This window comes from Brevibacillus gelatini (assembly GCF_003710935.1).
GTDB classification, from domain to species: Bacteria; Bacillota; Bacilli; order Brevibacillales; family Brevibacillaceae; genus Brevibacillus; species Brevibacillus gelatini.
Window position 1 is genome coordinate 1 of sequence record NZ_RHHS01000039.1, and the last position, 112,877, is coordinate 112,877.

Annotated in this window: 119 protein-coding genes and 1 riboswitch (1 of these 120 running past the window's edge); of the genes, 24 read left to right on the forward strand and 95 right to left on the reverse strand. The window is 54.4% G+C overall.

Annotated features, from left to right (window positions below; translation table 11 throughout):
• Positions 1-18 precede the first annotated feature (18 nt).
• The 35 genes from EDM57_RS16070 to EDM57_RS16240 all read right to left on the reverse strand — a co-directional run bounded on the left by EDM57_RS16070 (position 19) and on the right by EDM57_RS16240 (position 31,204).
• The gene (locus EDM57_RS16070; RefSeq protein ID WP_122905708.1) at positions 19-252 is read right to left on the reverse strand and encodes a hypothetical protein; all 234 of its coding nucleotides are present in this window, start codon (positions 250-252) and stop codon (positions 19-21) included.
• A gap of 64 nt (positions 253-316) precedes the next feature.
• Positions 317-1,864, reverse strand: coding sequence for a YifB family Mg chelatase-like AAA ATPase (locus EDM57_RS16075; RefSeq protein WP_122905709.1), 1,548 nt, complete (start codon positions 1,862-1,864; stop codon positions 317-319).
• 535 nt (positions 1,865-2,399) lie between these two features.
• Positions 2,400-2,591, reverse strand: coding sequence for a hypothetical protein (locus tag EDM57_RS16080; protein WP_122905710.1), 192 nt, complete (start codon positions 2,589-2,591; stop codon positions 2,400-2,402).
• 20 nt (positions 2,592-2,611) lie between these two features.
• Positions 2,612-2,959: a hypothetical protein gene (locus EDM57_RS16085; protein ID WP_246005828.1), complete on the reverse strand. Its 348-nt coding sequence runs from the start codon at positions 2,957-2,959 to the stop codon at positions 2,612-2,614.
• Positions 2,960-3,004: 45 nt separating this feature from the next.
• Positions 3,005-3,778, reverse strand: coding sequence for a nucleotidyltransferase domain-containing protein (locus tag EDM57_RS16090; RefSeq protein ID WP_122905711.1), 774 nt, complete (start codon positions 3,776-3,778; stop codon positions 3,005-3,007).
• 175 nt (positions 3,779-3,953) lie between these two features.
• Positions 3,954-5,306: an Ig-like domain-containing protein gene (locus tag EDM57_RS16095; protein WP_122905712.1), complete on the reverse strand. Its 1,353-nt coding sequence runs from the start codon at positions 5,304-5,306 to the stop codon at positions 3,954-3,956.
• Between the two features lie 332 nt (positions 5,307-5,638).
• Positions 5,639-6,013, reverse strand: a complete 375-nt coding sequence (locus tag EDM57_RS16100; RefSeq protein WP_122905713.1) for a YraN family protein — start codon at positions 6,011-6,013, stop codon at positions 5,639-5,641.
• Entirely contained in the window at positions 6,010-6,294 is a 285-nt protein-coding gene (locus EDM57_RS16105) for an EscU/YscU/HrcU family type III secretion system export apparatus switch protein (protein WP_122905714.1), read from the reverse strand. Before EDM57_RS16105 ends, EDM57_RS16100 begins: the two co-directional genes overlap by 4 nt.
• Positions 6,291-8,237 carry a hypothetical protein gene (locus EDM57_RS16110; RefSeq protein ID WP_122905715.1) on the reverse strand — a complete coding sequence of 649 codons (1,947 nt, stop codon included), beginning with the start codon at positions 8,235-8,237 and terminating at the stop codon, positions 6,291-6,293. Before EDM57_RS16110 ends, EDM57_RS16105 begins: the two co-directional genes overlap by 4 nt.
• A gap of 34 nt (positions 8,238-8,271) precedes the next feature.
• On the reverse strand, positions 8,272-9,048 hold the full coding sequence (locus EDM57_RS16115; protein WP_122905716.1) for a ribonuclease HII: 777 nt from the start codon (positions 9,046-9,048) through the stop codon (positions 8,272-8,274).
• 75 nt (positions 9,049-9,123) lie between these two features.
• Positions 9,124-10,017: a ribosome biogenesis GTPase YlqF gene (gene ylqF / locus EDM57_RS16120; protein ID WP_122905717.1), complete on the reverse strand. Its 894-nt coding sequence runs from the start codon at positions 10,015-10,017 to the stop codon at positions 9,124-9,126.
• 30 nt (positions 10,018-10,047) lie between these two features.
• Positions 10,048-10,611, reverse strand: a complete 564-nt coding sequence (lepB, locus tag EDM57_RS16125) for a signal peptidase I (RefSeq protein WP_122905718.1) — start codon at positions 10,609-10,611, stop codon at positions 10,048-10,050.
• 91 nt (positions 10,612-10,702) lie between these two features.
• The gene (gene rplS / locus EDM57_RS16130) at positions 10,703-11,050 is read right to left on the reverse strand and encodes a 50S ribosomal protein L19 (protein WP_023557202.1); all 348 of its coding nucleotides are present in this window, start codon (positions 11,048-11,050) and stop codon (positions 10,703-10,705) included.
• 160 nt (positions 11,051-11,210) lie between these two features.
• Positions 11,211-11,957 carry a tRNA (guanosine(37)-N1)-methyltransferase TrmD gene (trmD, locus tag EDM57_RS16135; RefSeq protein WP_122905719.1) on the reverse strand — a complete coding sequence of 249 codons (747 nt, stop codon included), beginning with the start codon at positions 11,955-11,957 and terminating at the stop codon, positions 11,211-11,213.
• 12 nt (positions 11,958-11,969) lie between these two features.
• A complete protein-coding gene (gene rimM, locus EDM57_RS16140) occupies positions 11,970-12,488 on the reverse strand; it encodes a ribosome maturation factor RimM (protein ID WP_122905720.1) in 519 nt (172 codons plus the stop codon).
• A 15-nt stretch (positions 12,489-12,503) separates the two neighbouring features.
• Positions 12,504-12,932 carry a YlqD family protein gene (locus tag EDM57_RS16145; protein WP_122905721.1) on the reverse strand — a complete coding sequence of 143 codons (429 nt, stop codon included), beginning with the start codon at positions 12,930-12,932 and terminating at the stop codon, positions 12,504-12,506.
• Positions 12,933-13,001: 69 nt separating this feature from the next.
• Positions 13,002-13,229: a KH domain-containing protein gene (locus EDM57_RS16150; RefSeq protein ID WP_122905722.1), complete on the reverse strand. Its 228-nt coding sequence runs from the start codon at positions 13,227-13,229 to the stop codon at positions 13,002-13,004.
• Positions 13,230-13,252: 23 nt separating this feature from the next.
• A complete protein-coding gene (gene rpsP, locus EDM57_RS16155; protein ID WP_005834322.1) occupies positions 13,253-13,525 on the reverse strand; it encodes a 30S ribosomal protein S16 in 273 nt (90 codons plus the stop codon).
• A 112-nt stretch (positions 13,526-13,637) separates the two neighbouring features.
• The gene (gene ffh / locus EDM57_RS16160) at positions 13,638-15,053 is read right to left on the reverse strand and encodes a signal recognition particle protein (RefSeq protein WP_122905723.1); all 1,416 of its coding nucleotides are present in this window, start codon (positions 15,051-15,053) and stop codon (positions 13,638-13,640) included.
• Positions 15,054-15,063: 10 nt separating this feature from the next.
• Positions 15,064-15,402, reverse strand: coding sequence for a putative DNA-binding protein (locus EDM57_RS16165; RefSeq protein ID WP_122905724.1), 339 nt, complete (start codon positions 15,400-15,402; stop codon positions 15,064-15,066).
• A 143-nt stretch (positions 15,403-15,545) separates the two neighbouring features.
• Positions 15,546-16,553: a signal recognition particle-docking protein FtsY gene (ftsY, locus tag EDM57_RS16170; RefSeq protein ID WP_122905725.1), complete on the reverse strand. Its 1,008-nt coding sequence runs from the start codon at positions 16,551-16,553 to the stop codon at positions 15,546-15,548.
• A gap of 106 nt (positions 16,554-16,659) precedes the next feature.
• A complete protein-coding gene (smc, locus tag EDM57_RS16175) occupies positions 16,660-20,232 on the reverse strand; it encodes a chromosome segregation protein SMC (protein ID WP_122905726.1) in 3,573 nt (1,190 codons plus the stop codon).
• A 246-nt stretch (positions 20,233-20,478) separates the two neighbouring features.
• Positions 20,479-21,165 carry a ribonuclease III gene (rnc, locus tag EDM57_RS16180; RefSeq protein WP_420796658.1) on the reverse strand — a complete coding sequence of 229 codons (687 nt, stop codon included), beginning with the start codon at positions 21,163-21,165 and terminating at the stop codon, positions 20,479-20,481.
• Between the two features lie 54 nt (positions 21,166-21,219).
• A complete protein-coding gene (gene fabF, locus EDM57_RS16185; protein WP_122905728.1) occupies positions 21,220-22,461 on the reverse strand; it encodes a beta-ketoacyl-ACP synthase II in 1,242 nt (413 codons plus the stop codon).
• A gap of 134 nt (positions 22,462-22,595) precedes the next feature.
• Positions 22,596-22,829: an acyl carrier protein gene (gene acpP, locus EDM57_RS16190; RefSeq protein WP_005834336.1), complete on the reverse strand. Its 234-nt coding sequence runs from the start codon at positions 22,827-22,829 to the stop codon at positions 22,596-22,598.
• A 53-nt stretch (positions 22,830-22,882) separates the two neighbouring features.
• On the reverse strand, positions 22,883-23,623 hold the full coding sequence (gene fabG / locus EDM57_RS16195; RefSeq protein ID WP_122905729.1) for a 3-oxoacyl-[acyl-carrier-protein] reductase: 741 nt from the start codon (positions 23,621-23,623) through the stop codon (positions 22,883-22,885).
• The gene (gene fabD, locus EDM57_RS16200) at positions 23,617-24,567 is read right to left on the reverse strand and encodes an ACP S-malonyltransferase (protein WP_122905730.1); all 951 of its coding nucleotides are present in this window, start codon (positions 24,565-24,567) and stop codon (positions 23,617-23,619) included. Before fabD ends, fabG begins: the two co-directional genes overlap by 7 nt.
• A complete protein-coding gene (locus EDM57_RS16205) occupies positions 24,567-25,586 on the reverse strand; it encodes a beta-ketoacyl-ACP synthase III (RefSeq protein WP_122905860.1) in 1,020 nt (339 codons plus the stop codon). Before EDM57_RS16205 ends, fabD begins: the two co-directional genes overlap by 1 nt.
• Before the next feature lie 5 nt (positions 25,587-25,591).
• A complete protein-coding gene (gene plsX / locus EDM57_RS16210) occupies positions 25,592-26,599 on the reverse strand; it encodes a phosphate acyltransferase PlsX (RefSeq protein WP_122905731.1) in 1,008 nt (335 codons plus the stop codon).
• A 20-nt stretch (positions 26,600-26,619) separates the two neighbouring features.
• Positions 26,620-27,204, reverse strand: a complete 585-nt coding sequence (gene fapR / locus EDM57_RS16215; RefSeq protein WP_122905732.1) for a transcription factor FapR — start codon at positions 27,202-27,204, stop codon at positions 26,620-26,622.
• A 289-nt stretch (positions 27,205-27,493) separates the two neighbouring features.
• Entirely contained in the window at positions 27,494-28,282 is a 789-nt protein-coding gene (locus tag EDM57_RS16220) for a DeoR/GlpR family DNA-binding transcription regulator (RefSeq protein WP_122905733.1), read from the reverse strand.
• 152 nt (positions 28,283-28,434) lie between these two features.
• Positions 28,435-28,605 carry a 50S ribosomal protein L32 gene (gene rpmF, locus EDM57_RS16225; RefSeq protein WP_122905734.1) on the reverse strand — a complete coding sequence of 57 codons (171 nt, stop codon included), beginning with the start codon at positions 28,603-28,605 and terminating at the stop codon, positions 28,435-28,437.
• A 137-nt stretch (positions 28,606-28,742) separates the two neighbouring features.
• The gene (locus EDM57_RS16230; protein WP_122905735.1) at positions 28,743-29,261 is read right to left on the reverse strand and encodes a YceD family protein; all 519 of its coding nucleotides are present in this window, start codon (positions 29,259-29,261) and stop codon (positions 28,743-28,745) included.
• A gap of 84 nt (positions 29,262-29,345) precedes the next feature.
• Positions 29,346-30,413, reverse strand: a complete 1,068-nt coding sequence (locus tag EDM57_RS16235) for a SepM family pheromone-processing serine protease (RefSeq protein ID WP_122905736.1) — start codon at positions 30,411-30,413, stop codon at positions 29,346-29,348.
• Entirely contained in the window at positions 30,410-31,204 is a 795-nt protein-coding gene (locus EDM57_RS16240) for a patatin-like phospholipase family protein (protein WP_122905737.1), read from the reverse strand. The genes EDM57_RS16235 and EDM57_RS16240 overlap by 4 nt, the downstream gene beginning before the upstream one ends.
• 135 nt (positions 31,205-31,339) lie before the next feature.
• Here EDM57_RS16240 and ylbJ point away from each other — a divergent pair, with 135 nt between their 5' ends.
• Positions 31,340-32,572 carry a sporulation integral membrane protein YlbJ gene (gene ylbJ / locus EDM57_RS16245; protein WP_122905738.1) on the forward strand — a complete coding sequence of 411 codons (1,233 nt, stop codon included), beginning with the start codon at positions 31,340-31,342 and terminating at the stop codon, positions 32,570-32,572.
• Between the two features lie 15 nt (positions 32,573-32,587).
• On the opposite strand, the gene coaD is transcribed toward ylbJ, so the two are convergent.
• Together coaD and rsmD are read right to left on the reverse strand one after the other, a co-directional pair.
• Positions 32,588-33,070, reverse strand: a complete 483-nt coding sequence (gene coaD, locus EDM57_RS16250) for a pantetheine-phosphate adenylyltransferase (protein ID WP_122905739.1) — start codon at positions 33,068-33,070, stop codon at positions 32,588-32,590.
• A 41-nt stretch (positions 33,071-33,111) separates the two neighbouring features.
• Entirely contained in the window at positions 33,112-33,684 is a 573-nt protein-coding gene (gene rsmD, locus EDM57_RS16255) for a 16S rRNA (guanine(966)-N(2))-methyltransferase RsmD (protein WP_122905740.1), read from the reverse strand.
• Positions 33,685-34,088: 404 nt separating this feature from the next.
• On the opposite strand from rsmD, the gene EDM57_RS23400 reads away from it, so the two are divergent.
• Together EDM57_RS23400 and ku are read left to right on the forward strand one after the other, a co-directional pair.
• Complete coding sequence (locus EDM57_RS23400; protein WP_170163461.1) at positions 34,089-34,232, forward strand: hypothetical protein; 144 nt, start codon at positions 34,089-34,091, stop codon at positions 34,230-34,232.
• 199 nt (positions 34,233-34,431) lie between these two features.
• Entirely contained in the window at positions 34,432-35,400 is a 969-nt protein-coding gene (gene ku, locus EDM57_RS16265) for a non-homologous end joining protein Ku (protein WP_122905742.1), read from the forward strand.
• 581 nt (positions 35,401-35,981) lie between these two features.
• Here ku and EDM57_RS16275 read toward each other — a convergent pair.
• Together EDM57_RS16275 and EDM57_RS16280 are read right to left on the reverse strand one after the other, a co-directional pair.
• The gene (locus EDM57_RS16275; RefSeq protein ID WP_122905743.1) at positions 35,982-36,275 is read right to left on the reverse strand and encodes a hypothetical protein; all 294 of its coding nucleotides are present in this window, start codon (positions 36,273-36,275) and stop codon (positions 35,982-35,984) included.
• Between the two features lie 118 nt (positions 36,276-36,393).
• Positions 36,394-37,272: a cation diffusion facilitator family transporter gene (locus EDM57_RS16280; RefSeq protein WP_122905744.1), complete on the reverse strand. Its 879-nt coding sequence runs from the start codon at positions 37,270-37,272 to the stop codon at positions 36,394-36,396.
• Positions 37,273-37,523: 251 nt separating this feature from the next.
• A riboswitch (TPP riboswitch) is annotated at positions 37,524-37,634 on the forward strand.
• 150 nt (positions 37,635-37,784) lie between these two features.
• Here EDM57_RS16280 and thiC point away from each other — a divergent pair.
• Together thiC and EDM57_RS23405 are read left to right on the forward strand one after the other, a co-directional pair.
• On the forward strand, positions 37,785-39,536 hold the full coding sequence (gene thiC / locus EDM57_RS16285; RefSeq protein ID WP_122905745.1) for a phosphomethylpyrimidine synthase ThiC: 1,752 nt from the start codon (positions 37,785-37,787) through the stop codon (positions 39,534-39,536).
• Positions 39,537-39,557: 21 nt separating this feature from the next.
• Positions 39,558-39,728: a hypothetical protein gene (locus EDM57_RS23405; protein ID WP_170163462.1), complete on the forward strand. Its 171-nt coding sequence runs from the start codon at positions 39,558-39,560 to the stop codon at positions 39,726-39,728.
• A gap of 68 nt (positions 39,729-39,796) precedes the next feature.
• Here EDM57_RS23405 and EDM57_RS16290 read toward each other — a convergent pair whose 3' ends face one another.
• Positions 39,797-40,126 carry a DUF1904 family protein gene (locus tag EDM57_RS16290; protein ID WP_122905746.1) on the reverse strand — a complete coding sequence of 110 codons (330 nt, stop codon included), beginning with the start codon at positions 40,124-40,126 and terminating at the stop codon, positions 39,797-39,799.
• Between the two features lie 432 nt (positions 40,127-40,558).
• Here EDM57_RS16290 and EDM57_RS16295 point away from each other — a divergent pair, with 432 nt between their 5' ends.
• Positions 40,559-41,503, forward strand: coding sequence for an ATP-dependent DNA ligase (locus tag EDM57_RS16295; protein WP_122905747.1), 945 nt, complete (start codon positions 40,559-40,561; stop codon positions 41,501-41,503).
• Positions 41,504-41,517: 14 nt separating this feature from the next.
• Here EDM57_RS16295 and EDM57_RS16300 read toward each other — a convergent pair whose 3' ends face one another.
• Genes EDM57_RS16300 through EDM57_RS16315 form a run of 4 tightly spaced genes read right to left on the reverse strand, consistent with a single transcriptional unit; the run spans position 41,518 to position 45,858 of the window.
• Entirely contained in the window at positions 41,518-42,873 is a 1,356-nt protein-coding gene (locus EDM57_RS16300) for a GerAB/ArcD/ProY family transporter (protein ID WP_122905748.1), read from the reverse strand.
• Between the two features lie 12 nt (positions 42,874-42,885).
• Positions 42,886-43,122: a hypothetical protein gene (locus EDM57_RS16305; protein WP_122905749.1), complete on the reverse strand. Its 237-nt coding sequence runs from the start codon at positions 43,120-43,122 to the stop codon at positions 42,886-42,888.
• Positions 43,115-44,281, reverse strand: coding sequence for a Ger(x)C family spore germination protein (locus EDM57_RS16310; protein ID WP_122905750.1), 1,167 nt, complete (start codon positions 44,279-44,281; stop codon positions 43,115-43,117). Before EDM57_RS16310 ends, EDM57_RS16305 begins: the two co-directional genes overlap by 8 nt.
• Positions 44,278-45,858, reverse strand: a complete 1,581-nt coding sequence (locus tag EDM57_RS16315) for a spore germination protein (RefSeq protein ID WP_122905861.1) — start codon at positions 45,856-45,858, stop codon at positions 44,278-44,280. Before EDM57_RS16315 ends, EDM57_RS16310 begins: the two co-directional genes overlap by 4 nt.
• Positions 45,859-46,018: 160 nt before the next feature.
• Between EDM57_RS16315 and ligD the strand changes: the two genes are divergently transcribed.
• From ligD to EDM57_RS16330, 3 genes are all read left to right on the forward strand, one after another.
• Positions 46,019-46,915 (forward strand): non-homologous end-joining DNA ligase, encoded by an 897-nt coding sequence (ligD, locus tag EDM57_RS16320; RefSeq protein WP_122905751.1) that lies wholly within the window; start codon positions 46,019-46,021, stop codon positions 46,913-46,915.
• A gap of 80 nt (positions 46,916-46,995) precedes the next feature.
• Positions 46,996-47,793, forward strand: coding sequence for a prolipoprotein diacylglyceryl transferase (gene lgt, locus EDM57_RS16325; RefSeq protein WP_122905752.1), 798 nt, complete (start codon positions 46,996-46,998; stop codon positions 47,791-47,793).
• Between the two features lie 117 nt (positions 47,794-47,910).
• Entirely contained in the window at positions 47,911-48,150 is a 240-nt protein-coding gene (locus EDM57_RS16330) for a hypothetical protein (RefSeq protein ID WP_122905753.1), read from the forward strand.
• Positions 48,151-48,204: 54 nt separating this feature from the next.
• Here the strand turns inward: EDM57_RS16330 and EDM57_RS16335 are convergent, their stop codons facing one another.
• The 3 genes from EDM57_RS16335 to EDM57_RS16345 form a co-directional block, all read right to left on the reverse strand.
• Positions 48,205-49,224: an inorganic phosphate transporter gene (locus EDM57_RS16335; protein ID WP_122905754.1), complete on the reverse strand. Its 1,020-nt coding sequence runs from the start codon at positions 49,222-49,224 to the stop codon at positions 48,205-48,207.
• Positions 49,217-49,834 (reverse strand): DUF47 domain-containing protein, encoded by a 618-nt coding sequence (locus tag EDM57_RS16340; RefSeq protein ID WP_122905755.1) that lies wholly within the window; start codon positions 49,832-49,834, stop codon positions 49,217-49,219. Before EDM57_RS16340 ends, EDM57_RS16335 begins: the two co-directional genes overlap by 8 nt.
• A 211-nt stretch (positions 49,835-50,045) precedes the next feature.
• Complete coding sequence (locus tag EDM57_RS16345; protein ID WP_122905756.1) at positions 50,046-50,690, reverse strand: GGDEF domain-containing protein; 645 nt, start codon at positions 50,688-50,690, stop codon at positions 50,046-50,048.
• A 295-nt stretch (positions 50,691-50,985) separates the two neighbouring features.
• Here EDM57_RS16345 and EDM57_RS16350 point away from each other — a divergent pair, with 295 nt between their 5' ends.
• From EDM57_RS16350 to EDM57_RS16365, 4 genes are all read left to right on the forward strand, one after another.
• Positions 50,986-52,221 carry an MDR family MFS transporter gene (locus EDM57_RS16350; RefSeq protein WP_122905757.1) on the forward strand — a complete coding sequence of 412 codons (1,236 nt, stop codon included), beginning with the start codon at positions 50,986-50,988 and terminating at the stop codon, positions 52,219-52,221.
• Between the two features lie 203 nt (positions 52,222-52,424).
• A complete protein-coding gene (locus EDM57_RS16355; protein WP_122905862.1) occupies positions 52,425-53,495 on the forward strand; it encodes a type III polyketide synthase in 1,071 nt (356 codons plus the stop codon).
• Positions 53,496-53,500: 5 nt separating this feature from the next.
• The gene (locus tag EDM57_RS16360; protein ID WP_122905758.1) at positions 53,501-54,013 is read left to right on the forward strand and encodes an isoprenylcysteine carboxyl methyltransferase family protein; all 513 of its coding nucleotides are present in this window, start codon (positions 53,501-53,503) and stop codon (positions 54,011-54,013) included.
• Positions 54,014-54,182: 169 nt separating this feature from the next.
• Positions 54,183-54,503 carry a hypothetical protein gene (locus EDM57_RS16365; protein ID WP_122905759.1) on the forward strand — a complete coding sequence of 107 codons (321 nt, stop codon included), beginning with the start codon at positions 54,183-54,185 and terminating at the stop codon, positions 54,501-54,503.
• A 15-nt stretch (positions 54,504-54,518) separates the two neighbouring features.
• Here the strand turns inward: EDM57_RS16365 and EDM57_RS16370 are convergent, their stop codons facing one another.
• The 4 genes from EDM57_RS16370 to EDM57_RS16385 form a co-directional block, all read right to left on the reverse strand.
• Positions 54,519-55,631 (reverse strand): aminopeptidase, encoded by a 1,113-nt coding sequence (locus EDM57_RS16370; RefSeq protein ID WP_122905760.1) that lies wholly within the window; start codon positions 55,629-55,631, stop codon positions 54,519-54,521.
• Between the two features lie 153 nt (positions 55,632-55,784).
• Entirely contained in the window at positions 55,785-55,946 is a 162-nt protein-coding gene (locus EDM57_RS16375) for a DUF4025 domain-containing protein (protein ID WP_122905761.1), read from the reverse strand.
• A 150-nt stretch (positions 55,947-56,096) separates the two neighbouring features.
• A complete protein-coding gene (locus EDM57_RS16380; protein ID WP_122905762.1) occupies positions 56,097-56,792 on the reverse strand; it encodes a hypothetical protein in 696 nt (231 codons plus the stop codon).
• 75 nt (positions 56,793-56,867) lie between these two features.
• Positions 56,868-57,287, reverse strand: a complete 420-nt coding sequence (locus EDM57_RS16385) for a MarR family winged helix-turn-helix transcriptional regulator (RefSeq protein WP_246005829.1) — start codon at positions 57,285-57,287, stop codon at positions 56,868-56,870.
• A gap of 385 nt (positions 57,288-57,672) precedes the next feature.
• Between EDM57_RS16385 and lepB (EDM57_RS16390) the strand changes: the two genes are divergently transcribed.
• The gene (gene lepB / locus EDM57_RS16390) at positions 57,673-58,233 is read left to right on the forward strand and encodes a signal peptidase I (protein WP_122905764.1); all 561 of its coding nucleotides are present in this window, start codon (positions 57,673-57,675) and stop codon (positions 58,231-58,233) included.
• A gap of 77 nt (positions 58,234-58,310) precedes the next feature.
• Here the strand turns inward: lepB (EDM57_RS16390) and EDM57_RS16395 are convergent, their stop codons facing one another.
• From EDM57_RS16395 to EDM57_RS16415, 5 genes are all read right to left on the reverse strand, one after another.
• Entirely contained in the window at positions 58,311-59,144 is an 834-nt protein-coding gene (locus EDM57_RS16395) for a M15 family metallopeptidase (RefSeq protein WP_122905765.1), read from the reverse strand.
• 112 nt (positions 59,145-59,256) lie between these two features.
• Positions 59,257-61,284 carry a gamma-glutamyltransferase gene (gene ggt / locus EDM57_RS16400; RefSeq protein WP_122905766.1) on the reverse strand — a complete coding sequence of 676 codons (2,028 nt, stop codon included), beginning with the start codon at positions 61,282-61,284 and terminating at the stop codon, positions 59,257-59,259.
• Positions 61,285-61,445: 161 nt separating this feature from the next.
• Positions 61,446-62,516 carry a phosphodiester glycosidase family protein gene (locus tag EDM57_RS16405; protein WP_122905767.1) on the reverse strand — a complete coding sequence of 357 codons (1,071 nt, stop codon included), beginning with the start codon at positions 62,514-62,516 and terminating at the stop codon, positions 61,446-61,448.
• Positions 62,506-63,012: a coiled-coil domain-containing protein gene (locus EDM57_RS16410; protein WP_122905768.1), complete on the reverse strand. Its 507-nt coding sequence runs from the start codon at positions 63,010-63,012 to the stop codon at positions 62,506-62,508. Before EDM57_RS16410 ends, EDM57_RS16405 begins: the two co-directional genes overlap by 11 nt.
• A 145-nt stretch (positions 63,013-63,157) precedes the next feature.
• Positions 63,158-63,976, reverse strand: coding sequence for an RDD family protein (locus tag EDM57_RS16415; RefSeq protein ID WP_122905769.1), 819 nt, complete (start codon positions 63,974-63,976; stop codon positions 63,158-63,160).
• A gap of 61 nt (positions 63,977-64,037) precedes the next feature.
• Between EDM57_RS16415 and EDM57_RS16420 the strand changes: the two genes are divergently transcribed.
• Positions 64,038-65,018 carry a stage II sporulation protein M gene (locus EDM57_RS16420; protein ID WP_122905770.1) on the forward strand — a complete coding sequence of 327 codons (981 nt, stop codon included), beginning with the start codon at positions 64,038-64,040 and terminating at the stop codon, positions 65,016-65,018.
• Here EDM57_RS16420 and EDM57_RS16425 read toward each other — a convergent pair.
• The 5 genes from EDM57_RS16425 to EDM57_RS16445 are packed head-to-tail and all read right to left on the reverse strand — an operon-like array spanning position 64,985 to position 69,998.
• Positions 64,985-66,355: a DUF58 domain-containing protein gene (locus EDM57_RS16425; protein ID WP_122905771.1), complete on the reverse strand. Its 1,371-nt coding sequence runs from the start codon at positions 66,353-66,355 to the stop codon at positions 64,985-64,987. The two genes, EDM57_RS16420 and EDM57_RS16425, sit on opposite strands and share 34 nt — an antisense overlap.
• Positions 66,306-67,226, reverse strand: coding sequence for an AAA family ATPase (locus EDM57_RS16430; protein ID WP_122905772.1), 921 nt, complete (start codon positions 67,224-67,226; stop codon positions 66,306-66,308). Before EDM57_RS16430 ends, EDM57_RS16425 begins: the two co-directional genes overlap by 50 nt.
• Positions 67,227-67,236: 10 nt before the next feature.
• Positions 67,237-68,364 (reverse strand): DUF4350 domain-containing protein, encoded by a 1,128-nt coding sequence (locus tag EDM57_RS16435; RefSeq protein ID WP_122905773.1) that lies wholly within the window; start codon positions 68,362-68,364, stop codon positions 67,237-67,239.
• Positions 68,357-68,983 (reverse strand): DUF4129 domain-containing protein, encoded by a 627-nt coding sequence (locus EDM57_RS16440; RefSeq protein WP_122905774.1) that lies wholly within the window; start codon positions 68,981-68,983, stop codon positions 68,357-68,359. The genes EDM57_RS16435 and EDM57_RS16440 overlap by 8 nt, the downstream gene beginning before the upstream one ends.
• Entirely contained in the window at positions 68,976-69,998 is a 1,023-nt protein-coding gene (locus EDM57_RS16445; RefSeq protein ID WP_122905775.1) for an ABC transporter ATP-binding protein, read from the reverse strand. The genes EDM57_RS16440 and EDM57_RS16445 overlap by 8 nt, the downstream gene beginning before the upstream one ends.
• A gap of 186 nt (positions 69,999-70,184) precedes the next feature.
• Between EDM57_RS16445 and EDM57_RS16450 the strand changes: the two genes are divergently transcribed.
• Complete coding sequence (locus EDM57_RS16450; RefSeq protein WP_122905776.1) at positions 70,185-70,793, forward strand: OTU domain-containing protein; 609 nt, start codon at positions 70,185-70,187, stop codon at positions 70,791-70,793.
• A gap of 231 nt (positions 70,794-71,024) precedes the next feature.
• On the opposite strand, the gene EDM57_RS16455 is transcribed toward EDM57_RS16450, so the two are convergent.
• The 3 genes from EDM57_RS16455 to EDM57_RS23575 all read right to left on the reverse strand — a co-directional run bounded on the left by EDM57_RS16455 (position 71,025) and on the right by EDM57_RS23575 (position 74,487).
• The gene (locus EDM57_RS16455; RefSeq protein WP_122905777.1) at positions 71,025-72,167 is read right to left on the reverse strand and encodes a glycosyltransferase family 4 protein; all 1,143 of its coding nucleotides are present in this window, start codon (positions 72,165-72,167) and stop codon (positions 71,025-71,027) included.
• Positions 72,168-72,192: 25 nt separating this feature from the next.
• Positions 72,193-74,070, reverse strand: a complete 1,878-nt coding sequence (locus tag EDM57_RS16460) for a CotS family spore coat protein (protein WP_122905778.1) — start codon at positions 74,068-74,070, stop codon at positions 72,193-72,195.
• Positions 74,071-74,322: 252 nt separating this feature from the next.
• Positions 74,323-74,487, reverse strand: coding sequence for a hypothetical protein (locus EDM57_RS23575; protein ID WP_211338259.1), 165 nt, complete (start codon positions 74,485-74,487; stop codon positions 74,323-74,325).
• 254 nt (positions 74,488-74,741) lie between these two features.
• Here EDM57_RS23575 and pdaA point away from each other — a divergent pair, with 254 nt between their 5' ends.
• Complete coding sequence (gene pdaA, locus EDM57_RS16470; protein WP_122905779.1) at positions 74,742-75,584, forward strand: delta-lactam-biosynthetic de-N-acetylase; 843 nt, start codon at positions 74,742-74,744, stop codon at positions 75,582-75,584.
• A 75-nt stretch (positions 75,585-75,659) separates the two neighbouring features.
• On the opposite strand, the gene aspA is transcribed toward pdaA, so the two are convergent.
• A complete protein-coding gene (gene aspA / locus EDM57_RS16475; protein ID WP_425455810.1) occupies positions 75,660-77,084 on the reverse strand; it encodes an aspartate ammonia-lyase in 1,425 nt (474 codons plus the stop codon).
• A gap of 161 nt (positions 77,085-77,245) precedes the next feature.
• Between aspA and EDM57_RS16480 the strand changes: the two genes are divergently transcribed.
• Complete coding sequence (locus EDM57_RS16480) at positions 77,246-77,740, forward strand: Gmad2 immunoglobulin-like domain-containing protein (RefSeq protein ID WP_122905781.1); 495 nt, start codon at positions 77,246-77,248, stop codon at positions 77,738-77,740.
• Between the two features lie 452 nt (positions 77,741-78,192).
• Positions 78,193-78,939, forward strand: coding sequence for a YwaF family protein (locus EDM57_RS16485; RefSeq protein ID WP_122905782.1), 747 nt, complete (start codon positions 78,193-78,195; stop codon positions 78,937-78,939).
• A 9-nt stretch (positions 78,940-78,948) separates the two neighbouring features.
• On the opposite strand, the gene EDM57_RS16490 is transcribed toward EDM57_RS16485, so the two are convergent.
• Complete coding sequence (locus EDM57_RS16490; RefSeq protein ID WP_122905783.1) at positions 78,949-79,824, reverse strand: LysR family transcriptional regulator; 876 nt, start codon at positions 79,822-79,824, stop codon at positions 78,949-78,951.
• A 147-nt stretch (positions 79,825-79,971) separates the two neighbouring features.
• Between EDM57_RS16490 and EDM57_RS16495 the strand changes: the two genes are divergently transcribed.
• Positions 79,972-80,859: a DMT family transporter gene (locus EDM57_RS16495; protein WP_122905784.1), complete on the forward strand. Its 888-nt coding sequence runs from the start codon at positions 79,972-79,974 to the stop codon at positions 80,857-80,859.
• A gap of 81 nt (positions 80,860-80,940) precedes the next feature.
• Here the strand turns inward: EDM57_RS16495 and EDM57_RS16500 are convergent, their stop codons facing one another.
• On the reverse strand, positions 80,941-82,539 hold the full coding sequence (locus tag EDM57_RS16500) for an amidohydrolase (protein ID WP_122905785.1): 1,599 nt from the start codon (positions 82,537-82,539) through the stop codon (positions 80,941-80,943).
• Between the two features lie 205 nt (positions 82,540-82,744).
• On the opposite strand from EDM57_RS16500, the gene EDM57_RS16505 reads away from it, so the two are divergent.
• A complete protein-coding gene (locus EDM57_RS16505; protein WP_122905786.1) occupies positions 82,745-84,052 on the forward strand; it encodes an MFS transporter in 1,308 nt (435 codons plus the stop codon).
• Positions 84,053-84,282: 230 nt separating this feature from the next.
• Here EDM57_RS16505 and EDM57_RS16510 read toward each other — a convergent pair whose 3' ends face one another.
• From EDM57_RS16510 to EDM57_RS16570, 13 genes are all read right to left on the reverse strand, one after another.
• Entirely contained in the window at positions 84,283-84,570 is a 288-nt protein-coding gene (locus EDM57_RS16510; protein ID WP_122905787.1) for a hypothetical protein, read from the reverse strand.
• 138 nt (positions 84,571-84,708) lie between these two features.
• Complete coding sequence (locus EDM57_RS23935) at positions 84,709-84,843, reverse strand: hypothetical protein (protein WP_281274246.1); 135 nt, start codon at positions 84,841-84,843, stop codon at positions 84,709-84,711.
• 62 nt (positions 84,844-84,905) lie between these two features.
• Positions 84,906-85,256, reverse strand: a complete 351-nt coding sequence (locus tag EDM57_RS16515; RefSeq protein WP_122905788.1) for a YolD-like family protein — start codon at positions 85,254-85,256, stop codon at positions 84,906-84,908.
• Positions 85,253-85,633 carry a YhjD family protein gene (locus EDM57_RS16520; protein ID WP_122905789.1) on the reverse strand — a complete coding sequence of 127 codons (381 nt, stop codon included), beginning with the start codon at positions 85,631-85,633 and terminating at the stop codon, positions 85,253-85,255. Before EDM57_RS16520 ends, EDM57_RS16515 begins: the two co-directional genes overlap by 4 nt.
• Entirely contained in the window at positions 85,630-86,874 is a 1,245-nt protein-coding gene (locus EDM57_RS16525) for a DNA polymerase IV (RefSeq protein WP_122905790.1), read from the reverse strand. Before EDM57_RS16525 ends, EDM57_RS16520 begins: the two co-directional genes overlap by 4 nt.
• Positions 86,875-87,053: 179 nt before the next feature.
• Positions 87,054-87,923, reverse strand: coding sequence for an AraC family transcriptional regulator (locus EDM57_RS16530; RefSeq protein WP_122905791.1), 870 nt, complete (start codon positions 87,921-87,923; stop codon positions 87,054-87,056).
• A gap of 166 nt (positions 87,924-88,089) precedes the next feature.
• Positions 88,090-89,649 carry a hypothetical protein gene (locus EDM57_RS16535; protein WP_122905792.1) on the reverse strand — a complete coding sequence of 520 codons (1,560 nt, stop codon included), beginning with the start codon at positions 89,647-89,649 and terminating at the stop codon, positions 88,090-88,092.
• A 158-nt stretch (positions 89,650-89,807) separates the two neighbouring features.
• A complete protein-coding gene (gene recG, locus EDM57_RS16540; RefSeq protein WP_122905793.1) occupies positions 89,808-91,862 on the reverse strand; it encodes an ATP-dependent DNA helicase RecG in 2,055 nt (684 codons plus the stop codon).
• The gene (sdaAA, locus tag EDM57_RS16545; protein ID WP_122905794.1) at positions 91,863-92,747 is read right to left on the reverse strand and encodes an L-serine ammonia-lyase, iron-sulfur-dependent, subunit alpha; all 885 of its coding nucleotides are present in this window, start codon (positions 92,745-92,747) and stop codon (positions 91,863-91,865) included. It lies immediately after the preceding gene.
• A 56-nt stretch (positions 92,748-92,803) separates the two neighbouring features.
• Positions 92,804-93,466: an L-serine ammonia-lyase, iron-sulfur-dependent subunit beta gene (sdaAB, locus tag EDM57_RS16550; RefSeq protein WP_122905795.1), complete on the reverse strand. Its 663-nt coding sequence runs from the start codon at positions 93,464-93,466 to the stop codon at positions 92,804-92,806.
• Between the two features lie 441 nt (positions 93,467-93,907).
• The gene (locus EDM57_RS16560) at positions 93,908-94,762 is read right to left on the reverse strand and encodes a DegV family protein (protein ID WP_122905797.1); all 855 of its coding nucleotides are present in this window, start codon (positions 94,760-94,762) and stop codon (positions 93,908-93,910) included.
• A gap of 21 nt (positions 94,763-94,783) precedes the next feature.
• A complete protein-coding gene (locus EDM57_RS16565) occupies positions 94,784-96,490 on the reverse strand; it encodes a DAK2 domain-containing protein (protein ID WP_122905798.1) in 1,707 nt (568 codons plus the stop codon).
• A gap of 13 nt (positions 96,491-96,503) precedes the next feature.
• On the reverse strand, positions 96,504-96,869 hold the full coding sequence (locus tag EDM57_RS16570) for an Asp23/Gls24 family envelope stress response protein (protein ID WP_122905799.1): 366 nt from the start codon (positions 96,867-96,869) through the stop codon (positions 96,504-96,506).
• Positions 96,870-97,117: 248 nt separating this feature from the next.
• Between EDM57_RS16570 and rpmB the strand changes: the two genes are divergently transcribed.
• On the forward strand, positions 97,118-97,306 hold the full coding sequence (rpmB, locus tag EDM57_RS16575; RefSeq protein WP_005831020.1) for a 50S ribosomal protein L28: 189 nt from the start codon (positions 97,118-97,120) through the stop codon (positions 97,304-97,306).
• 97 nt (positions 97,307-97,403) lie between these two features.
• Here the strand turns inward: rpmB and spoVM are convergent, their stop codons facing one another.
• The 6 genes from spoVM to EDM57_RS16600 all read right to left on the reverse strand — a co-directional run bounded on the left by spoVM (position 97,404) and on the right by EDM57_RS16600 (position 100,870).
• Positions 97,404-97,502, reverse strand: coding sequence for a stage V sporulation protein SpoVM (gene spoVM / locus EDM57_RS16580; protein WP_246005830.1), 99 nt, complete (start codon positions 97,500-97,502; stop codon positions 97,404-97,406).
• Between the two features lie 5 nt (positions 97,503-97,507).
• Complete coding sequence (locus EDM57_RS23410) at positions 97,508-97,645, reverse strand: hypothetical protein (RefSeq protein WP_170163460.1); 138 nt, start codon at positions 97,643-97,645, stop codon at positions 97,508-97,510.
• A 247-nt stretch (positions 97,646-97,892) separates the two neighbouring features.
• Positions 97,893-98,453 (reverse strand): energy-coupled thiamine transporter ThiT, encoded by a 561-nt coding sequence (thiT, locus tag EDM57_RS16585; protein WP_122905800.1) that lies wholly within the window; start codon positions 98,451-98,453, stop codon positions 97,893-97,895.
• A 143-nt stretch (positions 98,454-98,596) separates the two neighbouring features.
• Positions 98,597-99,319 carry an amino acid ABC transporter ATP-binding protein gene (locus EDM57_RS16590; protein ID WP_122905801.1) on the reverse strand — a complete coding sequence of 241 codons (723 nt, stop codon included), beginning with the start codon at positions 99,317-99,319 and terminating at the stop codon, positions 98,597-98,599.
• A complete protein-coding gene (locus EDM57_RS16595) occupies positions 99,312-99,971 on the reverse strand; it encodes an amino acid ABC transporter permease (RefSeq protein WP_122905802.1) in 660 nt (219 codons plus the stop codon). Before EDM57_RS16595 ends, EDM57_RS16590 begins: the two co-directional genes overlap by 8 nt.
• Positions 99,972-100,027: 56 nt before the next feature.
• Positions 100,028-100,870 (reverse strand): transporter substrate-binding domain-containing protein, encoded by an 843-nt coding sequence (locus EDM57_RS16600; protein ID WP_122905803.1) that lies wholly within the window; start codon positions 100,868-100,870, stop codon positions 100,028-100,030.
• Between the two features lie 328 nt (positions 100,871-101,198).
• Between EDM57_RS16600 and EDM57_RS16605 the strand changes: the two genes are divergently transcribed.
• The gene (locus EDM57_RS16605) at positions 101,199-102,329 is read left to right on the forward strand and encodes a M20 family metallopeptidase (protein WP_170163463.1); all 1,131 of its coding nucleotides are present in this window, start codon (positions 101,199-101,201) and stop codon (positions 102,327-102,329) included.
• 100 nt (positions 102,330-102,429) lie between these two features.
• The gene (locus EDM57_RS16610; RefSeq protein WP_122905804.1) at positions 102,430-102,855 is read left to right on the forward strand and encodes an RDD family protein; all 426 of its coding nucleotides are present in this window, start codon (positions 102,430-102,432) and stop codon (positions 102,853-102,855) included.
• Positions 102,856-102,934: 79 nt separating this feature from the next.
• Here EDM57_RS16610 and rpe read toward each other — a convergent pair whose 3' ends face one another.
• The 9 genes from rpe to priA all read right to left on the reverse strand — a co-directional run.
• The gene (rpe, locus tag EDM57_RS16615; RefSeq protein ID WP_122905805.1) at positions 102,935-103,582 is read right to left on the reverse strand and encodes a ribulose-phosphate 3-epimerase; all 648 of its coding nucleotides are present in this window, start codon (positions 103,580-103,582) and stop codon (positions 102,935-102,937) included.
• The gene (gene rsgA / locus EDM57_RS16620) at positions 103,576-104,466 is read right to left on the reverse strand and encodes a ribosome small subunit-dependent GTPase A (protein WP_122905806.1); all 891 of its coding nucleotides are present in this window, start codon (positions 104,464-104,466) and stop codon (positions 103,576-103,578) included. Before rsgA ends, rpe begins: the two co-directional genes overlap by 7 nt.
• 18 nt (positions 104,467-104,484) lie before the next feature.
• Positions 104,485-106,464, reverse strand: coding sequence for a Stk1 family PASTA domain-containing Ser/Thr kinase (pknB, locus tag EDM57_RS16625; protein WP_122905807.1), 1,980 nt, complete (start codon positions 106,462-106,464; stop codon positions 104,485-104,487).
• A gap of 5 nt (positions 106,465-106,469) precedes the next feature.
• Positions 106,470-107,225 (reverse strand): Stp1/IreP family PP2C-type Ser/Thr phosphatase, encoded by a 756-nt coding sequence (locus EDM57_RS16630; protein WP_122905808.1) that lies wholly within the window; start codon positions 107,223-107,225, stop codon positions 106,470-106,472.
• A 4-nt stretch (positions 107,226-107,229) separates the two neighbouring features.
• Positions 107,230-108,300, reverse strand: a complete 1,071-nt coding sequence (gene rlmN / locus EDM57_RS16635) for a dual-specificity RNA methyltransferase RlmN (protein ID WP_122905809.1) — start codon at positions 108,298-108,300, stop codon at positions 107,230-107,232.
• Between the two features lie 199 nt (positions 108,301-108,499).
• On the reverse strand, positions 108,500-109,846 hold the full coding sequence (rsmB, locus tag EDM57_RS16640; RefSeq protein ID WP_122905810.1) for a 16S rRNA (cytosine(967)-C(5))-methyltransferase RsmB: 1,347 nt from the start codon (positions 109,844-109,846) through the stop codon (positions 108,500-108,502).
• A 3-nt stretch (positions 109,847-109,849) separates the two neighbouring features.
• Entirely contained in the window at positions 109,850-110,800 is a 951-nt protein-coding gene (gene fmt / locus EDM57_RS16645) for a methionyl-tRNA formyltransferase (protein WP_122905811.1), read from the reverse strand.
• Between the two features lie 5 nt (positions 110,801-110,805).
• Positions 110,806-111,282 carry a peptide deformylase gene (gene def, locus EDM57_RS16650; RefSeq protein WP_122905812.1) on the reverse strand — a complete coding sequence of 159 codons (477 nt, stop codon included), beginning with the start codon at positions 111,280-111,282 and terminating at the stop codon, positions 110,806-110,808.
• Between the two features lie 16 nt (positions 111,283-111,298).
• Positions 111,299-112,877 carry the 3' portion of a primosomal protein N' gene (priA, locus tag EDM57_RS16655; RefSeq protein WP_122905813.1) on the reverse strand. The gene runs 857 nt beyond the window's last position, so the window shows 1,579 of its 2,436 coding nt (coding positions 858-2,436); the start codon falls outside the window, past its right edge — the gene reads right to left on this strand; it ends in the stop codon at positions 111,299-111,301.

Sequence of the window (112,877 nt, forward strand, 5' to 3'; positions counted from 1 at the left end):
GTTTGAGACAGCCCCTTCTCAGAGTGCGTACCGCAGACAAACTCCTTCTTCTGCAACGGCAGCGAGATCGTAGAATTTCTTCCTTCTCCGGTTTCTTCTCTTTCCGTTTTCTTTCCTCTTCGCTATATGATTGTTCGTTGCGCGGGTCTTTGGCATATGGTCAAAAGATCTGGCCAGAGTATTCACCAAACTTTTCTTCTTATGGATGATGTTATGGATGGTGGATTTCCCTAAGCGAACCGCCTGATTCATGCTGCCACCTGTTCAAGTTCCGGTATTTCATTAAAATATAGAAGTAACTGTAACCCTCACGCAATCAAAACGACAGCCCTCTATCCAATGCCCTGTATCGAATCGCCTCCGCGACGTGAGCAGCTTCTATCCGCGCTGCTCCCTCCAAATCCGCAATCGTTCGCGCCACCTTGACGATTCTGTCGTACGCCCTCGCGCTAAGCCCCAGCGTCTCAAACGCTAGTTGCAATATTTCTTGCCCTTCTTTGTCCAGCTTGGCATACCTTTGCAGCTCTTCCGCATTCATCATGCTGTTGAACGGGCTGCCTGGCCGATGCCGATACCTGTCACATTGAATAGCCCGCGCCTGTTCAACCCTCGCCCGGATGTCGCGCGATGATTCTTCCTTGACACGGTTGTGCAGCAGTTGCACAGGCACGCGCGGGACTTCGATATGCAGGTCAATCCGGTCCAACAGCGGCCCCGACAGCTTGGAACGGTATTTGTTTATTTGCTGCGGTGTGCAGGAGCACGTCTGCTTCTCCCGGGTGCCGAAAAATCCACACGGACACGGATTGCACGACCCGATCAGCAAAAATCTTGCCGGAAAGGTAAACACCTGCTTGGCCCGGCCAATCGTCACAATCCCAGCCTCCAGTGGCTGGCGCAGCACCTCAAGAACGTGGCGGGAAAACTCCGGCATCTCGTCCAAAAACAAAATTCCGCCATGTGAGAGGCTGCATTCGCCCGGTCGGGGAATTTGTGCCCCTCCCCCGATCAGAGCTGTAGCTGTAATCGTATGATGTGGAGCGCGAAACGGCCTTTCTTGAATGAGTCCGCCATCGCGCTTCAATTGACCTGCAATGCTGTATATTTTCGTGACCTCGTACGATTCGTCCATCGTCATTTGAGGCATGATGCCTGGCAGACAGGTGGACAGCAGCGTCTTGCCACAGCCGGGCGGTCCGACCAAAATGACGTTGTGAAAGCCGGCTGCCGCGATCTCCAGCCCGCGTTTGACGAAGCGCTGACCGTACACATGCGCAAAATCCGGTGCCTGCGGGGCCACAGGGGCCTGGCTGGCTCGCGTTGAAGCAGATGCTGCAGCTTGCGGATTTTTGGGCTGCAGTCCTTCTTTCCAATACTGCACCGCTTCCGTCAAATTGGCGGCAGGCAAGACGATAATCTCGACCAGATGCGCTTCGGCGGCGTTTGCCTCTGGTAAAATGACATGGGTAAAGCCCGCCTTCGTCGCTTCCAGCAGGATGGGGAGAACGCCCGTCACAGGACGCAGAGAGCCATCGAGGGCAAGCTCTCCAAGAATCAAAATGCGCTCTTCGCGGGGCAGTATTTGCTTGGACGCAAGCAAAATGCCAAACGCGATGGCAAGATCAAAGCCAGAGCCTTCCTTGCGCTGGTCCGCTGGCGCCAGATTGACCGTAATTCGCTGCATCGGGTAATCGTAGCCAGCATTGCGCAAAGCTGCACGAACGCGGTCTCTCGCTTCCTTCACGGCAGAGCCGCCCAGCCCCACAAGATCGAACTGCGGCAGTCCATTGGCAATGTCCGTTTCTACGCTCACCATCATCCCGTCTATGCCGAGAACGGTCCCGGAATAGCTGCATGCGTACATATTCTCTCCCCCTTTGCTTTTAGCGTAGGAAAAGAAAGTGGGGGTGTGCAAGTTTATTGCGGGGGTGGGGATGTGAATGCGTAGCGCTAGGTTTATGGAGTTTTTAAGCCCTCTAATTAGACTTGACCCACTTTGCTATTTATCAATGTCACTCCTCGTGAAGTCATCATGTTTATTAGGTGGTGTTATAATTGTTACATGAGTGCTTGAAAAGCCTATTATTCTACGACCTGAACAATCTAGTTGAAGAAGCCAAACAGAAAGCATTGGGGCATGTAAGGTACTTGGCTGAGAAAAAACAAGAATTGACACTGACAGCGAGACGAGCAGTTCTTGAGCAGTCACTACGAGAAAAAGCAAGCATTTCTTTCCCCTCGGCTCCACCTTGCAGCATCCACCCAACACAAAAAGACCCGCTACCCCATGCGCGAGTCTTCTGCTCCTTGACTTGACAGCCCATTTGCCGCTGCAGCCACTCCCCCATCGCTCAATGCATCGTCCTTTCAAAACGAAGCACGGCCTGGAGCGATTTGTTTTAAGAAAGCTCCTTTTTCACATTGGCAATGAGCTTGTCCGCATTGTTTTCATCGTTGTCAAACATGACGAGATCGTGCAAGACGATGCCTTCTACAGTTTGAATGGCATCCGACAGCGAGTCGGCCAGCTTTTGCATGTCGATTTTGTCTGCTTTTTCTACGTCTAATACGAGTACCAGCTTTTTCTTCATGATGGGAATCCTCATTTCGCTCAAAAATAATCGTTAGGAAAAATCGTATATACCAACGGCATTATACCAAATAATTGCCGGGCAATCGACCGTGAGCTTGCTTTTCCATTCATCCGCGACCATCCAGTATCCTGGCACTTACGCGTAGCAGCCTTTTTCAAAGACGATGACAGATTCACAGGCAAACCCTCGTCTTCAAACGCATAGGGAGCGTAGACGCCAAAGCCGTAGCGAAACGAAGTAAAACCGTCCCCAGTCGTTTGCAAATCAGGATCATGCTCCCGCACGAACGCTTCTACTTCCTGATACGGCTGCCCCAGCAGATTTTTACCGAAAAAAAGAACTTCAACATCCGTATGAAACTCCATGGCTGCTCCCCCATCCCCGTGCTTTTTGCTCATGTGACACTCGCGTCATTTCGTCCAGGCCAGGCGCAAATAGCGGCGGTACAGCGCATCCAGCCTGGCTGTACAATCGGGGATGCTGTCTGTGTACTCGCTCGCACAGGCGCTCCATTTTTCCAGTTTCTCGTCAATGTACGCGTGAATCACTTCGATCCTTGGTTCCAGGTCAAGCTCGTCTCCCGCCATTTTCCGGCGCAGCAGCTCGTCAATTTCCCGCCGCAGGTCCGCATCTGTCACCAGCTCGTCTACCAAATGCTGAAACAGAAGCGGCGGATTTGTCCGGTATTTGTGAATCCATTCGCAAGCCAGGAGCGGGCGCAGGACGTAAAAGTATGTTTTGATGCGCACGCAGTCCCCCTGCAAATCCTTGCGGTAGTTTCCTTTCGCCATGCTCAAATAGTGGAGCATCGCTGTTTTTGGCGAAAACAGCTCGTTGCCCATTTGAAGCAGTTCCGCGCGAAATCCGAGTTCGTCCCGGTAAACGATACCGGAAGCCAGCCATTCGTGCAGAGCCGGGTTCGATTTGCGAAACAGCTTCAACGCCTTTCGAATATCCCAGCCGTTTATATCGAGCCTTTCATCTATGGGCAGTTCCACGACATCCCGTTTGTCATCAATGGACAGGTACCACTCCGGCTTCCGCACATAAACAAAACGCACATCGTAGTCGCTATCCTGCGAGGGAAAACCCCAGGCCCGGCTCCCGGACTCGACGGCAAACAGCACCTTCAGTTCGTGCTCATTTTCGATCTCCCGCAGTTTTTGTTTGATGAGTTCCTGCATCTTGCCATCTCTCCCAACATTTCTGAGCGCAAAACAAACGCAAACGTGTAATACTAATTTTTACCATCAACCCTGATTGTAGCAGTGTCTGCCTCAAGGATCTACTTCCGGCTGCCCAGCCTGAAAAAAACTCGCTGAACCCGTTAGTCTGGATTCAGCGAGCGCGTTTCCTGCGTTATTTCACAGTGACTTTGATCTTTACTTCTTCGCCTTTGTATTTGGCTGTAATCGTTGCGGTTCCTTTTGCCTTCGCTTTTACTTTTCCGCTCGTGGAAACGGTAGCGACCGAAGACTTGGACGTGCTCCAGCTCGCTTTTGAACCGGAGAGGGTCTTCCCATCATAGGTCAACGTGATTGTTTCCGATTCCCCTTTTTTCAGGCTCAGACTGGTGTCGTCTGCCTCCAACAGCTTGCTGCCTTTGTCGTCAACCGTAACTTCGATTTCGACTTTTTCACCTTTGTACGTAGCCGTAATCGTTGCGGTTCCTTTCTTTTTCGCTTTCACAACGCCATCGTCGTCAACAGTCGCGACAGATGATTTGGATGTTTTCCACTCTGCTTTGGAGCCTTTGAGCTTTCCGCCGTCATAGCGGAGCGTAATCGTTTCCTCTTGCCCTTTTTTCAGCTTCAATTTGGTGTCGCTTGCTTCCAGCAGAGCCGCGCTGCCGTTGTCAACGGTGACTTCAATCTCTGCTTTGTATCCTTTGTATGTCGCAGTGATGGTTGCCTTACCTTTGCCTTTTGCCGTAATAACCCCATCCGATACAGTCGCTACGGAAGACTTGGATGTTTTCCAGGTCGCTTTCGATCCGGCAAGTGTGCTTTTGTCGTAGGTCAGCTTGATCGTTTTCTTTTCGCCTTTTTTCAGCGAAATTTTGCTGTCGCTAGCCTGGAGTTTGCCGGATTGGCTGTCGACTACATCCACGTTAATCTTGACCGATTTTCCTTTGTACTCGGCCGTGATAACGGCGGTACCGCTTGCTTTCGCTGTAATTTCGCCTCTTTTTACGGTCGCTACAGATTCATTAGAAGATTTCCAGCTCGCATCGAGACTGGATAGTGTTTTGTTGCCATACTTTAGCGTTATCGTTTTCGTATCGCCTTTTTTGATGCTTACAGACGTACTGGATGCTTCCAGTTTCGGTTCTTCGATCACGGAAACGCGAATGCGGATCGAATCTCCATTGTATTTCCCGTTAATGACATACATGCCCTTCTTATGTCCGGTTATGACCCCATTGCGAATTGTTGCAATTGAGCTATTGACAGGTGTCCAGCTTACAAGCGAAGGATCCAGCGGGCGACCGTTGTATGTCACCTGCAAGGTCAACGGCTCCCCGATTGTTACCTCCACATGATACGAGGGTGCCTCAAGCCCGCTCGACGCGGCTTTTGCTACATAGCTGCTTGCGGCTTGGGCGGTTGGTACTTGTGCAGACGCAATGCCCGTTACGGCGAACTGAACGGCGCAGATGGCTGCGACAGCGAGTGAAACGTTTTTCATTACATTTCTTTTTGTCAGCTTCATGTTATCCTCCACATTGTTTGCTTCATCAAATAGGACGAGTAAAATGGAAAAACGTCACATGAAATCACAAGTTTTTTAGAAAAACATTTGTTTTTAAAAAAACTTTTGTCAGGTGTTAAAGAGACTACCGTTTCACTCATTGAACAAATCAGGCTTGTCCCGCCTAGCAACTTATGATGGCAAAAAGAAAAATGCCTCCCAGCCTATGCCTGGAAGGCCAATGATGATGCTTGGAGGAGTTTCATCGCGTCGAGTACAGTACATTGTACGCAGGTACAGTGACCGTTGCTGTAGACATATCCCCATTATCCAGGCAGCTTGGAGCCCGTTTTTTAAAAGGCCCCTACAAAATGCTCGATTGTCGGTTCTATATGCTCGCCACGGGTCGAGCCGGGCTGGAAAATGGCGACGACATCAAATCGAAAAGCAGGCACCTGCCGCGGCAGGGCCTGCAAATAAGCGACAGCCAGCTCGCGCAGCTTTTGCTTTTTCCTCCACGTAACAGATTCGGCGGCCGTACCGCAGGCAAGACTGCTCCGGGTCCGAACCTCTACAAAGACAAGAGTCTTGCCATCCTGGGCAATCAGGTCAATCTCGCCCTGTCTCGTGCGTACATTTTGCCCGATGATCTGATAGCCTTTTTGCAGCAAATAATGCTTCGCGAGCTGCTCGCCTCGTTGTCCGAGAAGCCTGCGACGGTTGCTCATCTTTTGGCTCCCCCTTTGTCGAGCCGGTACACAAAGGCGAGAACTTCCGCCACTACCTGATACAGCTCAGGTGGAATCTGCTGGTCAAGATCGAGCTTTCCCAGCACTTCCACGAGCGAAGGGTCTTCCTGAATGGGGATGTCGTGCTCTCTGGCTGTTTTCAGCATATTCTCGGCAACGAAACCTTTCCCCTTTGCGACCACTTTTGGCGCTTCCATGACCCCGGCCTGATATTTGAGCGCTACTGCCTGCTTCCGCTTGTTGTCAGGGGATTGGTTCATATGCGCACATCCACCCCTTTGTAATCGGCAAAAATCGCTCCTTTGGCCTGACACACTCCCGGCTTGCTGCTCTGCCTGTCCGGTATCGGCTGAATGCGCATGGCGGACAAATGATAGCCCACGTCGTGCAATTGCTTCGCAAACTGATCCTTCGTTTCCTGGACCAGTGCCTCCAGCCAGGGGGAATCATTGAAGATTTGCAGGTTGACGATCCGGTTCACAATCCCGACGTCGACCATCGTCGTCCCCATGCCCTTTAGCTCCAGATGGAAAAACAGGCGGCAGTTTTCCGGGTCCAGTTTGCCGCTTCCTTGCTTTTTCGCTTCGATCTGCACAAAAGCCGTCTCATCGCCTTCTGCCTGGCGAATTGGAATTTGCAGCACGATTTGCGACAAAGTGTGGTTGCCCGGCTGCACCATCATCAACTGCTGTCCGGTTACTTGCTGCAGCAATTGTTCGGCTGCCTCGCGCAGCGCGGTCGGCACGGATTGCGCAGGAGCCTGACTGATCTGCAAAAGCAACGATTTCACTGTTTCGAGCTGCTTGTGCGCTCCCGGATCGACTGGCTGCTGGCCAAGCGCCTGCCCCATCAATTCGCGTTCATGGTTGATGCCCAAGTGCCGAAACAGTTCGAAGAGCGGGTTAGTGGAGGGTGCGCCTGCTCCAGTCCCCGTCACAGGCGGCTGCATTGCGCCATTCGCCTGTTGTCCGCCAGAAGTGTCAATAGCCCTGGCTGTCGCGGGAAGCTCGATATTTGCCCCCTGATTTTGCCCGGGAAAAAGTCCGGAAGGCTGCTGGCTGTTTTTCGTCCCTTCCAAAGCTGCTCCCGCTGGAAAAGCGCCGCCAGTCTGCTCAGGAACATCTCCCGCCTGGCGCATGCCATTTGCCGAAGCTGCGCTGGAAGGCGTTTCACTCGCCCCTGCTTTTGGCAAAGCACCTGGCAGACTGGTCGCTTTTCCCGAACCGTCAGCCGGCTGGCTGGCTGGCACTTGCGCTCCCGCCAACGGCATTCCGATTGATCCGGGAGCTACAGAAGCGTTTGACGCCGCCCCTTGCACGTTTGCAGACAACGCCGGGGAAGGGAACTGGCTGGCATTGCCTGTCGCCGCTGGCGCTGTGCCTTGACTGGGTGCATTCCCTGGTACGGCTGGTGCTGTACCTTGACTGGCATTTCCCGGCGCGGCTGATTTGTTGGAGACAGCCGCATCCTTGGCGTTTTCCGCTGTCGGCAGCAGCAAAGGCAGGGCAGCCAGCTTGTCTTTCAGTTGACCGACCACTTGCCGCACATCCGCGCTCATCGCTCCCGCTGCGCCTGGCCCGGAAGCAGAAGGCTGTCCAGGCGGCTTGGCGGCATTTTCCTTCTGATTCAAAAACAGCGTCGCTTCCTGCAAAAACTGCTGAATCGCCTGACTTAAGGGCTTGCCGGACACAAACGCCTTCAGTCCCGCAACCGAATCCGGCGTCAACGGCAAATTGCGCTTCATCGCCAAGAGGAAAGCATCGACCGTCCGCTCATCCATCCCGATCCGCTCTGCCACCTGCGAAAAAGCCTGAACGATCTCCTTGGTGACAGGCAAATTGGCATTCACGAGCGCCTGTACGATTGCCTTGCTCTCTTTTGTCTCCGCAATGCCGAGCGAGCGCATCAGGCTTTCCAGCGATGCTTCCTTTCCATTCGCTTCCGCAGGCGTGTCCAGCACTTTCAAGGTTACGACTCCAGTAGAAGGCTGAACCTGCAGCCACGCCTTTTGACCCGCTTCAAGATTCGCCTCCATCTTGGCCAGAACCTGCATCCCGCCGATTTGGACCAGTGCCATTTGCTCCGGGTAATGCTTGACCACCGTGCCTTTGAATACTTGTCCGGGCGTCAGCTCTACCGGTTTGACATTAGCCGAAGATGTCTTTTGCACGAAAGACGACATGATTTGCGACGTGGAAAACATGGACTCCCCTCCTTCGAAAGTGCTGTGCAGTCAGTCAGGCTTGTTCTTTCACCCCGGTAAAGCTCATGCGGTGAAGCGGTGTCGGTCCGTATGCAGCAATGGCTGCGAGATGCTCGGCTGTCCCGTAGCCCGCATTTTTCTCGAAGCCGTACTGCGGGTATTGTTTGGCGTACTCCGCCATCATCCTGTCTCTCGTCACTTTTGCCACGATGGACGCTGCTGCGATGGATACGCTTTTCGCATCGCCGCCAATGATCGGGATTTGCTTGCAGGACACTCCTGCCAGTTGCACTGCGTCGATCAAAAGCACATCAGCAGGCACCCTGGCGTCTTCGATGGCTGCTTTCATCGCTTCCCTGGTCGCGTTCAAAATATTGACCGCATCAATTCGCGCAGCGTCGACGATGCCGATTCCAACTGCAACCGCATCCCGCATAATCACTTCGTAAAACGCCTCACGTGTCGCCACCGGAACCTTTTTCGAATCGTTCAAGCCTGGCAAATAAAAATCTTTTGGCAAGCAGACGGCACTCGCCACGACAGGTCCTGCCAATGGCCCGCGACCTACCTCGTCCACCCCAAATACGTGCTGGTGTCCGTCCGCATAGAGTGCGCGTTCGTATGTACTCATCTCGGTCCATTGTTGCTGAAGCTTGGCCTGCCGAGCCTTCGCCGCTTCCACCTGCTTCGCCAGCGCCTGCACGCCTGCCCGTTTGTCCGCTTGCAAACATTGTAGAAAATCACTAGGTACTTCGTCCAATTTTTCGATCGCCATCCGTATTTCTTTTATCGACATATCTGCCAGATTCATTGACTCATTTCTCCTTCTTATGAAAAAAACCGTCTATCAGCAATGGATAGACAGGTTTTTCGTGTGCGCCAATCGTTATTCCATAAGCGAGAGCGGCTTGCCGATCGGTTCGTCCATTTCCCAGTCAATCGGGCGTTCCAGGGAGATCGTCCCGAGCTTCCCGGAGCGCAGCTCCCGCAAAAAGATTTCCGCCGCCTTGTCGTAATCGATGTTGCCGCCCGAAATGAGGCAGCCGCGCTTTTTCCCGATCTCCTCCAGCATGGCGATGCGATCTTCCGGCAGCTCCTTCAGCTTGAAGCGTTCGATCAAGCGTTCCGGATAGTAGTGCATCATGTAGCTGATGACAAACAGCGCTACTTCTGTAAAGTCAAGCAGTTCGTCCTTGATCGCACCGCTTGCCGCCAAGCGCAAGCCAACCATCTGATCCTCAAACTTGGGCCAGAGGATCCCCGGAGTATCGAGCAGTTCAAGCGTGTCGCCCATCTTCACCCACTGCTGCGACTTCGTGACAGCCGGACGGTCGCCCGTTGCGGCAACAGAACGCTTGGACAGGCGGTTAATCAGCGACGATTTTCCGACGTTGGGGATTCCTAAAATCATGATGCGGATCGCACGCGCCTGCATTCCGCGTTCGCTGCGCTTGGCCAGCATGTCCGCCGCCAGCTCCTTGCACAGCTCCGGCAGCTTATTTACGCCTTTTCCGCTCAAGGCATCAATCGGCAGCGTGCGAATGCCCTCTTTGCGGAAATAGGCCATCCATTCTTCTGTTGCCTTCTCGTCCGCGAGATCGGCTTTGTTCAACAAAATTAATCTCGGCTTGTCACTGACAATCTCGTCAATCATCGGATTCCGGCTGGAAAGGGGCAGCCGCGCATCGAGAAGCTCGATCACCACATCAATCAATTTCAGCTTTTCCGTCACCTGGCGGCGCGCCTTGGCCATATGTCCGGGAAACCATTGGATCGTCATGTTGTCTCACCTACCTTGAAGCAATTGCAATTATCTCGTCATGCGAATACTTGAGATCGGCCAGAACGTAAATTCCGCTCTGCCAACCACGGTGCTGACAGCAACAGGACCGATTGCCCGGCTGTCATGGCTGTTCGGCCGATTGTCGCCCATCACGAAAATATGGCCTTCCGGCACCGTGACGGGTGTGAAGTCATTCGTAAAATACGGCTCTCCCTGCTGTTTTGCCTGTTCCTTATGTTGTGCAAGATATGGCTCTTCAACCATGTTGCCGTTGATGTAGAGCTGATCGTCTTTCACCTCGACGGTATCTCCCGCCACCGCGATGACGCGCTTGATAAAGTCGCGCGTCTTCTCTGCGCGAAACACGATGATGTCCCCCGGCTTCGGCTCTTGCAAATAGTAAATGGCCTTGTTCACGACCAGTTTTTCGCTGTTATGTAACGTCGTTTCCATGGACTCGCCCTCGACAATAAACGGGGCAAACAAAAAGGTTCGAATGAGAAAAGCGAGAATCAAGGCAATACCAAGCGCCTTCGTCCATTCCCACAGCTCATTTTTCTTCGTGCGACCGGAGGATACTTCTTCGCTCATCACTTTCGCCCTCCCAACATGGCTCGTCCAACCCTGTAAATGGAAAAAAGAGGCCTGGCAAGCAGACCAGTCCCCTTTTCAAGCGCTTCGCTTATCGACGAATTTCTTTAATACGAGCTGCTTTACCTACGCGATCGCGCAGATAGTACAGTTTCGCACGACGTACTTTACCATGACGCACGATTTCGATCTTGTCGATCTTAGGCGTGTGTACTGGGAACGTACGCTCAACACCTACGCCGTAAGAGATCTTACGAACAGTAAATGTTTCGCTGATACCTGTACCGCGACGGCGAATAACTACGCCTTCGAACAGCTGAATACGCTCACGCTGACCCTCGATAACCTTAACGTGTACACGAACGGTGTCACCAGGTCGGAACGCAGGAATATCCTGTTTCAATTGCTCTTTTTCCAATTCACGGATAACTTGGTTCATTTCAATTCCCTCCTTCCGATAGACGTTCTTACTCGTCTCACCAGTTTGGCTCGGCCATCCGGCAGGAGGCCGATTACGAATAGCGGACCGCCTTAGTCAGCGGGCAAAATTGCCACAAGAAGTATATTAACATAGTAGGCAGGAAACTACAAGACCTGCTCTACAATTTTTCTTCCATGTTTTGCTCTTGCTCAAGCTCTGCCAGTAGCTTTTTCATCTCGTCTGTCAGCTCAAGCTTCGCAAGCAAATCGGGACGGCGCGCCTTCGTTCTGCGCAATGATTCTTTCAGGCGCCAGCGCTCGATGTTGGCATGGTGGCCGGAGAGCAAAATATCCGGGACCTTCCAGCCGCGAAACTCCGCCGGCCGCGTATAGTGCGGATATTCGAGCAATCCGGTCGAAAACGAGTCCTCGACGGCCGACGACTGATTTCCCAGAGCACCCGGCTGCAGGCGAACAATGCTGTCGATCACGACCATCGCCGCCAGCTCGCCGCCAGTCAGCACGTAGTCGCCAATCGAGATTTCGTCCGTGACCAAATGCTCGCGGATGCGCTCGTCATAGCCTTCGTAATGGCCGCAGATGAATACGAGATGCTCCTCCTGGGCCAGCTCCTCCGCCAGCTTTTGGTTGTACGGCACACCTTGCGGGCACATGAGGATGACACGCGGCTTCTTGTCTCCTGTGATCGCTTCTACTGCCCGAAACAACGGCTCGGGCTTCAGCACCATCCCCCCGCCGCCGCCGTATGGCGTATCGTCCACCGTTCCATGCTTGCTCTCGGAAAAATCGCGAAAATTGGTGACGTGAAAGTCGACCAGCTGCTTCTCGCGGGCTTTTCCCAAAATGCTGCTGGACAAGACACCTGTAAACATTTCGGGAAACAGCGTAAAAATGTCAATCCGCATCGGAAGCACCTCCTACAGCAAGCCTTCCATCAGATGGCAAACCACACGTTTGTTGGCAATGTCCACTTCTTTGATGCAGTCGTCGATAAACGGCAGCAAAACCTCTCCGCGCCGCCCTTTTACGACCCACACGTCATTGGCTCCCGGCTGCATCACATCGACGATTTTTCCGAGCTCTTCCCCTTCGTCCGTGAACACGACGCAGCCGACCAACTGATGGATGTAAAACTCGTCCTCTTCCAGCTCCATCAGCGCTTCTTCCGGAATTTTCAGTTCGCCGCCCTTGTATTTTTCGATGTCGTTAATATGTCCATAGCCTTCGAAGCTCAAAATCTCAAAACCTTTATGGGCGCGACGAGTCGCGACTTTCAGCTTCAACGGCTCCGCAAGAGACGGGTGAAACAAGAAAAGCTCGCTTCCTTTGCGAAACCGTTGGTCGGGAAAATCCGTCGTTGAAACGACGCGCACTTCGCCCCTGAGCCCGTGCGTATTGACCAGCTTGCCCACCTTGTAAAACTTTTGGCTGCTCAAGCGTATCCACTCCTTCTATTCATCGGCTGCATGTCCTGCCGTTTGGCGAATCTCATGCACTCGTCCATCTTTTATCATGATTTCCGTTCCGGCCATGATTTCATCCCAAACATCGCCTACTCGGATCGTGACAGGACTTTGCACAGTCTGATAGTCCATTTCGCTGCCCTCGGGAAGACTCTCTGCCTGCTGCAAGGCAAAAGAGAGCTGCGCGATTTTTTCCTTGCGCCTCCGCTCTTCCTGGGCAATCTTTTCTTGCGCAAGCGCATATGTATCCGCAGACTTTTTCTTCGCCTTGGCCAAAATTTTTTTCGATTGGAACTGCCATTGCTCCCATTCTTCGCGCTGCTGGCGAAGCTGTCTGCTGTACTGGTCAATCAGCACAGCACGGGACGCTTCCGTCATGATGAGTTTGACCTGTACCGACCGAAAAATCGTGAGCATGTCCTGTCACTCCTTTCGTCGTATCCGTTCCTATCAACAAAAAAGACTGGGAAAGCTCCCAGCCTTTTTTCAAACAATCTCAACCGTGACACGCTTGTCCGTTTCCACGGATGCCGCCATCACGACAGTACGCAGGGCTTTGGCGATCCGTCCTTGCTTGCCGATGATCTTCCCCATATCATCAGGGTGCACCGACAATTCATAAACGAGAATGCGCTCTTTGTCCACTGCATTCACACGAACCTCATTCGGATGATCGACGAGAGCTTTTGCGATCGTTTCGACCAGCGCTTTCATCATCAGACCTCCAGATGACCGACTTACTTGCCGTATTTGGTTTCGTGTACTTTTGCGAGAACGCCTTCTTTGGAGAGAAGGTTACGAACGGTATCAGTCGGAGCTGCACCATTCAGGATCCATTGTACCGCTTTTTCGGTATCAATTTTCACCACTGCCGGTTGAGCAACCGGATTGTAGTAACCGATTTCTTCAATGAAACGGCCATCGCGAGGGGAACGGGAGTCAGCTACTACTACACGGTAGAAAGGAGCTTTCTTGGAACCCATGCGTTTCAGACGGATTTTAACTGCCATGTTGTGTCACCTCCTGTATGGATCAACGCAAGATGAACATCTGCGTTGGTGCTACTATATCTGAACCATCGCGCTGGCTGACAAGTCAGCGGCGCGAAGAGATCATGCAAGTTTACTTGAACGGTGGTTTGAAATTGAACGGGAAGTTCATGCCGCCTTGGCTGTTTCCTTTTCCTTTGCCCAGGAACGGCAGTCCGAAGCCGCCTTTTTTCTTCGACTTCTTGACCATCTTGTCCGCGACGCCAGAGAATTGCTTCATCATTTTTTTCATTTCCTCGAACTGCTTGATGAACCGATTCACTTCCTGAATGCTTGTGCCGCTACCGTTTGCAATGCGCTTGCGACGGCTGGCGTTCAACAAGTCAGGGTTGGCACGCTCTGCCTTGGTCATGGATTTGACGATTGCTTCCACGCGGGCAATCTGCTTCTCGTCCACGTTCATTTTGCCTTTCATCTTGTTCATTCCGGGCAGCATGCCGAGAATGTCTTCAAAAGGCCCCAAATTGCGCAATTGCTGCATGGAATCCAGGAACATGTCGAAGGTAAATTCCCCTTGACGCATCTGGCGCTCCATGTCGCGCGCCTTTTCTTCATCCACGGACGCCTGCGCCTTTTCGATCAGGCTGAGTACGTCACCCATTCCCAAAATGCGGGAAGCCATGCGGTCCGGATGGAACGGTTCGAGCGCATCCAGCTTTTCACCTGTCGCCGCAAACTTGATCGGCTTTCCGGTGACAGCTTTGACGGATAGTGCCGCACCGCCTCGGGTATCCCCGTCGAGCTTGGTGAGAACCACGCCAGTCAGTTCGAGCTGGCTGTTGAAGCTCTCCGCCACATTGACGGCGTCCTGACCTGTCATCGCGTCCACGACGAGCAAAATCTCATCGGGCTTGGCAACTTCGCGAATTTGCTTCAACTCGTCCATCAGCGCTTCATCAATATGCAGGCGACCTGCCGTATCGAGAATCACCACGTCGAGGTGATTGGCTTTCGCGTGTTCAATTGCCTGGCGAGCAATGTCAACAGGACTGACTTGATCTCCGAGAGAGAAGACGGGAACATTCAGTTGCTCCCCCAAAACTTGCAGCTGCTTGATCGCAGCCGGACGGTAAATGTCCCCTGCCACCAGAAGCGGCTTCTTGTTTTGCTTTTGCAAATACTTGGCCAGCTTACCAGTCGTGGTCGTTTTCCCCGCCCCTTGCAAACCCGCCATCATGATGACGGTCGGCGGACGGTGTGCCATCGTCAACTGAGCTACGCTGCCACCCATCAGGGCGACCAGCTCTTCGTTCACGATCTTGATAACCATTTGGCCTGGCGTCAGGCTTTTCATGACTTCCTGGCCGACTGCGCGCTCTTTGACGCGAGCGACGAAGTCTTTTACTACTTTGAAGTTAACATCTGCTTCCAGCAGGGCAAGGCGGACTTCCCGCATCGCTTCATTGACGACGGTTTCGTCGATCTTTCCTCTGCCGCGCAGTTTGTCAAATGCGTTTTGCAGCCGATTGGCCAAGCTTTCAAACGCCATGCGAGCCCTCCTAATCCATCTCTGACAGTTGGTGGAGCAAAGTGTTCAGCTCGTCTCTTGTCTCGCCTTCCGCAAGCTCATTCACAAGCTCGCTCATTCGCGCCAGCACTTCCATTCGCTTTTCGTGGCGCTGTGCCAGACGAAGCTTCTGGTCGTATTCGAACAGCTGCTTTTCCGCCCGCTTGATGTGGTCGTAAACAGCCTGTCGACTGACCTCGTGCATCTCGGCAATTTCCCCGAGCGACAAATCATCCAGATAGTAAAGCTCCAGATATTCTCGCTGCTTGCCCTTGAGAAGCGGTGCATAAAAGTCAAACAAGAGATTGACTTGATTGGTCTTTTCCAGCATGCAACCAATCCTTTGCTGTGAGGTACTCGATTCGCAACTGTAAAGGCTTTTTCTTTACAGCACGTAGATTATAGTACCTAATTCTACACCTAGTGTCAAGGTTTTTTATTGACATCTTTTTTTACGTTCCAGACATTATGATTTTACGCGTTTTCCTGCGCTTCGGCTTCATCTTTTTGGATCAGCCCGGCAAACAGCGCATGCACAAACTGCTCCGGATCGAACGGCTGCAAATCGTCCATTTTCTCGCCAAGGCCGACGTATTTGACCGGAATGTTCAGCTCGTTGCGGATCGCAATGACGATCCCGCCCTTCGCCGTACCGTCGAGCTTGGTAAGGACAAGGCCTGTCACTCCGGCGGACTGGCCGAATGTCTTCGCCTGGGACAAGGCGTTTTGCCCTGTCGTGGCGTCGAGGACGAGCAATACTTCATGCGGCGCGCCAGGCAGTTCGCGCTGCAGCACGCGGTGTACCTTCGCCAGCTCCTCCATCAGATTGACCTTGTTTTGCAGACGTCCGGCTGTATCGCACAAAAGCACGTCGACCTTGCGCGACTTGGCGGCCTGGACGGCGTCGTAAATGACAGCGGCTGGATCGGAGCCTTGCTGCTGCTTGATGACGTCAACGCCGACGCGCTCGCCCCATACCTCCAGCTGCTCGATCGCGGCTGCCCGGAACGTATCGCCTGCGGCCAGGAGCACGTTTTTGCCCTGCTGCTTGAACATGTGCGCCATTTTCCCGATAGTCGTCGTTTTGCCGACCCCGTTGACCCCGACAAACAAAATGACATTCAGGCGTCCGTCCTCGATGTTGAGCGCACTGTCTGCCGCCTCGTCGTTTTTCAGCAGGGCCACCAGCTTCTCCGACAAAATCGGTTGCAGGTCCAGAGCGTTTTCGATTTTTTGCTTGCGCACTTCTCCCCGCAAATCGTCGATCAACTCCATGACGGTGTTGACTCCGACGTCGGACGTAATCAAAATTTCTTCCAGCTCATCGAAGAAATCGTCGTCGATTTTTTTGTAGCGGCGGACGAGATCCTCTACTTTTTCCACCAGCAAATCTCGCGTTTTCGCCAGTCCATCCGTAAACTTCTGGGTTACTTCTTCGGATTTTTGGACAATCGCGTCACGAAGTCGCTTGAAAAAGCTCATGTTCATCTTCCTTTGCGGATAATCTTGTCAAAAAGCTCGCATGAAGTCGAGCTTCAGTTGTAATCTCATTTTTCTTGCTTGCGGGCACTGACGATGCCGCGGCGAATTACGAGGCGGATTCGACGAATTTGTCGCTGTCTTCCAGCTTGACCGAAACCAGCTTGGACACGCCGCCTTCCTGCATCGTAATCCCGTATAAAACGTCAGCGCTCTCCATCGTGCCTTTGCGGTGCGTCACGCAAATGAACTGCGTCTGGCTGCTGAACTGCTGCATGTATTCGGCGAAGCGGTTGACGTTTGCCTCGTCCAATGCCGCTTCCACCTCGTCGAGCACGCAGAATGGCACGGGCTTGACACGCAGAATGGCAAAGAGCAACGCCATCGCTGTCAGCGCACGCTCGCCCCCGGAGAGCAGGGCCAGGTTTTGCAGCTTTTTGCCTGGCGGCTGCGCCACGATGTCGATTCCCGTTTCGAGCAAATTGTCCGGGTTGGACAGAAGCAAATTGGCCCGTCCGCCCCCGAACAGCTGCACAAACACGTCGCGGAACTGCTCGGAGATCGCTTCAAACGTTTCCTTGAAGCGGCGCGACATCTCCGTATCCATCTCCTGAATCACCTGATAGAGCATGTCTTTTGCTTCATTCAGATCGGCTTCCTGCGCACTTAAAAACTGCTGGCGCTCATAAAGCCGCTCGTATTCCTCAATCGCTCCGAGGTTAACCGTACCCAGTGCGGCAATTTGCTTTTTGAGCTGGGCGACGATTTGCATTTCCGCTTGCAGTTCCCCGCGCGGCGGGTATTTCTGCTTCGCCAGATCGTAGCTCATTTCGTATTCTTCGGAGAGTTTGTTCAACAGATGGTCAAGCTCTACCTCACTGCGGTTGACCTTCACTTCCTCCTGATGAAGCTTTTCCTCCAGCGCCTTGACCTCGCGGCGAATTTCTTTTACCTGCACTTCTACCTGCTCCTGCTTGTGGAACAGCGTCGCCCGCTCGCTGCGGCGTTCGGCAATCAGCCCGGCCACGCGCTCCTTGTCCTGACGCAGCTCGGCGATCCGCTGATCGAGCTCAAGCCCGGACGATTCGTTCGTGCGCTCCAGTTCGTCGAGTGCGGCGAGGTTCGCGTTTTGCTCCTCCCATTCGCGCTGGAGCAAGTTTTTTTGTTCGAGCAGGCGCTCCGTCTGCTCCAGGCGGGACTGGTGTTCCTGTTTCACCTGGGCGTTCAGCACTTTTAAGCTGGTAATTTTCTGGTTCATTTCTTCCTTGGATTCCAACTGTTCCTGGCGCTTGGCCTCAGCTTCGGCGATCTGCTCGTTCAGCTTCTGCTCTTCCTGCTCCAGGACGGCCAAGTCCGCTTGAAGCTTCTCCTGCTTGCGCAGCGCTTCTTCCATCTCTTTTTGGTAGGCGGCAATATCTTGCTCTACCAGCTTGGCCCGTTCGGCAAGCGAGCGTCCCTCTGCTTCGGTTTGCTGCAGAAGGCCCTTGACTTCCTGCTCCTTCAGCCGCAGCGCTTCGCCTTGCGAGCGGAGCGCTTCCTGTTCTTCTTCCATGCGGCCAAGCTCTGCCGCCAGTTGTTCCATTCGAGTAGTATGTCCAGAAATTGCCTCTTCGATTTCGCGCATTTGCGCTTCGAGTTCTTCTGCCTGGCGATTGCGTCCGAGCAGGTTGGCGCTGTTTTTCTTCAAGGCGCCCCCTGTCATCGAACCGCCTGCGTTGACGATATCGCCTTCGAGCGTCACGACGCGGTAGCGATAGCCGAGCGTGCGGGCGACGCGGTTTGCCTGCTCCAGCTTTTCCGTAACGATGACGTTGCCGAGCATGCTTTCCACAATCGAACGGTACGTGTCCTCAAACGACACCAGCTCGCTGGCGATCCCGACCACACCGCTTTCTTTTGCCAGCAATTGGCGGTCACTGGCCTGCAAGGTGCGCGACCGGATGACATCCAGCGGCAAAAAGGTAGCGCGACCTGCATTGTGCTGCTTCAAGTAAGCAATCGCGGCGCGCCCAGCCGCCTCGTTATCGACGACGACGTTTTGCAGCGCTCCGCCCAGGGCGACCTCGACTGCTGTTTCGTACTGCTGCGGCACAACGACCAGCTCGGCGACCGCGCCGTGGATGCCTTTGAAGCCGCGCTCGCGTGCCTTGAGAATTTCTTTTACCCCTTGCTGGAACCCGGCAAATTCGGACTGCATCTCTTTGATGAGGTCGAGGCGGGACTTTGCCGCTTCTCTTTTTTGCTCGGACTGGCGCAGTTCCCGGCGCACCTGTTCCATGCGCGCTTGTCCATCGCGCAGGCCGTCCATTAACTGCTTGTAGCGGCTAACTGTATCCTGAATCGACTGATCGATCTGGGTCAGTTGCTCCTGCAGCTCCGCCATTCTCACCTGGCGCTGCATCTCTTCCAGATCGAGCTGCTCCTTGCCGGACAGTTGGCGGTCGAGGCGCGCCTGCGATGTCTGTACGAGTTGCTGCTGATGGCGGATTTCGTTGCGCAGGTTGGCCATTTCGTTCAGCTTTTCAAAGTAATCGCCTTTCAATCGTTCCACATCGTCTGTCAGCGACTGGACCATGGAGAAAAACTGCTCTTCTGCCTCCTGCAACGAGGCATGCGCTTCCGCCAGACGCCGATCCGCTTCCTTGGCGCGCTCCTGCTCTTCCGCAAGTTCCGCTTCCAGCGCGTGCTGCTTCTCCGTCAGCCTGTGCATCTGCTCCATCGTCTGCTGGCGATTGGCGCTCAAGTTGCGCATCCGCTCGCGCAATACTTCGCGCTGGCCTTCTACCTTTTCCGTCTCTTCACTCACCGTCAGCAGAACGTGCTGCAACTCCTCGATCGACTGATCGATTTGTGTGACCGAAAAGCGGGCCTGCTCCAAATCCGCTTCGTGCCTGGTCGCTTCCGTCGTCTGCGTAATCAAAAGCTCACGCAGCTCCTGCACACGCTGCGTCGCGGCCTCCCATTTGCTGTGCGCGGCCTCGATCTGCTGCACGTACAGCGCGACTTCATGCTCGACCAGCTTGCTGTGCAGCTCGTTGTACAGCTTCGCCGTCTCTGCCTGCTCTTGCAGCGGTCCAATCTGCTCGTTGATTTCGCTGACGATATCGTGGATGCGCACGAGGTTTTGCTCGGTATCATCGAGCTTTTTCTCCGCCTCGCGCTTGCGGGTCTTGTACTTGACGATTCCTGCCGCTTCTTCAAAAATGCCGCGGCGATCTTCTGACTTGGTGCTGAGAATTTCTTCGATTTTTCCCTGCCCAATAATGGAATACGCTTCTTTTCCCAGACCCGTATCCATGAACAGCTCCATAATGTCCTTCAAGCGGCAGGCTTTGTTGTTTATGTAATACTCACTCTCACCGGAGCGGTAGACTCTGCGTGTGATAGAAACCTCTGAATATTCCACATCGAGGGAACGATCCGTATTATCCAGGGTGAGCGTCACTTCGGCAAAGTTCACTGGCTTGCGCTTGTCACTGCCCGCGAAAATAATATCTTCCATCTTCGCCCCGCGCAGCGACTTGGCACTCTGTTCTCCGAGCACCCAGCGGATCGAGTCGGAAACGTTGCTCTTGCCGCTTCCGTTTGGACCGACTACCGCTGTCACTCCCGGTACGAACTCCAATTCCGTCCTGTCGGCAAAAGATTTGAATCCCGCCAGCTCCAGACGTTTCAAATACATACTTACGGTCCTCCTTACCAAACCATCCCAACTGCCCGGTATGCACGGCATGAATCGGATGGTACCCGAAAAGAGCCCCTGTGTCAGACAGGAGCTACTCCACTGAGAGTCTTCGTGGGCATATCGAGATAAGTGTATCACAGAAAGCTGCCTTCACGCAGTATTTTCCCAGCTTTTCCAAGCCGGAACAAAGAAAGCTACACCACCTGCGCCCGCAGATGATGCAGCTTTCTTTTTCGTAAGCTTCTATTTCTCCCCCAGCTTTACCAATGCCCGGGCTGCTGCCTGCTGTTCCGCTTCTTTTTTGGAGCGGCCAGAGCCAATGCCAAGCGAACGATTGTTCAAAAGCACTTCCGATACGAACTCTCGATTGTGAGCTGGTCCTTTTTCTTCTACAATGCGATACTGGATGTCTCCCAGATTGTCCTGTTGAACAAATTCCTGCAACTGGCTCTTGAAGTCTGTCACCTGGGCAAACTCTCCCTTGTCGATTTTGGGGTAGACGTATTTTTCCATGAAGGAAAACACGGCATCCAGGCCCTGATCCAGATAGAGGGCACCAACAAAAGCTTCAAAAACGTCCGCTAGCAAGGCAGGTCGCTGGCGTCCACCAGTCAACTCTTCCCCTTTTCCCAGCAAAACGAGATCGCCAAAATTCAACAGTTCAGCAAATTTGACGAGAGAAGGCTCACAGACAATCGCTGCCCGCAGCTTTGTCATTTCGCCTTCGCTCATCTTCGGAAAAGTTTTGTATAAAAACTGGGAAACAGTCAACTCAAGCACAGCATCTCCCAAAAACTCCAGCCGTTCGTTGTCTGATATCCGTTTGCCGCGTTGCTCGTTCACGTAGGAAGAATGGGTGAATGCCTGCCGCAGAATGCTCTCATCCCGAAAGCGAAAGCCTATCTTCTCTTGCAGCTGTGCAAAATTCATCACCCTCACCACCATTCCAGGAGACTGCCTACTTTTTTTCTCAGTAGGGCTCATTTATTCTTCGTATCGTTTCAGAACCACCGTTGCATTATGACCACCGAATCCAAACGTGTTGGAAACAGCCACACGGACGGTCGCCTTGCGCGCATGGTTAGGAACATAGTCGAGATCACATTCCGGATCAGGGTTTTCCAGGTTGATCGTCGGAGGAAGCACCTGGTCGCGCAGGGCAAATGCTGTCGCAATTGCTTCGACACCGCCTGTCGCTCCGAGCAAATGGCCTGTCATCGACTTGGTCGAGCTGACAGCCAGCTTGTAAGCGTGCTCGCCAAACACCTCTTTGATCGCCAGTGTCTCCGCAATATCGCCCTGATCGGTAGAGGTACCGTGTGCGTTGATGTAGTCTACCTCTGTCGGATCAATACCTGCGTCACGCAGCGCATTTTTCATGCAGCGCGCCGCCCCTTCGCCGCCTGGCGATGGAGCCGTGATGTGATGGGCATCCGCGCTCATGCCGTAGCCGATCACTTCTGCGATGATGTTTGCGCCGCGTTTTTTTGCGTGCTCCAGCTCTTCCAGAATCAGCACGCCTGCCCCTTCTCCCATGACGAAGCCATCGCGGTCTTTGTCAAACGGACGGCTCGCCTTTTGCGGCTCGTCGTTGCGAGTGGACATCGCTTTTGCGGAACAAAAGCCGGCAAACGCCATCGGACGAACCGTCGCTTCCGCTCCCCCTGCGATCATCACATCCGCGTGATCGAACTGGATCAGGCGCAGGGCATCCCCGATTGCGTTTGTTCCTGTCGCACATGCGGTAATCGCGCTGGAGGTCGGTCCTTTTGCTCCGAATTGAATGGAGACTGCACCGGAAGCCATGTTGGCAATCAGCATTGGAATGAAGAACGGACTTACACGGCGTGGACCTTTTTCCAGCAGCACCGAATGCTGCTCTTCCCATGTAGACAGCCCGCCAATTCCGGACCCGATGTATACACCCACTCGTTCCGCATTTTCTGGTGTAATTTCCAGCTTCGCATCCTCTACCGCCATTTTGGCAGCAGCCAATCCAAACTGAACGAATCGGTCTGTACGTCGTATTTCTCTTTTGTCCAAGTACAGCTCAGGGTTGAAGTCTTTTACTTCACCCGCGATCTGCGTCGGAAAATCTGAAGCGTCAAAAGCAGTCAAGCGGTCAATACCTGATTTTCCTTCCAGCAAGCTGTTCCAGAAGGTCTGCGCGTCATTTCCCACCGGGGAGACGACACCAACGCCAGTAATCACCACTCTTCGTTTCATTACGATCACCTCTATATAAAAGTCAGCAGTCAGCTTCTTGTCGCACACTTCATGCCCAACGTAACTTCCTGATATGTATTCGGCGGCAATTGAAGGAGAAGTCCCGTATGGTACGGGACTTCGAACTGATTGATCTACTTGTGAGATTCTATGTATTTTACAACCTCACCAACAGAAGTGATCTTTTCAGCATCTTCGTCAGAAATCTCTAGGTCAAACTCGTCTTCGAGTTCCATTACGAGTTCCACTACATCCAGGGAGTCAGCGCCCAGGTCTTCTTTGAAAGAAGCTTCCAAAGTAATCTTGGACTCATCTACACCCAGACGATCGACGATGATTTTCTTCACGCGCTCCAATGTATCTGCCATTTTGCTTCACCCCCTCTCCCGTATTATAGTAGATGAGCTTGCAAAAAACCAGTTTACATGTACATGCCGCCATCCACATGCAGCGTTTGGCCTGTCATGTAATTGGCTGCGTCGGAAGCAAGGAACAGAACGACGGAGGCAATATCCTCTGTCTGGCCCAGGCGTGCGAGCGGAATCTGGCTGATGAGGCCAGCTTTGACATCCTCCGGCAGCACGGCTGTCATCTCGGTGTCGATAAAGCCAGGCGCTACCGCGTTCACGGTGATGCCGCGGCTCGCCAGCTCGCGGGCGGCTGTCTTGGTCAGGCCGATAACGCCTGCTTTTGCCGCCACGTAGTTAGCTTGCCCCGCATTGCCGAGCACGCCGACCACGGACGTAATGTTGATGATTTTGCCCGAGCGTTGCTTCATCATCGGACGAGTCGCCGCTTTCAGGCAATTGAATACGCCTTTCAGGTTGGTGGCAATGACTTCATCCCACTCTTCTTCCTTCATGCGCATCAGCAGGTTGTCGCGGGTAATCCCGGCGTTGTTGACGAGAATGTCGATTGTGCCGAAGTGGTCGAGCGCGGCCTTGAACATGTCGCCCACTTCCTCAGCCGAAGAAACGTTGGCGCGAACCATGATCGCATCGCGGCCGAGTTCCTTGACCTTGGCGACTGTCTCGGCTGCTGCCGCTTCACTGCCTGCGTAGTTCACCACAACATTCGCCCCTGCCTCGGCCAGCTTGATGGCAATCGCACGGCCGATCCCGCGGGAAGCGCCTGTCACGAGTGCTGTTTTTCCTGTTAACATAATAACCCTCCGTTCAAAAGCTCAGTCAAGGACTCCATGTCCTGCACCGAAATGATCGTCGTCTCGGCTGGCGCGATTTTTTTAATCAATCCCGCAAGCACTTTGCCTGGTCCGATCTCCACGAACGTAGTCACGCCCGCTTCGACCATCCACTGTACCGAATCCTCCCACAAAACCGGAGCCGATACTTGCTGCACAAGCTGCTCGACGATCGTCGCCGCTTCGGTAACAGGGCGTGCCGTCACGTTTGCCACGACAGGTACGCCTGCGTCCTGGACTGTGACGCCTGCAAGCACCGCATGCAATTTGTCTGCGGCTGGCTGCATCAGGCTGGAGTGGAACGGTCCGCTCACATTCAGCGGAAGCACACGCTTCGCTCCTTGGGCCTTGGCTTTTTCGCCCGCCAGCTTGACGCCTTCCGCCGAACCGGAGATGACGATCTGGCCTGGGCAGTTCATGTTCGCCGGCTGAACCGGATGACCGGAAGCCGTCACTTCCTCACAGACCGCTTGCAGGGCAGCCCGCTCCATGTTCAGAACCGCGGCCATCGCGCCCTGACCTGCCGGAACCGCTTCTTCCATGAATTGACCGCGTGCGCGGACGACTTTTACTGCATCGGCAAAAGACAGCGCCCCTGCTGCCACCAGCGCCGAATATTCACCCAGACTGTGACCCGCCACGAAATCCGGCGCGTAATCCGGGAGCTTTTCTTTCAATGCGGCAAGCACGGCAACACTCGCGGTCAAAATCGCCGGCTGCGTGTTCGCCGTCAGCTTCAACTCTTCTTCCGGGCCTGCAAAGCACAGGCCAGACAGCGAAAAGCCGAGCGCTTCGTCTGCCGTTTCAAAAATGTGACGGGCTGCTGCCGATTGTTCCGCGAGCGTTTGCCCCATTCCTACAAATTGCGAGCCTTGGCCCGGAAAAACAAATGCTACTTTCCCCACTACTGTCCGCTCCCTTCCGCTGGCGTGGTCGACCATTTCAGAAGCGTAGCTCCCCAGGTCAGGCCGCCGCCGAAACCTACGAGAATGACGTTGTCGCCTTCCTTGACCCGTCCGGCCGCAATCGCTTCATCCAATGCTACCGGAATGGACGCAGAGGACATGTTTCCGTACCGGTCGAGGTTAATGACCACTTTGTCCTCAGAAAGGCCGAAGCGTTGGACAGCGGAGTCGATAATCCGCTTGTTGGCCTGATGCGGCACCAACAGGTCGATGTTTTCCCGATCGACTCCGGCTTTGGACAATACCGCTTCTGTCGCGGAGTTCATCACCCGCACAGCGAATTTGAACACCTCGCTGCCCGCCATCGAGAGGTAGTGCAGGTTTTTCTCGACCGTCTCGCTCGAAGCCGGGATGCGCGAGCCGCCAGCCGGCAGGCACAGAAGCTCGCCGCCTGCGCCGTCTGCGCCAAGCTCAAACGACTGGAAGCCAAAGCCTTCGCGGACTTCGCCGATCACCGCCGCACCTGCGCCGTCTCCGAACAGTACACATGTGTTGCGGTCTTTGTAGTTCGTAATTTTGGACAGCGTCTCCACCCCGACGACCAGCACGTATTTGTACAGGCCGTTGGCAATGAATTGAGCCGCGGTTGTAATGCCGTACAAAAAGCCTGTGCAGGCAGCCGATACGTCAAGCGCCGCAGCGCGTTTTGCGCCCAGCTTTTCCTGCAGGATGCAGGCAGTCGACGGGAACATCATATCAGGCGTAACGGTTGCCACGATAATCATGTCAAGCTGCTCTGCGCTGATGTTGGCTCGCTCCAGCGCTTTTTTCGCAGCTTCATAAGCAAGGTCGGAGGAAGCTTGCTCCGGTGAGCAAATGCGACGTTCCCGGATTCCGGTGCGGGAAACAATCCACTCATCTGTTGTTTCCACCATTTTTTCCAGATCGAAGTTGCTGAGCACTCTCTCAGGTGTATAGGAGCCTGTAGCCAAAATGCCTACTGAACGCTTTTTGTCCATCTGCCTCACTCGCTTTCTCCCGTTATATTTTTTTGCAGTGCCTGCGCAATCACTTCGTTCACATCTTGCCGCACGAAGCGGGCTGCGCTGGCAATCGCGTTTTTCATCGCTCGCTCGTCAGAGGAGCCGTGTGCCTTGATGACAGGGCTTTTCAGGCCCAACAGCGGCGCTCCCCCGTATTCCGCGTAGTCCATTTTGTTCTTGAAGCGAACGAGCCCCGGCTTCAAAATGGCCGCCCCTACTTTATTAATCAGCGTCGAAGTAAACTCCTGCTTCAACAGCGAAAAGATTGTGGAGGCTGCGCCCTCTACCGCTTTCAGCAGCACGTTGCCGACAAAGCCGTCACAGACGAGCACATCGCATGCCCCTTGCATGACGTCACGCGCTTCCACGTTGCCGACAAAATTCAGGTCTGCCTGGGACAAAAGCGGGAAGACGGCTTTGGTCAGCTCGTTTCCTTTTCCTTCTTCCGTCCCTACGTTGAGCAGTCCGACTTTCGGATTTTCAAAGCACAGCACTTTTTCTGCGTACAGGCTGCCCATCACCGCGTATTGCAGCAGGTGATGCGGCTTTGCGTCCATGTTGGCGCCGACGTCGAGCGTAAGCGTGACGCGGCCCAGTACATTCGGGATAAAGGCGGCCAGAGCGGGTCGTTCAATCCCCTCCATGCGGCCTGCATAGAGCAACCCTGCCGTCATCAGCGCACCTGTATTCCCTGCAGAGATCGCTGCATCCACGATTTTTTCGCGTGCCATCTCCACTGCTACGACAAGCGAAGAATGTTTCTTGCGACGTACAGCTCGAACCGGTTCATCATCTGGCAAAATCACTTCCGTAGTAGGAACGATCTCGATGTTTGCCGGCAAGTCTTGCGGCAAGTGGTTCCGAATGGCCTGTTCATCTCCCACCAATACAACGGTAATGGCCGGGTTTTCCTTGATGGCAGCAAGCGCCCCCAAAACTGTACTTCGCGGTGCGTTATCGCCGCCCATCGCATCAACTGCAATTCGCAACCGTGTCTCCTCCTTACCTCTCATCCATGCCGATTTTGTGTCCCTGACATTTCTACAACCCGAAACGTCGCAGTAAAGACCAGTTCCCCCTGAACCTTGGTCTCCACGCGCACTTTGCACTCGTCTCCATTCCGGCTGCGCACCACTGCTTTTGCCACCAGCTTTTCGCCGATGCGCACAGGCCGAACGAAGCGGATTCGGGCGGTTGCGGTCAACGCCACATCTGCATTAATCACTGCTACTGCCAACGAGTTGGCCTGGGCAAAAATATAATGCCCCCTGGCAATCTGCGTCTTCGAAAAAACATGCTCTTCTTTTATTTCCAGTACGGAAATGGCTTGGGAATCGAGCTGCAAGTCGATGATCTCGCCGATGACTTCGTCGATCCCCAGCGATTTTACGGGGTCGAGACTTTTTTCGGCAACCGATTTGATCCGCTCGCGCAGCTCGGGAATCCCAAGCTCCAAACGGTCTAAACGTATTGTTTGAATGCTGACTTGAAATAACTCAGCCAGATCCTCGTCCGTCGCAAATGGATTATCCGCCAGCGACTGCACCAAGCGCGTCTGGCGATCTTTTTTTGGCAAGCGGGCGATGCGAAACACCCCCCTAGCGATATTCTCATTCGGATATGTATGATTGCGAGCTGTTTTTAATACCAGGTACCAAAACAGTATAAGGGAGAACATCGGCAATTACAAGTAAAGTTCTTGAAAATGTGTCTCTCACCCGCGGTACACCTCTCTGCCCTCCTTGTGGAAAAGGATTTTCGGACAGCAGGACGTCTTTGCCCTTGCAAGCAAAAAAGAGAAGACTCTTCCCGCAAGAAGAACCTTCCCTGATAAATCCACCTGCTGTCACGCGGGGCTCCCCTTCACGCCAGCCAGGTGAAATCTATCCCTTTTTTGAAAAATCGTCGTCCGCTTCGCCTGCTACGATGACTTCCACTTCGCTTTTTTCCAGCGCCTCTGCCATTTCCGGCCCCGGCTCGCGGTCCGTCACGAGCATGTCGATCCGCTCCAGGCCGGCTACGCGGTACAGCATGCTTTTGCCGAACTTGGAGTGGTCGGCGAGAACGATTACCTGATCGGCCCGCCTAATCATTTCCCGGATGAGATAGCCTTCCTCCTCATTCGTCGAGACCAGGCCGCTCGTCGTCAATCCGCACGCGCCCACCAGCAGCTTGTCGACGTGGTAATCGGCAAGGCTGGCAACGGTGCGGCTGCCGTGCACACACTGGTTTTGCGGGTTCACGTCCCCGCCGAGCAGCTTCACGAGCACGCCTTCCTTGCGCGCCACACTGGCCGCTGTCGCGATCGAATTCGTGATGATGACATGGTCTTTCGTCTGCAGCGATTCTACCGCCAATTGCACAGTCGTCGACGCATCGAGCAGCAAATAATCGCCGTCTTTTATCAGCCGGGCTGCTGCCTGGGCAATCCGGTGCTTGCCCGACAGGTCGAGCTGCATCCGCTCCTGATGGGAATAGCTTTTTTTGCTCAAACGGGGCAAAATCGCTCCGCCGCGTGTTCGCAAAATCTCGCCCTGCTCCTCCAGCTTGACGATGTCGCGCCTCGCTGTGTCGCGGGAGACAGAAAACTTTTCCATCACTTCCTGCACACTGATGCGCTGATGCTGCTGCAAATACTGCAAGATCGCGGCCAGCCGTTCCTCTTGGTACATCGCGATGTCACTCCATCCTTGCCTTTCCCCTTCATTTTAAGGCATTTGCGCATTTTAAGCAATATATCCAAACGTTAATAAGTAATATTAAGCTAAATGAGCGCACAAAAAAAGCAAGGTGATTGCTCACCTCACTTTTTACGCAGCAAAGCTTACTTTGCCACTTTCACACCTTTGTAGTGACCGCAGCTTGGGCAAACACGATGCGCAAGTTTGTATTCGTTGCAATTATCGCATTTGATCATGCCTGGAATCTCTAATTTGAAGTGCGTACGACGCATTCTTTTACGGGTTTTGGAAGTTCTCCGTTGAGGTACTGCCATCTTCCTTACACCTCCTTCAACTGACAAATGCTAAGATGCTCTATTGGGTGGATAGTATAGGCAAAATGCTATGCCATCCTTCAAAAATGAGACGCTGCATCCGAAGATCGGCGCCTCACCTTGAAAACGATAGAATACTACTTGCTGTCCTTGAAAAAGTCAGCCAACCCGGCCAAACGCGGGTCGATCCGCTCATTCTTGCAGCTGCATGCCGTTTCATTGCGGTTCACGCCGCATGTCGGGCACAACCCTTTGCAGTCCTCCTCGCACAGCGGGAAGGTCGGCATCGCAAGCAAAAAGTCCTCTTGCAACAGAGCGGTCAGCTCGATTTCGTCACCTTCGAGCGGAATAATATCGCTGTCTTCATCCTCACCCAACACCGGATCATCGGCTGATGCAAAGGTTTCGGAGAAGTCGACTGCTGCATGATGGGTAAAAGGCTTCAGACACCGGGCGCAGACAAAATCGACGTCGGCTCTCATGCTGCCTTTTACATAGTAGAGATTGCCGAGCTGTACAGCCTCGCCCTCTGCATTCACAGGAGTGATCCCGCGAATTTCCTGATGGCGGTTTTTCAGTTCCGCTGCATCGAGCGTCAACTGAAACGGCAATGGCTCGCCTTTTCGGTGTTCCAACTCTGCCAATTTAATGTTCATAGCACTTCACCTCATGCACAACAAGGATGATTATAGCCCGTGCAAAAAGCTTTGTCAACCATTTTTCCTTGACAGCTTGTTTGCTCAGGAAGTTTTCGGCTTTCGTCCATCCAGATACGCAATCGCATCCGCCACATTTTTGACGGGAACGATCTGCATGGAGGTACCGATCCGTTTGGCGGCCGCCAGGGCTTCCTGATAATTGGAGGTTGCATCAGGCGTATCCTGAGGCGCAAAGAAAATCTCTGCCCCCGCCTTGTCGGCTGCGATGACCTTGTGACTGATCCCGCCGATTCGGCCTACAGTCCCATCCAATGAAATCGTGCCTGTACCGGCTATTTTGTAGCCTTTTGTCAAATCCTTCGTCGTATCGAGCTGATCCAGGATCTCCAGCGTCATCATCAGTCCGGCAGACGGGCCGCCGATGCCCTGCGACGCGATGGTTACTTTTTTCGGAATCACGATCTGCTGCTTGTTGTCAGGGCGCACCCCGATCCCGACAGATTTTGACTCCGGCAGTGGTACCAAGGTTATCACCGTTTTGGCTTCTTGTCCATCTCTCGTGTATGTAATCTCCACCTGATCGCCAGCCTTTTTGCCGGAGAGAACCTGCAGCAAGCCTTTGGCTTCGGCGGTGCGAACCCCGTCGACTGCGGTAATGACGTCTCCGATTTTCAGCACTTTTTTGGCGGGCAGGCCGTCCAGCGTCCCCATCACCCAGACGCCTTCCTTCTCGACCTTCACCTCGTAGCCCGCCAGGCGAAACGCGACGGCTTCGGCGATTTTTTGCGAATTGTCCATTACAGCCTGCTCGCGGCGGACGAAATCGTCGTTGTCCTCGCCTTCGCTGACTACCAGCTGCTTTGGCATCAGTTCCGCGTCAGCGGCCAGGCTGGCGTAGATGTACCAGGCCAGGTTGGCCTCGCCCATGCGCACTGTGGTGAGCATGAACGAGCCTGTCTCGTCCTTTTTGCCGCCCTCCACGTCAATCATCGGCGCAAGTTCAATCGCCGAACCTGGTCGGGTCACATAGTAATTGGTCGGGATAAAAAAAGAAAGTCCAACCACCGCAAAGATCAAGCCAAAAATCCAGCTAAAGCCTCGGTTTCCACTTGATCTGCTTCTTCGTCCATTCAGCTGTTCTTCGCTCATCGGCTTTCCTCCCAGTTCGCAATCAGTTGCTGGATGCGCTCTGCCTGTGCTGCACCCTCGCGTTCGCCCAGCTCGATAATTTCCTCTACGCCAGAGTAGGCGATACTGCTATAGTGTCCAACATCCGGGCGGATTACGATGTCAGCGGCGATGATCCGATGGCGCAGAATCTCTCTTTCCATGACATCAATCGTCTGCGCGATGACATCAAAGATGCTTCCCACTTTCATCGGCGTATCTACCTGCGCGACGTCGACGGCAATGACGATGTCTGCTCCCATGTCTTTTAGCACCGTAACGGGAACCCGGTCAATGACTCCCCCGTCAACGAGCAGCCGTCCGTCTACCTTTTCCGGAACAAATATACCCGGAATGGAAATGCTCGCTCTGACCGCCTGATCGATCGGCCCCTCGCGAAAAACGACCCGCTCGCCCGATTCGATGTCCGTCGCCACAATCGCAAGGGGTTTGTTCAGCTCCTCGATCCGCTTGCCATGCGTGAGCAGCTTAATCAGCTGCTTGATTTTTTCACCCGCGACAAAACCCATACCGGGTACAGTCAGGTCAAGCCAGTGCTTGCGCTTGAGGTTTTGCGCAAGCTTTCCCATCATGTGCGGCTCGATCCCGTTCGCATACACCGCCGCGATCAGACTGCCCATACTGCTTCCTGCGAGCATGTCGATCTCAACACCGTGCGCCTCCAACGCTTTCAGGACGCCAATGTGCGCAAATCCGCGGGCTCCGCCTGAGCCTAACGCCACTCCCACGACTGGCTTTCGCTTCGCCGTCATGCAAACACCTCCTGTAACAGCCTATGTGTCCACTCCCGGTTCTTTTCACACTTGAAAGATACAAGCTCACGCATAGATCATCCTGCTGACACGTAGACATGTACTATGATCTTTTCGTCGACACAGGAGGATTCCATGTCACGCCACTCACCGATTTTCACCCTGTTGCTTGCGCTCTCGACAGTCGCGCTCGTCCTGACATTGGTGATGTATTCGCAAATTTCGTTTGAAGCCGCCGTCCGCGGACTCAAAATCTGGTGGGAAGTCGTCTTTCCCTCGACCCTTCCGTTTATTGTCCTCTCGGAAATTTTGATGGGGCTGGGTGTGGTTCACTTTGTCGGCGTGCTCCTCGAACCGTTGATGCGCCCCTTGTTCAATGTGCCCGGCACAGGCGGTTTTGTGCTCGCCATGGGCTTTTCGTCGGGCTATCCGGTAGCCGCCAAGCTGACGACCCGCTTGCGCCAGCAGGGGAACTTGTCGCAAGCGGAGGGAGAGCGGCTCGTATCGTTTACGACGACAGGCGATCCGCTGTTTGTGATGGGGGCGGTCGCCATCGGCTTTTTTCACAGCGAACAAATGGGGATTGTCCTGGCCGTGACCCATTATTTGTCGGCAGTCATCATGGGACTGGTTTATCGCTTCCACGCACCGTTTGCCGCCGTGTCTAAGCCATTGGAAAAAACGAACCTGCCACTGCCGCTCCGAGCGTTGCAAGCGATGCACCGGGCGCGTATCCGCGACGGTCGGCCGTTCGGCAAGCTGATGGGCGATGCCGTACAGTCCGCGCTGAACACGCTGTTCATGATCGGTGGCTTTATCATTGTGTTTTCCGTCTTGATCCAGTTGTTTACCGCGATTCACCTGACGCAGATGATTAGCACGCTGCTCGCCATCTTTCTCGGCCCGCTCGGGTTTCCGCCTGCCTTTTCCAAAGCGATCATCGCCGGGCTGTTTGAGGTTACGCTGGGCGCACAAGCCGCCAGTGTCGTGCCTGACAGTGTTTCCATGGTCTGGAAGGCCGCGATTGCAAGCGCCGTCCTTTCCTGGGGGGGACTGAGCGTTCACGCACAGGTTGCGAGCATTCTCAGCGAAACCGATATTCGCGTCGCGCCCTATTTTATCGCCCGTGCCCTGCACGCTTTTTTGGCGGCAATCCTGACCTTTTTCTTCTGGAATCCGCTGGTCCATGTCAGCACCTGGTTTCTGGACAAAAGCGTCCCGGTCTTCGTTCCTACTCCATCCGGTATACCAGAAACGAGCTGGTGGGAAACGATCACGTTTTCCGGAGCACTTGCCGCAGGCGTAGCTGTCCTGCTCTTTGCCATCAGCCTGCTGGCCCGTTGTTTGCAAAGCGGCAAGACGAGATAAGCAGTGTCTTCGTGCTTACAACTGTTCCATTTTGCGCTTGAGCGCCGCTTCGACTTCCGGCGGCACGAGATCAGCCACACTCGCCTTGTATCGCGCCACTTCCTTCACGATGCTGGAGCTTAAATACGAATATTGGTTGCTGGTCATCATGAAAAAGGTCTCGATCTCTTGATCGAGCTTTTTGTTGATCGAAGCCACTTGCATTTCGTATTCAAAATCGGAGACGGCCCGCAGACCGCGAATGATGACCTTGGCTCCGCGCTTGTTCATGTAGTCGATCAACAGCCCGTCAAACGAGTCCACTTCCACATTATCCATGCCCGCTGTCACCTGGCGAAGCAGCTCGACGCGCTCGTCTACGCTGAACAGGGAATTTTTTTTGGAATTAATCAGAACCGCTACGATTACCTTGTCAAACACCTTGGCACCCCGGCTGATAATATCGAGATGTCCATAGGTGACAGGATCAAAGCTTCCAGAGCAAACGGCGATCGCCATCTTGCTTCCTCCTTCTCGTGTGCTGGTTGAGCAAAGCTCGCTTACCCTTCCTCTTTGGCTTGCGGATCGTAGTAATACAGGGTCACTGCCGTATCACCATAGGTCGCTTCCCGATCTTTGACACAGTCGCCAATGGCATCGGGAAAAGAGTCTTTGCTGTCGTGCTCGGCCACGATCCAGGCGCCGTCGGCGAGCAGGCCGAGCGATTGCAGCTGCCCGATTTCCTCCACGATCTTCTGCTTGGCGTAAGGAGGGTCGAGAAATACCAGGTCAAAAGGCTGACCGCGTTTGGCCAACTGCCGGATTGCCCTCTCCGCATCCATGCGGTAAAGCTCTGCGTACTCGTCCAGTCGGCAAGTGCTGACATTTTGCTTGACGACGGAAAATGCTTTTGCATCCCGTTCGACAAAAACCGCCTTGTCCGCGCCCCTGCTCAGCGCTTCGATGCCCAGGCTGCCTGTTCCGGCGTACAAATCCAAGGCCCAGCCTCCATCAAAATACGGGCCGATCATATTAAAAATTGATTCCTTTACCTTGTCGGTCGTCGGCCGCGTCCCGACTCCCGGGACGGCCGCCAGTTTTCTGCCTCTGTGTTCTCCCGCAATGACGCGCATAATGATTTCACCTGTTTATAAAGAAGTTATACGGTATAAAAGCTGATACCATACTATCACAACTGCCTACCCCCGTAAAATTGGCCAACTGGAAAATTTATGCCGCAGATGATGTATATCCTGCACAAAGATTGGAAAACATGATGATAGCGACGCAACGGTGTCGCTGACAACCGCGGAGAAGACTTACGTTTCCCCATAAGCTCTTCCTCCGGTTTCTCCTCTCCCATAATTGAAAGGCAGTTCACTTTGGCGCACGGCGTGTCTGATAGGAGCATTCCGTGCCGGCGCTCCCCACGCGGGAGGAGTTGAACTGCTACCCCATCGTCAATTGACGAAGGGGTATTTTTTTTGCCCGCATGGGGAACAAGATACTTGCACCGATCTTACGAGGGGGAATCGACATGGCAGAAAAACAACCGTCCGCACAAAAGCTGAAAGCATCCAAGGCCCAATCCATTGCCGACCGCACCGGAGTGGGTGTCGAACAAGCGCGGGAGATGCAGTCGCGCGCGGACCAGTCGGACATTGTCAAACACGGACAGTAATGAGAAAGCAGCTTGACGCTTGCCAAGCCAGTCGCCAGAACTTGCGGCTGGCTTTTTCCATGCCAGATTGAATGTCAATGTTTGCCCGCCTGCTTTTTCCTTGCGCCATCCTGCAGCCGGCTGCAAACAATAAACTAAACAGACTGGAGTCAAGTCATTATCGCCAAACGCCAAATTCGGTCCGTACTGGAGGAATCATATGCATACCGTCTGGAAAGGCTCAATCAGCTTCGGCCTGGTCAATATCCCCGTCCGCATGTTTACGGCCACGGAAGAGCGGGACATTCGCTTTCGCCAACTGCACAAGGAATGCAACACCCCGATCAAATATTCCAAAATGTGTCCGCATTGCCAGCGGGAAGTGGAAACAAGCGAAATCGTGCGCGGGTACGAGTACGAGAAGGGGCATTTTGTCATCATCGAGGACGAAGATTTGGAGGCGATCACGCCCGAGACGCGCCGCGCCATTGAAATTCTCGACTTCGTGGACTTGTCGGAGATCGACCCGGTTTATTTTGACAAAAGCTACTTCCTGTCTCCGCAGGAAACGGGGGAAAAGGCGTATGCGCTGCTTCGCGCCGCCATGGAGCAGACCGGAAAAATCGCCGTTGCCCAGGTGACAATGCGCAATCGGCAAAGTCTCGCCGTCATCCGGCTGCACGAGCATTGCATCATGCTGGAAACGATTTTCTACCCGGACGAGGTGCGCCCTGTCCATCAGGTGCCCGCTTTGCCGGATGCTTCTGTCCCGCTCGCAGAAAACGAGCTGAAAATGGCCACCGAGTTGATCGCGAATATGACTGTCCCGTTCGATCCTGCCAAATACACCGACCAATACCGCGTCGATCTGCAGGAAATGATCGAGAAAAAGCTGGAGGGTCAGGAGATTGCTACCGCTCCGACGATTGCGCGCACGAATGTGATCGATCTGATGCAAGCCCTGAAGGAAAGCCTGGCTTCTACTGCAGGCCAAACGAGCAGCCCCGTAAAGCTGGAGCCAGAGCCAACCCCGGCAACCACGCAGCCGAAAGCAGGGCGCAAACGGGCCGCTGCTGCAAAGAAAACGGACAAGGCAACGTCACCAGACAAAGAAGCGGCGGGGAAAGCGGGGCCTGGGCCGACTTCGACGACGAAAACGCTGCGTCGCAAAAAAGTTACTTCTGTGTAGTAGCGTTGGAATAGTTTGCCGTGCCGTGCGGGAGTCGAGTCATAGGCGGAGCTTTTGCTGGCTTTTCGTTGTCGGAGAAGGTTTGCTTGCGTTCACTGCTTCTATCCCGATACCTGGTGCAAACAGTCTATGTCACAAAAAACGGGTCAATCATGGTGAACACCGACCATAATTGACCCTTTCATCGTTAAAGTTAGTTTTTTGGGTTTTTATAACACCAGTCTGCATCATACGGTAACGATTTTAATTTTTGCATATCTTCCCAACTGTAGACCCAATCATAATCTGCGACCCAAAAGTAATCGTTGGGGTTTAGCTTGAGATATTCGTAAATAAAACGGAAAATTACTTCCTCTGCTCCATAAACTTCTTCAATCGTCCCGATAATACTAACGGGCCATCTACAATATTTCCATCTTGGTTCCGCATTTCGAATATAACCGACCAACATGGATAGCGATTACTATTATTGCTGATATTTACTAATGTAAATTTAAAAGTATTAGATGGGGTCTGGGAAACATACTCGAGCGCTATTTTTTTGACATCTTCTTCAGTGACTTTTTTCTGTAATCACACATTTATCGAATTCCTCCGAAATTATCAATATACCAGTTTGCATGCCCTCGCTCAGCTTCATTTAACATATCTCCAACCTTGCCTCCATTGGGTTTAATCTTTTTCGCATTCTCTGTCAAAATTCCTGTCGCTTTCCCAACTGATTTTTGCAGCTTCTGAAAACCTTTACTTCTCCCCATCGTTGCCACATTAAGGAAGATCCCTCCTGCTGCAAATACATCCTCCTTGGTTAACTTGCCATCCAGCAGGATCGCTACATCCTCTTTCAGCGGTTCCACATAACCTTCTTTATACAAACTGTTTGACACCCTTCGGCAGTTCCTTCGCCGCTTTGTGCATTTCTCCCGGCAACTCGCGCTTTAATTTTTATATGCACAAAAAAACCTGCCCCAGCTGCGGACAGGCTTTTGCTTATCATTTTACGATCTGCTGTTCCGGTTCAATATGAATGTGAACCGTATTGATTTTGTGCACACGTTTCATCTGTTCTTCGATATTTTCGGTGATGGTGTGGCTTTCCACTACGTTCAACTGCGGATCGACATGGATCACGACGTCAACGAGTACACTGCTGCCGTGATAACGTGCCTTAATATCACTGATCGCCTTCACCCCGGGAATGGAGACGATCGTCTCCCTCAACTTCTCCAGTTGTCCCTCATCAAAGCCATCGGTCAAACGATGCGTTGCCTCCCGGAAAATATCCCACGCTGTCTTCAAGATGATGACCCCGACCACAAAAGCTGCCAGCGGGTCGAGCCAATGGAGCTGGAACTGGGCACCCGCCACTCCCACAAACGTCCCGATGCTGACGAAGGCGTCCGAACGATTGTCGGCTGCGGCCGCGAGCAGCGCCTGGCTGTTCGTTTTCACGGCGAGCTGGCGATTGTAGCGATAGACTCCCAGCATGACAGCCGCTGTCGCCAGCGCCGTCCAGCCCGCGAGCATGTCCGGAGCCGTGTGGTTTGTATCAAACAGCGTCGGAACCGCTCCGGTAATGACCTCCAGTCCGACAAACAGCATGATGAACGACGCGACCAAGGCAGAGATCGTCTCTGCGCGAAAGTGACCGTACGGATGGTCGCGATCCGGCGGCTTGCGGGCAATGCGCAGCCCGATCAACACCGCAATCGATGCCACCACGTCCGTCGAATTGTTCAGCCCGTCCGCCATCAACGCCGCCGAGCCGGTCAGCGCAGCCACTCCTATTTTCAACGCCGAGCAGAAAATATAGGCGATAATACTGACCCACGCGCCCCGCTCTCCCTGCTTCAGATCCGAATATACATCCACACACATCACCTCAAAAAATCTCAATCGCCCAGTTCACGAAAAAGCCTTAGAACAGAACGTATGAAAGCAGTTTCTCGTTTTCGATTTTCATCGTAACAGACGCAATTCGTGTGGGTCTACAGAAACAGTTTTAGTCCGATTCACGACTATAGAAGGGGGGAAAATATGTTGCCCTGCGGCAATTTTTGTTGGAAACTTTTTCTTGCCAATAACGGGTCATGTCCGGTATCCTAAACTTGCAATCACAACAAAAAACAAGCACGGGAGCTTGGAAATCACCAGGCTGAGAGGATGGTACTGTGCCATCGACCGTTGAACCTGAACTGGGTAATGCCAGCGGAGGAATGTCCATATGACAGATGAGCGACGTGTATCTTTTTTTCGATACCCGTCTCTTCTCTGCTCTCGCGTCTGGCGTCGCATACTCTCATGCGGCGCTTTTTCGCGACGGGCCTCTTTCGCCTCCCTACAAGGTTCGCGCTTTCGTGCAACCACGCCAAGGAGGTTTTTTTATGTCATCCATTTCATCTTTTCCCGGAAGCCGCAAAGTATACGAAGTAGGCAGCCGCCCCGACATTCGCGTGCCGATGCGCGAAATTACGCTATCGCCTTCCAAGGGGCTGTACGGCGACACGCCCAACCCGCCGATTCGCGTGTACGACACGAGCGGCGAATACACCGCCGAAGGCTATGTTGCCGACATCAAAAAAGGACTCCCGCTCCTGCGTCAGCGCTGGATCGAGGAACGCAGCGATACGGAGTGCTATGCAGGCCGCGAACCGAAGCCTGTGGACGACGGACTTCGCAGCTTTGACAGCGCAGAGAAAATATCCGCTTTCCCGCGTGAAGGCTATCGGCCGCGACGGGCGAAGCCAGGCAAGACAGTCACCCAGCTTCACTACGCCCGCCGCAACATCATCACGCCGGAGATGGAGTTCATCGCCATCCGCGAAGGCGTCACGCCGGAGTTCGTTCGCGCCGAGGTGGCGGCAGGCCGCGCGATCATTCCCGCCAATATCAATCACCCGGAAGCGGAGCCGATGATTATCGGCCGGAATTTTCACGTCAAGGTCAACGCCAACATCGGCACATCCGCCGTCAGTTCCTCGATGGAAGAGGAAGTCGAAAAAATGATCTGGTCGGTGCGCTGGGGCGCGGACACGATCATGGACCTGTCGACCGGAAAGCACATTCACACGACGCGCGAGTGGATCATCCGCAACAGTCCTGTACCTGTCGGAACCGTCCCGATCTATCAGGCGCTGGAAAAGGTGAACGGAAAAGCGGAGGAACTGACCTGGGAAATCTACCGGGATACGCTGATTGAACAAGCGGAACAAGGCGTCGATTACTTCACCATTCACGCCGGCGTCCTGCTCCGCTACATTCCGCTGACCGCGAAGCGCGTGACCGGGATCGTCTCGCGCGGCGGCTCCATTCTGGCGGCGTGGTGCCTCGCCCATCACAAGGAAAACTTTTTGTACACGCATTTTGAAGAGATTTGCGAAATTCTCAAGGCGTACGACATCAGTATTTCCCTTGGCGACGGCTTGCGCCCCGGCTCGATTGCCGACGCGAATGACGAAGCCCAGTTTGCCGAGCTGGAAACACTCGGGGAACTGACCAAAATCGCCTGGAAGCACGATGTGCAGGTCATGATCGAAGGACCCGGCCACGTGCCGATGCACCTCATTCGCGAAAACATGGACAAACAGCTTGCGCTCTGCCACGAGGCGCCTTTTTACACACTCGGGCCGCTGACGACAGACATCGCCCCCGGCTACGACCACATCACGTCGGCGATTGGCGCCGCGATGATCGGCTGGTTTGGAACCGCGATGCTCTGCTACGTCACGCCCAAAGAGCATCTCGGTCTGCCGAACAAGGAAGACGTGCGCAACGGTCTCATTGCCTATAAAATTGCGGCCCACGCAGCGGATTTGGCCAAAGGCCACCCGCGAGCGAAACAGCGCGACGATGCCCTGTCCAAAGCCCGCTTCGAGTTTCGCTGGAACGATCAGTTCAACCTCTCGCTCGACCCCGAGCGCGCCCGCGAATACCACGACGAGACACTGCCTGCCGAAGCAGCGAAGTCCGCACACTTTTGCTCGATGTGCGGTCCGAAATTTTGCAGCATGAAAATCTCGCACGACATCCGCAACCAGGCACAGGAGCAGGAGGAGATCGATCCTGCGGCCATCGCAGCGGGTCTGCAAGAAAAAGCCCGCGAATTTCGCGACCAGGGAAGCCAACTGTACAAATAAGTCCCCGGAGGTGGCTGGCAAGTGAAGGAAGCTTTGCGCTTGCGAGCAGAGATCGCTCGCCTGGAGGGTGACCTTGAACGTCTGAAACGCCAATTGCACCTTTTGCAAAATGAATGTGAGCATGAGTTCATCGAGACCCCGCTCGCCCGCACCTGCACCAAATGTCTGCAAACGGAAAGTCTCTATTATTAGGTAAAAAAAGACCGCTCTCCTTGAACGGCAGTTCCGTTCAGGGAGAGCGGTCTGTTCTTTTGTTCGGATCAACCTGAGCTTTTGACTTGCAAAGGCAGCCCTTCCTTGTAATACAGCTCAGGCGACAGCAGGATAAAGAAAATATGGACATTCGTGAAACCTTGTTTTTGCAAAATCCGGTTCATCGTGCTGGCTATTTCATCGTGTTGCCTTTGCTCCCTGGGAAACATCATGATTTCCAAGGACAGCGGACTATTCGTCAACTGCTCGACCAGAAGCAGCTCCAGCTTGACCTTTTCCTCGCTCACTTCTGCGATGCGGGCAAACTCTTCTATGATAAGGGGGGATACCGATTGCAGCTTTTCTTTTTCAAAGCCTTTAAAGCGAAGAAATGGCAAGTCAATTCCTTCTTTCCGGAACGGACAGCTGCCGACAGCAGCAGCGCTGAAACAGTTCCCAAAATCATTACCTTAGCAATTATAAACTACAGTCTATTTCTGCATCAATGAAGAAAAAGAATAAAGCGCCAGAAGACAAAAAAAGGACTATATCCGAAAAACAACTCTCTCCTTGCGAGCTTGTGGTGGACGTACCACGACAGGAGGTTGCGAGTCAGCCAGATATAGTCCATCCATACTTTTTCCAACGCGTTTTCGATCGTGTATGGTGATTCGTGAACTGTCCCTTAGTATAACGCAAATACAATACTTAATCAATAAAAAAGTTTCGTAAAAATTCATGTAATACCCTCCGTCCCGACATGTGCATAGACGAAGGCAAATCGTGACACGGTACAAATGGCAAGTACAATACACATACAGGAGGCTACCATGAAGCTTACGCCGGTTATTCCATTCGAGCCGACGACGACGGATGAAATCGCCGAAGGCCCCGAGTGGATCGCACAGGTCAAATGGGACGGCATCAGGCTCTTGACGTACTACGACGGCCGCTCCGTCAAGCTGTATAACCGAAAGACTAACGAGCGCACACTGCATTACCCCGAGATTGCTGCGATCTCCGAGTATTGCCGAGCTCAATCTGTCATCCTCGATGGCGAGGTCATTGCGCTTGGCGCTGATGGCAAGCCTTCCTTTTATGAGGTCATGCGCAGGGACGGCATCAGACGGATGGAAAAAGTCGCTTTCGTACAGCGTCAGGTCCCCATCTTCTACATGATTTTTGACGTCCTGTACGCAAACGGCGAGTGGGTCACTGCCTGTTCCCTGGCAGAACGCCAGCGCCTTTTGCAAGAGCTCGTCTCCCCGACGCCTACGGTGCAGCTCGTCGACAATTTTGCCAGCGGCCGGGAGTTGTTTCAGCTGATCGAGCAGCAAGGGATGGAAGGCGTTATCGTAAAAAATTTGACCAGCACATATGCCATCAACGGAAAAGACGCGCGCTGGCAAAAGAAAAAAAACTACCGCGATTTGATCGCTGTGGTGGGCGGAGTCACGATGCGGGATCAGACCGTCAATTCCCTGCTTCTCGGGTTATACGACAACCAGGGAGCTCTCTGGTACATCGGCCATGCCGGAACCGGAAAGCTGACCCAAAGCGATTGGCGGAGCTTGACGGACAAAATTCAACCGTTGATCCAGGCCGACATGCCTTTTTGCAACAAACCGGAACGCATGGGCACAGCAATCTGGCTAAAGCCGCAGCTCACAGCCAAAATCCAATACACGGAGTGGGCAAGCGGACACTCGCTACGCCAGCCGAGCATCCAAGGCTTCGTCGACATCCCTGCCCGCCAATGTACGTTTGAAACGTGATGGGCGGACGGCTCCTACCGCGAATCCTCCTGCTGGGTAGACCGCTCCAGCCTGTGCTTGCCGTGGTTGAGCGCCTGCATTTCTCCGTAGCTCGCGAGCGCCCCGATCACCAGAAAAACAAAATAGATGATCGCCGTCGCGATTCCGGCCGCCGGAGACTTGTCCCCGATCTTATCCCCGATCAGGATCGTGAGAAAGCAGCCGGCGATACTGATGATTCCCCCCCACACCATCAGGCGGAAAAAGCGATGCAGCTTTGTGCCTTTCGGGATCAGTATCTCGCTTTCTTTCTGTTTTTTCCTGCGCGCGGCGATGAACAGAAAAAGGAGCAGCGGCACCTGAAAAATCAGGACGTACAGCGTGAAGCTGTAACTGAGAAACTGGTCGATATCCGACACTTTTGGAAAGGCGAGCAGGGAAGTCACCACCATGAAGCAGCCGGCGGGCGCGTTGTACGTGTTGTAGTGCATCTGCCCGCCAAACGACCCGACCCCTACGAGAAAAGCCAGATACGCGACGATGACTTTAATACTGAACACCGGAAACCACATGCTGAACAAGACCATTTCCACACGGTCGAGAAAGTCCGTCAGGTGAATTTGCTGCACGAGAATGTAAATGGGAAAGTTGAGCCGCCCCGCAATGATGTGGCCCATCACTCCGAGAAGAATCAAGACGATAATCGTAGTGGTTAAACATACAATCATGATCCCATGCTTCATGGCGGCAAACATCAGGCGCGATTCGCTGCTGGCATGCAGAAAAGCGCCAAACAGCAGGATGTTTCCATATACGCCGATCGGCAGCAGGTTGCTTACGAAAATCCGTTCCAGACTCGCGCTCAGAATCGGCTCCAGCCGCTCGATGCTGTACTCGTTCATCAGGAGAAAGTAAAGCAGGAAACACATGATGAAGTAGGCGGGAAAATATATTTCGTTGACCCTTGCCGCCACCTCCAGGCTCGTTTTGCCGTAGTACATCAACAGGAGAACGAACACAAACAGGATAATTTCCAACGGCGTGTGCGGCAGCAGGGAAATGCGCAAAAAATCGGCAGCCCCCTTAATATCGAGGGCGAGGATCATCCATACGTAAAACAGGATAATCATGTTGATGAATCCGCCAATCCATTTGCCGCAGATGATAAACATGATCTCAAACAAATTTTTTCCAGGGTAGGCGTGCACAAGTTCCGACAAGACATAGGCAACGAGTATGGCATAGCAAGCCGGAACAATTTGCGAGAACCACGCATCCATCTTGGCCACCTGGATAACGGCTCGAAAAAAGCTTATCATCATCCCCGTCATCAGCAAACTGAAGACCAGCCAGGCAATTTGCCGATGATTGATAACTTGCTTGTGTATCATGCACTCCCTCCTTTACAAGATCTGGTCAATCCACATTTTTACCAGCGGCCCCATGTTGTTCAGAAAAAAGTGGATGTGTATCATCAAGCCCTGCTGATATTGGACTGAGTACAATCCGATTGCCGAAAGGATATAAAGCGTATAGATGACGATTTGCTGTTTTCGCTCCATATGCTTGCGATGGAAGAAAAAATCGAGAAAGAAAAACAACAGCATCAGGATATACAAGGCTAAAAACAATCTATTCATTCTCGCTATCTACCTTTGTTATGTTTCTCGTCGTTTGCCCAATCTCTTCGATGACCACCTTGGAACGGATCGTGTAAGTAATTTTCGGAAGTTCTTCATACCAGCGCTCCCGATACGTTTCCCGCCACTCACGGGGAAAATATCTGGCCAAAACAATACCCAATCCAATGGTGTCCGTCCGATATTTTTGCATGATTTGCAGCGTCTTTTCGACACTGGTTTTGACCTCTTTTTTCAGCATTTCCTCGATCTTCTTGATGTTATTGACGTGCTCCAGATTGATTCCCGTCATATTCTCCATGACGATACCTGACGCGTACACCTTGATGTCGAAGTGAACGCGCCCATCTTTTAGAACTGGCGTAATGTCTGCCTTCCCTCTTAAAAATTCAACGGTCATCCGATTATCGCCGCCAAGCGAGAGTACGGCAGAGAACGGCGTGAAATATCGCTGAAACCAGCGAACCCCCTTGATCGAATCGGATTGTGCCACGTGTATGAGCTTGTCATCGTGAAACAAAGCGAGCCCCATTATTTGCACTTCCCGCGACTGCCCTTTGGGATGCGAGGGAACGGGAGCAATGACTGGCAAAAACGCGTCGACCCCAGGTGTGGTGAGCATCTGGGCAACATCCTTGAGCGATACGGGGAGCGCCTCCATTTTTAACAACTCGCGCATGGCCTCTCCGGAAAAGCGCTCGAACTGCGGCTGGACATTCAACAGCTCGATCCCTTTGCCTCTGGTCATGACGAGATAAACGGTCAAACGGTTTTCGGGAAACCGGGCTATGATGTCCAGTGCATCACTCATCCCCTCCCTGGCCAACTGTTCCCCGAGGACAATCACCCGATGGTGGGAATAGTACAGCTCACGGGACATGCGCGACTGGATAATATCGTTCGCCTCCCTGATCGTCTTGCCAACGGCCGAGTCTACATAGTACGCCTTGTCCCCGCTTGTTCCACCTCCTCCGCCAGAAGTGGAACCGAGACTGCTGACCAGCGGAACCTGTACAGACAAGCGATAGAGGCCACCCGGCTCTTTGTCAAGGGCCATAGCAATCACGATTGCCATGTCATTGACTTCACGCCGATCCCAGCAGCCAGTCACAAGCAGCATGCTCAACAGCAATACGACAATCGGAGTGAGCCGTTTCACGCATTTCCCTCCTCGTCTGAATTCCCGCGGCTCGTAGTTCCCGCCTGCCCTCCCCTTTGCTGCACCTGTTTGGCATAGGCTGGGTCCATCCTGTGGGCATTTGGGATCGCAAGCAATCTGGGCCGCTTTACCATAAAGGCCCATGGCACCCGCACCAGCACATCCTTCAAATCTCCAGCTGACATCGGAGCGACCGGAGACAGGTACGGGACCCCAAAGGAGCGAAGGTTGGCCATATGCCCGAGAATGAGCAGCACACCGACCAATATTCCGTAAATGCCCAGAATCGAGGCCGCGATCATCAGCGGGAAGCGAAGCATCCGAATCGAAATGGCTGCATTGAAGTGAGGAATCGTAAAAGAGGCGATCCCGGTGAGCGACACGACAATAACCATCGGCGCGGAGACAATCCCGGCTTGCACCGCCGCCTGTCCCACGACGAGCGCCCCCAAAATACTGACCGCTTGGCCAACCGTTTTGGGGAGGCGAATCCCCGCTTCCCGCAGCGCTTCAAAAGCAACTTCCATAATGAGCGCCTCGACGATCGCGGGAAAAGGAATCGACTCGCGAGCTGCTGCGACGCTCAAGAGCAACGTAGTCGGCAGCATTTGCTGGTGATACGTCGTAATCGCCACGTACAACGCAGGAGTGAGCAAGGCAATAATGAGGAACAGAAAGCGCAGCCAGCGAAGCAGCGTCGTCATCTGGAAGCGCTCGAAATAGTCCTCGCTCGCCTGCATCATCATCCAAAATGTAGCGGGCGCGATCAGGACCATCGGCGTTCCATCGATAAAGATCGCCACGCGCCCCCCGAGCAGCGAAGCGGCCACCGTGTCCGGACGCTCTGTGTACATGATCTGGGGAAAGGGAGAATAGATGTTGTCCTGAATCAACTCTTCAATATAGCCGCTTTCCAGAACCGCATCAATTTCGATTTTGCTGATTCGACTGGAAACCTCTTCCACAACTTGCGCATCCGAGATGCCTTGCAAATACGCGACCACGACGTTCGTATTTGTCTCGCGGCCAACCACCAGCGACCTCATTTTCAATCGCGGCGTGCGCATTTTGCGCCGCAGCATGGAGGTGTTCGTGCGGATATTTTCAATGAAGCCTTCCCGCGCCCCGCGCACGACGGCTTCTCCCTCAGGCTCGTTCACCGAGCGGATTTCCGCTCCGCGAATGCCCAGCGTAAGCGCCTCTTTGTTTCCGTCGACCAAAATGCCCGTATCGCCGGACAAAACCGCCTGCAAAAGCTTCTTGTAGTCGTCGACCCTGTCGATTTGCGAAACGGGGAGCAGCGCCTCTTCAATGACGCCGATATTATCATCCCCGCCTTCCATTATCATGAGAGATTTCAGCGCCTCATTCACCTGGGCTGTATCGATCAATCCGTCTACAAAAACGGCGATCGCACGGGCGCTGTGTTTTAGTCTGAACTCACGAATGACAAAGTCCGAGCAATCCGAAAAAAGATTTTTCAGCACTTCTACGTTGTCGTCCAGATCAGGAAAAAGCGGTATGCCTTCCAACTGAATCAAGCTGCTGTTCTCCATCGTCTCCAGCAACTCTTGCATCTTGCTTTTTTTCTTCTTGAACTCCACGTCACATCACCAGCCACTGGAAAGCTAACCGTATTATGGTTGTTTTTCCGAAAAGATATGCAGTGCCCTGCATAGCTGTTTTGCGATCTGGAGAAAGTAGGAGCACATCTACCGTCCAAAGGAAGGTGCCATCGTGGCCAATGCAACCAAAGAATACGAGCTGACGATTGCCGGACATACTCTTTGCATTACGAACCCGTACAAGCCGCTCTGGCCGGAAGCAAACGTGACCAAGCTTGATTATTTGCGCTATCTCATGACCGTGGCGCCGCATCTGCTGCAGTATGCCCAAAACCGGCTGTTAACCGTGATTCGCTATCCGCACGGCATCCATGGCAAGCATTTCTATCAGAAAAACATTCCGGAATACGCTCCGTCCTGGATTCAGACACACACGTGGGAAAACGTCCGCTATGTGCTGTGCAACGATGAAGCCACCCTCCTGTGGATGGCGAATCAGGCAGCGCTGGAATGGCACGTTTCCTTTCATATCGCCACCGATGAAACACCGACGGAGCTGGTGTTTGACCTCGACCCGTCCACAGATGATTTTGCTGTCGCAATCGAGGCCGCACTGCTTGTAAAAGAGCTGCTGGACGAGCTTAAGCTTCCCGCCTTTGTCAAAACGTCAGGCGCAAGCGGTCTGCAGGTGTACGTTCCGATCGAGCTGCGCTATACGTTTGCGCAGACGAGGCAAGTCGGGCATTTTATCGCAGCGTATCTGGTCAGCAAGCACCCTTCTTTTTTGACCATTGAACGCATGGTGAAAAATCGCGGGGACAAGCTGTACATCGACTATTTGCAGCATTGGCGCGGCAAGACGCTGCCTGCACCTTATTCAACGCGGGCGAAAAAACAGGCTACGGTTTCCACCCCCTTATTATGGGAGGAAGTGCCGTACTCTCATCCCAGTGCCTACACTGTGCACACTGTTCCGCAACGTTTGCAGGAGAAGGGCGATCTGTTCGCTGCCGTTTCCCGCCCGACAAAAAGAGCCTCGCTCGACCCCATCCTCGACTTTTTGCGCTGATCGTGAGCATCCCTATTGGAATCCTTCTGTTCAGGTATGCTATACTTGGCACAGACGTTTTGAGGCAAGGAGGCATTTTCATGATTGATCCGATCGCGCTTTCGTTCGGACCCCTAAAAATTCACTGGTACGGCATTATCATGGGGTTAGCCTTTTTTCTGGGGACTTACCTTGCAAGGTACAATTCCAAACGTTCCGGCATTGATCCCGACCACGTCCTGAACATGGTCTTGCTGATTATCCCGGCAGCGATTGTTTGTGCCCGCTTGTATTACGTCGTGTTTGAATGGGCGCAGTACAAGGACAATCCACTGGACATTTTTGCCGTCTGGAAAGGCGGCCTGGCAATTCACGGCGGGCTGATCGGGGGCGTCCTCGCGGGAACGTACTACATTCGCAAGCACAAGCTTCCCTACCTTCGCCTGGCTGATATTTTCATGCCCAGTGTCATCCTCGGGCAAGCCATTGGCCGCTGGGGAAATTTCATCAATCAGGAAGCGCACGGCGATGTAGCGTCTGCAGAGTTCATGGCGAAGTTTCCGGCCTTTATCCGCGATCAGATGTTTATCGGCGGACAGTATTATCATCCGACCTTCTTGTATGAATCGCTGTGGAACCTGCTCGTCTTCGGCATCTTGATGCTCATGCTCTATCGTTTTAAAAAATTCGACGGGCAAGTCTTTTTCAGCTACATGATTCTGTATTCCATCGGCCGCTTCTTCATCGAAGGCATGCGCACAGACAGCCTGCTGATCGCCGACACACTGCGGGTAGCCCAGCTCGTCAGTCTGAGCCTGATCGCCCTTGGGACCATTTTGATGCTGGTCTATGCCCGCAAAAGCAAGCAGTCTGGCCATTCTCACAATTCAATGGAATAGCAATCGGGAAAATCCTGTACAACCACTCTCGCCTTTCCTGGCAGAGTGGTTTTTGCTTGCTCCCCCGTCTGAATTGTCGCAATGTGGGAAATAACTGGAAGAAAGGAGGGATCGCCCATGGATGACGATATTTTGGAGGAGTATTTGGATCGTCTGGTTCGCATCCATTTTGCGCCAGACATGATCGGACCAGGCTTGCCCGCCTACGCGGAAGGCAAGCTGTATGACTACAGTCCCAATGGGATTCTGATTGAGGAAAAGGACGGTTCGCTCGACTACATTCCGTTTTCGGCTGTACGACTCGTGCAAATCAAGCCAAAAGCCAGCTTGTGGGAGCGCTTGACAGGCATTGGCTAAGCAAAAAGACACCTTGCTACGAAATCGGCTCGCAGAAGGTGTCTTTTATCGGTTTTACAGGAAAACGTCATATACGACATAACAGGCTGCAGCCAACAGTCCGGTTACCGGAAGCGTAATGATCCAGGTAACGACGATCCGTCCGGCCACTCCCCATTTGACTGCGTTCAGCTTTTGTGACGCGCCTACCCCCAAAATCGAAGAGGTGATGACATGCGTCGTACTGACAGGCAGTTTCAAGGTAGTAAAGATTGTGATAATCAAGGCAGAAGACAGGTCGGCTGAAAAACCGCTGATTGGCTTGATTTTCATAATCTTTCCACCCATTGTTTTGATGATGCGCCAGCCCCCGAAGGAAGTCCCCAGCGCCATGGCAAGTGCGGCGGACAGCTTCACCCACAGCGGGATGGTAAACTCTCCTGGCTCCTGAACCAAAAATCCGCCAGAGAGCAGGGCCAGTGTGATAACCCCCATGGTTTTCTGGGCGTCATTGGCTCCGTGGCTGAAAGACTGCCACGATGCGGACAACACTTGCATCATGCGGAAGTTGCGATTCGTTTTATGGTAATTCATGTTGGCGACAACCGCCGAAACAATTTTGATAACGATAAAGCCGACGACAAAGGCGACGATTGGCGAAATGATGAGCGCCTTGACGATCTCAACAAAGCCTTCCATGTTGATCGAACCGAAGCCGGCAGCCCCTACAGCGGCGCCTGCAACGCCCCCGATGATCGCGTGAGAGGAAGAGCTTGGGATTCCGAACCACCATGTAATCAGGTTCCACAAAATCGCGGCGGTCAAGGCGGCCAAAACGACAACGAGTCCGTTTTCCAGCTTGAACGGGTCCGTGATTTTGCCCCCGATCGTCTTCGCCACACCTGTATAGGTGAGCGCTCCCACAAGGTTAAAACACGACGCGAGTATCACCGCGGTACGCGGACTCAGCGCCCTGGTGGACACAGAGGTCGCGATGGCGTTGGCCGTGTCGTGAAAACCGTTGATGAAGTCGAAGCTGAGCGCCATGATGACGACAAGGACGAGAATAATCACCTCTGGCGAAAGATCAAGCATTCTTTAACACGATCCCTTCAACCAGGTTCGAAACGTCCTCGGCAAAATCAGCACAGTCTTCCAATTTGTCATAAATTTCCTTAAGTTTGATCGCTTCGATCGGATTGGCATCAGGTGAATTCAGCAGATCAGATACCATTTTGCGGTAATTCGAATCGGATTCATGCTCCAGATCCTTGATTTCCCGCGCAATTTTCGCTACGATCTGGTGATCGAGCTTGCGGAGCGTGCGAATCAGCTCAATCAGCTTCGCCGAACATTTGACCAGAATGTTTGCCTGTGCCAAAACTCGCGGATCCGGCTGACGAACTTGGTAGAGATACATGCGATCCGCAACACCGTCAATGTAATCGATCATCGAATCCATTGTGTGTGCGAGCAGGTGAATGTCCTCACGCTCAAGCGGAGTGATAAAGGTAGAGTTCAATTCGTTCATGATGCGGCGAACGATCTCATCCCCTTCTTTTTCAACAGCCTTGATTGCCTTCACTTTCGCTTCTACATCATGATAGTTTCCTATCATTTCATAGAAAAGATGAGTCCCTTTGTGCACCGTGGCAATCTGCTGTTCAAACAGATCAAAGAAGATATACTTGTTCGATTTCAACATACTTTCCTTCTTCACTCCTTTGGATAAATCACACCTAGACGATTATATCGAAAGTTATTGTTGACGTAAATTTAAATTCAAGGGCAAGTGTGTAGATTTTTCTTAAAAAAAATATTAAGTTTTTGTAAATCTCCTTTACACTCTGCCAAAAAACAAAACACCCGTCTGTTTGAGCGAGCGACAGGTGTTACCATCTCTTCTTCTCATTCGTTCAATGCGTAGCGACAATCATGCAATCTTTCTTTTTCTTGGCTTCGTACATCAGTGTGTCTGCCTTGTGTGTCAGTTCTTCTGCCGTAGCGGCATGCATCGGATAGGAAGCTACGCCGATGCTGACCGTCACGCCTGACAGCGCATGGCGGACCTGCTCTTGTATCCGCGTCCCGACCGCGAGCGCCTCATTCGTATCCGTATGCTTCAAAAGCACGACAAATTCTTCTCCGCCCCAACGCCCGACCGTATCCCGGCTCTGCACATTGGCTTGCAGAATGGAAGCGAATTGGCAAAGCAGCCGATCTCCTGCCATATGACCGTGGCTATCATTGAATTGCTTGAAATTATCCAGGTCGATGAACAATAGCGTGAGCGGATATTGCTGATTTTTGGCCTGGTTGATCTCGCGAATCAGCCTGTCCAGAAATCGGCGGTTGACCAAAACGCCCGTCAGCGAGTCGTAATAGGCCATTTGTCGCAGGCGATTCACGTATTGTCCCAACCTGTATCCAACTGCAATCTGAACCAAAGCCACAAGCACGACAACCATCATCGGCATCTGCTCGTTATGCAGTATGCATAATGCAAGCCAAGTCAATATCATCAGACAGGGCACGCCCATGAAAATCCAGCGCGAGTCCAAGTTGCTCTCCACCTCCGCTCCATCCAATGTAGCAGCAACGCAACCAAAACATTACATAAGACCCAAAAATTCCATGTGTAAGTAGGTCTAAATCCTTACTATCAGGAATATTTTACCTACCTTTCTGCCGAAGTTCAAGCACTATTCTGCTGAATGACCAGATGATCCGCCGTTGTCACGAGATTTACGAGCCCTTTGTTTGAATTTTCCCATTTATCCCAACCCTCTTTATTTTTATATAATGAATACGCTATACTAACAAAATATTATTGATCGATAGGGAGGAATTAGCCAAATGCTCTCGTTGCAACCATTGATCGCCCGCTACGACACGACGATCTGGATTCGTGTCATCGGAACGATCCTTACTACTTTTGCGGGCTTCATGATTCGGCCGTTCCTCGCCTTCTATCTGTATGACAGGATGGACGGGAATCTGATCCTGGCTGCCATGGTCACCAGCCTGCAACCGTTGACGAGCATCATTTCCGGCTATTTTGCCGGAAGCCTTTCCGACCGTTATGGCCGAAAGCCGCTCATGATCGCTGCTTTGGCGATTGAAGCGATCTCCATGGGCGGATATATCTGGGCGGAAAGCTTATTTACCTTTGCAGCGCTGACCATTTTGAACGGGATCGGAGCTTCCCTGTTTTGGCCAGCCGCCAGCGCGCAAATTACTGATGTCGTACCGGAGGACAAGCGCAGCGAAGTATTCGCGCTGCTGCACACCGCACTGAATCTCGGTGCTGCCGCTGGTCCGCTGATCGGCGTCGCCATCTATAAAATGAACCCGGCGATTGCCTTTGGTCTCTGCTCCTGTATGCTGTTCGTCTACGCTCTGCTTATTCTATGGAAGGTTCCGGAGACACTGCCGGATCACATCCGGGAACAGTCCCATCGAACGGCAAAAACGGACCAGGCTCCGAAAATGAAGCTGTCCGAGCATCGTACCCTCATCTGGATGACGCTTGCTGCGGTCCCTGTATCGCTTTTGTACTCCCAGGTTGAGATCATTTTGCCGCAGCATTTGCGCACCCAGTACACAGACTTTCTGAGCGTCTTCGCTACCTTGATGACGATCAACGGCGCTTTGGTCGTCTGCTGCCAGATTGCCATCGCCAAGTTTGCCGAGCGTTTTCCTGCTCACCGGGTCATTCTCACAGCCTATCTGTTTTTGGCCTGTGTCGGCTTTGGCTACGGGTGGGCGCCGAGTTTTCTCCTGCTCGTGCTCGCTGAAGCGCTGTTTACGATTGGCGAGATGCTGTACGGCCCGCAAATCCAAAAGGCGATCTCCATCATGGCACCGGAAGAATACCGCGGACGCTACTTTGCGATCTTCGGCGCGAACTGGGGCATCACAGGTACAATCGGCCCTTCAGTGGGCGCCGTAGCGTTCAAAGGAATCGGGGGCGCTCTCTGGTTTTCGCTCCTGGGCCTGCTGCTTCTCGTCGGCGGACTTTTTCAATTCCGTTTTGTCAAAAAAGCGACCCGGACTGCGGCGGCAGAAAGTGTCCAATCGGTGACAAGCTAATGCAATGAATAACCAGACAAAAATAGCCTGAATACGAAGCATGAGATGGTCCATCGCTTCGTATTCAGGCTTTTTCCGTCTGCAACATTTGCTATCCCCTTTTTCTGTCGGCACCATGCAGCTTGCTCGCCTTCACGATGAATTGGAATCAATTGGGAAGGGCACCATACTGGTACGCTATGGAAAACGGAGTGAAAAAGTGTATGCCCCGTATCGAATCCGTTGCGACTGCCGTTCCGCCGCATGAAGTTTCTACGGAACAATCCAGGCAGTTCGCCCGCCATTTTTTTCAGGATGCCTTTCCCGATATTGATCGGCTCCTGAACGTTTTTTCCCACAGCCACATCGAAAAACGGCATTTTTGCATGCCGCTCGACTGGTTTTTCACCGACTGTCCGTTTCCCGAAAAAAACAGGCTGTATATCCGGCACGCAGAAGCCTTGTCGCTTGCAGCCGCACGAAAATGCCTGGAAAAAGCCGGGCTGCGGCCAGCCGATATAGATTGTCTCGTATTCGTCTCCAGCACAGGCATCGCCACGCCGAGCATGGATGCACGCCTTCTCAACAGTCTCGGGCTTCGCTCCGATATTACGCGCATTCCGCTTTGGGGATTGGGCTGTGCCGGAGGAGCGATGGGCTTGTCCCGCTCTTTCGAATACGCCGGGGCCTATCCCGAGCGCAGGGTGCTGCTCATCAGCGTCGAGCTGTGCGGGCTGACCTTTAATCGCCAGGATTTGTCCAAAAGCAATCTGGTAGCGACGTGTCTGTTTGGAGACGGAGCTGCCGCAGTCGTCGTCAGCGGCGATCGCGTCCCCGCCGTGGCACAGGAGAAATCGCCCCAAATCCGGTTTTGCGCTGCCCGCACAACGACGTGGCCCGATACGCTCGATGTAATGGGCTGGGAGCTGACAGAGCCGGGGTTGAAGGTGATATTTTCCCGCGACATTCCTACGTTGATTCAGACGTACATGCGCGAAAATGTAGACAGCTTTTTGGCAACGCACCAGACGACTGTGGATCGCCTGCGCCACTTTATTTTTCATCCGGGCGGTGCAAAGGTATTGAACGCATACCGGACTTCGCTCGGCATAGATGCGCAGGCGACCCGCCACTCCGAAGAGGTGCTGCGCCATTTTGGCAACATGTCTTCGCCGACCGTGCTGTTTGTCCTGGAAAAAAGCATGGAGCAAGCCTGGCAGCCGGGTGAGCGCGGATTGGTGGCGGCGCTTGGACCCGGTTTCAGCTCGGAGCTGCTCCTTTTGGAAGCGAGGTAGGTGCGATGCTCTTTTTCGTCACGGTCATGGCCGTCGTTTGCCTGCAACGTCTCTGTGAACTGATGCTGGCAGCACGCAACGCCCGCTACATACGTGCCAGGGGAGGCGTGGAAATCGGAGCGAGCCATTACAAGTATATCGTGCTGTTGCACGTTTGCTTTTTGGTCAGCCTGATAGTGGAAGTGGTCGCTACAGACAGTGCATCGCCTCTGCCACCGTGGTGGGGGTACAGCTTCGGCCTGTTTTTGGCGGCCCAGCTGCTCCGCTACTGGTGTATCCGGAGTCTCGGCAAGCGGTGGAACACGCGCATTCTGATCGTTCCCGGCGAAGCGCCGCTCCGGCGCGGGCCGTACCGCTGGCTGCGCCATCCGAATTACGTCGTCGTGGCGATCGAGCTGTTCACCCTGCCGCTGACGTTTTCCGCCGTGAATACCGCTGTTGTTTTTACGATCCTGAATGCCTGGCTGCTGCTGCGCGTGCGCATTCCGCTGGAAGAAAAAAGCGTGTACGAAAGATAAGCGGAGACGATTCCAAAATGGGCGGCCGCATATAGCGGATGGTTGCCGAAGCAGGCAAAAAAGCCTGCGACCGAAGCCACAGACTTTTTTCTCTATTCAGGTTTACGATTGCTCGAATCGCGGGAAAGAAAATAAATACGTTACTAAAGTCCTGTGAGGTGGAGCCATCGTGAATCGTACAAATTTTGTAGAGCCTCTGGAAGCAAAACGCACCATCGTACGTGATTTTTTCAGCCTGATTGAAACCTTGCCCAACAAGGACGATGCAGCCAGCGTGCAAAAACTTCTCCGCTACTTGCAAAGCTTGCTTCGAATCAAACAGGTCATCCCGCCAGTGGTCGAGATCATGACCATCGTCAAAACGAACAAGCCGATTCTTTATCATTCCGCTCGTCGCTCCATCGTGGCCTCCAGCAATTTGCACATGCTTTTCCAGATTGAAATGGATGTGGAGCTGGCACACGAGAGACTGGCGCAGTACGATAAATAACCGGCTTGCCGGAGTTTACTTCAGGTTTTCGGGATTGAGGCAGTCGAGCTCAGGAATGACAAAGCGGCCGTCTTTGCGAATCAGGACGCCATCGAACCAGATTTCTCCCCCGCCCCACTCCGGACGTTGAATCGAAACCATGTCCCAGTGAATCGACGACTTGTTTCCGTTGTACGCCTCATCGTAGCATTGGCCGGGCGTGAAGTGGAAGCTGCCGTCGATTTTTTCGTCGAACAAAATGTCTTTCATCGGATTGCGGATGAACGGGTTGACCCCGATGGCAAACTCGCCGATGTAGCGGGCGCCCTCGTCCGTATCGAGAATTTCGTTCAGTCGCTTGCTATCGTTGGCGGTCGCCTCGACGATTTTGCCGTCTTTGAAGGTCAGGCGAACGTTTTCAAACGTAAAGCCGTGGTACGGTGTTGGCGCATTGTGTGTAATGGTGCCGTTGACGGAGTTTTTCACCGGAGCGGTGTACACTTCGCCATCCGGGATGTTGCGCAGACCCGCACATTTGACCGCCGGGATGTCCTTGATCGAGAAAGTCAGGTCTGTACCCGGCCCGACCAGACGGACTTCGTCGGTACGGTTCATCAGCTCGACCAGGCTGTCCATCGCCTTGTCCATTTTTCCGTAATCCAGATTGCACACCTGGAAGTAAAAGTCTTCAAACGCCGCCGTGGACATGTTCGCCAATTGTGCCATAGACGGGTTCGGATAGCGAAGCACCACCCATTTTGTTTTGGGCACGCGCACGTTCATGACTGGCAGCTCGTACAGGCGGGAGTACATGCCGAGCTTCTCTCCCGGAACATCTGCCATCTCGTTGATGTTGTCGGCTGCGCGGATGCCGATATAGCCCTGCATTTTTTCCATGAGGGCCACTTCATTTTCCGCCATGAGCTTCAATTGTTCTTCGTTGCAATTCATCGCGATGTCACGACTGATCGCCGGATCAATCTGCTGAACGTACGGGCTGCCTCCCGCCTTGTAAATTTCACGGACGAGGGCCGATACCAATTCAGGCGTCTTTCCTTTGGCGTTAATCAGGATGTTTTCCCCTGGCTGTACGCGGACAGAGTAGTTCACCAGGTTGTAGGCCAATTGCTCCAAACGAGAGTCTCTCATGCTTGACACACCCTTTTTTCATTTTTCTGATTACAACTGTATTCTTGCCGATAAAGCAATATAAGTCAATAAAATTTATTTTATTATAATGACAAAGCAGCAAGCCAGCTTTTGTCGCAGTTGAAAAAGCTGGCTTGCCCTGGCGCGCTTGCGTCAATCTCGTGCTGCTCGCTGCTCCCCTTCCTCAATCGTTCCCCGCTTGTACACATCGCTCACCTGTTCCTGTGTAGCTGCCAACCCGCCTGCTTCCTCGTCATCCACCTGATACAAGACGTTTTCCATCTGTCCTGTTTCGCTGATTTGCTGGACTGCCATCGTCTGTTCCTCCTTCCAATGATTTTCGGTATAGTGTGCGCCAGACGCCCCACATTTAGCCATGCATTCGTAGCAGCCTGGCTTCCTGGGGAATAGACAAAAAAAGACGCCCTGCCACACTTGCGGCAAAGCGTCTTTCAGCCGTTCTGATTATTTGTTTTTATTCGCAGAAACATCTGGAACCATCAAGGACCAGCCGGTTCTGTTGGCCACATCTTGGGAAGCATTGCGCCCGATGATGATGCTCTCATCTTCTTTTGGCAAAGCGGACCAACCGCTGTTTGGCGCTTGAACAACCTGGAAGTTGCTTGTGGAGACAAAGTTGTCTTCTGTCGGCATAGCCATCCAGCCGCCATTGGAAGTTTGCACGACCTGGAATCTGTTTGTCGAAACGAATTGATCTTCTGCCGGCATGCTCATCCAGCCACCGTTTGCTGTTTGCACAACCTGGAAGCGATTGGTGGATACGAATTGGTCTTCTGCTGGCAACAGGGACCAGCCGGACGCCGAAGATGCATCAGGAACCAGTCGGCCGCTCACGAAAATATACTCGTCTTCTCCAGGAAGCTTGATCCAGGCTCCAGGAACATTGCTTCCGGTTTGCGGCTGTTGAGCTGGTGCTGCTGTTGTGGTTTCAGCTGCCGGTGCAGTGGTTGGCGCTTCTGTCTCGGTTTCAGTTGCCGGTGCGGCAGTTGGTGCTTCAGTTGTCGTTTCCACTGCTGGCGCAGGAGTTGTCGTGGAAGCTTCCGTTGTATTGGAGGAAGCTTCCTGCGCACAGGCTGCCTGTGCAAACAGGGCCGCTCCGAGAATAAGAGAACCCATCATCAATGTGCTTCTTTTTTTCATATGTGTACACTCCTATTCGCGTAGTACACACATTGTCCTCTGAAATGTCCCCCACCTGCTCCCCTGAGAGCAACCCTACATGCATTGCTTCATTTTCCGCAAGAAGTACGTAAACTGCTCCAATTCTTCGTCGCTCAGGTTTTCAAGCAATTTGCCCACCAGTGCTCTTCGCTGGCACAGAAGTCCCTCCAGCATGGGAATTGCCTTTTGCGACAGCGTAACCCATACGACTCTCCGATCCAGATCATCACGAACCCGATCGATATAACCGGCTTTCACCAGCCGATTCAGCGCAATCGTAGTCGCACTGTTGGATTGCTTCAGAATGGTCGCCAGTTCGGAAACTGTGCTTCTTCCTTTTTGATGAAGCACTCGCAGCAAGATAAATTGCTTGGGACTAATCAGCCCCTCTTCTTCCAGCCAATGGCTGATAAAGAAGCGAGCCATTTCGACAAACGCTCGATCCAGTTCCTCAATTTTACTGGCGCGGGACATGTCGCTCACAACATCACCTATTTTCAGAAAGTAAATAACATTGGTACTTTTACTATAAAACTATATAGCCTAAGTACGTGAAGATCAATAGACCTGCCAAAATTATTTCTTTCCTCGAAAGGTATGTATGAGCCGGAACAAAGTGTTTACCACTTAATAATTTTACTGTAAAACTTATGTGCAACAACATCTTACCGCAAACAGGAAAAACTGACAATAGGCGAAGTTGGCAAAATCGTGACAGCAGCTTTTGGGTGTCCTCCATTATTTTCCTTGAATCTTATTCCGTATCCAATCGTATTGCATGTATAATAGAAAGGCAGTCCAAGCGCTGGCCCACGGCAATCCATTGCCGGCGAAACCATGTACATAGGAGATCAAGTCGATGGAACAAACCAAAAGTACAGCAAAATGGAAAAGCGAATTGCTCGACTGGTTAAAATCGTTTGCCTTGATTGGCGGTTTGACCGCCTTCATCTACGTGTTCATCATGGCTCCCTACGTCGTCCAGGGGCGCTCGATGGAGAGCACGCTGCATGACCGCGAGCGGGTCATCGTCAACAAAGCGATTTACTATTTCAAGAAACCGCAGCCAGGCGACATCGTGATTATTCACCCGGATGCGAGCGGCGACAACTGGATCAAGCGTGTCATCGCTGTCGCAGGCGACACCGTGGAAGCGAAAAACGACCAGGTGTACGTCAACGGTCAACCGCTCAGTGAAGAGTATCTGACCAACAACAAGCTGCAAGCTTCGGCGGCCGGCGTGACCTTGACCGAGGACTTCGGTCCGGTTACCATTCCGGAAGGCAGCGTTTTTGTGATGGGAGACAACCGCAACAACAGCATGGACAGCCGGGTCATTGGCCCTGTCAAGCTCGATCACGTAGTCGGTCGCGCGGAAGCAGTCTACTGGCCATTGTCCGCCATTCGTCTGCCGAACTAAACGGCTGTGAGCCTGTCTGGACAATCGCATACGAAAAGCCGCTCTGTACCGTTGAGCGGCTTTTTCTTATTACGCTTTTATTTTTGCGCGGTGGCAGTTGCGGACAAGTAATCCTCCAGAGTAATCCCTTGCGCCGTGATCTCTTGCGCCATTTCTTTTCCGACGTAGCGAATGTGCCACGGCTCATAGGCGTATCCGGTCGTGTCTTCCTTGCCTTTCAGATAGCGGATGATGAAGCCGTATTCTGCACAATGCTCCGCCAGCCATTTTCCTTCCGGCATGTCGCCAAACGATTCCTCCAGCCTCGTCTTCACATCGGCACCGGACACGTCCATCGCCAATCCGGTCTGATGCTCGCTTTTTCCCGGAACGGCGCTGTACTTGGCAGCATGCTCCGCCCCCTGGGTTTGCACATAGGTCTCATACAACGATTTTTGCGTCTTGTACGAACGATAGCCGGACACGGCGTACAGCTCGATGCCGTCCTGCCTGGCGGCTGCAAACAACTCTTCCAGCGCTCGTGCCGCCTCTTGGCGCAGCAACCGTTTTTCCACTTTTTCATCAAACGGGAACGGCACGTTCGGCTCCACCAGATCAGGTGGAATATAGTCAGCAGGCAGCGCCCGCTTCTTGTTCACGACAACGGCGAGATCGGTCGGGTTTGTCACCGTCGGAACCCCATTGACGTCTGTGATCGTCTCGGCCAGGGATGCCTGCTTCGCCCGAAGAGATCCCTGTGTTGGCTCCGCTGTATTTGCTTGCGTGCTTTCTCCCGTTGTTGCCGTATTTCCCGCCGGCTGAGTCGAGTTGGACGAAAGCAGGCTGTCGAGCGAAGGCGCTTCACAACCACTGAGCAGGGCTACGGATAGTGCGGCGACGATCGCAAGGCCATTGGTGCGATTGTTATTCATGATTGATCCTCCTGGTTCCATACAGACACATACGTTCTGCTTTACCTTACCATGGAGTGAGACGAAATAAAAGGACGGATTGTCACACTTTTGCCTGCACCGCTTCTCTTGCTTACTTTTTCAACTCGATAACCCGTTCGCTGTCATCCCAGGTGACGGTGTACCCGAGCTTTTCGGCCACTTTTTTCACAGGGAGATACGCTATTCCGCGCACAGTAATGGCATCTGCCCGGAAGTCGGCGCTGCTTTGGCCCAAACCGAGCAGCAGTTTCTTAGCCTGCACATAGGCGATGCCGTCCACGATCAGCTTTTGTTCCGGCAAAAACGGGTACGTCTGCCCGTTTACGGAAACGGCAAAAGGCTCTCCCGGCTCATACGGCACTTCCTCCGGCTCGGCAGCCGTGTAAGCGATTGCGTCGACGCCAAGCACTGTGCCTTCCCGGGTATTGTCCGCTCCGCCGTACATCCTGCCTGTCTCAAAATCGTAGACGATCGCCTGCACATTGCCGATCTCTGCGGGCTGCTCGGCAAAGACATGGCCTTTTGCCATCAACTGCAGGATGACGTCCTGGTCAATGCCCGCCTCCCAGGAGACGTTCGGATAGCTGCTGGAAAAAATGCGGGGAGCGCGGATGGCGTCCTCGATGTTCATCCCGTGGTCGATCACGTTGAGAATCGTTTGCGACACGGAAGCGATAATCGTCGAGCCGCCCGGCGAGCCAACCGCCAAAAACGGCTGCCCGTCTTTGAGCACGATCGTCGGCGTCATGCTCGACCGGGGGCGCTTGCCTGGCTCCACCTGATTGACGCCGCCCGGAACAGCATCAAAATCGGTCAGCTCGTTGTTGAGCATGAAGCCGTAGCCCGGCACCATCACACCGCTTCCGAATACGTCTTCAATCGTGGTCGTATAGGACACGAGGTTGCCCCATTTGTCCATGACGGCAAAGTGGGTCGTCTGTTTCACGGGCGAGCTGTCGAGCATTTTGAGCGCGACCGCCGGCTTTTGTCCTGTGTCGTACTTCCACGGGTCGCCAGCAGTGATATTGGCATTGGCCCGGTTGTCGTCGATCAGCTTGCGCCTTTCTTTTATGTAATCGTCGTGGAGCAGTCCTTGCTTGGGCACCGGATAGACGTCCTCATCCGCCATGTACGCCGCCCGGTCGGCATAGGCGAGGTGGTTGGCCTCGATCAGATGGTGCAAATACGCTTCGGAACCAAACCCGTCCTTTTGGTTGTCGTAGCCTTCCATCAGTTTCAAAATCTGGATCATCGTCAAGCCGCCCGAGCTGGGAGGGGACATGGAAATCACTTCATAACCGCGAAACATCCCGCGCACCGGCTCCCGTTCCTTGACCTGGTACGCTCTGAGGTCGTCCATCGTCATGTTGCCGCCTGTGCGCTGCACCTCTTTGACCAGCGCGCGGCCAATCTCGCCTTTGTAAAAAGCATCCGGTCCTTCGTCGCGGATCAGCTTCAGCGTCTTGGCCAAATCGGGCTGGACGAGCATTTGCCCTTCCTCCAGCGGACGACCTTCCGGCAAAAAGACTTGCGCGGCGGTTTTGTGCTTTTCCAGCTTGGCGCGCGACTTGGCGATATAGTCCGCCGTCACCCAGTTGACGCGAACGCCTTTTTCCGCCAGTTCAATCGCTGGCGCAAGCACATCGGCCAGCTCCCACGTGCCGTACTGCTCCAGCGCTTCTGCTACGCCGAGCAACGTCCCCGGCACACCGACTGCCTGACCGCTGGTGTGCCGTTCTTCAAAAGGAATCGGCTGCCCGTCGGCCTGCAAAAACATGTCGGCGGTCACGTTTGCCGGAGCTGTTTCCCGGCTGTCGATCACCGTAATTTTGTTCCGGTCTTTCAAATAGATCATCATAAAGCCTCCGCCGCCGATTCCCGACATGTACGGCTCTGCGACGTTCAGAGCCAACTGGATTCCGGCGGCGGCGTCCACGGCATTTCCCCCCTTGGCCAAAATGTCCCGACCGACCTGTGCGGCCGCAGGATGGGAGACAGCGACAATCCCTTTTGTGGCGCCATCCACTCCTGCCGGAACACCGGGAACTTTCGCCCACGCCAATTGGGTTAGGGAAAAGACGGAAATGAACGAGAGGGCTACCATCCTTATTTTTTTCATACAATCCCCCCAGGCTTTTTCTTTTCTAATCTGTATTCTATTATTATAATTTTCAGTATTTTTTCAGGTCAACCTGCCGCTCTCCGGCAGAAGAAAAAACACTCTTCCGAGGCGAGGGCATGTTCCCCGCCGGAAGAGTGTCCCTATTCAAAAGCGTTCGATTACGGCAGGATGACCAGATTGCTGACGACCGGTCTCTCTTTGCCGCCCGAAGGCTTGTTCAAAATCTTGCCGTTGTAGTAAAACGCGCTGGAGCCGCCGCCATCGAGATTGTAGGCGTCGACGACGTGGAATTCCTGCAGCTTGCGTTGCGCTTCTTCCAGCGTAACGCCTTTGCTCCAGCCTTCCCGTCTGCCGTCGATGACGATGAGCAGCAAGTCGCCGTTGTCAAAGTGTCCGATGAGCGTGCGCGGCTGGCGAGCGTTGGCCCAGTCGCGAGGGATCGGCAGTCGCTTCCCGTCCTGCAGCAGTCTTGGCAAAAAGCTGGCCCCCTGCAAAATGCCCTGCTGGGTAATTTGCGCCTGCGTGGTAATGTTGGCTCCCACCAGGTGGCCTTTGTTGTTAAACCCGACGAAGCTCAGCTTGGAATTGTTGGAAAACGTGCGAATCTTGCCGTCGACAACCGTAATGCCAAGCGGTGTCAGATAGCCTTTGCTGTCGCTCATGAAGCCGCCTGCGTTGATCGCCAGTACAGCTCCGGTGCGTTTTCCGGCTTTGCTCGTCGTCTCGCCCTTGCTCTTGACCGAGTCGTTGGCAAGCACCATTTTCAGTGCGTTCGGGTCTTTCAGGCGAACTTTTGCCATGTATCCGCGATAGCCTGCTTCCTGCAGCGAATAGACTTTGACCGTCGATCTGTTCCCGAAGGACTGCCCGATCGGGTCGCCGAGCATGTTGGACAAAATCGTGTCCAGCACATCGGCCGACTTTTGCGTCTGCGATTTGCTCGTCGCAAGCAGGTTGTTGATGTGCTTGCTCTGCTCTTCGTACTCTTTTTGCTCCTTTTTGGCGCGATCGCGGATGTCCTCGACCACGCTTTCCACGTGGCGTATCGTCGTCTTGGTGTCGTTCAGTTGCTGCCCCAGCTCGTCCGCCAGTTTTTTCGACTGCTCCGAGTCGAGCTTCAAGCCTTCCGCCTGCAGCTTGTCCGCGGGATTGGTCAGGGTGAGGGCAAGCAAAAAGCCGAGCGCTGGCGCCAGCAGGAACAGAAAAAAGCGATTGACTTTACCAAGCACGAGCTGCATCCTCCAGTTTTTTCAGCGATGTCTTCAAATCCACCAACTGCTTGTTCAACTGGTCGATCCGATCCTGCAATGCTTCTTTTGTCTTGTTCGTCCCGCCGATCGTCTCACCCGTCAATTGCAGGTCTTCTTCCAAACTGCCAAGACCCGTCTGTACCTCTTTCAACTCTTCCTGCACCAGCACGAGTTGTTCGCCCAACGCTTTCATCTGCTTCTGGTTGTCTTCCTGTATCTGATCGATGCGCAGGTTCACAAGTTGCTGCTGCTTGTCCAGCGTATGGGCAGTAAAGGCGTAGCCAGCGTAAGCGAGTCCTACCCAAACCAGTACAGCGAGTGCGACTGGCAATAGAGGCCGCTTGCCTTCTGTTCGGGAGGGAAACAATGCTTGAAACAGGCTGCCTCGTTTGCGTCTGTTCGCCTGCTTCCCGTTTGCCGGGAGTGGCAGAGTAGTAGACGAAGTCGATGACGCTTCCATGTAATTGTCGTTCATCGGCTCCCTCCTCCTTTCTGTGACATAGAGTGAGGTTTTATTATACCATAGTTTATTTTTCGACAAGGCTTTTCCAAAAATAGTGGAAATTTTGCTCAAAAAAAGAAGATACCGCGCTTCGTGTCTCTGCCGGTATCTTCCCACGTTATTTCCCCAGGCTCCACTCACTTTGCAGCGTGCGGTACAGCCGCTGCAAAAATAAAATCGGCGCTTCCTGGCGCGCCTGCTCCTCGCTGTATTCCAGCTTTTTTTGCAACAGACGGGCGATGTTTTCCGCCAGTTCAAGCTTTTTCGCTTCCGCCAGAGAGGACTGCCGCGTAATAAAGGCCGAGAGCAGTTGCCAGTCCTCGCGGGTCAGCGCCTGTTTTTGCTGCTCGGTGAGAACAAGCGGCTCTGCGGGCACAGCCCCCTGTTTTTGTGCCTTTCTGTTCCGGAAAAGACTTGTACGACCCCCGCTCTCGACGACGACAATTGTCCCTGCGACCAGATCGCCAATGCGTTTGTCGCGAGGGTGGAAAAAAGAGACGAGCGCCCCCAGAAAGTAGCCCGACGGGAGATTGTCCACGATTCGGAACAGGTTGCGGATCGTCGACGACAAAAACGTGATCGGCTGGCCGTTGTCGCGGATGACGCGAATTCCCATCCACTTTTTCCCGACGGTCTGTCCCGACCAGAACGCCTCCAGGAGCAAAAAGTAGCCGAAGTTGAGGACGAAAAACAGGAGGATGACAATTGCGACGGCATAGTTGTCTGTATCCAGGAAAAAACTCTCTTCTTTCCCAAATAAAACTATACCAATCACGATAAATACAGTAAGATTAACCAGAAGCAAAATGACGCTGTCGATCAGCTGGGCAGCAGCCCGACTGCCCAAGCCCGCTGTCTGAAACCGCAGCATCACATGCTCAGGTGTGACAACGGATGCTTCGCGACCTGCCTGATTCACGGATGGATTTTCATTCATTTCGGTTCGCTTCTCCCTTTTGCAATTCTAGTAGACTCTAATAGATAAGGAGGCCTTATCCATGGAAATCACTTCATTTTGGCACAAGCACAAAGCCTCTTGGGCCGAACTGGAGCAACTGGTCGAACGGTTCACCCGGCAAGAGCGGCAGATCACGGCCGCAGATATTGACCGTCTGACCCATTTGTACAAAAAAGCTTCCGCCCATTTGGCGCTGGTCCGCTCGTATCACCCGGCGGACGAAATTACGCTCTACCTCAATGAGCTCGTATCCCGCGCCCACAACCTGACGTACAAGCAGCAGTCGGGAAGCTGGCAGCAGCTGCGGCATTTTTTCGGTGTCCATCTGATCGGGCTGATCCACAAGCGGATCGGATTTATCGGCATGGCCGCCCTGCTTTTCATCATTGGCGGCGTATCCGGGTTTGCGGCGGTGCTCGTTGATCCGCTCAACCTGTACTACGTGCTGCCCCAGGGCATGGCCGAGCAGATTGATCCGACGAGACTGGGGGAAGGACACGATGCCATCAACAGCCCTGTCATCTCGACGATGATTATGACCAACAACATGAAAGTCGCCATTCTCGCTTTTGTCAGCGGGATTACGTTCGGTCTCGTGCCGATCTACGTCCTGTTGTTCAACGGACTGCTCGTCGGGGCATTGGCTGCCGTCTACTACCAGGCAGACAGCAGCTACGCTTTCTGGGCGTACATCCTCCCGCACGGCGTCATTGAACTGACCGCGATCTTCATCGCCGGAGGAGCCGGCCTGCACATGGGCTACCGACTCCTCGTGCCTGGGCGCTATGCCCGCAAGTATCAGTTTTTGGAGGCGGCCAAGGAATCGGCCCAGTTGCTGCTTGCGACCTTGCCGCTGCTGTTTGTGGCAGGAATCATCGAAGGGTATGTCACGCCTTCGTCACTCTCCCTGGAAGCAAAGTACCTCGTCGCCGCGGCCACCTTGCTGCTTTTGTGCCTGTGGTATTATTTCGGGCGCAGGCGTCAGGCTCACAATGCTTCTCTCGCCTTGATTTCCAAATAAGCATTTATCACCGTCAGCGTCAACTGATCGGCCGGAACATCGAGCACCTGGATGCCCGCGCCGGTCATTTTTTGTTGAAACGCCCTGCGGTCGAGCTGGAAGCGCTGCGCCACTGATTTGATGTAGGCCAGGCGGCTGTTTTCGACCGGGACCTGCGTCCATTCGTGCAGCAGCGGGTCCGCTTGCGAGAGCAGCAAAAACAGGTGCGAGCGGCGCATTTTCCACAAATAGCTGGCCAGCAAGTCTTCGACCAAGTAATTTTCCATGTCCGAGAACAGCACCATCAGGCTGCGCCGCTTTTGCTGGCGGTGTATAAATTCCAGCGCCTTGGCCGGATCGGCCTCGACGAAGTCATGGGTCAAATCGTAGGTGGCTTCCAAAATCGTGTGCAGATGCCCCATCCCGCGCCCTGGCGGAATGTACGTCTTGATCTCGTGGGAATAGGCCAGAAACGCCACCTGATCTCCCTGGCGCAAAGCGACCGCAGCCAGCGTGAGCGCGGACTCGAGCGACCGATCGAGCCTGCTCTCGTTGTCCAGCTCCACGCCCATCAGCCTGCCGCAGTCGACGAGAATCGTAATGACTTTGCCGTGCTCTGGCCGATACTGGTTCGTCATCAGTCGCCGGGTGCGTGCCGACGCCGACCAGTTGATCGCGCGCGGATCGTCGTCCGGAACGTACTCGCGGATCGCGTGGAATTCAGAGCCGGATTTGGCGCGGCGCAATATTTTTTTGCCGTCGACGATCAGACTGTCCTGCAGCGAGTTCAAATAGCCGCGCACTTGCGACAAATCGGGGTAAATCTTGATCGTCTGCGGAAAAGCAAAGCGGCTCTGACGGTGCCACAAGCCGATTTTGCCGCTCCAGCGCAAATAGAGCCAGGAAAATGTATAGTTTCCCCGTTCCGTGCCGCGGGTCTGATAGGCGATGCGCGACTCGCCGCTTTCCATCCGGCCCGAGATCGGCCCTGTTTCCGCAAAAGAGTGCGGCAAATCGTCCATCAGCACGTAGGAAATCGGCTGGCCGCTTCGGTTCGTCATTTCTACCTCGACCGTAAACGACTGGCCGATGTCGCTCTGCTCGGGAAGCACGCGGCGCAGCTCCAGATCGTTGCGCCTGGGCAGCGTCAGCCAGTCGAGCACGCTCGCCACACAGACAAGACCGTTGTACAGCCAGAAAGCTCCGTACCCCGTGCCCATGAAAAAGCCGACGACGGCAATCGGAGTGCCGACAAGCAGCAGGATGAGCAGCCGCTTCGTCGGCAAAACGAAGCGGTCTGCCAAAAAATCAGCGAGGGACCGGAATAGCGGCCAACGTTTCTTCGATGATGTGGTCACTGGTGCCCCCCTCCAATTCTACCTGCGGTGCCAGGATAAGACGGTGCCGCAGCGCAGGCCGGGCGACCATTTTCACATCATCCGGCGTCACGTACTCACGGCCGTCCAAAAGCGCCCACGCCTTGCTGGCCATGAGAACGGCAATCCCGGCACGGGAGCTTGCCCCGAGCAGCAGCCGTTTTGTTTCCCGCGTCTTGCGAATCAAAGTCGTAATGTATTCCAAAATCGAATCGTCGACCACGACGTCCTGCAACTTGCGCCGCTGCTGCAAAATATCGTCCAGGCTGCAGATCGGCGCTTGCCTTGTCTTTTGCCCGCCTGTGGGCTGGACGTGCTGGAGCAGAATCTGCTTTTCGTTCTCATGCGACGGATACTGCATCGTCAGCTTGAACAAAAAGCGGTCGAGCTGCGCCTCCGGCAGCACGTAAGTTCCTTCGTACTCGACCGGATTTTGCGTGGCGACGACGAAAAACAGCTCGGGCAACGGGTACGTGACGCCGTGAATCGTCACCTGGCCTTCCTCCATCGCTTCCAAAAGCGCCGCCTGCGTTTTCGGCGGCGTGCGGTTGATTTCGTCCGCCAGCAGCAAATTCGCAAATACTGGACCTTTGATCGTCTCAAAGCGGTTGTCCTGCATGTTGAAAACGACGTGGCCGATAATATCGGAAGGCATCATGTCAGGCGTAAACTGGATGCGTCTGCTCTCTCCCCCGATCAGCCCCGACAAGGTGCGGACCATTTTGGTCTTCCCGATCCCGGGCACTCCTTCCAGCAAGACGTGACCGCCAGCAAGCAGGGCCGCCACGAGCAGCCGAATGTTTTGCCGCTGTCCGACCAGTTCCTTTTCCATCTGTTGCAATAATTGCTCCACGATTGTTCTGTCACTCCTTCATCAGTAGCGTAATGATCTCATCCAGCAAAAGACTGTCTGCCAAAAGCCGCTTTGCCGAATATCCGGTTCCGCTGCGGGCTTGCTCCAGCCGATCCAGCAGCCGGGCAAGCTTCGTTACTTCCTGCTCGCTCCAGCGCAGCCCGGCACAGCGCAAAATCTCGGCGCGGTCCGCCTTTTGGTGAACGCCCCAGCGGTCGTGCATCAGTTGGCGCATATACGCTTCCCTGTGCGCCAGCGCGTCACGCGCAAGTCTCCGGCGCTCATACCAGCTCGACACGGCCAAAAGCGTCTCGTCCCCGCGGCGAACTGTCCACTCGCGCAACGTGTAGACAGGGCCAAAACGCTTCCCTTTCCACCAGACAAACAAGAGCAGCACGAGGGCCAGCTGCACAAACGCGGCCACCAGCCAGCCGGGATAGATCGCCAAAAGCCCCGGCTTCTCCTGCATTCCATGATGGTATTCGTCCACCCAGATCACCGACCAGCTTTTTTGCAAATGCGGCCACACTGCCTCGAAGTGAGACAGCTCCGCAATTTTTTGATTCGTCAACCAATCCGGGACCAAAAAGTACGAAATGCTTCCGGCTCCTACCTCGACTTTTCCCGCAAGGATTCCCTGGTCGTCGTAAAAGAGCGGCTCCAGCCCCTCTGCTTCTTTCCATCTGACCCGGGTCTTTGCCTTGCCCATCATCGCTCCGCCGAGAGGCTGGCCCTGGATGTTACGTTCCCGATTTCCGTTTCCTTCCATATATTTCGGTTCAAAGGGCAAGTCGGCCCAATGGATCGCCCGCTCGGAGAAAACAAACAGGTCGTTTCCATCGCTGGCCCACGCAAGCAAGTCATCCTGCTCGTTTTCAGTCAGATTGTCCGGCTCGACGACAAGCAACGCCTGTCCTGATGATGTCGGCAGCAAATGGGTCGGCTGCCGCCACTCCTTGACCCGGCTTCCTTTTTCCTCCAGCAAAAGCAGCACAGCCTTGATTCCGTCCGGCTGTGCCGACGCTGCCAGATAAGGCGGTTGTTTCGTGGCTACAGGCTTGACGATAAACCATCCGACGACGACGAGCAGCACGATCGCCACGCTGATGCCCACGCGATACGTTCTCAGGCTATTCATGCTGTCCCTCCCCGTCCAAAATCTGCGCAAGCTCGCGGACCCGCTCCAGATAGTCTGCTTTGTCCACAGCTACCTGCCCGTACCAGGCTTGCTCGAACGCCCTGGCGTAGCGGCGAAACAGCGGCTTCGCCTCCGGGTGGCTGGCTTCGATTTCGTCAGCGTATTCCCAGTTCGTTTTCCACTGTTCAATGCGAATCCACGACTGTTTTTGCATGTAGACGAGCAACGCCAAAAACAGCGAGCGTTCGCCCTCACGCCATTCTCCGCGCTCGGCATACTCCTTTGCCTCACGCAAGTAGTCGGCATGGGAGCGAATTTTTTCACCGTGGACAAACAGCGACGCCTTCCGCTTTTGCTCCCACATCATCCGGCGGTACAACCAGAAAATGAGCATGACCAGCAAAAGTGCCGCGACGAGCAGCACGACCGTCGATGCCGTCGTCGCTACACCCGCAGGAATGTCCGACCACGAAAACAGCCGGAACAGCCATTCGAGCAAAAAATCGATCACTTGCGCAAGCCAGCTCTCGCCTGCCGTGTGCCCGGTTTGAAATTCGTCGCGCTGCAAAATTTCCTGCAAATGCTCCTTGTCGGCTGCCCAAGGATTGGTGCTATTCATGTGCTGCTCCCGGCTCCTCAGCAGAAAAGCGGTCTGTCGACTGATCCAGCTGCTTGTTCATCATCTCCTGCAGGTCAGTTCCATCTTTTCGGACGCGCAAGTCAAAATAAACAAGCGCATAGACAATCGCCATCCACGGCATCAGCAGGCAGCTTAGCACAACCAGGATGATCTGCGAAATGATCGACGTCCCCAAAATGCTCAAGATGACAACCTGAATCCCGCCCGAAAAGGTCGAATACAAAAAGCTCAAAACGATGAAAATCGCAAAGATTCTCCAAAAATTCCCTTTCGTCAAACGCCAGCTTTGGTCGATGCCGACGCCGCCCTTTTCAAACAGGACAAGCGGCAAGTAAAAGCTCCATCTGAGCAGGAAGTAGCCTGGCACCAGAACCAAGCCGAGCAAAAACAACAGGTAGCCGAACAAAAAGACTATGAAGAACAGCACCGGATTGAAGTCGCTCCCCGCGTCCAAAAACGTTTCAATCGAGCTGCCGGTAACTATCGTGAACAAAAAGCCGATGAGCAAAAACACGAGCGTAAACCCGAACACCACCGCAATCGCGAGCAGTCCGTAGACGAGGGTGCTGCCGACAAGCGGCCAAAAGCGTCCCAATGCGCCTTTCAGCGCGGCTTTCAAGTCAACCGTTTGCTGCTCCCATGCAGATTTCGTCAGCAAGGTGGCGCCTGCAAGCAACTGCGGATAGGCCACTGCCATCGTCAGCGGTGCTACCAAAAACAAGTACAGCAAGAGCCGGGCGATGTTTTGGGTGACCATCTCTTCCTGCCCGATAAACTTTTCCCCCATCGCTTCCCAAAATTCCAGTCCTTCGGTATCCTGCATGAGCAGCGGCACATTGCTCAGGTCGATCAGGAGTAGCTGTTGCAAAAGCAAAAACGGACCAAACCAGATCAGAGCCAGAAGAAAGTACGCCCCAAAATGCTGGCGATATACGTTGAAGCTTTTGTCCAATAGCTTCCCCACTCCCATTGGGGTCATTGGTATTTGATTCATGGTGAAACCTCCGTCTCCCTTTTTGAGATTACCTGACTAGTATACACGATTTTCCATTTGTTTTAAAAAATTTCCGCTAAAATTACTAATCATTTCCTGCCTGATTTTCCCCGACACGGATATTTGTCCCTTTCTCTCTGTTTCGTGCTGAATATGATAAAGCATGACAGTAGGAGGTGCATATTCTTGCGATCAGCCAAAAAGAAGAAGCGGGCGAGGTCAGTTTTCCGCAAAAGACCTCGGTCCAATCAGACAGCCAAACGCTTGATAGACAGGCTCCACCGGATCGTCCGCCTCCATGTCCGCGCCCCGAATGTGAATGTAACCACGCCTGCTCCCACCGTGTCTGTCACAAGCCCCACGCCCAACGTCCAGGTCGAGGCGCCCATCGTCCAGTTTGAAGCTCCAAAGCCACTGGTCATCCCTGCTCCGGTGGTCAAAGTGGACGTAGAGGCAGAAGACACTCCCGAGCAGGAAAGCGTAGCGAGCTTGCGAAAAGAGCTGTGCAAATGCATGAGGGAAAACCGGACGGTCGAAGTCATCCTCACGTCCGATTGGGGACCGGACAGCCGCCCCTACCGGGTGGGGCAGCTTGCCAGAGTAGACGACGGCATCATCGAGCTGAAGCTTGACGGAAGCTACGGCAACTGCATTCTCATCCCGCTCAACCGCATTGTCGCCATCATTCCGGATGCCCTTCCGCCGGGAGAATCAGCCGTAGTAGACGAACAAGCAGAAGAGGAGGCAGCGCCCGTCCCTCTCAAGTTGATAGAGGGCTCAGGAAAAGCGCTTTGATCCTCTCGCCTTGCCCTCCCACTCCGGCTTGATTTTTTTGCGATTCGCCAAACAAAAAGCAGGAGTGGGAGAACTGCTTTTTCCACGCCTCGCTTGCTTCTCGTTTGGACGAGCTTGCTCCCCTGCCCTCGTGCAGTCAAGGCTTGTCCTCCCTTTGCGAAAATAAAGCAAACACCCACTTCTTTGCCTTTGTTTCGAAAAAAGTGGGTATTTGTGCATATTCAGTTCAAGCTACAGGTTCCGCCATACGTCCAGCACTTCCTGGGCAACGCGCGCCCATGTAAACCGCTGTTCCGCCAGTTGTCTTCCGCTGTTCCCCATTTTTCGCTGCAGGTCGCGATTGGACAGCAGCACCTTGAGCTGGTTGCTAAAAGACTGCGGATTTTCCGGATCTTCCACCAAGAGGCCGTTTCCGCCGATAATCACTTCGGCATTGCCGCCCCGTTTTGTCGTCACAAACGGCAGTCCTGCGGCCATCGCTTCGTAGTGGACACGGGCGAGCGGTTCCTCCCATTGTGAAGGACAGACAAAAATATCTCCTGCCCAGAACCAGTGGTGGATGTTTTCTGCCGCCACATAGCCAGTCGTGATGACCGGAACCGGGGAACGATCCGCGAGTGCGCGTACATAGGCGACATAGTCGCTGACTTTATCGACGCTGTACCAGGAGCCTCCGACCAGAACAAGCGCGATGTCGGATTTGTAGGCCGAAAGCTCGTTCATCGCCCGCACCAGAATGTCCGCCCCTTTTTTCGGGGTCAGTCTGCCGACGAACAAAATGACCTGCCTGTTCCCAAGGTTGTGAGCTGCCCGCAGCTCCTGGCGAATTTTTCGGGCAGTCTGCGAGCTTTCCCATGGAACGAACGTCTGCAAATCGACACCGGAATAGATCGTGCGCAGCTTCCCTTGCGCTTCCGGGTAGAGCGACGCAATGACGCGCCCTACATAATCGCTGATCGTGATGATCGTCGACGTGTTGGCAATGGCGCTCGCCGCTTCCTGCGGGGAAATTTTCGCCACACCGAACATGTCGTTGTGCATGCTCAGTACGATCCGTGCGTTCGGACATACTTCACGAATCATGGGAACCAGCCGCGGCCTGTTGAATACGTGGATCACATCGTACGGATTTGCCCGCAAAAACGCGAGAACTTCCTGCGCGTAAATTTCGAAGACGCCCTGCCCATTGACACGCACATAGCGAACATTTCCCACACGTTCGTCCATGGCGAGCGTCGGGTCCGACGTCCCTAAAATCGTCAGGTCGTGGTGCTTTCCGAGCGTATCGGCGATCCCGGTTATATACGTCTGGATGGCGCCGCCCCGCACCGGGGGAACGGGCAGCTTTTCCGTGCAGATCATGACTACCTTCATCCGAATTCTCCTTTCCTGACACGACTCATCGCATGGTTCTGCCTGTTTTTTTGGCTTTTGCCGCGCGCGGCTTCTTGGCCTGATTACTGGTCAATTTGCGGCTTGGAGCTGCTGCCTTTTTATAAGGATGCTTGACGGCTGCATGCTGAGTGCCTTGGGGAGAATTGGACCGTTTTGCAAGCTGGGTTCCTGTTTTTGTTGTTGCGTTCGACTTGCCAGTCTTTTTGAGCGCTTTTCCTGCGGGCAGCTTGGCGCTTGCTTTCTTGCCCGTTCTGCTTGCTGTTTTTGTCGAGCCTGTTGACGCTGCCTTTTTCTTCGCTGGTTTAACCCCGGCTTTTTTCACAGTAGCGACTCTCGGCTTCAGGCGCTTGCGCTGCGTGCTCGCTGGCATCGTTGCCTCTGCGGCAGGCAGCCCGGGATTAGGGAAGAGCACAACTTCTGGCAGCTTTTCCTTTTCCTTTTCCTTCTCCCGTTTCCCGCTTTCTCTTGCTGCTTCAATCGGTCGCGCTTCTTTGACGGGCGGCTTTTTCGCGGGCACAGCAGTTCGCACAGACTTGCGTTCTTTTTCAGGAAGGCGAATAACCTTTCCAGGTTCCACAGCGACTGGCTTGCTTTCCTCTTGCCGTTCCACGCCGACTGGCTTGCTCTGCTCTTGCGATTTCACACCTGCTGGTTTGCTCTCCGCTTGTGCCGCCGGAGTTGGCGAAGCGAGCTGCCATTTTGCCTGATCGGATGCACTCACAGGCGACTGGGGCACGGGCGTGGCCGGAACGACAACCTGGGTGTAATCGCCGGGCTGGTACTGGCTGATGTCTTTCGCCAGCTCCGCCAATGCCTGGTCTTTGGTCTGGTCGGTGGAGAGGACGCGCTGCAGGATGGCCTCTGCTTCCGTGTTCAGGAACGTGACCGGATCGTAAAACATTTCCTTCAGATGCTTGTAAAATTCATTTGGCAACGCCATGTCGATCAGAAGCACTTCAAACGACTCCCGATCGAGCGGGTTCGCCCGGTGATACGCTTCAATCATGCCTCTCATCCACGTCAAATCCCAGACACCCATATCGTCCATCGTGCTCGTAATCAGCTTGCGCAGGTCGCGGAACGGCAAATCGTAAGCCACACCGTCCAGGTCGATGACCCAAAGCCCGCCTGGTCCGTTCTGGCCATTGGACCAACCGTAGTCCTGATGGACCACTCCCCAGTGCGGTTCGCCCATCTGCACCATTCTTGGATAGGCAGACGCTTTCAGCCGCTCCAGCGCATCCAATGCTTGCCGCTCATACTTGTCGACGACAGACAAAATCGAGTTGCTTGCGGCCGTCTCCCGATAGGCTTTTGCCATTTCACGCATCCAGCCGATTTTTTTGGCAATCTTTTGATAGTAGTTGGGCCAACGGTACAGACGGGAAGAGTTTTTCGCCCCCTTTGGCGGCACGTATCCTTTCGAATGTCGATGAAATTCTCCCAGGCCGTAGCACAGCTCCTGCGCTCCTGCCAAGTCTACCTTGGTCGCTTGTGTAAGGGTGATCCAGTCCGTGACAATCCACAGCTTTCCGCCCTTTTCCACGAAGAGCTTTCCGTCTCTGGCCGGAATGAGCGCGGGAACTCTGGCCCCCTGCTTGACGACATACTCCTGCAAGCCAACGCTGAAAAGACTTCTCTCCGGCGTGCGGTGCAGCACTTTCAGACTGCGCGGCCCTTTGTCCGTCTCGATCCGCCAGATCGCGCCGCCTTTGTCCGGCTTCGAGGTAATCAGCGTCTTGCTCTTGACGGACATCTCGTATTCTTTCATGACGAGCTCCGCGATCGCATCGACTTCCGGAGGTACTTGCATATCCCAGTCGACTGGAGTGGGCTGGCTGTCGTCGCGGGTGGCCCAAGGCTTGATTACGTACTGTTCCATTTCATTCCCCCCGTTGTTCCATGTTAAAGCGCTCACCTTCTTCATAAATTATTCGTGCACAATGCTTGGCGAAACGGACAAATATCCTTGGGAACTTGCCAATTCACCAGCAAAAAAGCGGCCTGACCTGCGCACGAAAAACACAGATCAGGCCGCTTGGGCCAATCAGCAAAATTTTCCGGATGTTCCCGCTCATGGCACGCCAAAAGATACGCCTAGATGCGCGTATCTTTTGGCATGTTTATTGAAACATCAGTCTTCGTCCTCTTCATCTTCGTCGTCTTCCAAGAACGGTGCCTGATTTTTGGAGAAGATCCATTTTTTCTTGGTGCCATCCTCATATTCTACCTTGACTTCGATCTCTTCAATCCCATCGTCCTCCCCGACAGCGTCGCGCAAATACCTCAACCAATCCATGCCTCCACCTCCTGGTAACGGATGATGATCTGCCTGTTCGTCAGCGGCTCTCCCGTCGACATTGTTACTATATGACAGTCGCCTCTCTTGTGTAATGGTTCACTGTCCCATTCCGCCCTGCAAATTTTTTCCAACTTTTGCTATCCTCTTCTCCCGCCGCGCCCGTTACATATTTGCAGACTGACTGGACAAACTTTGGGTGGAAACGTCCGTGCCACCGTCATGACCTGGGATAGGAAAGGAGTGCCAGATTGATGAAACCACGCTACAAAAAGCTGCTTCACGTTGGCGCCATTCTGCTTTTGGCGTTCAGCCTGCCGCTGCATGCGGCTGTCGCCCATCAGGACCATCCGTACCATTTCGGCTTCAAAAAAAGCAGGAACGGACAGCTTCCTTCGATCAACGAAGAAGGGTTCAAAAGCATCGTAGATCGGCACGGCGCTGTTTTTTTGGGAGACACGTCGAAAAAAGAGCTGTATCTGACATTCGACAACGGGTATGAAAACGGCTATACCCCGGCGATCCTGGACACGCTTAAAGCGAAAAAAGTGCCCGCGATTTTTTTTGTGACAGGCCATTACGTCAAGGACCAGCCTGAACTGTTGAAGCGGATGACGAGAGAAGGCCATCTCATCGGCAATCACTCCTGGAGCCATCCGGACATGACAACCATGTCCAACGAGAAAATCAAGGAAGAACTGACACGGGTCAGCGAGGCAGTCGCCCAAGTGACCGGACAGGCAAACATGCGCTATCTGCGTCCGCCCAGAGGCATTTTCAGCGACCGCACACTCGCTGTCAGCAAGGAGCTGGGCTATACGAACGTATTCTGGTCGATCGCCTACAAGGACTGGGATACAAAAGTGCAGCGCGGGGCCAGGTACGCGTTTGACAGCGTCATGAGCCAGTTGCATCCAGGAGCCGTCATTCTCTTGCACGCTGTTTCCAAGGACAACGCCGATGCGCTCGGGTCGATCATCGACGAGGCCCGCAAGCGCGGCTATGAATTCAGAAGCCTGGACCAGCTGCCGCAAATGCAGGCTGGCACTCCGCAAGCTTTGCCAAAAAATGAGTCGCAGGCTCCCTTAAAACCATGATTGATCGAAAAAAACTCCCGCTGCCTCGTCCGTTTCCAGACGAGGGCGGGAGTTTTTGCCCATTCTATTTTACGATTAATCGCGATCCAACAGGGAAGCGCCAGCGATACCCGGATGCGTCATCTCGAACGGATCGAGAATCAGGTCCAGCTCTTCTTCCGTCAGGACGTTGTACTGCAAGCACAGCTCGCGCACGGATTTTCCAGTCAAAATCGCTTCGCGCGCGATGCGGGCTGCTGTTTCATAGCCGAGATGCGGGTTGACGGCTGTGATAACGCCTACGCTTTTTTCTACGTATTCTTTCATCCGCTCGCGGTTTGCCTCGATGCCTTCCAGGCAGTAGCGCGTAAAGGCGCGGAACGCGTTGTCCATGATGCTGATCGACTGCAGCAGGTTGAAGACGAGGACCGGCTCCATGACGTTCAGCTCCAGTTGGCCTGCTTCCGAAGCGAGGCAAATGGTGTGATCGTTTCCGATAACCTGGAACGCCACCTGGTTGATGACCTCTGCCATGACCGGATTGACTTTGCCCGGCATGATCGAAGACCCTGGCTGGCGCGCAGGCAGCGAAATCTCTCCCAGACCCGCACGCGGACCAGACGACATCAGGCGCAGGTCGTTGGCGATTTTGGACATGTTCATCATGCATACTTTCAGCGCTGCGGACACTTCTGTGTACGCGTCGGTGTTTTGCGTCGCGTCTACGAGGTGCTCCGCCCCGACGAGCGGGAAGCCGCTGATTTCCGCCAGATGCTTGACCACGGTCGCAATGTAGCGCGGATCGGCATTCAGGCCTGTCCCGACAGCAGTCGCACCCATGTTCACTTCGTACAGGTGCTGGCGGGATTGCTTGATCCGCTTAATATCGCGCTCCAGCACGCGGCGATATGCTTCAAACTCCTGTCCGAGGCGGATCGGAACAGCATCCTGCAAATGCGTGCGGCCCATCTTGATGACGTCATCGAACTCTTTTGCTTTTTGGCCAAAAGCGTCACGCATTGTCTCCATGGTGACGAGCAGCTTTTCCAGCAAATCGAGCGTCGCGATGTGGATTGCCGTCGGGAAAGCGTCATTGGTCGATTGCGACATGTTGACGTGTGTATTTGGACTGAGATGGAAGTAGTCTCCTTTTTTCTCGCCAAGAAGCTCCAGACCGCGGTTGGCGATGACTTCGTTTGCATTCATGTTAATGGATGTTCCCGCACCGCCCTGAATCGGGTCCACGATGAATTGATCGTGCCATTTCCCGTCAATGATCTCCTGCGCGGCTGTCACAATCGCATTGCCGAGTCGCGGATTCAAGCGGGAAACCTCCATGTTCGCAAGGGCCGCCGCTTTTTTGACCATGGCCATTGCGACAATCAGGGATGAATGGAGGCGATACCCGGTAATCGGGAAGTTTTCTGTCGCCCGCATCGTTTGCACGCCATAGTAGGCATCTGCGGGAATTTCCTTTTCACCGAGAAAGTCTTTTTCCGTACGAAATGTTTGTTGTACCATTCTTATCAGACCAGCTTTCTAGGAATAATGATTACTGCTTCCACCCCATTTTAGCACAAAGTTGGAGTGGTATGACCAGTAGTTTGTAACACTATTTGGCTTTTTTACGTCTTATCTTGTGAACAGCTCCACCCACTATCTGGACAGAATCGAGGGATACGATGAAAAAGCTTCTTTTCGTCTTGTTGACAGTCGGTTTGTTGCAAGGCTGCACAAGCGCTCCGCCTGCCCAGGAAAACCCGCCTGTTACGCAGCCGCAAACGCCCGCACAATCGGAAACACCGGCCCCTGCCCCGTCGCAGACTCCGGCAGAACAGCAGCCTGCCGAGCAACCGGAAACGAAAGAAACCGTCTATGCCAATGATATTTTTCGCAATGTCACCGTGAAAAAAACAGGAGAGGATACATTTGAAGTAAAAGGGCAGGCGCAGGTGTTCGAAGCCGTCGTCAACTACGTCGTGGAAGACGGACACAACGAGCTGGCCCAGGGCTTTTTCCAAACCTCTGCCGGAGCTCCCGAATGGGGCGACTTTACGCAAACCGTGAAGGTGAAAAAAGCCGAACCGAACAGCACACTCATGCTGATCCTGTTTGAAGCGAGCGCGAAGGACGGCAGCCGCCGGATGGAGCTCATCATTCCGTTGCCAGAAAAATAGAAGCTTCCGCTTGGGTTGGGCGAAGATTCCGCATCTATTATGGTATGGTAAAACAACAGCCCTCTCGCTTGGAGAGGGCTGTGTTGTTTCTGACTTTTATCTATCGTTGTGTGGCAACATGCTGACTTGCGTCGTGCTGCTACTTTTGCTCGCTTTGTTCTTCCTTGTAGCAATCCATGCAAAGGGCACCATTGTTTTCGATCTCGTAATCAGTCAAGCGAGCCTGGCAAGATTTGCATAGTTTTTCTGTGAGTACCAAGTTCAAGACTATATCTCCTCTCAATTATGTACGTGAGTCTATTTATATTATAACCATGGATGGATTTTCGAAAAGCAAGCGTGTGTTAAAATTTCGTGAATTCTCTCAATAGTACAGTACATAACTGCCTGCAAAAGCCTTTTTAGCAGGCTCCCGCAGCTTGCCCGTTCCATCATTGCTCAGGGAGGACCAGATGAACTCGCCTTCTTTTTCGTTGACCATTTCCGGGCCGCCGTTTCAGCTTTTCTCGCTCCCGCATTTGCTGGCGCTCGCCGTTACCTTTTGCCTGCTGCTGCTTTTGTACCTCTTTCGCCGCCAGTTGCAAGCACCTGCGGCCAAGCGCGCCTTTCGTTATGCTCTGGCTGGCGTGCTGCTCTTGTCCGAGGTAGCGTTTCAGCTCTGGCATGTGCTCTCGGATAGCTGGTCGGCTGCCTATGCGCTGCCTTTGCAGCTGTGCAGTGTCACGCTCCTGTTGTCTGCCATCATGCTGCTCACCAGAAGCTACCGTCTGTACGAGATCACTTTTTTTGCCGGGATCGGCGGCGCAGCCCAGGCACTGCTTACACCCGAGCTGTTTTATCCGTTCCCGCACTTTCGTTTTGTGCATTTTTTTGTCGCCCATGCCGGGATTATTCTCGCCTGCCTGTACATGACGTGGGTGGAAGGGTTTCGCCCGACTTTTCGCTCCGTACTGAAAACGATGGGCTTTCTCAATGTGCTTCTGGTCGTCGCGTTCGTCGTCAACGCCTGGACAGGCGGCAACTATCTTTTTGTCTCGCGCAAGCCGGAAAACCCGAGCCTCATCGACTTTTTGGGGCCGTATCCGTGGTACATCCTCTCGCTGGAAGGGGTTGCTGTCGCGATCTTTTCACTTTTGTACCTGCCGTTTTGGCGAAAAACACCCGCATCTGCCCCAACCGCGCGGAATTTGCCTTCCTGATCTGACCGCCTATCCATGCTCGCGCACCCACTCGGTCACTACCTGCAAAAAGCGCCTGGCGGCAGGAGACTGCTTGCCAAACGATTTCGCTGCCACGCCAAGCGAACGGTAATGCTCGCCCGCGAGCGGGATCATGCGGATATTGGGCGGCAGGCGAAACAGGATCATTTCCGGCAGGATGCTGATGCCCAAGCCATTTTGCACCATGGCGATAATCGCGTGGTCGTCCCCTACCTCGTACTTGACGCGCGGCTGCAACTGATACTGCGCGAGCAGGCGCTGAATGTCGTTGTCGCAGCCTTCCTTTGGCATGATGAACGTTTCCTCTGCCAGGCGGCTCACATGCACCCGCTCTTCCTGACAGAGCGGGTGATCGTCTGTGACGAGCAAGTACAATGGATCCTTTTTCAGCGGAATCGTCTCCAGGTCTTCTGTCGTCGGCAACGAGACGAAGCCCATGTCTACCTCGCCTGCCTGAATCCAGCTCTCGATTCCGTCGTAGTAGCCTTCGAGCAGCTTGACTTCGATTGCGGGATACTGATCCTGAAACCGTTTGAGAATACCCGGCAGCCATTGGGTGGACACACTGGTGAACGTCCCGATCCGCACCGTCCCCACCTCCAGGCCATTGATCGCGTATACCTCCTGCTGCATTCGCTCCTGCACCCAAAGCATTTCCCGCATGTACGGAAGCAGCCGCTCGCCGTTGCTCGTCAGGCTGATCCCGGAGCGCCCGCGCGTCAGAATCGAGAAGCCGAACTCCCGCTCCAGACTGGCGAGGGCGTGGCTGATCGCGGATTGCGTCAAGCCGAGAATTTCCCCTGCTTTGGTCAGACTCCCCGATTCGATGACGGTGACAAACACCTCGTACTTGGTAAGACTCACCCGCTCCGCCTCCTTTTTTATTAATTCCTTTCATGAAAAATATGATAAACATTCATTTTTCTTATCCAAACAATACTCGTATACTGAGTATTACGCAATACGATTCGTTCATCGTTCGTCTGTTTCATATGTGCAAGGAGGCTGGACATGAAACCGCAAGTGAAAGCCGATTTGGCGATGCTGCTCGTTACCCTTTTTTGGGGCTCGTCTTACTTGTTTATGCAAATGGGGCTGAAGGATTTGGAGACCTTCAACCTGATCGCCATCCGCTTTGGCATTGCCTTCGTGCTGGCAGCCGCTATTTTTCACAGGCGGCTGCGCGGCACCAGCTGCAAAACGCTCGGTCACGCCTTTGTGCTCGGCACGGTTTTGTTCGGTGTGTTTGTCACGGTGACAAACGGCGTCAAATCGACCACGGCTTCGCAAGCCGGATTTTTGGTCAGCCTGACGGTCATCTTCGTCCCGCTGCTGTCCATCCTGCTGCGCAATCGGCCGGAAAAGCGCGTGTTTGTCGGCGCCGGACTGGCGATGGTCGGGATCGGCCTGTTGTCGCTCAACTCCGAGCTGCGTATCAGCCAGGGGGATTTGCTGTGCATCGCCGGAGCGCTCTGCTACGCTACGCACATTACCATAACGGGCAGATGGGCTGCGTTTTCCGACACGATCCAGCTTGGCATTTACCAGCTCGGCTTTACCGCCTTGCTCGGCCTTTTGTTTTCCTGTTTGTTCGAGTCGCCTGCCCTGCCGCATTCCACAGAAGGCTGGGTCGCCGTACTCGCGCTCAGCGTCCTGTGCAGCGCGATCGGCTTCGTCGTCCAGACTGTCGCGCAAAAATATACGACACCGACGCATACCGGGCTGATTTTTTCGCTGGAGCCTGTCTTCGCCGCCCTGTTTGCGTTTTTGTTCGCGGGCGAGACGCTGACGGTGCGCGGGTATATCGGTGCGGCACTCGTCCTGTTGAGCGTGCTGATCGCGGAAATGGATGTAAGCAAATGGGGGCGGGGCAAGCGGCAGACAGGAGTATCGGCTTGACGCAGCAGCTTCGCGCTCCCGGCAAAAATGGCATTATCAAAACCGGCTCCGTATGCGAAGCCGGTTTTCTCGTGTTTCTTTCTATCTGCTGTAGACGACCTTGCCGCCGATGACGGTCATCACGACCTTTGTATCCAGCAGCTCATCCGGGTCAATGGCAAACAAATCGCGGGAGTAAACCGTCATGTCCGCGTATTTGCCGCGCGACAGCGTTCCTTTTACGTGCTCTTCGCTGGTGACTTGTGCTCCGCCCAGCGTAAACAGATGGAGCGCTTCCTCCATCGTCAGCTTTTCCTGGGGGAGATAGCCGTCATGCGTCTCGCCCGGTGCCTTGCGCGTCACAGCGGCATGGATGCCAAGCAGCGGATCAATCGGCTCGACTGGCGTATCTGAGCCTGCCGCACATACAATCCCTTTTTTCAGCATCGTTTTCCAAATATACGAATGCTGGATGCGTTCTTCGCCCACCCGGTCGATCACCCACGGGAAGTCGGCGGCGAGAAAACGCGGCTGGATGTCGGCGATCCGGTTGGGATGGTTCAGCCGCTCAAGCAAATCCGGGCGCAAAATCTGCGTGTGAATCAGCCGGTCGCGATAGGCTACAGCCGGGAACTGGTCGAGGCTGTCGAGCACCATTTCCAGCGCCTTGTCGCCAATCGTATGTACGGCAATCGGCATGCCCAGCTCGCGTGCTTGCCGCACCAGCCCGGTCAGTTCCTCCTGCTCGTGCACCGGATAGCCGCTCGTCGTCGGATCGTCCGCATACGGCGCGGACAAGTAAGCGGTTCTGCGGCCCAATGCCCCGTCTGCAAAAATTTTCACAGCCCCAATCTGCACGTGGCTGTTGCCGTAGCCCGCCGTCATATTTAAATCGCGCAGCTCGTGCATGTGCGGGTAGTAGACCAGCAAATGGCAGCGCAGCCCAAGCCCCTCCCCGTTGACCAGTTCGTCGTACAGCCGATACGTCTGCGCAAGCCCGTTCAGCTCGCGCAAGTCTTCGGTATGCGCACCTGTCAGGCCATGCTCCAGCGCGTAGCGAATCGAGCTGCGCAAGCTGTTTTTCAGCGTCTCGTAGCCAGGCTTCGGGAGGTGCTTCGTAATCAGGTTGGACGCCGTCTCCAAAAGCATGCCTGTCGGTTTGCCTGTGACCGCATCGCGCACGATCACGCCTCCGGCCGGAACCTCGATGTCCGGGTGGTAGCCGCACAGCTCCAGCGCTTTGGAGTTGACCAGGTTCGCATGTCCGCAAATGCGCGGCAAAAAAATCGGGCAATGCGGCGCAGCTGCGTCCAGCTCCTCGATGGTCGGGATGCCGCCGCCGTCGACAAACAGGTTTTCATCCCAGCCAAAGCCTTGTATCCATTCATTCTCAGCCGTTTGCTCCGCTCTTTGCCGGATGAGGGCCAGCATCTCGCCCTTGGAGCGCGCTGTCCGCAAGTCGAGCTGCAAAAAGGTCAGCCCCAGCCAGCCAAGATGCAGGTGGCTGTCAATCAGTCCCGGTGTCGCCGTGCTGCCCTGCAAATCAATCACCTGCGCGTCACTTCGCCCGTACTGCAGCAGCATGTCCGCGCTGCTGCCCAGATCATGCACCAGCCCGTCCCGCACGACAACGGCCTCCACAAACAAATGTCTCGAATCCCCCGTGTAGATGCGCCCGTTTTTGAAAATGGTCGTCGCCATATCGGTACCCCCTTGTGAATTGCGCTCCTTCGCTTTCCCCTCTCCTTATTTGTTTGCCAGTGACCTTTTTCCTTCCGATTCTGAAAAAAACTTCGGCTTTCCGCTGCTTGACAGGAAAAATATGGTACTTTCTTCACACCCTGTTGAAAGCTTTCCAGGTGGGGCACGTTATGTTCATGGCCCACTAACGAAGCGGGGTGATCGTATGCAGCAACGAACGAAGAACCGCCTTCCTTCCCTTTTCCAGCCGCAAAACAACGGCTTTGTGAAATCGGCGGGCACTGCCTCTTTCGAACAGCACAAACCGGGGGAGCTGGACAGCCAGGCCCGGCTCCTGCTGCTTGTGAACGGACTGTTCATCGCCGCCAGCTCGCTCTCCGGCACGTTCGTGAACGTCTATTTATGGAAGGTAAAAAGTCAGTTTGCGCCCATCGCCTGGTTCACATTCGCTACCCATCTGGCTGGCGCCCTGACCTTCTGGATCGCGGGCGCCTACGTCAAACGGTTCAATAAAATGAACATCCTGCGCGCAGGGATGGCCGGCTCGGCCCTTTTTTACATGCTCGTTCTTCTGGCAGGGCCTGCGGCTATCTCGTACGCTGTCCCGCTCGGACTGGTGCAAGGGATGGCGGTCGGCTTTTTTTGGCTTGCCTTCAATGTCGTCTACTTCGAGATTACCGAACCGGACAACCGCGACCGTTTCAACGGCTGGGCAGGCTTGCTCGCTTCTCTTGGCGGCATGCTCGCTCCGTGGCTGTCGGGCTGGCTCATTTCCCGGCTGCCTGGCAGCAGTGGCTACCGCCTGATCTTCGCCTTGTCGCTTGCTTTGTTTGTCGTCGGCGGCATCATCAGCTTTTTTCTAAAAAAGCGCCAATCGGAAGGGATGTACGCCTGGGGCTTTTCCTTTCGCTGTCTGCGCGAGGAACCAAAGTGGCGCTGGGCGTCTGCGGCTCTGGCCGCGCAAGGGATGCGCGAGGGAGTATTTGGCTTTCTCATCGGGCTGTTCGTGTACATTGCCACCAAAAGCGAGATGACGCTCGGCAACTTCTGGCTGATTACATCCGCGGTCGGGCTGTTCAGCTACTTTGCCGCGGCCAAATGGTACGCTCCGCGCTACCGCAAATGGGGCATGCTCATCGGCGCGATTGTGATGTCGGGCATCCTGCTCCTGTTTTTCTGGCAGGTGAGCTATGTGACGCTGCTTGTTTTCGGAATTGCCGTCTCGATTGCCTATCCGCTTTTTTCGATGCCGATGATTTCGACCGTCTTTGACTTGATCGGCACGAATGAACAAAGTGCGCGCAACCGGGTGGAATACGTCGTCCTGCGCGAGTTTGCGCTCGATGTCGGCAGGCTGGCGGGAATATCGCTGTTTCTGTTGGTCACTTCGATCAGCGTCTCTTCGTTCACGCTGAACTGGCTGGTGTTCGCCATCGGTATCGGGCCGCTGATCGCCTGGCTGTGCATGACCAGGCTGTTTTCTTCCATGAACGGCAAGCAAAGCCGCACGTAGGCTATCGGCGATTCGCTCTCGGCAAAAGGCGCGGAGGCACTTGCTTCGCGCGGCGACCAGCCCGCGCATGAGAACGCTCTGTTTGTTTTTGGAAGCCTTCCCTGGATGAACCCGCCTGGACATTCGCGTCAGACGGGTTTGTCCTCGTTTGTTCCCGGACCCCAAGTACAAAAAAACCTTTCCCACCCGAAAATGCACCGGGCAGAAAAGGTTTCGTCCGTTCGCTGCGATCACGCAGTCGTTGTCTTGTCTTTTGCTTTTGGCTTGGTCACGATGTGGTGACCGAGCGGCAAACCGCGCTGTTCCAGCTCATCTGCTGTCACAATGTGGAGCGTTTCGCTCTTGCAGGGCATGGGCATCAATCCGCCCAAAGGACTCATTACCCGTCCGATCGTGTCCGTCTCAATCAGCACGTACAAGCCTTTTTCCTCCAACTGCTGAAGAAAATCTCCCCAACACTTGGAAGTGATTTGTTCGGCGTGCCTGGTGAACATGACACCCATTTCTTTTGCTTGCATGTAAAATCCACTGTTCCTCTCCATCATATATCTGCTTTAAATAAGATATTCTAACAATACAAGGAAACAATCTGTTCTGGCAAAAAGTGTTTCAGTCAAAAAAAGACGAAAAACGGTTGTTTTCGACCGCTTTTCGTTTCAGGAATCGCGCCGCTTTTTCACACACACCGTTTCAGCGCGGCACGCTGTTTTTTGCAGCTTGCCTTTTTTCCGAGAGCTTTTTTTTTTGCTTCCTCGATAGCGGCTCGCCTGCTTGCCCAGTGCAACGTTCATGCACTCCTTTGTCTTTTGCCTGCAGGGTGCCCGGCCAGACCGTCGCGCATGAATGGTTGGTTTTAGAAAGGCGCTGCCAGCTCTGCATGCAGCAAACAGGCAAACGAAAGCCAGTGCATCTCCGATCCTGCCCGCAGCTTCAATCGCCGCGCTGCCTGATCGATGTGCACGACCTGTGCCGACAAGCGGCGCGGCGCCTGTCCGTCATAGTACGTCAACGTCAAAACGCTCTTTGTCTGGAACGCCTGCCATACCAGCTCGCTCAGCGCTCCCAGCTGCTCCTGGTCCAGCTCAGGCGGCACGTAGCGGTTCTCCTTTTCCTTCATGCGCACATACATTTCCCGATGCTCCGGCAACACAAACCGGCTCGTGGCAAACAAATTTTCCTTTTTGGATACGCGTGTCTCTCTCATGCTCGCTTCTCTCCTTGGTGATGATCTCGTACCCATGCGCCGACAAGCTCCTGGCACTCGGCGCGCAGCACCTCAATGATATAGCTCGCTTCCCGCAAGTACCCGCGCTGTCGGTAATGAACCACGTACGCATAGTCCTCGCGGCGGGCGCTGACAATCGTGCAGCCGAGCTGCCGCAAATGGCGGCGCAATTGATGGTGCTGGCGCTCTGCCCAGCGCGAAAGCTCCAGCAGCACCTCCAGATAAGACAGCTTCAGCGGCACAAGCCGCATCTGCTCCACGTCCACCATAACCGCGCGAAACAGAATGCCAAACAAAATATATTGGCGCACCAGCTCCTGTTCCTTCGCTTCTCCTGGGGCAATCGGCTCCGTCACTTGTAATGCCCTCCGATCTTGCGCGCCCGCTCCCTGGCCTGCCCGGCCTCCAACGCCGAAGCCGCCCGCAGGATCGCATCCGGGCCAAACCGCGCCCGAATATCGTCCATCGCCTGGGCAAGCGAGCGCCGCTTGGGCGTGTCGGTAAACAAATTCAACTGCACGACATTGTCAGGAACGAGCTGCCCTAACGTGACGCCAATGCTGCGCACAGGTCCCCCTGTCCAGTGCCGGTCAAACAGACAGCAAGCCGCTTCGTACAGCGCCATGGCATCATTCGTCGCTTCCGCAAGCTTCATCTGCCGCCCAAAGCCTTCTTCCGGCGCCAGATTCGCGCCGCGACAGCCGACGGAGAGCACCTGGCCCATCCGTTCTTTTTGCCGTGCCCGCCGACACACTTCTTCGCACAGCTCCAGCAGCACGACCTTGATTTCTTTTGCGGTATGGTAATCGCGCGGCAATGTCATATGGTGGCCGATGCCTTTTTGTGTCACGTATTCGTTCAGGGAAACAGGCGAGTCATCCATCCCGTGCGCTGTGCGCCACAGCACCTCGCCATTCACGCCCCAGTGGCGGATGAGCACGGCAGGCCTGAGCGCGGCCAGCTGGCCGATCTGATAGATGCCCATCCGATGAAAATGGCGCTTCATGCGGGAGCCTACCCCGAACAATTTTTCGATGGGCAGTCGCCACAGCGTATCGGCAAGCTGTTCCCGCTTGAGCCAAAATACCCCTGTTTCCTGCTTCTTGGCAAAATTGTCACAGGCCATTTTCGCCAGTACCTTGTTCTCCCCGATTCCGACCCGGCAGTTGATCCCCGTCTCCAGCCAGACACGCTGCCGAATCTCGGCAGCCAGTTGCAACGGATCGTTGCCAAACAGGTGGATGCTGCCTGTCACGTCGAGAAACTGCTCGTCGATCGAGTACGGCTCCACCTGATCGGTAAACGACTGGAAGATGCGCGTAATATCCAGCGCCACCTGGAGGTAATGCTCCATGCGCGGGCGCACCACCACGAGCTGCCGGCATTTTTGCTGCGCCTGCCACAGCGCTTCTGCTGTCACCACTCCGTATGCTTTCGCAAGCGGACATGCGGCCAGCACTACGCCGCTGCGCCGCTGCGGATCTCCGGCGACCACAATCGGCTGATTCCTGAGCGCCGGGTTCTCCGCTTTTTCGATGCTGGCGTAAAAACTTTGCATATCGATCAAAAAAATGATCCTTTTGTTCGCCTTGGGCATCACCATCATCCCCTGAATAAGAACTTGTGTTCTCATTTGAACTTTGTTCTTATTATAGCAAACGTATGTTCGTTTTTATACCTGTCCGCCTGAAAAAAATACATGGTAATTCCTTCCGAAAAAGACAAGCACACGCTGGCACGTATTTGGCCGAGCGTGTGCGAATCCCATCCCATATGTTATTTTTTTACTACCGGAATCCAGATTTCACTGCGAAACGTTGGCGATGTGGTATCCTTGTCTGCATTCCAGAGTATTTCCGGTCCTTCGGCCAGCTCGTAGCCGGAAGACAAAAACCACTCGGAGTAGATGCGCCCCCAGACGTCCTGCAGCGTGTCCGGGAAAGGTCCTACCGCTTCAAACACCGCCCAGGTAGAGGCCGGAACCTCCAGCTTCGACAGGCTTTCCGGGCATTCCAAGGTAGTTGCCACCCCGATGTAATGGTCCAGCTCGCTGTTTTCCAGACGGCCTTCGGAAAAATTGGTGGATGCGCTCAGCATCCCGCGCGGCTCAATATTGGAAAGAGACTTGAGCAACTGGATCTTCTCGGCATCCAATGACGCCCACATGGCGGCAATCTCGGGATTCACCCCGTTGTAGATCAGCGGAACCCTTTTCTGCAAACCCACGATGCGAAATGCTTCTTTTTCTACCATACGGTAATTCATGGCACTGCCTCCCTTGATGGATAGATGGAAGGTCATTCGCGGATAGGCTTTCAAGGACTGCCCGCTGGCTCTCGCTTCGCTCGGCGTCACCCCGTGCATCTGGAAAAAGGCGCGGGCAAACGAGTCAGGCGAGCTGTACCCGTACTTGACGGCGATGTCGATTACCTTCATCCCGCTGTCCCTCAGGTCGAAAGCGGCGAGAGTAATGCGCCTGCGCCGGATGTACTCCGAAAGGGGAATGCCCGCCAGAGACGAGAACATTCTTTTGAAGTGATATTCGGAGCAACAGGCGATCCGGGCGACTTCCTTGAAGTCGATCTCGCCAGCGAGATGTTCCTCGATGTAGTCCAAAGCTTCATTCAGCTTTTCCAGCAAATCCATGAAAACGACCTCCCTTTCCCCCACAGAATAGCAGACGCCAGACGAAGCCATCCGACATTTCGTGCCCGATTATGCAGGCTTGCGAAAACTGCCATTCCTGTCCGCCGAAATCAGAGGCAATTTCGCCCTTGGCCGTGGCAGCGAGCGTACGCGCGACTGCTGCAAGCTAGGGCGCAAGCGTACGATCCGTCATCACGTACAGCCATTTTCCGTCCGCGCTTGCCCCCAGAAGAGAAAGCCCCGCCGGAAGACCCGACACGAGCACAGACTGTTGCTTCGTATCGGCGTCAAACAGGTACAGCGACTGCTTCAAGTCGGCTTCCTGTGCAGCTTTTTCCCATTCGGTAAACAGGTAACGGTGCGTGCCAGGCAGCCAGAGGCCTTGTCCGCGCGTGTCCATCAACTGCACGTTGCCCTTGAACAGCCCCGCATTCCAGTACATTTGATACTCCCCGTCCGTCGACTGGACGAACCCGGACCAGGAATCAGCCGGAACCGGAGGATTCCAGTCGATGACCTTGCCGCTCTGCCAGTCGTAGCGCTGGCGAATTTCCACAAAGCCCGCTTCCTCGCTTCTCATGGCAAACGTGGCGTAGCGGCCGTCGTCATGGAAGGAGACAGGCAGCACTTCCCCGTTGAACTCGCTGGTCGGAATCCAGCCTTTGACCGCTCCAGGAAGCCGCTTCTCTGTTCCTTTTCCCAAGTCATACACGACCAGGTCGAGGTCTTTTTTCTGGTCGGCCCGTCCCACCGCCATCAAGAGCTGCTTCCGATCGTGGCTAAAGCTGGCTCCGTGCACATATCCTTGCACCTGGACGCGGGTGACACTGTCGCTGTTCGGAACGGTTGTTCCTTTCTCCGGCTGGGCGTAAAAGAAGCCGCGCCGATCAGCAAAAAATACGCCCTCACCGCGGTAGTTGTCTGTCAGCTCCACGGGATACGAAGTCCGCTGCTTTGTTTTCATATCGTAAATCGAGTAGAGCATCGGAAAACGGGCATCGCATTCGCAATACTTCGTAAAACGGCTCTGCAGCACATACCGCTGCTCGCGGTCGAGGAACTCCATGTCGGTCATAACGGAAAAGTCGGTCAACTTCTCCCGCACTTCGCCGTCTGCGGAAATGCGCCAAATTTGCGAAGGCGGGAGCACGACTGCGTGAAAGGCGTTGGAATCGCCGATGACCGAGCCTTTTGCCGATTTGGCTCCAGCCGCGCTAAGCACGTATTCGGTCCAGTCCCGCTCGCTCGTCTTTTGTTCCGGAAGCGTCACCAGCACCTGCAGTTGACGGTTGTTCGCCCAGTGAAACGCAAAGCCTGGCTCGATGAAGCCCAAGCCCACTCTCGCCGCTTCCTCCTTCGCGTGCTTGCGGATTGCCGCCTCCACGCTGCCGCGGTCCATCTCCTCGCGGAAAAAAAGCGTGTACGCTTGCGGAGCAGGTCCGACCACGGTGCGCAGCGGCGACCGCAAACGCGGGTCCTCGTTCAATTGAATGACCACGTCTTCTTTCATGGACGCATAGTCAAAAGGCCGCTCCGGCTGCTTCCAGTCACTCGCTGCTTTCGTTCCCGCGCCAGTTGGCAGTGGCTGGGCGGACGCCGCGAGCACTGCCTGCCCTGCGCCTGTTTGTTTTTCTTCCCAAGAGGCTGCAGAGGCGCTGAAGCCCGTCATGACCAGCAATGAACAGCCCAACGCGATGCTCATTCCCCGAAGATTTCGCAAAAACACAAAACTCGCCTCTCTCCCCAGTAATTTTTTCCACTCTCAAAAAGGAAATACGTTTTTCCCTGTCATTTTGTCACGTTTTTGGGAGAGAGTTTTTCAGCAAAAGCGAAAGGACCTCCTTCGCACACACAGGTGCGGCAAGAGGTCCCATTTTTGCATGCTTAATCGAACACGATGCCATCGAGTACGCCTTCGCGCTGCAAATAATCGCGCAGCCACTGGTACGCCGGATCCCGCCAAAAGGAGTCGTCGGCCACCAGCCGCGCCGTCTCCTGTCTGGCAACTTCCAGCGCCTTGTAGTCGGCCAACAGATCAGCGACTTTGAACTCGGGCAAGCCGCTCTGCTTGGTGCCGAAAAAGTCACCCGGTCCGCGCAATTCCAAATCGCGCTGCGACAACTCGAAGCCGTCCGTCGTCTCGCACATGACGCGCATCCGCTCTTTGCCGATCTCGGACTTCGGATCGGCGATCAGGACGCAGTACGACTGCTCCGAACCGCGCCCGACCCGGCCGCGAAGCTGGTGCAGCTGGGCAAGTCCAAACCGCTCGGCATCGTAAATGACCATGTAGGTAGCATTCGGCACGTTGACGCCGACCTCGACCACCGTCGTCGAGACGAGAACCGCGTACTCCCCGGCGAGAAACGCTTGCATCACCGCATCCTTTTCCTTCGCAGGCAGGCGGCCGTGCATGAGCCCTACGCCAAACTCCGGGAAGACGTGGGAGAGCTGGGCGTGGACATCAATTGCATTTTGCACGTCGAGCTTTTCCGATTCTTCGATCAGCGGGCAAATGACGTACGCCTGCCGCCCTTTGCGCAGCTCGTCGCGCATCTGCTCCAGGACAGCCGGGAACTGGTCGTGCTTTTTCCACGTCGTCTCAATCGGCTTGCGGCCTGCCGGCATCTGGTCGATGGTCGATACATCCATATCGCCAAACGCCGTAATCGCCAACGTGCGGGGAATCGGCGTGGCGGTCATGAACAGGACGTCGGGAGTGAGTCCCTTGCTGCGCAAAATGCGCCGCTGCTCGACGCCGAAGCGGTGCTGCTCGTCCGTAATCACCAGTCCGAGCCGCGCAAAGAACACGTCCTCCTGAATGAGCGCGTGCGTCCCCACGACGACATCTATCAGCCCCATTTGCAGCGAACCGATGACCTCACGTCTGCGCTTGGCTGTCAAAGAGCCGGACAACAAGGCGACCTCGATGCCGTAGTCCGACAGCAGCTTCGTCAGCGACTGCACATGCTGCTCGGCGAGAATCTCCGTCGGCACCATCAAGGCTCCCTGATAGCCAGCCTTTACGACTGCCATAAGCGCAATCGCAGCCACCACCGTTTTTCCTGAACCGACGTCGCCTTGCAGCAGCCGATTCATCGCATGCGGGGCGCGCATGTCGTCCAGGATTTCCTTGACGACCCGCTTCTGCGCATCGGTCAGCGGAAACGGCAGCCCTTTGACAAACTGCCGCACTTCGTCCATCGGAATGTCCAGAGCCACACCTTCTGAATGCTGCCGATTGATGCGGCGCAGCGTCTGTATTTTCAACTGGAATAAAAAAAGTTCCTCGAACATGATCCGCCGCCGCGCCAGCCGCCCGTCCTCGGCATTTTGCGGAAAATGAATCGAATGAAACGCCTGGACGCGCGGCATCAGCCGATAGCGCTCGACGATGTCCGGCGGCAAAATCTCCGGAATGTCCTTGCCGTATTGCACAAGCGCCTGCTGGATCGACTTGCGCAGCAGCGTATGCGTCACATCGCCGCCAAGCGGATAGATCGGGGCCAGCTCGCCCCGTTTGGCAGCCCGCTCCGAATCCACTTCGGTCATCTCGCTGACCGTAATCTGCAGCTTGTGCTTGTCCCATTTTCCCGTCACGAGAATTTCCTTGCCGGGCGAAAGCCTGCTTTTCACAAACGTCTGGTTGAACCAGACAGCCGTCACGACGACACGATCCATGACCATTTTGACAGACAGGCGCGATTTTCGTTTCCCATAAAAACGAACAGAGGGTTCGCCGTACACCGTGCCCGCCAGCGTGACCCTCTCTCCGTCTTTTACTTCTGTCAAATCGCGCACGCGGTAGTCTTCATAGCGGGAAGGGAAATACTCCAGCAAATCACCGATGCTGTGAATCCCGAGTCCCGCAAATGCCTTCGCCCGCTCCTCCCCTACCCCGTGCAAAAGGGAGACGGGCGCTTGATACACAGAAGCCATTTACTTCTCCAGCCGTACGCCGAACACTTTCGCTTCGATCATACGGCCCGTCTGGGTAGCCGCCAGCCCGCCCTGCGCCGTTTCCTTGAGGGCAGTCGGCATGGAGCAGCCGATTCGGTACATCGCGTCAATCACTTCGTCTGTCGGGATCACACTCTTGATACCCGCCATCGCCATGTCGGCGGCGACTGTCGCAATCGCGGCACCCATCGCGTTTCGTTTGACACACGGCACTTCCACCAGTCCGGCTACGGGGTCACAGACCAGACCGAGCATATTTTTCAGCGCAATCGCAACTGCCTGCGCCGATTCCTCCGGAGTACCGCCCGCCATCTCGACAATCGCGGCTGCCGCCATCGCTGTCGCCGAGCCAACCTCTGCCTGACAGCCGCCCGCAGCACCGGAGATGAACGCGTTGTTGGCGATGCAATAGCCAATCGCGCCTGCGGTGAACAGGTAGTTGACCATCTGCTCGCGCGTCGGTTTCAGCTTGTCCGAAACAGCAAACAGCGTTCCCGGCACAATCCCGCAGGCTCCTGCCGTCGGCGTCGCCACGATTGTCCCCATCGCCGCGTTTACTTCGTTGACCGCAACGGACATCGAAACGGCGTTGAGCAGCGTCGGCCCGGACAGGAAAGGCTTGTTTTTCATATAGTCCTGCAGCTTTTTGGCGTCTCCGCCCGTCAGCCCGCTATGGGAGCGGATGTCTTCGGCAAGTCCGCGCTGCACGGCTTTTTCCATCACATCGAGGTTGGCGTACATGTCTTGCATGATCGCCTCTCTCGTCCGCTGGGAAACTTCCATTTCCGCTTCAATCATCACCTGGGAGATTTTTTTTCCCTGGGATTCGGCCAATTCTACCAGTTCAGCTACGTTACGAAACATCTGGTTGATTCACTCCTCTGATCCTGCTTTTCGCACTTTTGGGCTCGGGCTGCGAGCTAGAGCGAGAGCAGGGAAACGTCAAAAATATGGGGAATCTGACGAATTTCCTCCAGCACTTCTGCGGATACCGTCGAGTCCGTCTCAATCGCCATCAAGGCCCGCGAGCCGCGCTCGTGTCGGGACACTTCCATGAATCCGACATTGATCCGGTGCTCGGTCAGCACCTTGGCTACGGCGGCGATCATCCCGAAACGGTCTTCATGCAAAACGAGGAGCGTCGGCGTGTCGAAGCCAAGCTGAAAGGAAAATCCGTTTAACTCCAGCACCTCGATCTTGCCGCCGCCAATCGACACGCCGACCAGTTCAATCTGGTGCTGATCGTCGGACAGCTTGATCCGCGCGGTGTTCGGATGCTCTGTCAAAACGTCCGAAGTGGTCAAAACCACTTCCATGCCGAGTTGTTCTGCAATCGAAAACGAATCTTTCAGGCGCAAGTCAGACGTCTCGAAGTCGAGAATCCCGGCAACTGTCGCCACGTCGGAACCGTGCCCCTGGTACGTTTTCGCAAAAGATCCGTAAAAAGTTATGTCTGCCCGCTTTGGCTGACGTCCGAACAGCTTGCGAGCCACCCGGCCAATCCGGGCAGCGCCAGCCGTATGGGAACTGGATGGTCCAACCATGATCGGGCCGATGATGTCAAATACGCTTTTATACTTCAACCGGTTCTCCTCCTGAATGACAAGGGGTTCAACAAGATTCACTCTCATTGTATCCTACGGGCTGTAAAAGCGCCACATGGGAAAGTGTAGCGCCTGTTTTGCCCTGCTGCTGCGGTCGCCCCCTTTTGAAACCGCTTCCAAATCATGCCATACCTGTTCCAACAGGGGGAATTGCTGTCCTGCTTCTACTATTGTTTGTCGACTTTCCGGCCCTCTATCCGCGCGCCATCCGGGAGCATGTCAGCGTTTGTGAGCAAGCGCGGCACCAGTCAGGACGAGCCTTCCGGATCATCCTTCGCTACACTGCGCATCGCGGCCTGGCCGGGGTGCTGTTCGCCGCGCTGATGATCGTCGGGTTGTTTACTATAAGTAAACAAGGCGGCGTAAAAAGCCCCCCGTCGTTTGGGAGGCTTTTCGCTATGTGTACGAGGACTTTCCTGCCTACTGCTTGACCATCAAGACAGCGAGCAGCCCTGGCCCTGTATGCGTACCGATCACGGGCCCGATCTGCACCAGGTGCGATTCCGTCACCTGAAACTCGTTTTTCACCCGCTCCAACAGCTCAGCCGCCTGCTCGTGGGCGCAGCTGTGGAGGATGGCGGCTTTGACAGGCTGGCCCTGCGCGTACTCCTGCAACGCTTCCAGGACGCGGTTGAGCGCTTTTTTCGTCCCTCTTACTTTGTCAAAAGCAGTCACATATCCCGCCGGGTCCAGCGTCAGGATCGGCTTGATGTTGAGCAGCGAGCCGATGACAGCCGAAGCGCGGCCAATCCGTCCGCCCTTTTGCAAAAATTCCAGCGTGTCGACGATGAAGTAAACCTGCACCTCATCCAGATAGCGGTCGATCTCATCGAGAATCTGCTCCTTGCTCTTCCCGGCCTGCGCAGCCTTCGCCGCTTCCACGCAAATCATCCCGTGGACAAACGAAGCTTTGCGCGAATCGATCACGGTAATGTCCATCTTGTCATCGAGCATGGATTTGGCGATCATCGCCGATTGATACGTGCCGGACAAAGCGCCGGACAACAGGATGGCAATAATCTGCACATCGCTTCCGTACTGGTCGCAGATCGCCTTGTACGCTTCGGCAAACTCCAGCGGAGACGGCTGGGAAGTCGTCGGCAAGGCTTGTGACTCCTTCAGCTTGTCAAAAAACTCGGTGGAAGAGATCGTCACTCCGTCCAGATACGTCTCCGCCCCAAACATGACCTTCAGCGGAACAGCCACAATCCCGAGCGACTGCCTGACAGACGCATCAATATCAGACGCGCTGTCGGTAAGAATCACAACTGGCATTCTCGCGCACTCCTCTCCTCATTACTCCACGGAAAAAATGAACGGATACAGCGGCTGTCCGCCAAACTGAATCTCCACTTCCGCATCCGGGTATGTGTCCGCTACAGCTTCCTGCAACGCTTCCGCCTGCTCCTCTGTCGCGCCTTCGCCAAGGAACATCGTGATAATCCCGGTGTCCTCGTCCACCAGGCTGAGAAGCAGCGTCCTGGCGCACTCCAGCAATTCCGGTCCAGCCGTGACGATTTCTTTTTCGGCGATGCCGATGAAATCGCCTTCCTTGATCGTGACATCCCCCATCTGCGTATCGCGAACGGCATGCGTCACCATTCCCGTCTTCACCTGGGTCATGGCTTTTTCCATCAGGGAAGCGTTTGCAGCAGGCTCGGCATCCGCCTGGAATGCAAGCAAAGCGGCCAGCCCCTGCGGGATGCTCTTCGTCGGCACGACCGAAACCGGAACCTCGGCCAGCTCGGCTGCCTGCTGCGCTGCCATGACGATATTGCTGTTGTTTGGCAGGATGATGATATGTTGCGCATGCAGCCCGGCAATCGCCTTCATGAAATCTTCCGTGCTCGGGTTCATCGTCTGGCCGCCCTCGACCACGACGTGCACACCCATGCTGCGCAAAATTTTCGCGATGCCTTCACCTGCCGCAACTGCGATCAGTCCGTACGGAAGCGGCTCGCCCGCTGTCGGGGCCGATGCGACTGTCTGTGCTTCCTTTTTGCCCTCTTCCGCCTTGAGAATGTTCGCATGCTGCTCGCGCATGTTTTCAATTTTGATCCGGTGCAGACTGCCGAACTGCTGGGCGTATTGCAAGACGCTGCCCGGATGCTCTGCGTGTATATGTACTTTGACGATCTCGTCGTCTGAAACGACCAACAGCGAGTCTCCCATCGTATCCAGATGGCTGCGGAACAGCACCTCGGAAAAAGGCTTTTTGTTCGGCTCCGTGCTGTGCGCCACATGAACTATGAATTCCGTACAGTAGCCGTACTTGATGTCCTCGGTCTTCATGTGGACTTGCGCATTGTGCTGCTCGGAAATCAGCTTGTCCAGCTCTTCCGGACTCACGGGCTGCTTGGCCTGTTCTTCGCTTTCGATATGTTCCTCGCCGCGCAAGGCGCGCAGAAAGCCTTCGTAAATAAACAAAAGCCCTTGCCCGCCTGAATCGACGACGCCTACCTCTTTTAGGACAGGCAGCATTTCCGGCGTGCGCAAGAGGGCAGCTTGCGCCTGCTCGTACGTTTTTTCCATGACAGAAACAATGTCATCCGACGTGCGCGCTGCACGCACAGCCATCTCCGCCGCTTCGCGGGCAACAGTCAAAATCGTGCCTTCCACCGGCTTCATCACTGCCTGGTAAGCAGCGTCCACACCGGACTTCAAGGCATCGGCGAACTGACGGGCATTCACCTCGTCTTTTCCATTGACTGCTTTGCTAAAACCGCGGAACAACTGGGACAAAATCACACCGGAGTTTCCCCGCGCCCCCATCAAAAGCCCTTTGGCCAGAGCAGCAGCACTGTCCGCGATTCGGGGAGATTCCTTGCGCCTTAGCTCGTCCACACCGGAAGAGAAAGTCAAATTCATGTTTGTCCCCGTATCGCCATCCGGCACAGGAAAGACGTTCAAGCCATCCACTACTCTGACGTTGGCGGATAATAGATTCGCCCCCAGGTAAACCATCCGGCTAAACAGCACGCCATCAAGATGCGTATGTACCACCTGTTGTTCCTCCTTACGAATCTCTGTCTGTACGAACTCCCTGCACAAAGATGTTGACGGCAGAGACATCAATGCCTACCATTTGCTCCAGGGTATATCTCACGCGGCGCTGCACGCTGCCTGCGACCTCGGAAATTTTCACGCCATAGCTGACGATAATATGCATGTCCAAAACGACTTCTCCGTTCGTATTATGCACGACGACACCTTTGCTCAGGTTGTCGCGGCCAAGCAGTTCGGCAATGCCATCCTTCAACGCTTTGCGGGAAGCCATGCCCACCAGCCCGAATACTTCCATGGCCGCGCCTCCGGCAATTCGTGCGATTACGTCTTCCGTAACATCGACTTTTCCCAGCGATGTGCTCATTTCCACTGTCATGCAAGGACTCCTCCTCTGGTAAACAGCTAGACCTCACGGGTAAGCATTCCCATGATGTTTCCTCAATTCTACACTAACAGATGGGAGAAATGAAGCGTTTTGTCTCCCCCGCCGCCCCGGTGAGAAAGGCGGAGCAAATCATCATGTCAAGTATTGCAATTGACAGCAATGGTGTGCTAATATAGTCAAGTATTTGTATTTCCCATCAAGGAAATCCCGTTTAGATGCAACAAGGGAGGTGGATCGTAATGGCACGTCGTTGCTTTGTAACAGGCAAATCTGCAAAAGCTGGAAACGCTCGCTCCCACTCCATGCGCGCTACTCGCCGTACTTGGGGTGTCAACGTACAAAAAGTGCGCATTCTCGTGAACGGAAAACCGAAGCGCGTTTATGTAAGCACTCGAGCACTGAAATCCGGTCTCGTAACTCGTGTGTAGTTTTTGCAAGCTACGCGAAAAAAAGCACCCTCCAAGGTGCTTTTTTGCATTTCACCGACGTTCCCTTTCCGTCTCTTTCATGAAGGAGGCCGCGTCTTTATTTTTTCTTGTTGAATGCCTCGATGATGCCGCGAATCATGCCACCCAGGAACTTCGGCAACTTGATGGTGTAAAACCGCATGCTACCCCTCCTCACCGAAATTACTTCCCACGATACAACAACCAGCCCGCCCCCATGAGTGCCGCCGCCAACAGGCTATACCAAACCCACGGAGGTGCCATGTACAGGAAAATGGTGATTCCCCCGACAGCCAACGCAACCCCGAGAACACGTCGCAAGGCGCCCCCCTGTCGCAGGCGATAGGAGCGCAATCCCATTTCTTGCTGCACCTCCTTTTAGGTGTTCTCCCAAACGTGCATATTACATCATATTCTGCTGTCGGATAAACATGTATCCTGCCACGCGAAAATGTCGATGTCCGCTAAAAAGTCAGGTGGAACGGATGACGGCGAAAAGAAAAATTCAGGCAACGCAATCGCTGCCTGAATACATTATGAAAACGATCTGTCATTTATGCAGGTCCCACTACGCCAATCGGTTGCGCGCCGGAAACAAAAGCTGCGCCGCGCTGCCCAGCACGACCGTCAGGACCACGCCCGCGATTATCATTTCCGGAACGAGGTAGGTGATGTTGTAGACGAACGAATACAGCGCGACAGGCATGCCCTCTGGCGCGTACTCGCCAAACCAGATGACCCCCGACGTAAAATGGCAAACCAGTCGGCCCAGCACCCCGACGAGCAGGCCGCCCCACAGCAGGACGATCCGCTGCATCTTTCCTTCCCGGCCCGCCAGGCGGACAAACCCGGTCAGTCCCAAAGCGGCAAAGGCCAGCGGATAATCCAGCACCGCCTGTACAGGATGAACCAAAGTAGCACCTTGCAAGAGCTGCAGCAGCCCGACAAGCAGCCCCGTAACCACGCCAGCCAACAGGCCGCGGCGAACGGCAAGCAAAGCGATCGGTACCATGACCAGCGACACGGAGCCGCCCTGCGGCATTTCAAACACCTTGATCTGACTGAATACAACCGCGAGTGCGGTCATCATCGCCATCTCCAGCAAGATGACCAATCGTTGACGATCCAATCTCCTTCACTCCTTGTATCTCCCCAAAATTTTTCGCAAAGAAGAGCAAACAGCCACTCAGGCTGTATCTGATTCTAGCCCAACTCCCAACGGCTGTCAAAAAGAAAAGCCGCGGGCACAAGCAATCCGCGGCTTCGTTTTGCTTAGCGAACCTTCTCCAAAAACTGCTTGGCCCGTTCGCTTTTCGGATTTTGGAAAAATTGTTTTGGCGGCGTGTCCTCCAGCAGTCGGCCGTCGTCCAAAAACAGAATGCGGTCAGACACTTCTTCCGCAAAGCGCATCTCATGCGTCACGATCGCCATGGTCATCCCGGTGTGGGCCAACCCTTTCATAACCTCCAGCACTTCTTTGACCATCTCCGGGTCAAGCGCGGACGTCGGCTCGTCAAACAGCATGATTTGCGGCTCCATCACGAGCGAGCGGGCGATGGCGACACGCTGCTTCTGTCCGCCGGACAATCGCGACGGAAAGACGTCGGCCTTGTCGGCCAGTCCGACACGCGCAAGCAGCTCCCGCGCCTTTTTCTCGGCTTCGCTTTTCGCCATGCCTTTTACCTTTGTCGGCGCATAGGTCAGGTTGTTCAAAACCGTCATGTGCGGGAACAGGTGAAAATGCTGGAACACCATCCCGATCTGCTGGCGAATCGCCATGACGTTTGCCTTCGGATCGGTAATTTCCTGGCCGTTGATCGTAATTTTGCCGCTGGTCGGCACCTCCAGCAGATTCATGCAGCGCAACAGCGTGGATTTCCCGGAGCCGGACGGCCCGATAATCGCCACGACCTCGCCCTTGCCGATTTCCGTGGAGATGCCTTTCAACACGTTCAGCGACCCGAATGACTTGGTAATGTTGTCGATTTTAATCACTGCGTCTCATCCTCCGTTCCACTACGCGCGCTACCCATGTCAGGATCATGACCATGACATAGTACAGGAAGCCGGCGATCAGGTATGGTTCAAAGTAGCGGAAGATGGCTCCTTTTACCACGTTCGCATTTTGCATGATGTCAGCCAGACCGATTGTGGAGACGAGCGCGGATTCCTTCAGAAGCGCAATCGTTTCGTTCACGAGCGCAGGCAAAATGTTTTTCACACCCTGCGGCAAAATGATGTCGAGCATCATGCGGCGATACGGGACGCCGAGCGCCTTGGCCGCTTCCCACTGGCCTTTGTCCACCGCCATAATCCCGCCGCGGATCGTCTCCGATATGTACGCACCTGAGTTGAGCGTAAACGTCAGGACGGCTGCTTCCAGTTGGGAAATGTTGTAGCCGGTGAGTTGGGGAGTGGCAAAGTAGACCAACGTGAGCTGCAAAATCAGCGGGGTTCCGCGAAAGACGGAGGTATAAGCGACAGCGAGCCAATTCAGCGGCCCGAATTTAGAAATTTTGATGAGTGCGAGGATCGAGCCCCAGATGAAGCCTAAAACGACGGAAATCAATGTAACAAGCAGCGTGCCCTTTATCCCCTGCAAAATGAAAGGGATATAGGGCACGATTTGCGCAAAATCCAAATTCATGCCCGTTCCCACCTCTTGCTACGTTGCATAGTTGTAAAAAGCCTGGCGTTCAGAGATTATTGAGCGAACCATTTTTGGATCAGCTTGTCCATTTCTCCGTTTTCCTGCATTTTTTTGATGACTTCGTTGAACTTCTCTACATGTGGAGAACCTTTTGGAAACGCGATGGCGGAGCCGTTCGTTTCGTTGGATTCAATCGTAGTGAATTGCAGGGTAGGGTTGCTCGCTACAAAGCCTTTTGCCACTGTGTCCTCGATGATCGCAGCGTCGACGCGGCCAGTTTTGACTTCTTCCACAATCTCACCCAGCTTGTTCAGGGAAGTCACTTGCAAGCCTTGTACGGTTTTTTCCAGCTCTTTCGCAGCCTCTTCCTGGATGGAGCCAAGCTGTACCGCGATCTTTTTGCCAGCCAGTTGTTCCGGCTTGGTGAGGTTGCTATCTTTTTTGGAGACAATCGTATTTTTCGCTTCATAGTAGATGTCGGAGAAATCCACATTTTTTTGGCGGTCAGGTGTTGGCGTCATGCCCGCCATGACAAAATCGGCACGGTTGGTTTGCAGCGCTGGAACCAGTCCGCCGAAGTCCATGTCGGTAATCTGGATTTCATAGCCCAGTTCTTTGGCGATGTAGTTGGCAATGTCAATGTCAAACCCGACGATCTCGTCCTTGCCGCTGGTCAGATCGTGGTATTCATACGGCTTGTAGTCCGCAGACGTCGCCATGATGAGCGTCTTCTTCTCGCCAGCTTGTCCTTCTTGGCCTGCTGCTTGCTCCTGGCCTGCCGGCTGCTCCTGACCTGCGCCTGCCTGAGGCTGGTTGCCCGTGCCGCAGCCTGCGATCAGCGCCGCTGCCAGAAGAGAAGTGAATGCAAGAGAAAGAATCGATGTCCGTTTTTTCATCATGTACCCCCGGTAGAATAAATTTACTGCAAAAGCAGCCATGCTTGCCTTGAATATTTTGCACAACAAATTATATTTATGCATGACAATGACTATTTTAATCAATAACTAAACAATTTCAATCATTTTTTCATCATCTGTTAATTATGAAAAATACAGAATTTTATACACAAATCAACCTCCTCCTTTTGTTTGTCGTGCTTGCCTCTTTCGCTAGTATGCCCGACTTCTCGCGATATTGTGACCGCTCGGCAGATTTTTCTCTGGCGAAAAGGGGCCTGAAGCTTTATAGTGCATATGAAAAGCTCGTACATAAAGGAGGAAGTTGATGATGACCAATTGGACGTCCTATTTTCGTGAGCAACTCCCGGAAATCCTGGCCGAACTGCGCTCCTATGTGGAGATGGAAAGCCCGACCCACAACAAGCAGGCGGTCGATCGGCTCGGTCAACGGATCGTCGAGCGTTTCCGCGAACTGGGCTGCCGGATCGAGCGCCTGCCGCAAGAAACATACGGCGACCAGCTGCGCATCGAATACGGCGAGGGCGAAGAACAAATTCTCGTACTCGGGCATTTTGACACCGTGAAGGAGATCGGTACGCTGGAAAAAGAGCCGTGGCGCGAAGCGGACGGACGTGTGTACGGTCCCGGCATTTACGATATGAAGGCAGGGATCGTATTCGCCTATTTTGCCCTGCGCGCGATTATTTCGCACAAGCTTCCGCTTCAAAAAAAGCTGGTCTTTTTCTGGAATACGGACGAAGAGATCGGCAGTGTTTCCTCCGCGCAACTGATTAGGCAGGAAGCTGCACGAAGCACATACACACTGGTGCTGGAGCCCGCGGCCGGAGACGGTTCCTTGAAAACAAGCCGCAAGGGCGGCGGGGAATTTTTCCTGACCGCAACAGGGCGCGCTGCTCATGCCGGCAACGATCACGCCCTTGGGGTAAACGCGATTGAGGAACTGGCCCATCACGTCCTGGCGATTCAGTCGTTTACCGATTACGCAAAAGGAACAACCTTGTCCGTCGGCACGATCAAGGGCGGCAGCGTGTCCAACGTCGTTCCTGACTGGGCGACAGCGGAAATTGACGTCCGCATTCAAAGCCGCGAGGAAGCAGAGCGGATTACCCGGCTGATGAGCCAGCTCTCCCCTGTCCTCGCGGGCGCAGAGCTAAAGCTTGAAGGTGGCATCACCAAGCCTCCGATGGAACGGACGACTGGTACGGAAAAACTGTTTTCGCTGGCACGGGAGCAGGCGCGGCTGGAAGGCTTCGAGCTGACAGAGTGCGGTGTTGGCGGAACCAGTGACGGCAATTTTGCCGCAGACGCCGGATGCCCGACACTCGACGGGCTCGGCCCTGTCGGAGACGGTGCCCACGCTGCTCACGAGCATATCGTCGTCGAGGCGATTCCTGGAAGAATTGCGGTTTTGCTGCGGCTGTTTACGAGCCTGTAAAACAATGCTTCTTCCTCACTCCATCGCTTTTTCGTGAAATACTTTCGACTGACCACACATATACATTCCCTAGTCTCGGAAAAAGAAAGGAAGGGTACGGATGGAACACGCTGCACCAGTACCAAGCAATCCCGTCGGATTTTGGCGGCGTCTCGGAGCATCCCTGCTGGACGGACTGATTATCGGTGTGCCCCTGGCTATCATCAGCTTTTGGATTACCGGCAGTGCGGAAGACAATCTCGTGACCAATCTGCTCACCACGCTGTACAACCTGCTCGTCCCCGTGTTTTGGTCCGGCTATACGATAGGCAAAAGAATCGTCGGCGTGCGCATCGCCCGCGTGGACGGCGAGCCTGTAGGGATCGGCACGATGCTATTGCGCGTGCTGGTCGGCATGATGCTCGTCTATGGCTTGACGTTTGGCCTGGCCGCCATCGCGAGTCTCGTCATGGTATGTGTGCGCAAAGACAAGCGCGCGATTCACGATCTGATTGCAGGGACGTATGTGACTTCTGATCGTCCCTAGCGCTTCTTTTTTTCCGCACGCCAAAAAGCCATCTGCGCTGTTTTGTTGCAGATGGCTTTTTGCTGTTTGCCGTTTTGCTTTATCCGCGAATGGCTGCAATGGCTTTTGCGCGATCAGGCTGGTTGAACACTGCGCTGCCTGCGACGAGTACAGTCGCTCCCGCCTCTTCGCACAGGCGCGCCGTTTCCGCGTTGACGCCGCCGTCGATCTCTATCTCGACATGGCTTAGTCCGCGCTCGTTGAGCATGTCGCGCAATGCCTTGATTTTCGGCACGACATTGTGAATGAATTTTTGCCCGCCAAACCCAGGGTTGACGGTCATCAACAGCACCATGTCCAGATCAGGCAGTACATGCTCGATAGTGGAAATCGGGGTGGCCGGATTGAGCACAACGCCCGCCTTCACGCCCTGCTCCTTAATCAGGTAGAGCGTTCTGTGCAGGTGGCGGCACGCTTCCTGATGAACCGTGATCCAGTCCGCCCCGCTTTTGGCAAACTGCGGGATGTAGCGGTCAGGTTCCTCAATCATCAGATGCACGTCCAGCGGCAGCTTGGTCACAGGACGAATCGCCTCGACGATCAATGGCCCGATTGTGATATTCGGTACAAAATGTCCATCCATCACATCCACGTGAATCCAGTCTGCTCCCCCGCGCTCGACATCGAGAATCTCCTCGCCCAGCCGGGCAAAATCCGCTGACAGGATAGAAGGTGCAATTTTTACCATGGTTTGTTCCTCCGTTGATATTCTTTCAGCTCTTCGCGGAACTGTTTGTAGTGTTCGTAGCGTTCCTCACTCAGTTTGCCCTCTTTGAGCGCCGCCTGGACGGCACATGACGGCTCGCTAAGGTGGAGACAGCCGCGGAATTTGCAGTCAGGGCTGAGGGCGGCAAAGTCACGGAATGACTCGGCCAGGTCCAGCTCGGTAAAATCAATGAACTCCAGCGAGCTAAAGCCTGGCGTGTCGGCCACATAGCCGCCGCCCGGAAGCGGGATCAGCTCGACGTGGCGGGTTGTATGCTTGCCGCGTCCAAGCTTGTGGCTGACATCTCCTGTCTGCAGACTGACGCCGGGGAACAGCTTGTTAATCAGCGATGATTTTCCGACGCCTGACTGCCCGGCGAAAACGGTAATCCGGTCGTGCAAAATCGAGCGCACTTCCTCCAGGCCGCGTTCGTCTACCGTCGATGTCGGAATCACCTGATAGCCGATCGCCTCGTATTTGCGCACGATGACGTCCACTTCTTCCTGCGACACCTGATCGGCCTTGGACAGGACAATGACGGAGTCGATCCCGACACGCTCGGTATGGGCCAAAAACTTGTCCAAAAGAAGGGAGCTAAACATCGGCTTGTACATGGAAAAGACGAGAACAGCCTGGTCTACATTGGAAATGGGCGGGCGGACCAGCTCATTGGTCCTTTCGCCCACCTCCATGATATAGCCTTCTTCTTCATTGATCGCATCGTAGACGACCCAATCGCCCACGAGCGGCGTCACCTTGGCGCCTTTTTTCTTGAACAGCCCTCTTGCCCGACAACTGTAGATGCGCCCCTCATCGGCTACATAGTAAAAGCCGCTCAGCGCTTTCACAATTCGTCCTTCTGGCATTCATGTCCCTCCACTATTTTACGGCAAGCTGGTATATGAGATCGGAATGGTTTGATAATCCCTGAATTCGGTGTCGTTCTGCCTTTTGACCGTCGCTCGGACGACAGCGTCCTTTTGCGGCGAGAGAACGACTGGCACGTCGTATTCCTTGTTTTCTGCAACCGTTTCTTGCAGGAATACTTTTGCTTCGCCACGCGCGTCTGTCACTTCAATCTTGACTTCCATAGTCTCGCCCGGCACTACTTCCACGTACACAGTGGCTACAGCAGACTTGGCGTCCTGCGGATACTGTCCGTTGCTGACTGTCAACGGCACGGTTACGCCTTTTTGCACCTTCATGCCCGGATCGTACGGATGCGTGCTCAGCACTTCGCCCGCCTTGTCGGTCGTATAGGTTGGCACTTCCTTGATCTCTACCCCAAGACCTAGTTTGAACAGTTCCACTTGTGCCGCTTCCGCAGATTTGCCGCGCACGTCCGGCATCGAGACAAACGCTTTGCCTTTGCTGATCGTCACCTTCACGTTCGTCTTGCCCGGATACACCTTTTCATTCGCTTCCGGCGACTGCTTGATGACTGTTCCGACTTCGGCCTTGTCGTCCTCTTCCTCTACGAACGTGACCATTTCCATTTTGAAGCCGTTCTTTTTCAACGTTTCCTCCGCTGTTGCCCGCGGCAGGGTGACAAGATTCGGCATGTCGATCTGCTCCTGGCCTTTGCTGACGTACAAGGTGACGACCGCCTTTTCCTTCAACCTCATCGGCGGTGCCGGGTCTTGCGTGATGACTATGCCTTTTTCCAACGTTTCGTCTGCTTGTTCCACTATTTGCGGTACGAGATTTTGTTCCTTGATTTTTTCCTCGGCGAGTTCCACTTTCATTCCTTCCACGTACGGAACAGGCACCTCCGGTATGGATGGAACCACATTCAATAGGAAGTTGAAGCCGAATATCCCAAGCACGAAAAACAGTCCGATGCCTCCCGCCCAAAGCAGCGCCTTGACCCACCATTTTTTCGGCGGTTTGTCATCCTCTTCTTCTGCGGTCGACTCGTGGCGGCTTCGCTGGCCGACTCCGGTTCGGCTGCTCGTGTGCCCTTCCATCATCTCCGGTGTAATAATCGGGACAACCCGCGTCATCTCCTCATCCACCGGGAAGGTCAGCTTTTCTTCGTTCAACCGTTCCGGAAACAGGCACGTCTCCAAATCTTCGAGCATTTCCCGCGCAGATGCGTACCGGAGAAACGGATCTTTGACCAGCGCCTTCAAAATGACATTTTCCACGCTTTGCGGAATGTTCGGGTTTACCTGGCGCGGCTCCGGCAGCGGCTCCTGCAGATGCTTGAGCGCCACGGAGATCGGCGAATCGCCGGAAAACGGCAGCTCTCCGGTCACCATCTCATACAAGACGATTCCCAGTGAGTAAATATCGGACTTTTCCCCCGTAATCCCGCCGCGCGCCTGCTCTGGCGAAAAATAATGGACAGAGCCAAGCATGGCGTTCGTATGGGTGATCGTAGCAGAAGTTACGGCGCGCGCGATACCGAAGTCCGTCACCTTCACTCTGCCATTTTTTCCGATCATGATATTGTGCGGCTTGATGTCTCTGTGGATAATCTTGTTTTGATGCGCGTGATCGAGTGCATCGCAAATTTGTCCGGCGATGCGCACCGCCTCTTCTACAGGCAATGCCCCTCGCTGGATAATGACTTCCTTGAGCGTGCAGCCTTCTATGTACTCCATCACCATGTAGTGCGTGTCGCCGTCCTGGCCTACATCGTACACCCCGACCACATTGGGGTGAGACAAGCTTGCCACCGCCTGCGCTTCACGCCGAAACCGGTTGACAAAATCTTCGTCCGTCCCAAACTGCGAACGCAGCACCTTGACGGCCACCGGACGATTCAGGACCAGATCCCTGGCTTTGTACACAATCGCCATACCGCCTCCACCGACGCGGGATTCCAATTGATACCGTCCTCCCAGTCGTTGACCTTCCATCTCTCTCACCCCTCTTTCTGACCGACGTCAAGCTTTTTTTGGACAGCAACCAGCGTAATGTTGTCTTCCCCACCGGCATCCAGTGCTTCCTGCACCAGGCCGTCCACTTTTGCTTGCAACGATATCTGTTTCTGTAACCACTTTTCCAGAGAGGCATGGCCTACCTTGTTTGTGAGGCCGTCCGAGCAGATGAGGACGACATCGCCCTCTGACCACTCGAAATGCCCCAAATCAATCAACACATCCGGCTCTGTACCGAGCGAACGCATAATGACGTTTCGATGCGGATGGACAGACGCTTCTTCCTCGGTAATTTGTCCGCTTTTCAACAATTCGTTCACGAGCGAATGGTCCTCTGTCTTCATCACCAGTCCGTCTTTGCTGTAAAAATACAGACGACTGTCGCCAATATGCGCGGTGATAACGGAAGATTCTCCCAACAGCGCCGCCACAACGGTCGTCCCCATCCCGCTGCACTCCGGATGGCTTACAGCGTAATCGTAAACTTCCTTATTGGCGAGCAGGACGGCATTCATCAGCTGCTCGCGTGCATCTTCTGCATCGAGCTGCCCATCCAGGTGACGCAGTTCTTTCACGATTCGCTCAACAGCAAGGCGGCTGGCAATGTCACCAGCCTGGTGGCCGCCCATACCGTCTGCAACAATGGCCAGCACGCGTCCGTTCAGATCGGCAACACAGGCATAGTAGTCCTCATTTACCTGACGGACGCGGCCAACATGGGATTTCATCGCGATTTCCATGGCTTCACCCCACGGTTTCTTTAGCGTGTTGTGCCCTCAGCTGACCGCAGGCAGCGGCAATATCGCTGCCATGCTCACGTCTGATGGTCACATTGATTCCCTTTTCCTCCAAAATGCGTTTGAACCGAAAAATTTCATTGCGTGGTGTACGCACGTAATCGCGCTCGGGCACGTAGTTGACCGGAATCAGGTTGACGTGGCACAGCATGTCTCCGATCAGATCGGCCAGTTCCTCGGCATGCTCAGGCTGATCGTTTTTCCCGCCGAACAAACCGTACTCGAAGCTGATCCGGCGACCTGTCTTGTTAATATAATGACGACATGCTTCCATCAGCTTGTCAAGGGGAAAGCCGCGGTTGATCGGCATCAGTTGGCTGCGCAGCTCCGTATTTGGCGCGTGCAGGGAGATGGCCAGGTTCACTTGTCCGCCGCGCTCGGCAAACTCGTAAATTTTCGGCACAATGCCGCTGGTCGAAACGGTAATATGCCGCGCGCCAATGTTCAATCCCCGGTTGTCGTTGATGATCGACAAAAAGGCCATCAGACTCTCGAAGTTTTCGAACGGCTCGCCAATCCCCATGACCACGACGTGGCTGACGCGTTCGCCCTCTGCATCGAGCTTGCGCTGGGCCATCAGTACCTGGGAAACGATCTCGCCCGCATCGAGGTTGCGCTTCAGCCCGCCGAGCGTGGAGGCGCAAAACGTGCAGCCGATCCGGCAGCCGACCTGCGTCGTCACACAGATGCTGTTTCCGTAGTTGTGGCGCATGATGACTGTCTCAATCGCGTGACCATCCACGAGCTGGAACAAAAACTTGATCGTTCCGTCCGTCGATTGCTGGTGCGTAATTTCTTTCAAGGAGTCCAGGCGGAACGTCTCGGCGAGCTTTTGCCGCAGGCCCTTGGAAAGATTGCTCATCTCATCAAAAGAAGTCACACGCTTAACGTACAGCCAGTCAAAAATTTGCTGGGCGCGGAAAGCTTTGTCCCCTGCATTGATGAGCCATTCTTTCAGTTCGTCTTGAGTCAAGCTGTAAATAAGCGGCTTTTCGCCTGTAAATGTCGTGAACGGCATGTCTTTTCCACATCCTCAAAATCATTGCTTGCACAAATCGTCATTCTATCATTGTACCTCGGCTTTGTTCGCGCTTCAAACGGTTTTGGCATCCATTTCAGAAATGCATCCCTTTTCCTAGTCTAAACCAATCTGCAACAGCGCAAACAAAGGCAAAGGAGTGGCGTTATCCGCAGTCGGCGCGCCACCCCTTTTGTTGCTATCGTTTTCGTTTCAGACGCGCGATAAAGAAGCCGTCACTCTCAAAATGATGCGGCAAAATCTGCACGCATGCTCCTGTCTCGTCCACATGCGCCCGGGCGGCCTGCGGCAAGTCCTGGGCAAGTGTCTCATCCAGTACAAAGTCGGGATGTTCCTTGACGAAGCGCCGGACGATCTCCTGGTTTTCCTTTGGCTCAATCGTGCACGTGCTGTAGACGAGAATGCCATCTGCGGCAAGCATCGGCGCCAGCGCCTTGAGCAGCTCGTACTGCAGTTGGGCAATCGCGCGAACATCCTCTGGTGTTTTGTTCCATTTCAAATCGGGCTTGCGCCGGATGACGCCAAAGCCTGAGCACGGCGCATCGAGCAAAATCCGGTCGAATGTCCCCAGACCTCTGTCCGGCAAATCGAGCGCATCGCTTGTGATCGGCTCGATGATGGAGATGCCGAGCCGCTTGGCCGTTTGCGCAATCAGATCGCGCTTGTGCGGATGCAGGTCGCAGGCGACGATGTGGCCGCGATTTTCCATCAGCTCGGCTATATGCGTCGTTTTCCCGCCGGGGGCGGCGCAGGCGTCAAGGACGCGCATGCCAGGCCTTGCAGCAAGTGCAGGCGCAACCAGCATGGAACTTTCGTCTTGAATGGTGAAGTAGCCTTCGCGGAACAGGCGCGAGCCGGCGGCATGCCCGCCCTCTACCAAAATCGCTTGCGGGCTGAGCGCAGACGGTCTGGCCGCCGTTTCTTCTGCGGCGAGCTTGTCCAGCAATTCGGCCGCGCTCGTTTTTAACGAATTGACGCGAATCGAGCTGTGCGGATGGCGATTGTTGGCTTCACAGATGGCGATGGCCGTTTCTTCGCCGTACACCGCAAGCCACTGCCGCACGAGCCATTCCGGATGGGAATGCGCAACGGCAATCTGCTGGGCGCGGTCGCCTTTCGGCAGGCGCTCCCACACATCCGGCTGGCGCAAGACATTGCGCAAAACGCCGTTGACCATCGAGACAATCCCCTTGTGTCCGCGGCGCTTCGCGATTTCCACGGCTTCGTGCACGGCTGCGCGCTCGGGGATGCGGTCCAGAAAGCGGATCTGGTACAGACTCATCCGCAGCAGGTTGCGCACCCATATTTGCAGCTTTTTGTTGCCGACAAACTGGGCCAGGACATGATCGAGCGTAAGCTTCCGCTGGATCGTTCCGTAGACCAGCTCTGTCACCAGTCCCGTATCTGCCGCGCCGAGCTGCGCGCGATCCAGCACGACTCTCAGCTCCAGGTTGCTGTACGACTTATGTTCCTCGACTCGATTCAATACATCCAGGGCAATATCACGAGCTCCCTTTTTTGCCACGGGCTATTCTCCTACCTTTGTGCCGATTTCTATGCTGCTGCCCGCCCCGCGCAAAAAGTCGAGAGCACTCATCCGTTTTTTGCCTTCCGGCTGCAATTCGGTGATTTTGACCGCACCGCTGCCGCAGGCGACAACCAGGCCGTCTTCTTCGCGCGCGATAATCGTTCCCGGTTCCTTGCCGCTGTTTACTTCGGGCAGCTTTTCCACCCACCACAACTTCCATACTTTTCCTGCGTAAGTCGTAAAGGCGACAGGCCATGGATTCAGGCCGCGCACCTGGTTGTAAATTTGCTCAGCGGATTTCGACCAGTCAATTTTTTCGTCGGCCCGCTTGATATTTGGCGCAAACGTTGCCGCTGAGTGATCCTGCGCTTCTGGCTGAATCTCCCCTGCCAGCAGGCGAGGCACCGTTTCAAGCAAAAGCCGGGAGCCAGCCGCAGCCAGCTTGTCATGCAAAAGTCCGACAGTATCGCGCTCCTCGATTGGCACGACGACCTTGGACAGCATGTCCCCTGCGTCGAGCGCCTCTACCATGTACATGATCGTCACGCCCGACTCGGTTTCGCCGTCGACAATCGCTTTATGGATCGGCGCGCCGCCGCGGTATTTCGGCAAAAGCGAGGCGTGCACGTTGATGCAGCCAAACTTCGGCGCCTCCAGCAGTCGCTTCGGCAAAATTTGTCCGTATGCCGCCGTCACGATCAGGTCGGGAGCCAGCGCCAGCACTTCTTCCAGCGCTTCCTCCGCCTTGATTTTTTCCGGCTGCAAAACGGCAAGTCCATGACGCAAAGCCGCCTCCTTGACAGGGGGCGGCGTCAACACTTGCTTGCGTCCTACGGGACGATCCGGTTGTGTCACGACACCAATCACGTTGTAGCCTGCTTCGATGAGCGCGTCAAGGCTCGACACCGCGAAGTCAGGCGTACCCATAAACAGGATGCGAGCATCTTTCAAATCAATTATTCCCCTTCCTCTTCCGGGTTCACCTGATAGACCTTTTCGGCTACATCGATAAACAGCACGCCATTCAGGTGATCGATTTCATGCTGGGCGCAGCGGGACAACAAGTCTTCTGCCTCCAGCTCGATTTCGTTGCCATAGCGATCTTGTCCGCGCAGCTTGATCCATTGGTGGCGGCGAACATCTCCGCGCAGTCCGGGGATGCTCAGGCAGCCTTCCGGATAGTCAAACTGCTCGCCTCTAAAGTCGACGATTTCCGGGTTGACCATCTCAATCAGTCCATCGCCGCAATCCATGACAATCACGCGTTTGGAAATGCCTACCTGCGGTGCAGCCAAGCCTACGCCCTCTGCATCGTACATCGTGTCAGCCATGTCGTCCAACAGCTTGTGCAGGTTGGCATTGAACTTGGTGACCTTGATTGCCTTTTCACGCAAAATCGGATCTGGATGCTTTACAATTGTGCGAATTGCCATGTGAATTGTATCCTCCCTAAAGCAGTACGTACGGATCGACGTCAATCGTCATCAATACCTTCTGCTGTTTGTTCCACTCTTCAAATGCCGCTGTGGCCTGGGCCAGCAGATCGGACAGTTGCGGTTCATCCCGATATTTTAGCATGATCTGAAAGCGAAATCTATCCTTCACACGCGCAATCGGCGATGCGACTGGCCCGAGCACGATTGTCGTCCGGGCGAGACGCGGCCGCAAAAAGTCCGCCAGCATATGCGCGCCACGGATGACGACAGGCAAATCCTCGTGGCTGAACGTGATGAGCACCAGCCGGAAATACGGCGGATACCCTGTACGCCTGCGCTGCAACATTTCATCCCGGTAGAACGCCGGATAGTCGTGCCGCGTAGCGTGAACGATGCTGTAATGCTCAGGGGCGTACGTCTGGATGACGACATCTCCCGCCAACTCATGCCGCCCCGCGCGTCCTCCGACCTGTGTGAGCAGTTGGAACGTCTTTTCCGCCGCACGAAAATCAGGCAAATGCAGCGAGCTGTCCGCCGCGATAATGCCCGCCAGCGTCACGCGCGGAAAATCGAGCCCTTTGGCGATCATTTGCGTCCCGAGCAGCACGTCGCCCTGCCCGTTGCGAAATTTGTTCAGCAACTCCTCATGCGTCCCTTTGCGCGAGGTCGTGTCCACGTCCATCCGGATGACGCGGATGCCGGGAAACAGCTTCGCCAACTCCGCCTCCACCTTTTGCGTCCCTGTGCCGAAAAAGCGGATATGCTCGCTCTGGCATTCCGGGCAGTGCGCAGGCTGGACGATTGTGTAGCCGCAGTAATGACAGCGTGCCGTATGGTTCGTTTTATGGTAGGTCAACGAGATGTCGCAATGAATGCAGCGCATCGTATAGCCGCACGAGCGGCACATGACAAACGTGGAAAAGCCGCGACGGTTCAGGAAAATAACCATCTGCTCGCCTTTTTCAAGCCGATCGGCAATCATTTCGTGCAGCTTGCGGCTGAACATGGAGCGATTTTCCGCATGCAGTTCCTCGCGCATATCGACGACGTGCACCTGCGGCATCGGACGGTTGCCTACCCGTTCGGGCATTTCCAGCAGCTCGTACCTGCCGCGCGTAGCCAGGGCGTACGTCTCCAGAGCGGGCGTCGCACTCCCCATCAGCAGGACGGCGTCGTTTTTTTTCGCTCGCCAGAGGGCGACTTCCCGCGCGTGATAGCGCGGCGTTTCTTCTTGCTTGTAGGAGCTTTCATGTTCCTCGTCAATCACGATCAGACCGACATTGCGAAACGGAGCGAAAATGGCCGAGCGCGCCCCGACCACGACTTTTACCTCATTGCGGATAATTTTGCGCCACTCGTCGTAGCGCTCTCCCTGCGACAAGGCACTGTGCAGGACGGCGACATCGGCGCCAAACCGCGCCTTGAACCGCTCCACCATTTGCGGTGTCAAGGAAATTTCCGGCACGAGAAAAATCGCTTCGCGCCCTTTGGCCAGCGTCTGTTCGATCGCTTCCAGATACACTTCCGTCTTGCCGCTGCCGGTTACGCCATGCAGCAAGTACGAGGCGTACGTGCCCATCTTTATAGATTGC

Coding starts and splice junctions, on each gene's coding strand:
- EDM57_RS16090 (WP_122905711.1), bottom strand. CDS start 3,778: ATGCAGGAACTCATCAAACAAAAACTGCGGGAGATCGAAAATGAGCAC.
- fabF (WP_122905728.1), bottom strand. CDS start 22,461: ATGAAACGAAGAGTGGTGATTACTGGCGTTGGTGTCGTCTCCCCGGTG.
- EDM57_RS16150 (WP_122905722.1), bottom strand. CDS start 13,229: ATGAAAGCGCTGGTCGAAACGATCGCAAAAGCTCTCGTCGATCATCCG.
- EDM57_RS16420 (WP_122905770.1), top strand. CDS start 64,038: ATGGAAATCACTTCATTTTGGCACAAGCACAAAGCCTCTTGGGCCGAA.
- EDM57_RS16445 (WP_122905775.1), bottom strand. CDS start 69,998: ATGAATCAAATACCAATGACCCCAATGGGAGTGGGGAAGCTATTGGAC.
- EDM57_RS16370 (WP_122905760.1), bottom strand. CDS start 55,631: ATGAGAGACTCTCGTTTGGAGCAATTGGCCTACAACCTGGTGAACTAC.
- EDM57_RS16380 (WP_122905762.1), bottom strand. CDS start 56,792: ATGAAAAAAAGAAGCACATTGATGATGGGTTCTCTTATTCTCGGAGCG.
- EDM57_RS16145 (WP_122905721.1), bottom strand. CDS start 12,932: ATGCTCACGATTTTTCGGTCGGTACAGGTCAAACTCATCATGACGGAA.
- EDM57_RS16315 (WP_122905861.1), bottom strand. CDS start 45,858: ATGCAAGAGTTGCTGGAGACGATGGAGAACAGCAGCTTGATTCAGTTG.
- sdaAA (WP_122905794.1), bottom strand. CDS start 92,747: ATGTTTCGTAACGTAGCTGAACTGGTAGAATTGGCCGAATCCCAGGGA.
- EDM57_RS16610 (WP_122905804.1), top strand. CDS start 102,430: ATGGAACACGCTGCACCAGTACCAAGCAATCCCGTCGGATTTTGGCGG.
- EDM57_RS16505 (WP_122905786.1), top strand. CDS start 82,745: ATGCAGCAACGAACGAAGAACCGCCTTCCTTCCCTTTTCCAGCCGCAA.
- EDM57_RS16560 (WP_122905797.1), bottom strand. CDS start 94,762: ATGCCAGTTGTGATTCTTACCGACAGCGCGTCTGATATTGATGCGTCT.
- EDM57_RS16295 (WP_122905747.1), top strand. CDS start 40,559: ATGAAGCTTACGCCGGTTATTCCATTCGAGCCGACGACGACGGATGAA.
- EDM57_RS16375 (WP_122905761.1), bottom strand. CDS start 55,946: ATGGCAGTCCAGCAAATCAGCGAAACAGGACAGATGGAAAACGTCTTG.
- EDM57_RS16395 (WP_122905765.1), bottom strand. CDS start 59,144: ATGAATAACAATCGCACCAATGGCCTTGCGATCGTCGCCGCACTATCC.
- rnc (WP_420796658.1), bottom strand. CDS start 21,165: ATGAATTTTGCACAGCTGCAAGAGAAGATAGGCTTTCGCTTTCGGGAT.
- EDM57_RS16530 (WP_122905791.1), bottom strand. CDS start 87,923: ATGGATTTGCTGGAAAAGCTGAATGAAGCTTTGGACTACATCGAGGAA.
- EDM57_RS16330 (WP_122905753.1), top strand. CDS start 47,911: ATGGATGACGATATTTTGGAGGAGTATTTGGATCGTCTGGTTCGCATC.
- EDM57_RS23935 (WP_281274246.1), bottom strand. CDS start 84,843: ATGAACGTTGCACTGGGCAAGCAGGCGAGCCGCTATCGAGGAAGCAAA.
- EDM57_RS16115 (WP_122905716.1), bottom strand. CDS start 9,048: ATGAATCTGGCAGATATGTCGATAAAAGAAATACGGATGGCGATCGAA.
- EDM57_RS16595 (WP_122905802.1), bottom strand. CDS start 99,971: ATGAATTTGGATTTTGCGCAAATCGTGCCCTATATCCCTTTCATTTTG.
- EDM57_RS16230 (WP_122905735.1), bottom strand. CDS start 29,261: ATGAACATTAAATTGGCAGAGTTGGAACACCGAAAAGGCGAGCCATTG.
- EDM57_RS16235 (WP_122905736.1), bottom strand. CDS start 30,413: ATGAGCGAAGAACAGCTGAATGGACGAAGAAGCAGATCAAGTGGAAAC.
- EDM57_RS16440 (WP_122905774.1), bottom strand. CDS start 68,983: ATGAATAGCACCAATCCTTGGGCAGCCGACAAGGAGCATTTGCAGGAA.
- EDM57_RS16105 (WP_122905714.1), bottom strand. CDS start 6,294: ATGAACCAATCCCCTGACAACAAGCGGAAGCAGGCAGTAGCGCTCAAA.
- rpe (WP_122905805.1), bottom strand. CDS start 103,582: ATGGTAAAAATTGCACCTTCTATCCTGTCAGCGGATTTTGCCCGGCTG.
- ku (WP_122905742.1), top strand. CDS start 34,432: ATGCATACCGTCTGGAAAGGCTCAATCAGCTTCGGCCTGGTCAATATC.
- EDM57_RS16075 (WP_122905709.1), bottom strand. CDS start 1,864: ATGTACGCATGCAGCTATTCCGGGACCGTTCTCGGCATAGACGGGATG.
- lepB (WP_122905764.1), top strand. CDS start 57,673: ATGGAACAAACCAAAAGTACAGCAAAATGGAAAAGCGAATTGCTCGAC.
- ylbJ (WP_122905738.1), top strand. CDS start 31,340: ATGTCACGCCACTCACCGATTTTCACCCTGTTGCTTGCGCTCTCGACA.
- ffh (WP_122905723.1), bottom strand. CDS start 15,053: ATGGCGTTTGAAAGCTTGGCCAATCGGCTGCAAAACGCATTTGACAAA.
- EDM57_RS16455 (WP_122905777.1), bottom strand. CDS start 72,167: ATGAAGGTAGTCATGATCTGCACGGAAAAGCTGCCCGTTCCCCCGGTG.
- rpmB (WP_005831020.1), top strand. CDS start 97,118: ATGGCACGTCGTTGCTTTGTAACAGGCAAATCTGCAAAAGCTGGAAAC.
- recG (WP_122905793.1), bottom strand. CDS start 91,862: ATGGCTTCTGTGTATCAAGCGCCCGTCTCCCTTTTGCACGGGGTAGGG.
- rplS (WP_023557202.1), bottom strand. CDS start 11,050: ATGAACCAAGTTATCCGTGAATTGGAAAAAGAGCAATTGAAACAGGAT.
- smc (WP_122905726.1), bottom strand. CDS start 20,232: ATGTATTTGAAACGTCTGGAGCTGGCGGGATTCAAATCTTTTGCCGAC.
- ggt (WP_122905766.1), bottom strand. CDS start 61,284: ATGAAAAAAATAAGGATGGTAGCCCTCTCGTTCATTTCCGTCTTTTCC.
- EDM57_RS16360 (WP_122905758.1), top strand. CDS start 53,501: ATGCTCTTTTTCGTCACGGTCATGGCCGTCGTTTGCCTGCAACGTCTC.
- rsgA (WP_122905806.1), bottom strand. CDS start 104,466: ATGCCAGAAGGACGAATTGTGAAAGCGCTGAGCGGCTTTTACTATGTA.
- def (WP_122905812.1), bottom strand. CDS start 111,282: ATGGCAATTCGCACAATTGTAAAGCATCCAGATCCGATTTTGCGTGAA.
- EDM57_RS16495 (WP_122905784.1), top strand. CDS start 79,972: ATGAAACCGCAAGTGAAAGCCGATTTGGCGATGCTGCTCGTTACCCTT.
- EDM57_RS16080 (WP_122905710.1), bottom strand. CDS start 2,591: ATGAAGAAAAAGCTGGTACTCGTATTAGACGTAGAAAAAGCAGACAAA.
- rlmN (WP_122905809.1), bottom strand. CDS start 108,300: ATGCCGTTCACGACATTTACAGGCGAAAAGCCGCTTATTTACAGCTTG.
- EDM57_RS16100 (WP_122905713.1), bottom strand. CDS start 6,013: ATGAGCAACCGTCGCAGGCTTCTCGGACAACGAGGCGAGCAGCTCGCG.
- EDM57_RS16415 (WP_122905769.1), bottom strand. CDS start 63,976: ATGAATGAAAATCCATCCGTGAATCAGGCAGGTCGCGAAGCATCCGTT.
- EDM57_RS16570 (WP_122905799.1), bottom strand. CDS start 96,869: ATGACAGTGGAAATGAGCACATCGCTGGGAAAAGTCGATGTTACGGAA.
- EDM57_RS16410 (WP_122905768.1), bottom strand. CDS start 63,012: ATGAACGACAATTACATGGAAGCGTCATCGACTTCGTCTACTACTCTG.
- EDM57_RS16165 (WP_122905724.1), bottom strand. CDS start 15,402: ATGCTGGAAAAGACCAATCAAGTCAATCTCTTGTTTGACTTTTATGCA.
- EDM57_RS16355 (WP_122905862.1), top strand. CDS start 52,425: ATGCCCCGTATCGAATCCGTTGCGACTGCCGTTCCGCCGCATGAAGTT.
- EDM57_RS16095 (WP_122905712.1), bottom strand. CDS start 5,306: ATGAAGCTGACAAAAAGAAATGTAATGAAAAACGTTTCACTCGCTGTC.
- EDM57_RS16110 (WP_122905715.1), bottom strand. CDS start 8,237: ATGTTTTCCACGTCGCAAATCATGTCGTCTTTCGTGCAAAAGACATCT.
- EDM57_RS16630 (WP_122905808.1), bottom strand. CDS start 107,225: ATGGAAATCGCGATGAAATCCCATGTTGGCCGCGTCCGTCAGGTAAAT.
- EDM57_RS16205 (WP_122905860.1), bottom strand. CDS start 25,586: ATGGACAAAAAGCGTTCAGTAGGCATTTTGGCTACAGGCTCCTATACA.
- EDM57_RS16385 (WP_246005829.1), bottom strand. CDS start 57,287: ATGTCCCGCGCCAGTAAAATTGAGGAACTGGATCGAGCGTTTGTCGAA.
- acpP (WP_005834336.1), bottom strand. CDS start 22,829: ATGGCAGATACATTGGAGCGCGTGAAGAAAATCATCGTCGATCGTCTG.
- rpsP (WP_005834322.1), bottom strand. CDS start 13,525: ATGGCAGTTAAAATCCGTCTGAAACGCATGGGTTCCAAGAAAGCTCCT.
- EDM57_RS16435 (WP_122905773.1), bottom strand. CDS start 68,364: ATGAATAGCCTGAGAACGTATCGCGTGGGCATCAGCGTGGCGATCGTG.
- EDM57_RS16085 (WP_246005828.1), bottom strand. CDS start 2,959: ATGGAGTTTCATACGGATGTTGAAGTTCTTTTTTTCGGTAAAAATCTG.
- EDM57_RS16300 (WP_122905748.1), bottom strand. CDS start 42,873: ATGATACACAAGCAAGTTATCAATCATCGGCAAATTGCCTGGCTGGTC.
- EDM57_RS16350 (WP_122905757.1), top strand. CDS start 50,986: ATGCTCTCGTTGCAACCATTGATCGCCCGCTACGACACGACGATCTGG.
- EDM57_RS16515 (WP_122905788.1), bottom strand. CDS start 85,256: ATGAGAGAGACACGCGTATCCAAAAAGGAAAATTTGTTTGCCACGAGC.
- EDM57_RS16220 (WP_122905733.1), bottom strand. CDS start 28,282: ATGTACCAAGAGGAACGGCTGGCCGCGATCTTGCAGTATTTGCAGCAG.
- trmD (WP_122905719.1), bottom strand. CDS start 11,957: ATGCGGATTGACATTTTTACGCTGTTTCCCGAAATGTTTACAGGTGTC.
- EDM57_RS23575 (WP_211338259.1), bottom strand. CDS start 74,487: ATGGATTGGTTGAGGTATTTGCGCGACGCTGTCGGGGAGGACGATGGG.
- EDM57_RS16070 (WP_122905708.1), bottom strand. CDS start 252: ATGAATCAGGCGGTTCGCTTAGGGAAATCCACCATCCATAACATCATC.
- EDM57_RS16480 (WP_122905781.1), top strand. CDS start 77,246: ATGAAAAAGCTTCTTTTCGTCTTGTTGACAGTCGGTTTGTTGCAAGGC.
- lgt (WP_122905752.1), top strand. CDS start 46,996: ATGATTGATCCGATCGCGCTTTCGTTCGGACCCCTAAAAATTCACTGG.
- rsmD (WP_122905740.1), bottom strand. CDS start 33,684: ATGCGCGTCATTGCGGGAGAACACAGAGGCAGAAAACTGGCGGCCGTC.
- EDM57_RS23400 (WP_170163461.1), top strand. CDS start 34,089: ATGGCAGAAAAACAACCGTCCGCACAAAAGCTGAAAGCATCCAAGGCC.
- EDM57_RS16605 (WP_170163463.1), top strand. CDS start 101,199: ATGATGACCAATTGGACGTCCTATTTTCGTGAGCAACTCCCGGAAATC.
- coaD (WP_122905739.1), bottom strand. CDS start 33,070: ATGGCGATCGCCGTTTGCTCTGGAAGCTTTGATCCTGTCACCTATGGA.
- rpmF (WP_122905734.1), bottom strand. CDS start 28,605: ATGGCAGTACCTCAACGGAGAACTTCCAAAACCCGTAAAAGAATGCGT.
- pdaA (WP_122905779.1), top strand. CDS start 74,742: ATGAAACCACGCTACAAAAAGCTGCTTCACGTTGGCGCCATTCTGCTT.
- lepB (WP_122905718.1), bottom strand. CDS start 10,611: ATGAGCGAAGAAGTATCCTCCGGTCGCACGAAGAAAAATGAGCTGTGG.
- EDM57_RS16340 (WP_122905755.1), bottom strand. CDS start 49,834: ATGTTGAAATCGAACAAGTATATCTTCTTTGATCTGTTTGAACAGCAG.
- aspA (WP_425455810.1), bottom strand. CDS start 77,084: ATGGTACAACAAACATTTCGTACGGAAAAAGACTTTCTCGGTGAAAAG.
- EDM57_RS16335 (WP_122905754.1), bottom strand. CDS start 49,224: ATGCTTGATCTTTCGCCAGAGGTGATTATTCTCGTCCTTGTCGTCATC.
- ylqF (WP_122905717.1), bottom strand. CDS start 10,017: ATGACGATCCAATGGTTTCCCGGACATATGGCCAAGGCGCGCCGCCAG.
- EDM57_RS16460 (WP_122905778.1), bottom strand. CDS start 74,070: ATGGAACAGTACGTAATCAAGCCTTGGGCCACCCGCGACGACAGCCAG.
- EDM57_RS16500 (WP_122905785.1), bottom strand. CDS start 82,539: ATGGCGACGACCATTTTCAAAAACGGGCGCATCTACACGGGGGATTCG.
- EDM57_RS16525 (WP_122905790.1), bottom strand. CDS start 86,874: ATGCCCAAGGCGAACAAAAGGATCATTTTTTTGATCGATATGCAAAGT.
- pknB (WP_122905807.1), bottom strand. CDS start 106,464: ATGGAAGGTCAACGACTGGGAGGACGGTATCAATTGGAATCCCGCGTC.
- EDM57_RS16305 (WP_122905749.1), bottom strand. CDS start 43,122: ATGAATAGATTGTTTTTAGCCTTGTATATCCTGATGCTGTTGTTTTTC.
- fabG (WP_122905729.1), bottom strand. CDS start 23,623: ATGTTAACAGGAAAAACAGCACTCGTGACAGGCGCTTCCCGCGGGATC.
- EDM57_RS16485 (WP_122905782.1), top strand. CDS start 78,193: ATGAACTCGCCTTCTTTTTCGTTGACCATTTCCGGGCCGCCGTTTCAG.
- EDM57_RS16240 (WP_122905737.1), bottom strand. CDS start 31,204: ATGACGGCGAAGCGAAAGCCAGTCGTGGGAGTGGCGTTAGGCTCAGGC.
- EDM57_RS16510 (WP_122905787.1), bottom strand. CDS start 84,570: ATGCAAGCAAAAGAAATGGGTGTCATGTTCACCAGGCACGCCGAACAA.
- ftsY (WP_122905725.1), bottom strand. CDS start 16,553: ATGAGCTTTTTCAAGCGACTTCGTGACGCGATTGTCCAAAAATCCGAA.
- thiC (WP_122905745.1), top strand. CDS start 37,785: ATGTCATCCATTTCATCTTTTCCCGGAAGCCGCAAAGTATACGAAGTA.
- EDM57_RS16600 (WP_122905803.1), bottom strand. CDS start 100,870: ATGAAAAAACGGACATCGATTCTTTCTCTTGCATTCACTTCTCTTCTG.